Origin of the sequence: Parvimonas oralis, assembly GCF_047608425.1 — a bacterium.
Classification (GTDB): domain Bacteria; phylum Bacillota; class Clostridia; order Tissierellales; family Peptoniphilaceae; genus Parvimonas.
Window position 1 is genome coordinate 1 of record NZ_JBLKRS010000003.1, and the last position, 115,343, is coordinate 115,343.

Below are 115,343 nucleotides of genomic sequence, written 5' to 3' on the forward strand. Positions count from 1 at the left end.
ATGGAGAACTTGTTAATCCGGGACATCCGGTTTCTGTAGTTAATAGTGGTGATGATTTAAAAGCGGATACAACAGGAAAAGGTGAATGGACATTAAATTTTGGAAAACTTAATTTAGAAGCCGGAAAATCTTATGTGGTTTTTGAAACGGTAGTTTCAATGGAAAATGTAATAGATACAGATGGAGACGGAAAACCGGATAAGAAACAAGAATTAACACATGAAGATCCGAATGATAAATCACAGACATTTAGAATTTTACCTAAAGAAGAAGTTGAAAATGAAGTGGTTTTCAGCAAGGTAAATATAGCAGGCAAAGAAATAGCGGGAGCGAAAATTCAAATAAAAGATGAACAAGGACAATTAGTAAAGGAATGGATATCTAAAGAAAATCAAAGTGAAACATTTAAGTTGAAAGCCGGAACATATACATTCCATGAAGAAGCGGCTCCTAACGGATATTTAAAAGTTACGGATATTACCTTTGAAGTAGATGAACAAGGAAAAGTTACGGTTAAGAATGCAAATGGAAACGAAGTAAAAGCAAACGGAAATAAATTAACAGTAACAGATAAAGCAAAAGATCAACCAGTTGGAGAAATAAAGACAACGGTGACAGCAGGTGAAAAGACTTCAAATGAAAATGAAATTGCAACATTAAAAGCAAAGGATATTGAAGGTGGAGTTGAAGTTTCAGACAAGATAACATATAAAGGACTTTATCCAAACGAAAAATATGATGTGATAGGCAAAATTTATGAAGTAAAAGATGGAGAACTTGTTAATCCGGGACATCCGGTTTCTGTAGTTAATAGTGGTGATGATTTAAAAGCGGATACAACAGGAAAAGGTGAATGGACATTAAATTTTGGAAAACTTAATTTAGAAGCCGGAAAATCTTATGTGGTTTTTGAAACGGTAGTTTCAATGGAAAATGTAATAGATACAGATGGAGACGGAAAACCGGATAAGAAACAAGAATTAACACATGAAGATCCGAATGATAAATCACAGACATTTAGAATTTTACCTAAAGAAGAAGTTGAAAATGAAGTGGTTTTCAGCAAGGTAAATATAGCAGGCAAAGAAATAGCGGGAGCGAAAATTCAAATAAAAGATGAACAAGGACAATTAGTAAAGGAATGGATATCTAAAGAAAATCAAAGTGAAACATTTAAGTTGAAAGCCGGAACATATACATTCCATGAAGAAGTAGCTCCTAACGGATATTTAAAAGTTACGGATATTATCTTTGAAGTAGATGAACAAGGAAAAGTTACGATTAAGAATGCAAATGGAAACGAAGTAAAAGCAAACGGAAATAAATTAACAGTAACAGATAAGGAAGAAGCATCAAAACCTGAAAATCCGTGGACACCAATGATACCGCCAACAAGAAATCTAAAAGTAACAAAAGAGTGGTTGGGAACAAATGGAAATGAAATTACAGCACCTGTAGATAAAATCGAAGTTGAATTATACAGAGATGGGGAAGCGACAGGACAAAAGCTTGAATTGAATAAAGAAAACAATTGGATAGGAGAATTCAAAAACTTAAAAGTATATGAATCAATAGAAAATTCAAAATCTTATGAATATACAGTTAAGGAAGTTGGAGAAGATAATAATTCAATTAAGTTGGAAGACAAGTTGTTTAAGGTAAGTTATTTAGGAAATATGAAAGATGGAATAAAAGTAGTTAATACAGAAAGTCCAGCTTTACCACCTTCAACGCCTTCTGAAAAATCTAAAAAAACTAAATTAGCTAAAACGGGAATTGAAACAAATCCGTCAATCTATTCAGGAATTTTAGTTATATCAGGTGGAATAATGTTATTCTTGAAAAAAAGAAATCAAAAGTAAAGATACAAATATATAAAATTTGATTTAAAGATGACATTTCTTATAGGTTAAGAATTAAGACACAAAAGTAATAATTTATCAAAAAGTAACATAAAATAGCAAGTCAGCAAGTCATAGGGCTTGCTATTTTTATTGTGGAACAACAAGGTTCTCGGGTACCCACCCGATGCGAAGGATTGTGGAAGGGTGGAGTTCTTATTGCGAAGCAACAAGGTTCCCGGGCACCCACCCGATGCGAAGCGTCGAGGAAGGGTGGAGTTCTTATTGCGAAGCAACAAGGTTCCCGGGCACCCACCCGATGCGAAGCGTCGAGGAAGGGTGGAGTTCTTATTGCGAAGCAACAAGGTTCCCGGGCACCCACCCGATGCGAAGCGTCGAGGAAGGGTGGGGTTCTTATATAAAAATCAAAAATTAAAGCTCAATAAATGTATTTTTAAACGAATTTTTTTAAAAATAAGATTGTCTTATATTATATTTGTTTTTTGTACGTTTTAATTGATAAAATCTTTACATTGTGATAAAATAATAGTAAGAATAGGAGAGTGATACTTTGGAAAAATTTGAAAAAATGTATTTAGATTCATTAAAATCACTTGATTTTGCTGGTTTAAGTAAATTCTTTTTCGAAAATAGTATTGTTTCTTATATTATTGGAATTGTTTTAATTTATATTCTTTTTAAATTATTAAAATTCCCTTTAAAAATTATAAAAAAGATTATTTTGAACTCCATAATAGGATATGTGATTTTATATATTTTAGCAATTTTTAAAATTGTTATTGTTCCATTTACCTATTTAAGCTATTTTTTAGTAGGTAGCTTCGGAATAGTAGGAATAATTTTATCATATTTATTTTATTCATTTTAAGGAGTTAAAAGATGGGATTATTTATTACTTTTGAAGGGCCTGACGGATGTGGAAAGACTTCAATAATAAATTTAATTAAGGAATACTATAAAGATAACGAAAAGATAATTTTTACAAGAGAGCCGGGTGGAACAAAAATATCAGAAAAAATTAGAGAGATTATTTTATCTAATGACAATGATAATATGTCACCACGAACAGAAGCATTGCTTTATTCTGCAAGTAGAGCTCAACATATCGATGAACTTGTAAAACCGAATTTAGAAAAGGGAAATATTGTTATTTCAGATAGATTTGTTTTAAGTTCGCTTGCTTATCAAGGTGGAGGTAGAGAACTTGGAGTTGAAAATGTAAAAAAGATAAATGATTTTGCTATAGATGGAGTTAATCCGGATATGATTATTTTCTTTTATGTTGATCCATTGACAACTTTAAAGAGGAAGTCTTTAAATGAAAATGCCGATAGACTTGAACTTTCCGGAGATGATTTCCATAGTAGAGTTTATGATACTTATATGGAACTTCTTGAGCAAATGAAAGACGATAAAGTTTTAAGAAAAGTTGATGCCACTAAAAGTATGGATGAAGTTTTCGAAAATGTAAAAAATATAATAGATGAAAAATTGGAGGAATTGCTATGAAGATGATAATTGCAATAGTTCAAGATCAAGACTTGAACCCACTACAAGAAGATTTAACTGAAAAAGGTTTCAGAATGACAAATCTTGCTTCAACAGGTGGATTTTTAAGAGCCGGAAACTCAACTCTTTTAATTGGGGTTGAAGAAGAAAAGTTAGAAGAATGTTTGAAAGTAATTGAAGAAAATTGTAAATCAAGAGAAATTACAACATCTGTTTTAAGTGTTACAATGCCGGGTGATGCTTATATTCCTTTCCCAATGGAAGTTTTAGTAGGCGGAGCTACTATTTTTGTTCTAGATGTTGTAGATTTTGTAAGAATGTAGGTGATATTATGAAACTTATTATAGCAATTATACAAGATCACATAGTTCAAGATGTTTTAACTGAACTTTCAGAAAATAAAGTTAGAGCTACAAAATTATCTTCAACAGGTGGATTTTTCAGAAAAGGAAATACTACTATATTAATAGGTATTGAAGATGAAAAAGTAGATAGAGTAAAAGAAATGATTTTAAATATTTCAAAAAATAAAGAAACAATTGATGATAAAACTGCCAATACTGTAATGTTTGTTCTAAATATGAATCAATTAATAAGGATGTAATCTATGAATTATACTCTTTTCAAGGAAAAGATTGATATTTATGATTTTTCTCAAAACTATATTGTTGAGGGAAGTGAGACTTTTTTAGATAAGGTTTCTAAAGAATTAACTTTAAAGGTTTTAAATCCGGAAGGAGATTTTAAAATTTCCAGAGAAATTGAAGAACAAACACATCCTGATCTGATGATAGTTGAAAGTGAAAGAAATTTCATTTCTATCGATTCAATTAGAAATATGATTAAATACGTTCAAAAAAGGCCTTTAGAGTCAAAATATAAATTGGTCATCATAAAAGGCGGTCAGTTTTTAAGAGCTGAATCATCCAATGCTCTATTGAAAACTCTTGAAGAGTCTTTTGACTATGTTATAATCTGTATTTTAGTTGATTCAAGATATAAATTATTATCAACTATAAGGAGTAGATGTATATTCATTTCGGAGGTGAATTCTTCTGAAAATTTCGATTATTCAGATTATGGTAAATTATTAGAAATTTTATCTCTCGCACTTAAAGGAGAATTTTTAGCTATTTATGATTCTAAAAATAAGGAATATTTACTTAGCTTGAAAGAAGATAGAGATTTCATACCACTATTGTATAATTTCTTTAAAGAATTTTACATTTTTTTAGAGACCGGAAAAGACATTTCAGATAAAAATATTTTGAAAATATTTAAGAATAATGTTAATTTTGATAAAAATAAAGTGGTAAAAATTTTAGAAACTATAGAGATTGTTAGAGAAAATTTGTATAATAATGTGAATTTTCAATTGTCAGTTGAAAAAATATTTATAGCAATTTTAAGATAGATGGAGGTTCTTATGGGAAAATTTAATAATTTTATTCCATTGATGAATGTTGATAGCAGTAAAAATTTATTTTTAATCGTGGGACTTTTAAGTTTAATAGCGATTATGGTTATAATATATCTTAAGAAAAAAAACAAATAAATTTAAATTGATATGTTTGACTGCATATATCTTTTATAAGATATATGCAGTTTTTTGTTTTTTGTCAAAATTTAGTAATTTGACTTTATTTCTTTTTTATGTTAAAATATACAAAAGGCGGTGCTGTTATGAATACAAAAGAAAAATTAGTTATGATTAAAAGAGTTTTGAGCAACAACATTGGAAGAAAAGTATTGATTACTATTAGAAGAAGTAAAGAAGAATATGTTGAGATTAAGGGAGTAATTGGAGATGTATTTACATCATTTTTTACTGTTGAGATTGAAACTGAAGAACATAAAACCAGAACTTGTTCTTATTCCTATTTTGATGTTTTGACATCACAAGTAAGTTTAAAGGCAAGCTAATAAAGAATTTTTAGAACTTTGATTTTTCAAGGTTCTTTTTTGTATATAAAAATGAGTGATTATGAAACCACTCATTTTTTAAAAATTTAAAATTTTAAAATTTTTTGTAAACTTTTATAAATCATAGGAACTAACGCAGAACATACTATTATTTCCGGGATTCCGTTTGAAATAGCTACTCCGACTAAAAATTTTGCAGGATTAATTTTTAAAACTTCATATATTTGATTTGCACAAAATATATAAGCCATAGAAAGAACACCGAATGTATTAATCATTGTTCCTATCATACTTGCAAATACAACATTAAATATATTTTTGATATATTTTTTTATGAAATTAAATGTATAATATGTTCCTACTCCTATTAATGCTCTTGGAAGAACTGACACCATAGGATTTATAAACATAAAGGATAATGTACTTATACCGGATAAATGTTGAATAAAAGAAAATAATCCAAAAATTAGTCCGACAAAAAAAGATACTGTAGGTTTTTCGATTAAGGCTATTAAAATTATCGGTATATGAACAGTAGTTATTCTAACAGGTCCCAACGGAATAAATCCTATAGGAGAAAGTGATAAAATAATTACTATAGCACTTAATATTCCAATTTTTGTTATAGATTTTGTTGAAATATTTTTCATAAATTCCTCCTTGGTTTTTCATAATAAAGTCGTGTATATTATAACAAAAATTTCAGAAAAATTCCATAAGTTTCAATTTATTTTGTTTTTTTTATGCAAATTTGGTATAATTATATCAATGATGGATGAGTTTTTATCATAGTAGATTTTTATATAACTGGAGATATAATGAAAAAAATAACTTTAATTGCTACTTGTGCTTTTGGCTTGGAAGCTATTGTTAAAAGAGAGATAATAAAACTTGGTTTTGATGATATAAAGGTTTCTGATGGGAAAGTAGAGTTTTTAGCAGATGTAAATGATATAGCAAAAGCTAATTTGTGGGTTAGATGTGCAGAGAGAATTTTACTTAAAATGGATGAATTTAAAGTTTTAAGTTTTGAAGATTTATATCAAGGAATTAAGAAGATAAAATGGGAAGAATTAATTTCAGTAAATGACAAATTTCCTGTAAATGCAAATAGTGTAAAGTCCAAACTTTTCAGTTTGTCCGATATCCAAAAGATTACAAAGAAATCAATTGTTGACAGACTTAAAAATGTTTATGGAGTTGAGTGGTTTGATGAAACTTCAGATGCTTTGTATTACATAGAAGTGTCCATTTTAAAGGATATTGCAACAGTTACTGTTGATACTTCAGGAGAGGCTTTACATAAAAGAGGATATAGAAAAAGAGCAGGAGATGCTCCGCTTAAGGAAACTTTGGCGAGTGCTATGATTAGTCTATCTTTTTGGGATCCGAGCAGAGTTTTTTATGATCCTTTTTGTGGGAGCGGAACTCTTTGCATTGAAGCATATATGATAGGCAGAAATATTGCTCCCGGAATTATGAGAAATTTTGCTTTTGAAAATTGGAATTTGTTGGATAAAGATGCTTTAAAAAATGAAAAGAATAGAGCAAGAGCATTAATTGATTATGATAGAGAATTAAAAATTTTAGGGTCAGATATAGATAGACGTTCGATTTTAAGAGCTAGAGATAATGCCGATATTTTAGGTGTAGAGGATGAGATTTCATTCTTTATAAAAGATATGAGAGATGTTGATTTATATAATGAATATGGTGTTGTAGTTACAAATCCGCCTTATGGTGAACGTATGGGAGATATTGAAGAAGTTGAAAGGCTTTATAGAGATTTTGGGAAAAAGTTTAAAGAATTAGATACTTGGTCTGTATATTTGATAACAAGTATGGAAAATTTTGAAAGACTATATGGAAGGAAAGCTGATAGAAAGAGAAAGTTATTTAATGGAAGAATTAAAGTTGATTTCTATCAATTTTACGGTCCTAAACCAAAATAACAGGAGAAAACAGTATGTATATGGATAAATTTACACATTGTAATTTTGAACTGGTAGATTTTATGGAAGATTTAGTCAGAGTTTTTGATAAAACTGGACTTATTGTCTATACTAATTCCAGTATGAAGAAATTTTTAGAAAATGAAGAGGGAAAGTTTTGTGTGTTTTCTGATGAGGATATACATAAAAATGACAAAAATTTTTCTTCTTTAAAATGTGTTGCTCCGATTGGACATAAAGAAGATGTTGAAACTGAATTGTTGTCAGTTGGAGAAAGAGATTTTTTGGTAAAGAGTAGTCCGATTTTTGATGACAAAAATGAATATTGGGGTTGTATTGAAGTCTTTCGAGATATTACAGAGGGAAATAGACTTCAAAAAGATTTAATAAAATATCAACAGATGATAAAAAATGATATGTTGACAGCTTCAGATATACAAAAGACCTTATTGTCTAAATTGAGTCATAGTGAAGGATTAAATTTAGAATATAAATATATATCATCAGATCAATTATCAGGAGATTTTTTTGATGTTATTGAATTACCAAATAATAAAACATGTGTTTATATTGCTGATGTTATGGGACATGGTATTTCTGCAAGTATGGTAACAATGTTTATAAAATTTTCTGTTAGAATGTTAATTCATGGAAGAAAAATTGAACATCCGAGAGAAATAATAAGAGCTTTATCAAAAGAATTTTCAAAACTTAATTTAGAAATGTACTTTACAATTTTTTTAGGTATTTACAATAAAGCAACTTGTGAGTTTGAATATTCAAATGCAGGGCACAATTCTATACCGATTTTATTTAATAAGGATAAAAATGTCAGATTAGAATTAAGCGGTTTGCCTATCTCTTGGTTATTTCAAGATAGTAGATACTCCGTAGGGAAAGCAAAACTCTGTCATGGAGATTGTGTTTTATTTTATACAGATGGACTTACTGAAACAAAAAATAAAAATAGAGAAGAATATGGAGAAGAAAGATTTTTTAATGTAGTAAATAAATATAAAAATTCATTATCTGATGAAGAGCTCTTAGATAAACTGGTTAAAGATGTTTCTGAATTTAGATGTGGAATTCAAGAAGATGATATTGCATTATTAAGTATGAGGGTTTTATAATGACAGATAATTTTGAGCTGGATTTTTCAGAGGATTTAAGCTTTAATAATTATGAAAAAGAGGCTTTTAAGGCATTAGATTATATTTTAAATAAAAATGGATTAGGTAATAAATTTTTAGGTTGGGTAACTCATCCGGAAGTTTATGATAGAGAAGAATACTCAAGAATGAAAAAACTTTCTGAAAAAGTTAAAAAATCAGAAGTTCTTATCGTTATTGGAGTAGGAGGTAGTTTTCTCGGTTCCAAAGCTATTATAAAGACATTAAAGCCTTATTTCAAGCAAGAAGGATTAGATATCATATTTGCCGGAAATAATCTAAGTGGAGATTACTTGAGTGAATTAGTAGAATATATAAAAGATAAAGATTTTTATATAAATGTGATTTCAAAATCAGGAAGTACATTTGAAACTGCTGTTGCTTTTAGGGTTTTAAAAGAATTATGCGAAGAAAAATATGGAAAAGATGCAAAAGATAGAATTATTGTTACAACTGATGCAGAGTGTGGATTGTTAAAAGAATTTAGTGATAAAGTCGGTTATGAAACTTTTTGTGTACCGGATGATATAGGTGGAAGATTTTCGGTTTTAACAGCAGTTGGACTATTTCCGATTATGTGTGCAGGTATTGATACTGATGCAATTCTACTTGGAGCAAATGACGGTTTAGAAGAATATACTAAAAAAAGCTTGGATAATATTTCTTTAAAATATGCAATTATCAGAAATGTAATGTTTAGATATAAAAAAAAGGAAATAGAATATTTAGTCGCTCATGAATTTAAACTTTCCTATCTTCAAGAATGGTGGAAACAATTATTTGCGGAGAGTGAGGGGAAAAATGGAAAAGGACTTTATGTAGAAAGTGCTATTTTCACAAGAGATTTACATTCTTTCGGGCAAATGATTCAAGACGGAAATAAAATAACCTTTGAAACTATAATTGAGGTTGAAAACTTAAAAAATGATATTATTATTCCTTTTTCAGAAGAGGATTTTGACAAATTAAATTATTTGGCAAAAAAATCGCTAAATGATATAAATAAAGTTGCTGTTACGGCGACAAGAAAGGCACATACGGATGGAGATGTTCCAACGATTAGAATTAAAGTTCCAAAACTTGATGCTTATAATATTGGAAAGTTGATTTACTTTTTTGAAATGTCTTGTGCAATTTCTGCTTATATGTTGGAGGTCAATCCTTTTGATCAACCAGGAGTTGATAATTATAAAAAAAATATGTATCAATTATTAGAAAAAATGTAAAGGAGGAATGAAGATGTATATAAACTATATAAAAGCTATGTTAAGAAAAGGCAAAAAAACTTTTAAAGATTATTTACAAGTTCAAGGGATACTGATTTTATTGGCATTACTTACTTCATTAGTTGCTGTTTACCTTATGAATTATCCGGGAAAATTTAAAGCCGGATTAATTATGGGTGTTTTAGAAGCTGTTCCAATAATAGGAAATGGACTTTATCTATCTTATCAGATTTTAATTAATCTGGTTAAACATGAAGAAGTAATTTCATCTAATTTAGCAATATTATATCTTACAATATTGAGTGTAAGATTGGTTTTAGAGCCAATATTATTAGGAAGAAAAGTTAATTTTAGAATTGGAATTATAATATTTTTAGCACTTATTTTCAAAATTATAGGTGGAAATAAGTGGCTTTCTGTAATTACTATTATCATATTTATTCTAAATACTTTAATAAATCTTAACGATATTTATTCTTTTGACCAAAAAAGAAAAATAAGAGAAAGAAAAGAAAAAAGACTTAGAGAAAGAGAACTTAGAAAAAAATATGATTATGAAAATGTAGGAGATGAACATGATAATTAATAATTTTTCACCAATTGAATTAAAAGAAGCTAGAAAACTGGCTGAAGAAATTAATGTAGAAGAAAAATTTGAAAATTTATATTTTAATGATTCTTTAGGAAAAGTTATTGCTGAGGATATAATTTCAAAAGTTAATATACCTAATTTTGCCAAATCACCATTGGATGGATATGCTTTTAGAGAAGAGGATGTTGTAAATGCAAGTAAAGATAATCCTATTACATTGGAAGTTATTGATGTTATAATGGCAGGGGATGTTTCTGAAAAGTCAGTTTCTAAAGGACAGGCTGTTAGATTGATGACAGGAGCAAAAGTTCCAACCGGAGCAAATTGCATAGTAAGGTATGAAGATACTGAATTTAACGAAAAAGAAGTTAAAATTTTTTCTCCAATTGGTAAAAATAAAAATATAATCGGACTTGGTGAAGACGTAAGAAAAGGTGATGTAATAATTAAAAAAGGTACATTTCTAACTCCTGCAGAAATCGGTGTTTTAGCCAGTCTTGGAATTCCCTTTATTAAAGTTTATAAAGCTCCTACAGTAAGTGTGTTTGCTACAGGAAGTGAATTGCTTGATGTTACTGACGAAATGGAAGACGGAAAGATAAGAAATAGTAACAGTTATACGATAGAGCAACTTGCAAAAGTCTATAATGCAGAAGTTATTCAATATGGGAAAGTTAATGACGATTTGGATACTTTGGTTGATATGTATAAAAAAGCTATAAGAAATAGTGATATAGTTATTTCTACAGGTGGAATTTCTGTAGGAGATAGTGATTTTGTTTTAACTGCATTAGATAAAATAGGGGTTAAAACAATCTTTACAAGAGTTATGGCAAAACCGGGTGGACATGTTTTCTTCGGAGAATATGAAGGAAAATTCATATTTGCATTATCCGGAAATCCTGCCGCATCATTTATGAATTTCTATCTTTATGTTAGACCTGTAATTTTGAAATTACAAAATAGAAATATTGATATGCTTAAAGTTAAAAGTGAATTAATTAACGGATTTAATAATAAGGCGAAAGTAAATAGAATTTTAAGAGCAAATACTTTCTACAAAGGCGGAAAATTCTTTACAGAAATTGAAGAAAGACAGGAATCCGGCGTTTTATCTACAATGGTTTCAAAAAATTCCATAGTTATTGTTCCAAGTCAAACTGAAATATCTAAGGGAGAAATTATTGAAACGGAGTTTTTATATGAAAAATAGGGCAATTTCCATAGTTGGAGAATGTTCTAATGTTGGAAAGACAACTTTGATAAAAAACTTGTTGAAAATATTTTCTAAAGAAGGATTAAAAGTAGGAGTTGTAAAACATCATCACAAAGAATTTGATTTTGACAGAGAGGGTAAAGATAGTTATATATTCTCACAGTCTGGAGCTAGTTGTGTAAAAATGGTAAGTCCTAATAGAGTAATAACAGTTGAAAACTTAAATTATGAAAAATCATTAGATGATGTTCTAAAAACAATGACTGAATATGATTTTATTTTAGTTGAAGGATATAAATGGGAAAACTTAGATAGAATTGAAATTTATAGAACGGGATATTCAACAAAAATAATTTCTGAAAAAGAAAAACTTGTAGCAATTGTTTCGGATATAGAACATAATTTTGATATAGAGCAATTTAAACCTAATGATTACGAAAAAATTGCAAAAAGAATAAAAAAATATTTTAATATTTAATTGAGATGTCTGACATCTCAATTTTTTTATGTAAAGTAGATTTTATAAAATTTTTCAAGTTCATTTTAAAAAAGTACAATAAAAGACTTGACAAATTAAAACAAATGCTTTATACTATTTAGGTACTGAATATGCACCTTTAGCTCAGCTGGTAGAGCACCTGACTCTTAATCAGGGTGTCCAGGGTTCGAGCCCCTGAAGGTGCACCAATTAATTTTTAGGTTATATTATATGCCCGGATAGCGAAAGTCGGTATAAGGAAGTGGCAAAAACAACGAAGTTGTTTTTAGGCAATGCCTTAGTTTAGTGCAAAGCACGAGAGAATGAGCTATCTAAAAATTGAAAAAAGTAAGTATATATAATATAAAAAATTCGAAAAAATTTAATATTATGCCCAGATAGTGAAAGTCGGTATAAGAGAGTGGCAAAAACAACGAAGTTGTTTTTAGGCAATATCTTAGTCTAGTGCGAAGCACGAGAGAATGAGCTATCTAAAAGAAAAACAAAAGTAAGTACAGAAATTCAAAAAATTCTAAAAAAATTGAATATTATATGCCCGGATAGTGAAAGTCGGTATAAGGAAGTGGCAAAAACAACGAAGTTGTTTTTAGGCAATGCCTTAGTTTAGTGCGAAGCACGAGAGAATGAGCTATCTAAGAATTGAAATAAAAAAAGTATAAAAACTCTAAAAGTTTTAAAAAAATTGAATATTATATGCCCAGATAGCTCAGTCGGTAGAGCAGAGGACTGAAAATCCTCGTGTCGGTGGTTCGATTCCGCCTCTGGGCACCATTTGCGGGAGTGGCTCAGTGGTAGAGCATCGCCTTGCCAAGGCGAGGGTCGCGAGTTCGAATCTCGTCTTCCGCTCCATTTCAATTTGGCGACATAGCCAAGTGGTAAGGCAGAGGTCTGCAACACCTTCATCTCCAGTTCAAATCTGGATGTCGCCTCCAAGGTCTCTTATGAGACCTTTTTTGTTTATATAAAATTATTAGAAAGTGTGAGTATTTTAAAAATTTTATATGTTTTTTGAATACTATATTTTATAGATAGGAGTTAGATATGTTAGCTAATGAATTGTTATCTTTTATAAAGGTAAAAAAAATTTATGGAAATATTGAAAATATAAATATAGACTATATTTCACAAGATAATAGAAATATAAAAGAAAATACCGCTTTTATTTGCATAGAAGGTAATACTGTAGATGGACATTCGTTTGTTGAAAGTGCTGTAAAAAATGGTGCTAAATTATTAATAGCGTCAAAAGATGTATCTGACAAGTCAGGAGATATTCCCGTTGTTTATGTTAAAGATACATTAAAAGTTATGGGACTTCTAGCCAATGTGTTGTATAAATATCCAAGTGAAAAATTATTTATGGTTGGGATAACAGGAACTAACGGAAAGACAACTACAAGTTATTTAATTAATCACATTTTTGAAACTTGTAATATGAAAACAGGTCTAATAGGAACAATACATCACAAAATAGGAAATAGAATAATTCCTACAAAAAATACAACTCCTATTTCTGTAGATTTGCAAGGATTTTTAAATGAAATGGTAGTTGAAAATTGTAAATGTTGTGTAATGGAAGTTTCATCTCATGCATTAGCTTTGGATAGAGTTTTAGGTTGTGATTTTGACTGTGCAATTTTTACAAATTTGTCTCATGAACATTTGGAATTACATAAGACAATGGAAAATTATGCGAATACAAAGGAGCTTTTATTTACACAATTAGGACATAATTTAAAGAATGGAAAGTTAAAAACAGCTATTTTAAATAGTGATGACGAATATTCAAAAAAATATGCTGAACATATTCCATCAGAAATTATTACTTATGGAATAAATGATAAGAATGCTGATTTTTTTGCTGATAATATTTCATTTGATGATTGGAAAATGAGATTTGATTTACATTTTTTAGACGAAGTATATAAAGTTGAAACTAATTTAGTTGGAGTTTTTAATGTCTATAATGTTTTAGCAGGAATTTGTGCAGGATATGTAAAGGGAATTTCTATTCAAGATATTATTGAAGCACTAAAGAGTTTTTCAGGTGTGAGTGGTAGAATGGAAATCGTTCAATCAAATGAAAATTTTAAAATAATAATTGATTTTGCTCATACACCTGACGGACTTACAAATGTGCTTGAAACTTTGAATAAAGTTCCTCACAATAGAATTATTACTTTGATAGGTCATAGCGGTGGAAATAGAGATTCCAGCATGAGACCTGATTTAGGAAAAATTGCTTTGGAAAATTCTGATGAAGTTATTTTTACATCAGATAATCCAAGACATGAGTCTATTAGCAAGATAGTAAGTGAGTTAGTTTCTAATTGTGATAAAAACAATTATACAGTTGTTGAAGATAGAAAAAAGGCAATAGAATATGCTTTTGAAATTGGAAGAGAAAATGATATTGTATTACTTGCGGGAAAGGGTGCAGAGCCTTATCAAGTTATAGGAGATGAATATTTTCCATATAGCGAGATAGAAACTGTTAAAGAAATTTTAAAGAATAGAAATAAATTTTAGTATATGATATAATTAAATTAGTTTGTATATTAGAAATGATTTGATAATTAAATGATTCAGTTGTTAATTCTTTTAACGAATTTTAAGGAGAAATTATGTGTGGATTTGTAGGATTTTACAGTAAAGATGTAAAAGATGAAAATGTAATAAAAGAGATGAATAATGAAATAATTCATCGCGGTCCGGATAGTGACGGATATTATTTTGACAATGGAATTAATTTTGGTTTTAGAAGATTAAGTATAATTGATTTGAATGAAGGTTCACAACCGATTTTAAATGAAAATAATGATGTGGCTATAATTTTTAATGGAGAAATCTATAATTACCAAGAAATAAAAGATGATTTGTTAGAAAAAGGATATAAATTCAAAACAAATACTGATACGGAAGTTATTTTACATGGATATGAAGAATATGGTGAAGAATGCATTTTGTCTAAATTGAGAGGAATGTTCGCTTTTGCTATTTGGGATAGTAAGAAAGAAAAACTTTTTGGTGCAAGAGATCATTTTGGAATAAAACCATATTACTATACAATGATTGATGGAGACTTTGTTTTCGGTTCAGAAGTTAAGTCATTTTTGAAATATCCAAAGTTTAAAAAAGAAGTAAATGAAAAAGCATTAAAGCATTATTTAGTATTTCAATACAATCCTTTAGAAGAAACATTTTTCAAAGGTGTAAAGAAACTTAGACCCGGACATTATTATATCTTTGAAAATGGAAAACTTGAAATAAAGAGCTATTACAATTTAACTCTTGATTACAAGGAAATGACTTTCGATGAAGCTGTAAGTAAGATAGAAAAAGAAGTTGAAGAATCAGTTAAGTATCACAAGATTAGTGATGTTGAAGTTGGCTCTTTCTTGTCAGGCGGTGTTGACTCAAGTTATGTTGTTGCAACAGCAATGCCAAATAAAACTTTTTCTGTAGGTTTTGATAATAAAGGATTTGATGAAACAGTTTATGCAAAAGAGCTTTCTGATAAACTTGGAATAGAAAATTTTTCTAAAATAATTACTCCTGATGAATTTTTTGACGGAATAAATAAAGTGCAATATTATTCAGATGAGCCACATGCAAATCTTTCTTCTGTTGCTCTATATTTCTTGTCAAAACTTGCTTCAGAACAAGTTAAGGTGGTTTTATCAGGAGAAGGAGCAGATGAATTATTTGCCGGATATAATGAATATGCAGAAGCTCTTCCACAAAGAATTTATAAAAAATTACCATTTAGTTTAAGAAATAAGTTATATAATAAATATAAGGATAAAAAGCATTTTAGCGGAAAGACAATTATAATGAAATATGGTCAAAAGGTTGAAGATAGATATATTGGACCTGCAGAAATAATGTCTGATGAACAAGCCAATTCGATTTTAAAGGAAAGATATCAAAATTCTGAAACTTCAAGAGATTTAACTAAAAAATATTATGATGAAGTTAAAGATATGGATGATGTATCTAAGAGATTATATCTTGATATGAAAATGTGGATAGTTGACGATATTTTGCTTAAAGCAGATAAGATGACTATGGCAAATTCTATTGAGCTTAGAGTTCCACTTTTAGATAAAAAGATGTGGGAACTTGCAAGAACAATTCCTGTAAGACATAAAGTTCATAATGAAATAACAAAATATGCTTTTAGAAAAGCCGCTTTAAATAAATTACCGGAAGATTGGGCGAAGAGAAGAAAGTTAGGTTTTGTTGTTCCTTTTGTTTTATGGATTAAGGAAGAAAAATATTATAATATTGTTAAAGAAACTTTCAATAAGAATTTTGTAGGTGAATTTTTTGATTTGGAAAAAATCAATTCACTTCTTGACGATCACTTTAATAATAAAAACAATAATGGTCGTAAAATTTATACTATTTATACATTTTTAAAATGGTATGAACAATATTTTAATTAAGAGGTAAAAGAATGAACAAAGCTGTTGTTTTAGGTTGTAATTACTATATAGGACTTAGCATAATAAGATGTTTAGGACGTGAAGGAATTCATGTTGTAGCTTGTGATTATGACTTTGATAATTCCTATGGAGCAAAGTCAAAATATATATCTGAATTTTTAAAAATTGATAATTTGAATAAATTTGGAGAAGAGGCTTTTGTAGGATTGATAGAATATGGAAAAAAACAAGAAAAAAAACCTGTTTTACTCCCAACACATGATAAATATGTTGAATTTATAGATGAATATTATGACGAATTGGAAAAATATTATTTAATCAGTCAAGCTAAAGGACTTAATTCAAAATTATTGGATAAATGGACTTTATATGATATTGCAAAAGAAAATGGAGTTAAAATTCCGGCAACAATTAATGCAAATGATGAAAATTTGGTTGAAAAAGTAAAAAATGAAGTTGGATTTCCATGTATCATAAAGCCTGTTGATACTGTAGAATTTACTAAGATTTTTAGAAATAAAGTTTTTATCTGTAATAATGTTGAAGAAATGGAAAATGGAATAAAAAAAGCAAAAGACAATAATATTGAAATATTTATTCAAGAAATTGTTCCGGGTTTTGACGATTGTATGTTGACTTATGATTATTACATTGATAGAAGTGGAAAGACTACTCATTATATGACTGCTCAAAAGCAAAGACAATGGCCAATAAATTTTGGGGCATCTTGTTTTACAATTCAAAAATACAATCAAAAATTAATTGATATGTCAAAGCCTTTCCTAGAAAATATAGGATATCGAGGTTTTGGTGAAATAGAATATAAAAGACATGAAAAAACGGGAGAAATCTATCTGATAGAAATAAATGCAAGGACTACTAATTTTAATAATTTGATTTATAAAGTTGGAATAAATATGCCTTATATTGCATATCTTGATTTAACTGGAAATTTAAAAGAAAGTGATTGTAAGTATGTTGATTACGATACAAATTATGCTTTTATTTATGGTTTTGAAGATATGGTTGCAATTTGGCGTTATAAGAAAACAAAACAAGTTGGAATTTTGAAATCTTTAAAGGTTTCATTTTCAAGCAAATGGGCTCCTGCAATTTTTGCTACTGATGATTTAAAACCTTGGTTTTTCTTTAATAAAATTCTATTGGGAAAAGTTTTTAGAAAAATATTTAGGAGGAAATAGTGTATAAATTAGGAGTTATCGGAGGTATGGGACCTTTAGCAACTGTTAAGTTCTATGATAAAGTTGTTTTAAATACTGAGGCACATAATGATAATGAACATATTGATTTAATAGTTTTAAATCATTCAAGTATGCCTGACAGAACAAAATGTATCATAGAAAAAAAAGATACTGATTTTTTAAATGAAATAAAAAAGGATTTAGAAATTTTGGATAAAATTGGTGTAGATGTAGTTGCTATTCCTTGTAATACAAGTCATTATTTTTATGATGAATTTAAAAACTTTACAAACTTAAAAATTATTAATATGATTGAAGAAACTATATTAGAAATCAAAAGAAAAGGTATAGAAAATATAGCAGTTTTTGGAACTCTTGGAACTCTTAATTCAAAAGTTTACAATAAATATGCAGAAAAAAATGGAATAAAGGTAAAGGAAATTACTTTAGACGATAAAAATTCCGTTATGGATATTATTTACAAGATTAAGGAGACAAATAATTTAGAGAATAAAGACTTTATTGAAATTCTAAATAAATATTGTGATGATGAAACTATTGGAATAATAGCTTGTACAGAACTTAGTCTTTTGGATATTTCTAAAAATATAAATACCATTGACGCTTTGGATGTACTTGTAAATAAGAGTATTGAATACAGCGGAGCGAAAATTAAAAAATTATAAAAATACTAAAAGGGGCTTAATGCCCCTTTTTTAAATGTTTAGTTAATTCAGTTTTTAATAGATTTATATATTCTTTTACACCTTCTTCATTTGGATGAGTAGCATCTTTGTAGAAAAGATCTTTTTTGTTTTTAGCAACAGCATACCAATCTATCATTTCTACATTTTCCATTTCTTCAGCAATTTCTTTTATAGTTGTGTTTACCTGTTCTTCCCAAGGATCCGGAATGACACAATTTATTAGAAATATTTTTTTGCTTTCTAAAGAAAGTAAATTTGCTTTGAATTTCTGTTTATTTATTTTGTAATTGCTTCCCAAGTGAATTATCACAATATCTTTTATATTATTTTTTTCTTTCAAATTCTCCAAAACTTTTGGTAAATCCCATGCTTGACGGCTAACTTTTGCATCTATTATAGCATTTTTAAATTCATCTTTCATTTTGTCCGAAGCGGAAAGCATTATGCTGTCTCCAATAAAGGTAATATCAATTGTAGAAAAATCAATATTTTCAATATGTTCTTTTGATTTTTTTATATCAAAAGTTTCTTTTGAAATTTCAAAATTATTTAACTGTGAATTTTCTTTGTTCTCTTTTTGTATATTTTCAAGTCTATTTTTCAATTCTTCAATGTCATCAGATTTTTGAGTAATTGATAGAATGGATGTTGAAAATATTATAAATATTGCCAAAATACCAATTGCTGAAAATAGATTTCTATTTTTTATATCTTCATTACATTTTTCATTTATATAACCTAAATAATTAATTTTTCTTTCAAAAATTCTATAACTTATTTCTGCAAAAATTATTGAAAATAACAGTTCTATTAAAATTAAATAGACAATTGAGATTTTACTCCATTTTAGATAATCTCCGATAAATATTGTTATTGGATATTGCCATAAATAAAGGCTATAACTTCTCTTTCCAATTTCAGTAAAAGGAGCAAAACACAAAAATTTATTAACTATATTATCTTTTAAAAGTATTGTAATAATTAATAATCCTATTAAAAATGAGTAAAAATACATTCCAAATTTATAAACTATCTCCATTTTTGAATCTAATATTACAGATGTATAGATTATTAGAGCAAAAAGCAAAATTGATAAAATATCAATACATATATTTTCACTTTTTGAAAAGTTTACTTCTTGAACTTTATTTCTTGGATATATACATGCGAAAAATGCACCAATTAAAAAACTAAAAGCTCTAGTATCTATACCATAGTAAATTCTAGACACATCAGTATTAGGATTATATAAGATATACATTGTAGTTGCTGAAAAAAGTGACAAAATAATTATTACTACCGCAATGCTTTTTCTTTTTAACCTAAATGTCCTATATAGTAAAGAGATTAAAATTGGCCATATTAGATAGAATTGAACTTCTAATCCTAAAGACCACAAATGAGTAAAAGGGTTTGGATTTCCGTGTGAATCAAAATATGAGAGTCCATGTATTATTTGATATATATTGTTTATCCCAAAAAGGGAACTAAATAAATTTCCCACATATCCTCTTAACATACCATTAAAAAATAATAATACGAATAGGCTGACAATACTTAGCATTGGAAGAAGTGGAGTATACAATTTTATAAATCTTTTTTTCCAAAACTTTATAATATCCAAATATTTATGTTCATCCATTTCTCTTAAGAAATTATCGGTTACTAAATATCCGCTTAACACTAAAAAGATTACAACTCCCAAGTATCCTCCGGAAACAATATGAGGAATTGTATGATATAGCATTACCAAAATAACCGCTATCGCACGAAGCCCGTCAAAACTTTTAATATGATTTGTATCATTAATTATTTTTTTGTCTTTTTTAAAAAAATTTCTTATTTTTATTTGTTTTAATTTATCTAAATTTATATTGTTAATTATATTTTTTAAGTCTTTCATTTTTTATCCTTCATAATTTTGTTCATTAGAGATTATAACAGAAAATAAAATAAAATCAATTACAAAAACGTTACAATTTAGGGCTTTTTCTAATGTTTGAAATTAAAAAAATCTATCAATTTCCATTTGGGAAATGAATTTGTGAAAAATATTTATTAGTACAACCATATACAAGTTTTTAAATACAATTTTAAATAAACTATCTCCACAAACAAGCAAAAAAATTTTTAAAAAATTTTTATAAAAAAATTTTACTTTTTTGTTAATTGGGTATATAATGTTTGTAAATGATAATATATTAGGAGGATAAAAATGAAAGATTTTAAAAGTTTAAATGTTTATTTATCAAACATTGCAGTTATGACTACTAAATTACATAACTTACACTGGAATGTAGAAGGAAGAAATTTCTATCAAACACATATTTTTACAGAAGGATTATATGACAAATTCTTCGAATGGTATGATGAAGTTGCTGAAGCAATTAAAATGAGAGGTGGATTCCCATTTGCATCATTAAAAGAATATGTTGCTAATGCTACTGTTAAAGAATTAGAATCTAAGAAAGTAACAGTTGATGAAGTTAACGAAATAGTTATGAATGATTTAGCTGCTCTTAAAGAAGAAGCTACAAAAATTAGAGAAGAAGCTGATAATGATGGAGATTTCATAATTGTTTCAATGTTAGAAGATCAAATTGGAGAACTAGAAAAGAATGTTTGGTTCTTAAGAGCTTCAAAACCTTGTTGTCATAAATAAGAATAAAAAATTTAGGTTGAGTTTATACTCAGCCTTTTTTTGTTCCAATTTTTAATTTTAATTTTTTATAGTTGACTTTTTATGCTAAATTTAATATAATTTATTTGTTAGATATTTAGTGATGATAAGAAATAGTAGATTATTTATGTATATGTAGAGAGAAGTTGCTTGGTGAAAAACTTTTATGCAGGTAATTGAACCTATCTTTGAACTTGTATTAAAAATACAGGGTTGTGCCTTATAGCTTTTGAGTATAAATTAGAGTGGTACCACGGCTTTCGTCTCTTGGAGATGATTGCCGTTTTTTTTTATTAATTATAGAAGTCATTTTATAAAAATCATCACAAAAATTAATTTATTATTATGGAGGAAATTTATTATGAAAATGAAAAGATATTATATGCCAACACTTAGGGAAGATCCTCAAGAGGCAGAAATTATAAGTCATAAATTGCTTTTAAGAGCAGGAATGATAAGAAAAACTGCTGCAGGAGTTTATTCTTATCTTCCACTTGGATATAGAGCAATTAGAAAAGTAGAAAATATTGTAAGAGAAGAAATGGATAGAATGGGTGGATATGAAATTTTAATGTCTGCACTTCAGCCAAAAGAAATATGGGAAGAATCAGGAAGATGGCAAACTTTTGGACCTGAGATGTTCAAAGTTAAAGATAGAAATGAAAGAGAATTCTGTCTTGGACCAACTGCTGAAGAATATTTTACAACTTTGATAAGTGGAGAAATTAAAAGTTATAAACAATTACCTTTAAATATTTATCAAATTCAAACTAAATATCGTGATGAAAAAAGACCACGTTTTGGGATAAATAGAGCCAGAGAATTTTCAATGAAAGATGCTTATACATTTGATGTAAGCCCTGAAATGATGATGGAATCATACAAAGAAATGTGGAAAGCATATGAAAAAGTTTTTAATAGATTAGGACTTAATTATAAAATTGTTGCCGGAGATGCCGGAGCAATGGGAGGTAATAGTTCACATGAATTTATCGCTCTTTCTGATGTAGGAGAGGGAGTAATCTGCTATTGTGATGAGAGTGGATATGCAGCAACTGATGAAAAAGCAGAAGTTATTTACAAAGTTGACGAAAGTGGAGATGAAAGGGAACTTGAATTAGTTTATACTCCAAATTGTAAAACAATAGAAGATGTTGGAAACTTTTTAAAACAAGATGCATCAAAATGTATTAAGGCGATAGATTTGATTGTTGCAGGAGAACCTGTTATAGCATTTATTCCGGGAGATAGAGAGCTTAATATGACAAAACTTTGCGCTTATCTTAGAGTTCCTGAACATGAAGTTGAAATGATGGATGAAGAAACTATTATAAAAATAGGTTCATCTGCAGGATATACAGGACCTGTAAACTTAAAAGTAAGAAAGATTTTAGATAAGAGGGTTACTCTTATGAAAAATACAGTTGTTGGCGGAAATAAGGCAGGCCATCACTACATTAATTGTAATTTTGGAAGAGATTTTGACGGAGAAATTGCAGACGATTTAATTATGGTTCAAGAGGGAGATGTTTGCCCTATAAGTGGTAAGCCTTTGAAATTTGCAAGAGGTATAGAAGTTGGAAATATCTTCCAACTTGGAACAAAATATTCTAAATCTTTAAATGCAACTTTCTTGGACGAAAATGGTGTTAGTCAATATTTCTGGATGGGAAGTCATGGTATTGGTATTACAAGAAGTATTACTGCGATTATTGAACAAAATAATGACGAAAAAGGAATTATTTGGCCAATTCAAGTTGCACCATATCACGCAATAGTTACAGTTGTAAATATTAATGATGAAGATCAAATGAAACTTGGTGAAAAAATCCATGATGAATTGGAAACTCAAGGTGTTGAAGTTATGCTTGACGATAGAAAAGAAAGAATTGGAGTTAAATTTAATGACAGAGATTTAATTGGTATTCCTTTAAGAATTACTGTGGGCAAAAAAGCTAATGAAAATATAATTGAATTTTCAACAAGAAGAGAAATGGAAAATGTTGAAATGTCTTCTGAAGATGCAATAAATAGAGTTGTAGAAGAAGTTGGAAAGATAAAATAATTTTAAATACCACATAACGTGGTATTTTTTCAGGGATATATTGAGATTGATTATATTTTTAATTTTCTATTTAATGGGGTATCATATAAATAGTTAATATTAATTTGTATAAGGAGTTTTTTATGGATAGTGATTTCAGTACAAAAATTCAAAAGCAAAAAATAAGTCGTGAAAGGCGAAAAGAATTAAAAAATAGATTAAAAAAAGAATTGGGAGATAGGATGAGATTTGTCTATATAGCATCTTTTTTATCTTGGATTCAGTTTTTGATGAGAATAATTTCTTTTGGATTTATAGCTAAAGGCTTTTCTAATTTATATAATAAAATGGAGTTTAGCCTTTTTACTTATGCAATAATTGTTATAGGATTAAATATTTTAGGTTTTGGGATTTCAATTTTTGCTAAAAGATACCAAGGAGTAGCATCTCAATTTGCGAGAGATAATTTAAAAGTTAAATTTTTTGATGCCTTTTCCAAAAGTGAAGAAGAAGTTTTTAAAGGTTATTCAACAGCTGATGTGCTTACTGTTGCATCTCAAGGAATTGACAGTTTGGATACATTTTACAGCAATTATTTATCTACAACTTTAAGGACATTTTTTAACTGTGCGACAATTTTATTGATTGTAGCCTTTATTTATCCTTTGGGTGGTTTGGTATTTTTAATCAGTATTCCATTTATTCCCGTTTCAATAGTGTTAATACAAAAGCGTTCAGCAAAAATTATGCAACATTATTGGTCGACTTATATGGATGTAGGCAATTTATTTATGGATGATTTAAAGGGATTAAATACTCTTTATTCTTATAGTGCTGATGATATTTATGAGAAAAAATTTAATGAATCAGCCGAAAAATTCAGACTTTCAACTATGGAACTTTTAAAATTTCAACTTCAATCAGTTGGATATATGGACGGAGTTATGTATCTTGGAATTGCAATTTCAGGATTTTTAGCAGTTCTTTCAGTTTCAAAAGGGAATATATCAATTTTTAATTTTATTTTCTTTGTTTTGATTGCAACTGAGTTTTTTACTCCAATCAGAGAACTGGGATACTGTATGCATTTACTTATGATGAATACTAAGATGGCAGATAGAATTTTTACTTTTTTAGATAGTGTTAAGTTAGAAAAGAAAAAAGACATCTCAAATATAGAATTGGAAAGTATAGATAATATTGAATTTAAAAATTTATCTTTTTCGTATGATGATAGAAATGTTTTAAATAATATTAATTTAAGTATCACTAAAGGTAGTTTATTCGCAATAGCAGGAGAGAGTGGACTTGGAAAGAGTACATTTGCAAAAATTTTGTTTAAAAATCTTGAGAATTATTCCGGTGAGATTTTGATAGATGGAAAATCTTTAAGAGATTTTTCAAAGTCTGATATAAATTATCTAGGTTTTTATGTATCTCCTGATTCATATGTCTTTAATGAAAGCATTATGGATAATTTGAAAAAAGCTACAAAATTATCTGAAAAAGAAATTTTAGAATGGATTGAGGAGAAACATATTCTAAAATTTGTAAAGACTTTGCCTGATGGTTTTAATACAATTATCGGAGAAAACGGAAGATTGATTTCTCCTGGTCAAAGACAACAGATAATCTGTGTTAGAAGTTTACTTGCAAATAGAAAAATTTACATTTTTGATGAAATGACTTCAAGTGTTGATACCGAAAATGAAATAGCGATTTTGGATTTAATCAAAATGATTTCTAAAAATTCTATTGTTATGTTTATTTCTCATAAGATGAAACAGGTTAATAAAGCTGACTTTGTTTTATTTATGGGAAAAGAAAAAAGTTGGGATTTTGGAAAACCTGAAGATTTATATAATTCAAATTATGAATACAAGATGTTACTGGATAAACAAAATGAAATGGAGGCAATTTTAAATGAAAGATAGTATAAAATTGATTATCAGACTTATAAATTTTATGAAAAAATTACTCCCAGTAATTTTGTTGGCTGTATTTTTTGCTGTTTTCGGCTTTTTGATTACAGTATATATTCCTGCAAGAATTATTTCATTGGGATTTGATGCACTTAATGGAGAAAAAATAAAAATAATATCTTTGATAGTTTTAGTCATTTTTGCGATTTCAAGAGGACTTTTCAGATATGGAGAGCATTATTTCGGACATTTTGTTGCTTTTAATGTTTTGGCTGATTTTAGAAGAGAAATTTTTTCAAAACTTAGAAGACTTGCTCCGTCAAAACTTGACTCTCAAGACAGCGGGGCTTTACTTAAACTGATAGGAGAAGATGTTGAAGCGTTGGAAGTATTCTTTGCACATACTCTAGCTCCAATTACAACAGGGATTATTGTTTCAATAGTTTTAATTGTATATTTTTTACAATATAATTTTCATTTAAGCTTAATTGCAATAATTGTATATTTTATACTTGCAGTTATTATTCCAAATGTATTTTCAAGCAAATTAAAACCACATCTTGAAATTCAACAAAAATATAGAAAATCATATACTTCATATTTCTTGGAAAGTTTAAGAGGGATGAAAGATTTACTTCAACTTGGAGTTGAAAAGGAAAGATTTGAAAATTTGACAAAAGAAAGTAGAATTGTAAATAAAAAGGAAAGAAATGTTGCAAAATTAAATTTCTTACAATTTTCATTCAGTTTTTTAACAATAGGTTTTGGAGTTTTAACTTTTGCTTTTGCGGAATTTATACTTGTAAATAAAAATATAATAAGTATTAAAGATGCAGTAATTACATTGGTTGTTTTCAGTTCATCATTTGCTCCTTTTTTAGAGTTAAGCAGACTTCCTTTAGGACTTGGACGTGCATTACAAGCTGCAAAACAAACTTTTAGTTTATTAGATGAAAATGAGCCTATTGGAAATGATGGAAATAAAGAAATTGAGAAATTAAATGAAATAAAATTTGAAAATGTTGATTTCTCTTATCCTAATAGAGATAAGAATATTTTTGAAAATTTGAATTTACATTTTGAAGATAAAAAAATTGTCGGACTTGTTGGAGAAAGTGGATCCGGAAAAAGTACATTGATGAAAATGGTAATGAAATGGTATATGGCTAAATCCGGAAAAATATTTTTAAATGATGAGGATATTTTAGATATAGACAGTAGAAAACTACAAGAAAAAATTGCTTATATTCCACAATTTCCACAAATTTTTTCTCAAACAATCAGAGAAAATTTAGTTTTAGGAAATGAAAAGATTAGCGATGAAGAAATTTTAGAAATTGCAGAAAAATGTAGATTAAAAGATAAGATTTTATCAACTGAAAATGGACTCGATACTAAAATTAATTCAGAGAGAATTATTTTCTCAAGTGGAGAAATGCAAAGACTTGAACTTATGAGGGCATTGTTAAAAAGAGCGGATGTTTATATTTTTGATGAACCTACAAGTAATTTAGATACTTTAAATGAATCAATAATTTTGAATTTGATTAAAGAAAATTGTAAGGGAATGGTATTTTTAATTTCTCACAGAATGAGTACAGTATCATTTTCAGATGTTGTGTATAAAGTTGAAAATGGTAAATGCTTTAAAATATAGCCTTGAAGATTAAGATGAAATATGTTATCATTACCATATTAAAGATATGAGGGGTAATATATGAAGATTAAATTTGTAAGATACACTTGGATTATAATAGGACTGATATTTTTTGCAATAGGAACTATTGGAGCTTTTTTACCAATATTGCCTACGTTTCCATTTTATATTATAACATTATTTTGTTTTGCAAGAAGCTCTAAAAAGTTGCATAATTGGTTTGTTGGAACTAAATTGTACAAAAATAATATAGAAAAAATTGCAAACAGAAAAGGTCTTTTAATAAAACAAAAATTAAAGATAATATTCTTTTTTACCTTGACGATGGGAACCGGTTTTTATTTTATGAAAAATACAAAGATTGGAAGAATTATTTTAGTAATAGTTTGGTTTTTCCATATTATATATTTTTTGTTTGGAATAAAAACTATAAAAGACAATAAAAATGAAATAAAAAGTATTCAAACTGATATGAATTTTTAAAAATTTGTATCAGTTTTTTCTTGCATAAAATATTTTTAAGAAAATTAAAAAAATTTTTTTAAATATTTGTTCTACTTGTTGATATAAAATATTTTACAATGGATTTCAAGCTATAAAATGGGTAAATATACTATATATAGTAGTAAGTATTTTTATTGACAATATATATTGTTGATGGTATAATCTTACTACCGAGAATTTTTAAGTGTTTATGGAGGTAGTTATGATTAAGGTAATAAAAAGAAATGGTCAAGAAGTTGATTTTGACGCAAATAAAATTGCTATCGCAATAAAAAAAGCAATGCATAGCAGTACGGGAATTTATGAAGAAGGATTAGCAGAAAAGATTGCATCAGAGATAGAAACTTTTGCAACAACAATTGGGAAAAAGATGAGTATATATGATATAGAAGATCATGTTTACTATAGTTTAATTAAATATGGAAATCCTGCAACTGCAAGAGCTTATGAAAATTATAAGGCTGTTCAAACTTTTAAAAGACTTAAAAATACTACCGACGAAAGTATTTTAGGGCTTCTTGATAAGACAAATTTAGATGTTATAAATGAAAATTCAAATAAAAATGCAATTCTTGCATCAACTCAAAGAGATTTGATTGCCGGGGAAGTTTCAAAGGATATCGCAAGAAGAATGTTAATTCCTGTAGATATTGTTCAAGCACATGATGAAGGAGCTATCCATCTTCACGATATGGACTATTTAATTCAACCTATGTTCAATTGCTGTTTAGTTAATATTGGAGATATGCTTGACAATGGAACAGTAATTAATGGTAAAATGGTTGAAACTCCAAAATCATTCCAAGTTGCTTGTACAGTTATGACTCAAATAATTGCACAGGTTGCATCAGGACAATTTGGTGGGCAAAGTTTAAATGTTGCACATTTAGGAAAATATCTAAGAAAGAGTTATGAAAAACATTTAAAACTTGCAAAAGAAATTTTAACAGATGAAAAAGATATTGAAAATATTGCAAAGGCAATGACTAAGAAAGAATTGGAAGCAGGTATTCAAACTATCCAATATCAAATCAATACTTTGATGACTACAAATGGACAAAGTCCTTTTGTTACTCTATTTATGTATGTTGAAGACGGTTTTGAATATGAAGATGAAGTTGCACAAATTGTTGAAGAAATAATAAAACAAAGATTAGAAGGAATAAAAAATGAAAAAGGTGTTTATATTACACCGGCTTTTCCTAAATTGATTTATGTTTTGGATGAAAACAATGTAAGAGAAGATAGTAAGTACTATTATTTAACAAAACTTGCTGCAAAATGTACTGCAAAGAGAATGTATCCTGATTATATCTCTGCTAAAAAACTTAGAGAACATTATGAAGGAAATGTATTCGGACCTATGGGTTGTAGATCATTCTTAGCACCATATAAAGACGAAAATGGAAATTATAAATTTGAAGGTAGATTTAACCAAGGTGTTGTAAGTTTGAATTTACCTCAAATAGGAATTTTAAATATGGAAAATGAAGAAGGATTCTTTGAAATGTTGGAAAAAAGACTTGAAATTGTAAAAAAAGCACTTTTATTCAGAAACTCACTTCTTCAAAATGTAAAGAGCGATAATTCTCCTATTCATTGGCAATATGGAGCTATTGCAAGACTTAAAAAAGGCGAAAGCATTAAGAAATATTTGGAAAATGGATATTCAACTCTTTCTGTAGGCTATATCGGATTGTATGAAGCAACAATGTGTGTAAAAGGTGTTAGTCATACAACAGAAGAAGGAAAAGAATTTGCTCTTAAAGTTATGAGAAAGATTAAAGAAGCGGCAGATAGTTGGAGTGAAGAAACAGGGATGTCATTCTCATTATACGGAACTCCTGCTGAAAGTTTAACTCATAGATTCTGTACAATTGATAAGAAAAAATATGGAGAAATAAAGGATGTAACAGATAAGGGATATTATACAAATAGTTATCATGTTGATGTTAGAGAAAATATTTCAGTTTTTGATAAATTCAGATTTGAAGAAGATTTCCAAAAATTATCAACTGGTGGTTGTATTTCCTATGCAGAAATTCCAAATATGAACCATAATGTTGAAGCAGTTGAACAAATGATTAGATTTATCTATGATAATATTCAATATGCTGAATTTAATACAAAATCAGATTATTGCCATGTTTGTGGATTTGACGGGGAAATAATCATAAATGATCATAATGAATGGGAATGTCCTCAATGTCATAATAAAGATAAACAAAAAATGAATGTAACTAGAAGAACTTGCGGTTATCTTGGAGAAAATTTCTGGAATGAAGGTAGAACTAAAGAAATAAAGGCAAGGGTGCTTCATATATAGTGAGGGATTAATATGAGATATGGTCAGATAAGAGCTTATGATGTTGCAAATGGTGTTGGTATCAGAACTAGTATTTTCGTAACTGGCTGTACACATAATTGTAAAGATTGTTTTAATAGAAAATATATGGATTTCAATTTTGGGGAGCTTTGGACAAAAGAAACTACTAATTTAGTAATAGACTATTTGCGTGATAAAAATGTTTCTGGTCTTACTTTGCTTGGTGGAGAACCGATGCAAAATGCAAAAGAGCTCCTTGAAATTGTAAGGGATATAAAAAAAAGTGTAAATAAAAATATTTGGATTTATTCGGGATATACCTTTGAGGAAATTCTTGAAGATGATGACAGATTTGAGCTTTTAAAAGAATGTGATGTTTTAGTTGATGGAAGATTTGATTATAGATTAAAAGACTTAACTTTGAAATTTCGAGGTTCTTCAAACCAAAGAATTATAGACATAAAAAAGACAATTGAAACCGGAAATATTGTACTGTTTATGGAGTAAATATGTTAGAGAAAAAAATATTGAATATTTCAAAAATAGAAAATACAGATAAATATGATAGAAAAAAAGTCGGATATCTTTCAGGAATGATAGGAACATTTTTAAATGTTACTTTGGGAGTATCAAAATTTGTAATTGGAATTTTAGCAAATTCAGTTTCAATAACTGCTGATGCAGTAAATAATTTCTCGGATGCAATTTATTCCTTTGCAACAGTTTTAGGTTTTAAATTTTCTTCTGCACCTCCGGATAAGGATCATCCTTATGGACATGGAAGAGTTGAATATATAACTACCTTAATAATCTCAATGATGGTTATGATTGTAGGAGTTCAATTTGCAAAGACATCTGTAGAAAGAATTATAAATCCTGAAAAAATTATTATGGGGAAAATAGGAATTGCTTTTTTAGTGATTTCTATTTTTATAAAACTTTGGATGAGTTTATTCAATAGAAAACTTTCTAAAGCAATAGATTCAAGTATTTTAAAGGCAACCTCAATTGACTGTTTGAGCGATGTTTTTACAACTTCAGTTGTTTTAATTGCAATGATTTTTGCTAACTATACTACTTTTCCGGTTGATGGAGTTGTAGGTCTAATTGTTTCTGCATTTATTCTATTCTCAGGTTTCTCTTTGGCAAAGGAAACAATTAGCCAACTTATTGGAGAAGCACCAAGTGTAGAATTGATAAAGTCAGTTTTGACAGACATTGAAAAGCACAAAGAAATTTTGGGAATACACAATTACACTTTTCATAGATATGGACATCTTAAAACAATAGCAACTGTTGATGTTGAAGTTGATTCGGAAATGAGTTTAATCAAAGCTCATAATCTTATGAGTTTGATTGAAAAAGAAATTTATGAAAAATATGAAATTGTATTGGTAATCCATGTTGAACCGGTCGGGGGAAACTTTACGGAAAGAGAAATTGAATTAAAAGAAATTACTGAAAATTGGAAAAACAAGTTTAGCTATATAAAATCAATGCATGACTTTGCAATTTACAAACAAGGAGATAAATACTTTGTAGGATTGCAATTAGCATTAGACGGAAACAAATTAGATAAAAATTTTGACGAAAATAGTTTAAAATCAGAGCTTGAAGAACTGATAAAAAATTATGATGAAGAACTAAAAACTTCAATAACAATTTTATATGAATATTTTTAAAATAGCACCTCGGTGCTATTTTTTGTATAAGTTGACGTCTATGTAATTTTTTTATATAATCAGGGTAGCAATTTATTTGGAGAAATTTATGAAAAATTTAGTATTACCTTTTATTAGAAAAAATATTTTTAAAATTTTGATTTATAATATTTGTTTTATAGTTGCATATTTTTTAGATGCTTATTATTTTGGATATATTTTTTCTTTAGTCGAAAATAAAATATATAGTTATAATAAATTTATCGTTATTATACTTTTTTTGTTTGCTATAATTATATTTTCTAAAATTATGTCAAGTATTTTATTTTCAAAGCTATCTTATGAAGTAGTTCGTTTTAGATTTAAGTTAGCAAGAAAACTGAATAACTCAATTTTACAAAAGAATATGGAAGATATTGAAAATCCTAAATTTGAATATTCAATGAATAGAGCTTGGAATTTTTTAGCTTATGATAATGCAGGCTTTAGTGCAATTTTAATGGATTTAATAAATTTTATTCCTATTTTTGTGTTGCTTATTTTTTCAGGCTTGATTATTTCTAAAACTTCTTTTTACATTGTAGTTTTTACTTTTTTAATTCAACTTGGAGCATATCCTCTAAGAGAAAAAATTAATGAATTTGACTTGGATACAGATTTAGAGCAAGGAAATGTATTGACAAAACTTGAATATTACAATAATTTTAGTATGAGAAATGAATATGGAAAGGATATTCGTATATTTAATTTAGGAAATCTAATCTTAAAGAGATATGAGAAAATTTTTAATGAAGCGATGGCTATTATAAGAAATAAAACCAATTTAGGTATAAAATTAGGTATAATTTCAATATTTTTGGAAATTATAACTGATATTTTTACAATTGGAATGTTGATATACTTATTTAGTATTAATTCCATTTCTATTTCTACAATTTTCATAGTTTTCAGTATATATCAACTTTTTGTAACTAATGAAAAGGAAACTTTGAGAATTATATCCGATTTAAAGAAAAATATAAAAATGTTTGATAAATACCTTTTACATTTAGAAGAAAATAGTTTAAAAAGTAAAAATGCCAATATGGAAAATAAAGAAGCATCCTTTGAACTTAAAAATATTTACTTTAAATATCCAAATGCTGATAAATACAGTTTAGAAAATATAAATATGGAGTTTTCATCTTTCGATAAAATTGGAATAATTGGAGAAAATGGGGCTGGAAAGAGTACACTTATAAAAGTAATTATGGGTATTTACAATCAAACAAGCGGAAAAATTCTCATTAATGGGAAAGAAGTTTCAGCAAAAGAAAGACTTGTTTATTTTTCAGCTGTTTTTCAAAATTCACATTTTTTTGCAGGTACACTTAAAGAAAATTTATTCGGGTTTAATAATGTAAAAAATAATGAAGAAAAATATGTCGAAGAATATTTAGAAAGTTGTAAACTTGACAATGTAAATGGGAAATTGATAGATTTGAATACCAGATTTGGAAAAGAGTTTTTTGATGATGTTTTTGAACCTTCAGGTGGTCAATTACAAATGCTGACTATTCTAAGAGCATTAGTTAAAAGTGGAACGATGTTAATTTTAGACGAACCTACATCTGCACTTGACGCAAAAAAAGAAATGGATTTTTATAACAGATTATCTCTTGAAGAAAAGACAAAGGGATTTATTATTATTTCTCATAGATTGGCTGTTTCTAATATTGTGGATAAAATTTATATTTTAAGTAATGGAAAAATTTTGGATTCAGGTTCTCATTTTGAATTAATTGAAAGATCTGAATATTATAGATACTTAAAAGAATTGACTAAAAATATGTTTAAATTGAAAGTAGGTGATAAAAATGATTAATTCATTTAAAACTATTTTCAGATTTTTAAAATTGTCTTTTAAAATAGATAAGAAATTTATTTATAGAATTTCAATTGATATTTTAATTAATATTCTGTTGACTTTACTAGCTTTATTTATGGTTAGAGATTTTACAGAATATTTACAAATTGGAAATATTAGAAATATTTCTATAAAATTGATTTTTGAGGCTATTGTTTTTGTTGTATTAAGAATTTTTAAAGAAGTATTAAAGTGGAAAGTACAATACTCTGCAAGAGAGTATTTACTTAAAATGGAGAAAGAACTTCTGAAAAAATCAACGGAAATAGATTATTTTAATTTAGAAAGTCCTGCTTTTCATAATTTACAAGAAAGAGCAAGATTTTCCCTTAGAAATCAATACTGTCTTGAAAATTTATTAGAGGCAATTGTAAAAAGTATAGAACATATTTCCATTATGATAACAACTTTTATTGCAATAGGATATTTTTCTTTCTATCTAAGTATAGTATTACTTATCCTATTTGTTATAAATATATTTGCAAAGAAAAAATACAGTAAGGAAGAGAGTAAATTTTATGAAAATTTATCTCCGATAAATAGAAAATATTGGTATTATAGCTATATGGTTTTGAATAGAGATGATGTATTAGATATAAAATCAAATGAATTTGAAAGTTTCATAGATAATAAATTTTCTAAAACTATAAAAGATATATTAAAATGTTTTAAGCCTTTTTATAGAAATAAGGCTATTGTAAATATAATTGAAGTTATAAATTCAATTATCTGTACTTTATTTGTAATAATTTTTAGTGCAAGTAGGGTTTATAAAAATGAAATCAGCTTTTCTGATTTTAGTTTTACTGTGGTAGGTATACTAAAATTTACTAACAGTATGAATGAATTTTCTGAGAATATAATTGATTTAGACAGATTTTCAAAATATACCATTCCTGTTTTGGATTTCATTGAATTTGACATTGGGAAAAATGTAGAGAGAAGTGTTGAGAGTAAAGATTTGGGATTAATTGCAAAAAACATTTACTTTAAATATATAGATTGTGAAAATTATGTTCTAAATGATATCTCATTTGAAGTAAAAAAACCTAAAATTGTAGTAATTATTGGAGAAAACGGAGCAGGGAAAAGTACTTTAATAAAACTTATTTCAGGACTTTATGAGGCTTCAAAAGGAAGTTTAACTTATGACGGAAAGTCTATTTATGAAACTGAAAATAAGTATATAAGTACAATTTTCCAAGACTTTAAGTTGATTGATGATATAACTTTAAGAGAAAATATTTGCTGTAAATTAATTGAAAATGAAGACGAAAAATACATCGTAGATGAGGAAATTTTTAAAATTGTTGGTAAACTCGGTATAAAGAAAGAAGATTTTAAAATTAATTTAGATGATAAACTCGGAGTTGAGCTTGATGATGGAAATATTGAATTGTCAGGAGGTCAAGCTCAACTAATTGCAATCTTAAGGGCAATTTATAAGAGCAGTCCTATACTGGTTTTAGATGAACCTACAGGAAGTCTTGATATTGAAAAAGAAAATTCTGTTTATAAAATTTTAAAAAATATAAAAGAAGATAAAATAATATTTATGATTTCTCATAGAATGGCATCAGTTCATATTGCTGATGAAATATGGTTTATGAAAGATGGAAAAATTCATTTCGGAAATCATAATGAGCTCATCGAAAATTCTTTAGAATATAAGGAATTATATTTATCACAGGCAGAGAGATATAATTAGAATGAAGTCTAGATTCTATTTAGAATTTAGACTTTTTTGTTAAAATTATTTTAAAAATACTATATTGATATTGAAAATTTGAGATTTCAAATGATAAATTGACTTATATTAAAGTCAAGTGTTATAATACTATTGCGATTAATATTATATAATACTTATAATTTAAAGAAATGGGAGATGCCATGAATAGTATAAAAAATTATTTAAAACTTATGTCTTACATAGGAGAATATAGAGTTAGAAGGTTCAAAATAACTTTACTTTGTGCATTTTCTGTTATTTTGTATGCTGTTGCTCCATATATGATAGGAAGACTGGTTAATATGGTTCAAAATAGAGAAGATTTTTCTAAAGTTTTAAATTTTGGAATTTTGCTCATAGTTTTGGGAATACTGCAAGCATTTTTTGATTCGTATCAGAATTATAAGTGGCACACATATAGGGTTGAATATATGAATTATTTTAGAAGTATTATGTTAAAAGGTGCTTTGGATAAATCCCCAGAATATTATAAACAAAATCCGAGTGATTTAACTTCAAGAATTTTACATGATTGCGAAACTGTAAGTGAAGATATTAGTATAGGACTTCCAATGTTGTTTTTGAATGTTCTTAATATTTCAATAGTTATGGGACTTATGTTTTATATGTCTTTTAAACTTGCAATTATCGTTTTGTTTGTAATTCCAATTTATACAATATTTTTTAAAAAGGTTGATAGTGCCATAAGAAAGAATAGTAAAGATGAAAGAGAACATTTTGCATTAGTAACGGAAAGCGTAAAGGAATATACTGATGGAATTTTCCAAATAAAAATTTTTGGGAAAGAAAAATTCTTTTTAAATAAGTTTAGGGAAAATATAAAAAAATATGAAATTTATTTAAAGAACATTAAGAAATATACCGCAATAGGATATGGACTTACAGGACTTATTGTAGTACTTTTACCAATTGTAATATTACTTTTTGGAGCAATGGAAGTGAATTCAGGAAATATGTCTTTAGGTTCATTGTTTGCGTTTTATTTTTATTTGGGATATCTTTATGAGCCAATGAGAAATTTATCAGATTGGGTTTCAGGAGTTCAGGTAACTCTTGGAATGAGTGATAGAATTTTAGAATTTGTTGATAGTGCAGAAGTTGAAGATAAAAAAGAGGCTATTTCAAGCATAGATACTATAAAAGTTGAGAATCTCACTTTTTCTTATGACGAAAAAAATTATATATTTAAAAATTTTAATACAGAAATGGAAAAGGGAGATATTATAGGAATTATAGGTCCGTCAGGTTCGGGTAAAAGCACCTTAATAGATTTGCTTTTAAAGAGGATTTTAAATTACAATGGTAAAATTACAATAAATGGGATAGATTTAAAAAATATAAACAGAACTTCTTACTACAATTTAATTTCATATCTTGAACAAGATGCCTTTTTATTTAAAGGTTCATTAAAGGAAAATATAACTTTTGATAATTTTGATGAAGATAATTTTGAAATTTCTACTGAATTATCACAGGTTAAAAAGTTTAACGGAAAAAAAGATGGAGATTTTGAAATTGGAATTAAAGGGAAAAATGTTTCAGGTGGGGAAAAGCAGAGAATTGCACTTGCGAGAGCTTTGTATAAAAATTCTAATTTGTTGATTTTAGATGAATTTACTTCTGCTTTAGATTTCGAAACAGAACAGGAAGTTGTAAAAAATATTGAAAAAATCAGTAAAGATAAGATAATATTAATAATAACTCATAGAAAATTACCATTATCTATTTGTAATAAGTTAATAGATCTTGAAAAATAGATTTAAGGAGAGAATATGAAAATAATTTTATCACCTGCAAAGACAATTTCTAAAACTTGTGAGAGATTTTCTTCAGGACTTGATTTTTCTGATAAAACAAATGAAATTTTAAAGAATATTCCGGAAGTTTTGGTTTCAAAAGATTATTGCAAGGCTTTTTATATGTATGATGGAATGTGTTATAAAAATATAAAAAGAGAAGAGTTTGACAATTGCGATTTGGAGTATATAAAGGAGCATTTAATTATAATTTCTGCACTTTATGGAGTGATTAAACCTTTTGATTTAATTAATCCTTATAGACTTGATTTTCTTATGAAAACAAAAATGGGAAATTTATATAATTTTTGGAAAGATGATATTGCAAAAAAAATTTTAAAAGATACGGATTTTATTGTTAATCTTGCAAGTGATGAATTTTCAAAAACAGTAAAAAAGTATATTTCAGAGAATCAAATTTTGGATTTTGAATTTTATGAAAAAGTCGATGAAAAACTAAAAAAACATTCTACAATTTCGAAGAAGGCTAGAGGAATGATGCTTAATTTTATGGCTAAAAATAAAATTGAAAATATTGAAGACATAAAGAAATTTGACAAAGATGGATATGGGTTTGTTGAAGAAATGTCTTTAGAAAATAAATTTGTATTTGTGAAAAATAGCTAATAGTATTTTATGAGTTAGATATTATTTATAGAAAAAATAATTTTTATAAAAATTCTCTAATAAAATAATGAAATATGAAAACAATTTTATTTAAAAACTTGAAAAAAATCTATTTTTGATATATAATTTTAAGTGAGTGAAAACTTAAAAAACTAATTAAGGAGTGTGTTTTATGACTAAAATAGCTGTTATTGGAGCGGGCCCAGGAGGATATGAGGCTGCTATTAGAGCTGCACAAATGGGAGCAGAAGTTGTACTTATTGAAGCTGATAGACCAGGTGGTACTTGTTTAAATAGAGGATGTATCCCTACAAAAACACTTTGGAAAAATGCTGAAATTATGGAAAATATTCATAGAAAAGCAGAATTCGGTTTACTTATGGACGAATGTAAAATTGATCCAATAAGACTTAATGAAAGAAAATGCGAAGTTGTTGAAAAAATCGTAGGTGGGGTAGAATTTTTAATTGGTTCTTATCCTAATATTGAATACTTAAAAGGTTTTGGTTCTTTTGTTGATCCACATACAATTCATGTTAAATTGAATGATGGTTCAGAAAAAGATGTAACAGCTGATTACATAATTATTGCAACAGGTTCTAAACCAAGTATTCCACCAATTGCAGGAGCCGATTTACCTAATGTAATCACAAGTGATGAGTTCTTAGATTTAAAAGAAATTCCTGAAGAACTTATCGTTGTTGGTGGTGGAGTTATCGGAATGGAATTTGCAAGTATTTATGCTCAATTCGGTTCAAAGGTAACTGTTATGACTAATGGTGTTTTACCTGCAACTGACGGAGAAATTCAAAAGAGAATTCCAAGTATTTTCAAAAAAGCAGGAATTAAGATTGTAAATAAAGTTCGTGCCAGTGAAATTAAAGAAGAAAACGGAAAATTAAAAGTTACAGCTAACAGAGTTGATAAAGATAAAGTTGAAGAGGCTGAAGGTACAATGGTTCTTTTAGCAACAGGAAGAAAAGCTAATATTGATGGATTAGAAATCGAAAAAGCCGGAGTTGTTACTGAAAGAGGAGCTGTAGTTACTGATAAAGAATTTAAAACAAATGTTGACCATATTTATGCTATTGGTGACGTTGTTTATGGAAATGTTCAACTTGCTCACGTTGCAAGTGCTCAAGCAATTCATGTTGTTGAAAAATTAATGGGAGAACATCCTGAAATTAATTTAGATATCGTTCCTGCTTGTACATTTACTTTACCGGAAGTTGCTCAAGTTGGTTTAACTGAAGAAGAAGTTATTGCTCAAAATATTCCTTATGTTAAGAGTAAATTTATGTTCAGTGGAAATGGTAAAGCTGTTTCATTAGGAGAGGCTGATGGTTTTGTAAAAGTTCTTGCAACTGAAGACTTAAAGAGAATTTTAGGTATCCATATTATCGGACCTCATGCAAACGACTTAATTCATGAAGGAACTGTTGCTATGGCAAATAATATGGGAGTTGAATCAATAGGAAAGATGATTCACGCTCACCCAACTCTATCAGAAGCATTTATGGAAGCGATTCATCAATTAGAAGGAAAATCAATCCATAGTGCACCTGCAAAATAATTATTTTGTTAGAATTTTAGGGAGCGTAAGCTCCCTTTTTTATGTAGAGAGGTAAGAATGAATATTTTTGAACAAATTGCAAAAGAATTGAATATCAAAGTAGGTCAAGTTGAAAATACTGTAAAACTTATAGATGAGGGAAATACAATTCCTTTTATTGCAAGATACAGAAAAGAAGTCACAGGTAATTTAGATGATGAAATACTTAGAAATTTAGAACAAAAATTACAATATTTAAGAAATCTGGAACAGAGAAAAGAAGATGTTATAAGATTAATTGACGAGCTTGGAGAGTTGACTGATGAATTAAAAAATGAGATTATAAATGCTGAAACTCTTTCAAAAGTTGAGGATATATATCTTCCATTTAGACCTAAAAAGAGAACTAGAGCAACTATTGCAAAGGAAAAAGGTCTAAAACCACTTGCTGATTTAATTTTAGATAGAAAACTTAATGAAAATAATTTTGAACAAAAAGTTTTAGAATTTATAAATGAAGAAAAAGAAGTTTTAAATATTGATGAAGCTATGGCTGGTGCTTTAGATATTATTGCAGAAATGATCTCTGAAGATAAAGATTTTAGAGATATTTTAAGAAAAGATGCCGAGAAAAATGGAATTTTAGTCTCTGAAAAGGGAAAAGAAGAGAATAATGTTTATGATATGTATTATGAATTTTCTGAAAAGATTTCTAAACTTCCAGCACATAGAATACTTGCTATAAATAGAGGAGAAAAGGAAAAAGCTCTAAAGGTTTCTATAAAGTTAAGTGACGAAAAAAATATCGGAGAGATTTTATTTGCACTATGTATGGATGATGAAAACTTCTGTCATAAATTTTTAAAAGAAGCGGTTATTGATGGATATAACAGACTATTATTTCCACAAATAGAAACTGAAATAAGATCAAATTTGAAGGAAAAAGCGGATACTCAATCCATTGAAGTTTTTGGTAAAAATTTAAAACCTTATATTATGCAATCTCCAATTCTTGATAGAGTTATTTTAGGAATTGACCCTGGTTATAGAACAGGATGTAAGGTAGCTGTTATTTCAAAAACCGGATCTGTTTTAGACCATGTAAATATATATCCTACAAAGCCACAGGAAAAGATAAAGGAAAGTAAGGAAATTTTAGCAAAACTTATTAAAAAATATGATGTAAGTTTAATTGCAATAGGAAATGGAACTGCAAGTCGTGAAACTGAAAAAGTTGTTGTTGAATTGATAAATGAATTGAAAAAAGAAGACTTATTCTATTCAATTGTAAATGAAGCAGGAGCTTCAATTTATTCTGCATCAAAACTTGGGCAAGAAGAATTTCCTGATTTAGATGTAACAGTTAGAGGTGCAATATCAATAGCAAGACGTATTCAAGACCCAATGGCTGAGCTTGTAAAGATTGAACCAAAACATATTGGTATAGGACAATATCAGCATGATGTAAATCAAAAACAATTGACAGAAACTCTATCTGATATTATTGAAGATTGTGTAAATAAGGTTGGGGTTGATGTTAATACTGCATCATTCTCTCTTTTATCTTATATTTCAGGTATGACAAAAACTATGGCTAAAAATTTAGTTTCCTATCGTGATGAAAATGGAGCTTTTAAAAATAGAGATGAAATTAAAAAAGTAAAGGGAATAGGTCCTAAAGCATATACTCAATCCGCAGGATTTTTGAGAATTAGAAATGGAGAAAATCCACTTGACAATACTGCTGTTCATCCTGAAAGTTATGAAATTGCAGAAAAACTTTATGGTAAAGATTTAGATAAGATTAATGTTCCAAAACTTTCAAAAGAATTAGAAGTTGGTGAATTGACTTTAAAAGATATTATTGAAGAGCTTAAAAGACCCGGTCGTGATATTAGAGAAGATATGCCAAAACCAATTTTAAGGTCTGATGTTCTTTCCATTGAAGATTTAGAGGTTGGAATGGAATTAAAGGGAACTGTAAGAAATGTTGTAGATTTTGGAGTTTTTATAGATATTGGAATTAAAAATGACGGACTTGTTCATATTTCACAAATTTCGAATAAATTTATAAAGCATCCGTCAGAAGTTTTAAAAGTAGGCGATATAGTTAAGGTTAAGATTTTAGAAATTGATCTTGAAAAACAAAAAGTAAAATTGACAATGAAGTAAAAGGAATGCATTTAATTGCATTTCTTTTTTTGCATAAAAATAATAGGACTATAAATATCGATGTTATGTAAAATATTTATAAAAATGGTAAATTTGTTATCATAAGTTTTTTTATACTTTCAGAAAGTTATTAAATGTTTAAAAGTCAAGCAAATATTTTTATGATAAAAATAAATTATTAATATTGTCTATCTATAAGAAAAAAGTATTAGACTTATTCTTAATCCTATGATAATATAATATTGATTATATTTGTTTGCTAATTCGCAAAGTATTTTATCAAATATAAATATAAAAATTAAATAGGAGGTTTTGAATGGATATTCAAGAAAGTGTAAAACTTATCGATTCGTATTTAGATTTAAATCGTAAAGTTGTAGGTGTGAAGTTTTTTCACGATGAAGAAAGTTATGAAAATTTTGAAGTACCTGAAAGAGAAAGTAAAGTTACATATTGTAATGCTGTTAATTTAGCATCTAAAGGTTCAAACATAAAGGTAAGAAAGGTACATCAAGGGTGCCCAAACGGTGCAGTTGCTTTTGGCTTTAATCAAGCGCCACCAAAGATGGCATCTGGAGAAGCAAGATTTAGTAAAAATATTTATAATGATGTTAAGACATCAAAGAGTGTTTCTGATGATATGATATTTTTAAAAGACAAGGTTTATGGTATAGCAATAATGCCTTTAGAAAATTTTAAAGTTGAACCTGATGTTGTTGTTATGATTGAAAAGGCATATAACATAATGAGAGTTGTTCACGGATATTCTTATTTTAATGGATATTCTCCGGAAATGAAAACTGTTGGGTTACAAGCTGTTTGTCATGATCTTACAACTCTTCCTTATGAACATGGAACAATTAATATTACATTCCTATGTCCTGGAACTAGATTAATGGCAAATTGGCATCCGGATGAATTAGGAATTGGAATGGCTTGGAAACATTGGTACAATGTTGTTCAAGGAATTATGGAAACAACAAATCCATTTGAACGTAATATCAATAAGAGAAAAATAATTAAGAAGATGAAAGCTAATAATATGGATGATTCTGTAATTGAATTAAATAAAAATTATGATACAGGAACATATTTAGGTGGACCAATAGACAAATAGATAAAAAAAGTTAGGAGTTTCTTTTTTGAAATTCCTAACTTAAATATTATGAAATATTAGTAAAGGAGAATTTTATGAGTTTATTAAAAAAATTACCTATTCCTATTGCAGGTTTGATTTTATCTATGTTTGCACTAGGAAATTTGTTACAATCATATAGTAATGTTGTTAGATTATGTATAGGTGGAGTTGCACTTATTTTATATATTATTTTTGTTTTAAAAATTGTAGTTTTGAATGGTAAATTAAAAACTGTTTTAGAAAATCCAGTTCCTGCAAGTGTTCTTTTAACAATTACAATGGCTACTATTTTACTTAGTAGTTATGCAAAGCCATATTCTTCAGGTTTAGCTGTTGGATTTTGGTTTGTTGGTGTTATACTACATACTTCACTTATGATTTGGTTTAGCTTGAAATTTTTACCTAATTTTTCAATAAAAAAAGTATTTCCATCTTGGTATATAGTTTATGTTGGTATTGCAACAGCAAGTGTTACTGCAGGAGCTGCAGGACAATTAAAGTTAGGACAAATTTGTTTTTGGTTTGCTTTAGTAGCATATTTAATTTTAATACCTGTTGTTTGTTATAGAGTATTTAAAGTTAAAGAAATTCCTGAACCTGCCAAGCCAACTTTTGCAATTTTATCAGCACCTGGTTCACTTGCACTTGCAGGATATTTGAATACTTTTCCTGAAAAGAATTTTACTTTCGCTGTTATTTTATTTGGGTTTTCACTATTTTTCTATTTAGTAGTTTTAGTAAATTTACCAAAATTACTGAAATTGAAATTTTCTCCTGGGTTTTCAGGATTTACATTCCCACTTGTAATAAGTGCAATTGCTACAAAATTATTTAATGGATATGTTACAAAATTATACGGAGCTAATTCAGCTTTAAAATTATTAGTTAATTTCCAAGAGATAATTGCAACATTAATTGTGTTATATGTTTTTATAGGATATATGAAATTTTTATTTGAAAAAGAAAACTAAAAAATTATTAAAAATTACTTGACTATTTTATTTATATATGGTAAAATATTCAAGTAATATGATGAATGAAGTAGAGTACTCGCTCTCACCTTGTTACTATTTTGTTTCAGGTTTATGTTAATAATTTAAGTTTTGTAATTATTATGGCGGGTGTTTACTCGCCGTTTTTTTGTGGAGGTGTTATTATAAAAGAGCTTTTAATTAATGAAGAGATTAGAGCAAAAGATGTTAGATTAATTGATGCAGAAGGTAATCAAATTGGAGTTGTTCCAATTTCAAGAGCATTGGAAATGGCAAATGAAAAGAAATTGGATCTTGTAAATATTTCTCCTAATGCTAATCCGCCTGTTTGCAAAATTTTAGATTATGGAAAATATAGATATGATTCTTTAAAGAAAGAAAAAGAATCAAAGAAAAAACAAAAAGTTATAAATGTTAAAGAAATTAGACTTACTCCGAGTATTGACAAGCATGATATAGAAGTTAAGGCAAAACATGCAAATAACTTCTTAAAAGCCGGAGACAAGGTAAAAGTTTCTGTAAGATTTAGAGGTAGAGAATTGGGACATACTGATATTGGTAAGGTCGTTTTAAATCAATTTAAGGAACTTACTGAAGAATTTGGAAATGTAGAAAAAGATTCCGTAATGGAAGGTAGAAATATGACAATGTTTTTATCACCAAAACAAGATTAATAGGAGGTTTTAGGTATGGCTAAAATGAAAACACATAGAGCGTCAGCTAAGAGATTCAAGAGAACTGGTACTGGTAAAATTAAAAGATTTAAGGCATATAAGAGCCATTTAACAAGTAAAAAATCACCAAAGAGAATTAGAAATTTAAGAAAATCATCAGTTATCAGTAGTGGAGATCAAAAAAGAATCAATAATATGATTCCTTAATTATGGAGGTAAAGAGTAATGGCAAGAATAAAACGTAGTTTAAATGCAAGAAAAAAACATAGAAAAGTATTAAAACAAGCTAAAGGATATTATGGTGCGAAGTCAAAATTATTCAAAGTTGCTAACCAAGCAATTATGAAATCAATGACTTATGCATTCATCGGAAGAAAGAGAAAGAAAAGAGATTTCAGAAGCTTATGGATTGCAAGAATTAATGCCGGAACAAGACAATATGGTTTAAGTTATAGCAAATTTATGTATGGGCTTAAGAAAAATAATATAAATATGAATAGAAAAATGCTTTCTGAAATGGCTATAAATGATCCTGAAGGATTCAAAAAATTAGTTGAATTAGTAAGATAGAGAGATGTCCCTTCATAATTGAAGGGATTTTTTATTGCAAAGCAACAAGATTCCCGGGCACCCACCCGATGCAAAGCATCGTGGAAGGGTGGGGTTGTTATTGTGAAGCAACAAGGTTCCCGGGTACCCACCCGATGCAAAGCATCGTGGAAGGGTGGGGTTCTTATTGGAGGTTATATTGAAAGATTTTATAAAACAGCTAAAAGATAAGCTTGAAACAAATCCACCTGCGGTTTTAACTTTAGGTTTTTTTCTAATTATAACCGTTGGATCAATTCTTTTATTTTTACCTTTTTCATCTAAAAACTTAAATTTTACAAATTTTTTAGATTGTGTATTTATATCAACTTCATCTGTTTGTGTAACAGGGTTATCGACCATAAATATCACCAACGAATTTAATTATATTGGGAAATTTATTATAATGCTCTTAATTCAAGCTGGAGGCTTGGGTTTTATGACAATGGCTACCATGGTAGCAATGATTTTAGGTGAAAAGATAACTTTGAAAGATAGGCTTGTAATTCAGGAACAGATGGGGACAACAAGACTTACAGGAATGGTAAGGCTTATAAGATATGTGATTTTTTCAACTTTTATAATAGAAGGATTGGGAGCATTTTTGCTCTGTTTTACATTTGTTCCAAAGCTAGGTTTAAAGGGAATTTTCTATTCTATTTTTCATTCCATATCAGCTTTTTGTAATGCCGGTTTTGATATTTTGGGTGAAAATAGTTTGGAAAGTTTTAATACAAATCCATATTTACTTCTAGTTATTTCTTTTTTGATAATTTTAGGGGGACTTGGATTTAATGTATATATTGATATAAATAATTATAAATTAAACTATAGAAAATATTCTTTGCATACTAAGATTGTTTTGGTAATGACTTTAGGTTTACTTATATTTGGGACAATTGCATTTTTTATTTTAGAATATTCCAATGTAAAGACTTTGAAAAGCTTTAACCTTTTTGATAAAATAATAAATTCGTTTTTTCAGTCTGTAACTACCAGAACGGCGGGATTTGCTTCTATAAATCAAACAGGGTTTACTGAATCTTCAACGATTTTAAGTATATTTTTGATGTTTATAGGGGGTTCACCCGCAAGTACAGCAGGTGGGATAAAGACTACCACAATATTTTTATTAATTGTAACTACTATTTCTTTTATTCAAAATAATAATGAGATAGAGGTTTTTAAAAGGAGAATTTCTTTTTCTTTAGTTAAAAGGGCAATAGGTATTTTTGTTATATCTATATTATTGGTCAATGCTGTAGTTTTTGTTTTAACTTTAATTGAGGATATTAGATTTATAGACTTGCTTTTTGAAACGGTTTCAGCTTTTGCAACCGTTGGTCTTAGTAAGGATTTAACTCCACATTTGAAAGATATTACAAAAATGATTATAATTATATTGATGTTTATTGGAAGGGTAGGACCTCTTACAATTATTTTTTCTTTTTATAAAAAAGTCAATAAGAAGAAATTTAAGTATTCAAATGGAAATGTTATTGTTGGATAGGAGATATTATGAAACAAATTGTTGTTTTAGGTTGTGGAAGATTCGGAATGAGTTTAGCCATCACCTTAGAAAGACTTGGAAATGAAGTAATGGTAGTAGATAAAGATGAGGAGATTATAAATTCCATTGCGAATAAGGTTACTCATGCCATAGTTTGCGATGTTAGTGTTGATGGAAGTTTAAAGGAATTAGGGCTTACAAATTTTGATATTTGTGTTGTTGCAATAGGTTCTGATTACAAAACTTCAATTATTGCAACTGTTGAAGCTAGAGAACTTGGTATTCCAAAAATTATTGCCAAGGCTACTGATAGTGTTCAGGCTATGGTTCTTAAGAAAATAGGAGCTGATAGAGTTATTATTCCTGAAAGAGATATGGGAATAAGAGTAGCAAATACTATTAGTAATTCAAATATTTTAGATTCCATCAATTTGTCTGATGAGTATTCTCTTGTTGAAATTTCGCCAATTGCTGATTGGGTTGGAAGATCAATAAAGGAATCTGAAATTAGAAACAAACATCATGTAAATATTGTCGCAATAAAAAATAAGGATGGTTTGGAGATAAATGTCGGAGCGGACTATGTTATAAAGGATAGTGATATTCTTCTTGTTGCAGGAAGAAATGACCGAATTGGTAAGTTGGTATAGGATGGAATTTAAAATAATAGATAGTAAAGAAAATAAAAAGTACAAATTATTTAAAAGTCTGTATTTGAAAAAGAATAGAGATAAATACAAATTATTTTTATTAGAGGGCAAAAAACTTTTATTAGAAGCAATAAACGAAAATCTAAATATTGAAAATATAATTTGTACTGAAAATTTTGTTAAAAATTTTGATTTTAATGAAAAATATATTGATAAAATTACAATTTTATCTGAAAAATTATTTAAGAATTTAACTGAACTTACAAATTCAGAAGGAGTTATAACCATTGTAAACTATTTTAAAGAGAAAGAAATTTCTTCTAGAAATATAATCTGTCTTGAAAATGTTAGTGATCCCGGAAATTTTGGGACTATAATAAGAACAGCAAATGCCTTTGGAATAAAGGATATATTGACTATAAATTGTGTAGATAAATATAATTCAAAAGTTTTAAGGGCAACTATGGGTGCATTGTTTAGAACAAATATTATAAATTGTGATATTGATAAAGTAAAAGGGCTTCAAAAAGATGGTTATAGAATAATTTCTACTACTTTAAGTGAAAATTCAAAATTTTTAGAAGATTTTAATTTTGATGAAAAAAATATTGTTGTTATGGGAAATGAAGCAAATGGTGTTTCAGATGAAATGCTTAAAATTTCAAATGAACATTTAAAAATAGATATGGATAATTCAATGGAGTCTTTAAATGTTTCAATAGCAGCTGCAATAATAATGTATAAAATATATAAAAATTAAAGGAAGTGTTTATAAGCACTTCCTTTTTTTGTACTATATATATTTTATTGTACAATTTTTAAATTATTTTAATCTTGCCAATGCACCAAATGGATCCCATGGTTCAAGTTCTACAATTTCTTCGTCAAGAGCTTTTAACCATTTTTCATCAACGTATTTTTTGTCAACCATTACTTCATAGTTGTATTCGTCGAACCATTCATCAGACATTGAAAAAATACCTTTATCTCCAACTGTATCTCCCCAAGAGTTTTCAACTTGCCATTCTAATGGTTTTCCATTTTCATCAAGATTTACTCCTGTAAATACCATTGCATGAGTTAATACACTTTCATGATAATCAAGTCTTTCAGCTTTTGTAAAGTTTTCTAAAGTAGGGAATATGTCATCATATATGAACATATCTAAGTCCATAATTCCTTTTTGTTTTTCCAAAAACTTAATTACATCACAGCCAAACCATACAGGTTCTCCGGCTTTAATTGATTTTATAGCACTTTCTTTCAATACTTCTATAGGAACATTTACGTATTTTATTTTGTCTGCTTCTTTAATTGTTCCTAAGAATTTTACAGTGTAAACTTTTCCGTAAGGTTTGTCATCGGTTGGAGCATTGATTAAGCTTACTTTATCTTTTAAATTCCAACCAACATACTTGTCGAAAAATTCTTTAGGAGTAATATTTGATATTCTGTGGAATTTTTCGTCTTTATCTCTGTATTCATAGGTAAAAGTTTCAGGAACTTCTCCTAAACATTTAGTTAAAATATTGTAAACTGCGTAAAGAGTTTCATTTTTTAAATCTTCAATTTCTTTTAAAGATTTGCCTGCTTTATGAAGTCTTCTCATATCACAAGCAGCTTTTCTAAGATATTTAGTTAGTATTGCTTCCATATCTCTTGTGTTTGAAGAGTGGAATGTTTCAGGCATGATTCCTTTAGGAACAACACCATATTTTTCTAAAAGACCTTTAAACATATCCCATTGACCGCCATCTTGCACAGGAGCAGTTAAAAGATGAGAAACAACTCTTGAATCTGTTTTTTCGTCTAACGTTTCAATTATACTTTCTAAAAAGAAGTTTGCTTTTTCAAGTTTATCCCAAAATAGAGTATATGTTTGAGAATATTCCATAGTCTTTAAGTTTAATTTTTCCATAGTAGAAACTCTGGCAACATTTAATGCAGAGAACATCCAACATCTACCACTTGATTTTTGGTTTGTTATTTCACCTTTTTTTGTAATATCGGAAAATTGAAAATCGTGTCTCTTATAGACTTCATGATTTGTAGATGCTTCATTTATACCGACTTTTGAAACACTTGCAGCTACAACCTTATTTGTTTTACAAGAATTAAATCTTTCTTTAAATGACTTAAGAACTTCATTTGTTAATGCCATTTGTATCACTCTCCTTAAAAAATTTTTTTGTGAGAAACCTCACAATTACATTGTAACATAAAATTATAATAAATAAAAGATAATTATTATCAAAAATGATAAAAATTATAAGTTTTTAAATATATTATATATTAAGATAAAATAATAAGTAACCTAAAAAATGATATTATAACAATAGTTTTTTATTATAAATATTATAAATTTTTAATAGTTTTTAAAATATAGAAATAGGAAATATTGGACTAAAAAAATTCTTTAAATATTGATAAAATGGTAATAGGTCATATTAATCGCTATAACATTAGAATAATTGCAGATAATTAAAAAGGAATGTTTCCTGATAATTACAGGTCACATTCCTTAAAGTAATTAATTTATTTGTATTATGAAAATCTAATATTAATCATTTAAGAATTATTTTAAAACTTCTCTTAGTTTTTCAAGAATATATTCATCAATTGGTTTTCCATCAATAAATGCATTTTCTCCATCTGGTAACATAATTCTAAAGAAGTTGATAATTAAATTTCCGTCAACTATATAGTAATCATCCAAATGTAATGGAGCAATATATACTTTTAAAATCTCTTTATCATTATTTGGAAATTCTTTGTTTAATTCATCAATAAGATGATTTACATTAAGAACTTTTATAGGTTTTGCCATAAGTTGTGGAAGCTCAAGGTCTTCCATCATCCACATATTGTTATTCCAAAATCTTTTTTCTTCTTTAGTAGCTGTAGAAAGTAATTCTCTGTTTTGAATAGCAGATAAAACTCTTCTAACTGATTCTTCATTGAAATCGTTAGTTTTAATAGCTTGTAGTGGGTATTGTTTAGCAACATCAACAAAAAAGCTTTCAGCAACTTTTTCTTTTTCAGCTAATGCAGTCCATAAGTATAACATGGATTCGATAGTTTCTAAGTTTAATTCAATTTGTTTAATCATATAAGCCTCCGATAATTATGTACTTTAATTTACAATAAATTTGTAAATTAAAATTTTAAATTTTTTATATTTTACCCAATGTAAAATATACTATAAAATAATTGTAAACTTTTTTTATAAAAAAATCAATAGTTATACAGTTTGGTTGTTGTAAAATTTGAAAAGTTCTGTTATACTTGTACAGTAAGTTAGTAGGAGGGATTAAATATGAATTCAAGTAAGATTAATAAAATTTTAATTACGACATTAGGAGCTATTTTAGTTTCAGCAGGAGTTTACTTTTTTATGGTTCCATATAATTTGACAATTGGGGGAACATCCGGACTTTCAATAGCACTTGCAAAGTTTTTTCCTAGTGTATCTGTTGGTACGTTCCAACTTGCAATAAATGTAATTTTGTTTATTTTAGCTTTTTTATTAGTAGGAACAGAATTTGGGGGACTTAGTATATACGCTACAATTGTATTGTCACTTTCACTTATAGGTTTTGAACAATTGTTTCCTAATATTCAACCTTTAGTTGATACTGCATTTATGAGTATGGTTATAGGGGTTGTTGTTACTGCTGTTGGTATAGCTTTGACATTAAATCAAAACGCATCTACAGGTGGAACTGATATTGTTGGAAAAATTTTGAATGAGTATTTTCATATAGATATAAGTGTAGGACTTTTTATTGCAGATTTTTCAGTTGTAGTAATGGGTTATGCGGCCTATGGACTTAATGCTGCATTGTATGCAATAGTTGGTATATTATTTAATGCAATTGTTATTGATAAAGTTCTTACAGGTTATAAAACTAGAATTAAATTATATATCCATTCTCAAAAATGGGAAGAAATTAATGATTATATACTTCATGTAATTAATAGAGGCAGTACACTTTATGAAGTAAAGGGTGGATACTACAAGAGTGAAAGAGTTATGATTGAAACAATTCTTACAAGACCTGAATATATTAAAGTTATGAATTATATAAAAGACTTCGACAGTAAAGCATTTGTAAATGTTTTAACAGTTAGCGAAGTTTCAGGAGAAGGATTTAGCTATTTTAAAGAAGATAATAAAAAGGTATCAAAAGGTAAGAAATAATACTATAAGAATAAAAATTTAAAACTGTTATGAATATTTGATTCATAACAGTTTTTTTGTGTGAAAGTAACAGGAATAATTGTTAAAATTCAATTGACTTTTTTAGAGATTTTGTATATACTATATTCAGTATTTTAAATAAATGTTTAAAACAAAATCTAGTTAAATTTTAAGTTTTTATATGTTTTAAATTTTTACATAGGAGGGGTTATGAAAAAGAAATTTTTATCAAGAATTTTTTTAGTTTTGTCTTTGCTTATGTTAAATGTATTAGTTTTAAATAAGTATACAGATAAAGCTGTTGTCGTTGCAGAAGGCTTTAATGGATGGAAAGAAGATGGTAATGAAAAGTATTTTTTCCAAAATGGTAAAAAATTTACAGGTGAATATCAAAATAAATATTTTGTAGATGGAAAATATGCTAATGGAGTATATAATGGCGTTTTATATAAAAATGGAGATGTTTCAACAAATGTTTATTTAGATGGAATTTTTTATGGTTCTGATGGAAAACCTGCAAATGGTTGGCATGATGATGGGAAAGCATGGTATTTCTTTAAAGATGGTAAAAAATATACAGGAAAAGCCGTAGATGGAAACGGTGAGATGTATTTTATTAATGGGAAATATGCGAATACTTATGTGGATGGATTTTTTTATAAGGATGGGAAACTTGCTAATTGGTGGTGCGATGACGGAAATGCATGGTATTTCTTCCAAAACGGTAAAAAACATAATGGTTATGGTGTAGACGGAAACGGAAAAAGATATTTTTCAAACGGAAAATATGCCAACGGAATATATAATGGGAAATTATATAAAAATGGTTTGGAGTCAAAAGGAAATACTTATGTAAATGGGATTTTTTACGGATATGATGCAAAGCCTGCAAATGGTTGGCATGATGACGGAAATGAATGGTTTTTCTTCATGGATGGTAAAAAATACACAGGAGAAGCCGTAGATGGAAATGGTGAAATGCTCTTTATAAAAGGAAAATATGCGAATACTTATGTAGATGGAATTTTTTATAAGGATGGGAAGCCCGCTAATTGGTGGTGTGATGACGGAACTGATTGGTATTTTTTCCAAAAAGGTAAAAAACATAAGGGATATGGAATAGATGCTAATGGAAAGAGATATTTTTTAAACGGAAAATATGCCAATGCTTATATAGATGATATATTTTATACTGAAGGAAAAATTGCAAACTGGTGGTGTGATGACGGAACTGATTGGTATTTTTTCCAAAAAGGTATAAAGCATAATGGTTATGGAATAGATGCTAATGGAAAGAGATATTTTGTAGATGGAAAATATGCCAATGGAATATATAATGGTAAATTATATAAAGAAGGTGTAGAATCAAAAGGACAAACTTATGTAAATGGAATATTTTACGATGAAAATATAAAACCTGCAAATGGTTGGTATGATGATGGAACTGCATGGTATTTCTTTAAAGATGGTAAAAAATATACAGGAAAAGCCGTAGATGGGAACGGTGAAATGTATTTTGTGAAAGGAAAATATGCAAATACTTATATAGGCGGACTTTTTTATAAAGATGGAAAACTTGCAAATTGGTGGTGTGATGACGGGAAAGCATGGTATTTCTTTCAAAGTGGTAAAAAACATAATGGATTTGGAACAGATGCAAATGGAAGAAGATATTTTGTAAACGGAAAATATGCCAACGGAATATATGATGGCAAATTATATAAAAACGGTTTGGAGTCAAAAGGAAGAACTTATGTAAATGGAATATTTTACGATGAAAATATAAGTCCTGCAAATGGTTGGTATGACGACGGCTTTGCATGGTATTTCTTCAAAGACGGTAAAAAGTATACGGGAAAAGCTGTAGATGGCAACGGAGAGATGTATTTTATAGAAGGAAAGTATGCTAATACCTATATCCAAGGAATTTTCTATGGAGAAGGTAAGATTGCAAATGGTTGGTATGACGACGGAAATGCATGGTACTTCTTTGTGGATGGTAAAAAACATACGGGATTTGCAGTAGACAGCAACGGAAAGAGATATTTTGTAAAAGGAAAATATGCCAACGGAAGATATAATGAAAAATTATATAAAGATGGTTTAGAATCATCAGGAAATACTTATATAAACGGAATCTATTATGATGGAACTAAATATCCTGCAAATGGTTGGCATGATGACGGATATGATTGGTATTTCTTTAAAAACGGAGAAAAACATACAGGATATGCAACAGATGGGAATGGACAAAGATATTTTGTGAATGGAAAATATGCTAATGGATTTTACGACGGAAAATCTTATTTAGATGGAGAAGAAGTAGGTTTAGCTGATTCTGATTGGTATGTTTCAGATGGTGTTTGGATATCTAGAGATACAGGTAGAAGTTGTTATGTAAATGGTGACTTTATAGTTATAAGTTTAAGTGATCAAAAACTATGGCTTGTTAGAAACGGACGTATAATTTCCAGAATCGGTATAGTAAGCGGTAAGCCTGTAAGTCCTACTGTAAGGGGAAATTTCAGAGTTCTTTCAAAAGAATATTCAAGGATATTAAGAGGTCCGGGATATGCTTCATGGGTTCAATATTGGATGCCATTCCATGGAAGCTATGGAATTCATGATGCAAATTGGCAACCATATTCTGCTTTCTCTAATAGTAATTACTATAGATGGGGAGGATCACATGGTTGCGTAAATGTTCATCCTAGTAAAATGGGATATATTTACAGTAATTCTTATGTTGGAATGAGAGTTATAGTTTATTAGTATTGATTTTAAAATCTAAATATGTTAGAATTAGATTGTTAATATTTACGTTGAACGATAAAAAATAGTACAAAATTTTTAGAGAGTGATTGTTTGGTGAAAAATTACATTTTTGTATTATGGGGAAATCGGGAGTAATTTTTTTAGAGTGATGTTTTTAACATAATTAGGGTGGAACCACGGTCATATCGTCCCTTACGATATGGCCTTTTTGTTTATTTATTTTTAGGAGGAATATTATGAAATCAGAAAAGAGTATGGAAAAAATTGTTTCTTTATGTAAAAGTAGGGGAATAATATATCCAGGGTCAGAAATTTACGGAGGACTTGCTAACACTTGGGATTATGGTCCTTTAGGTGTTGAATTTAAAAATAATGTAAAAAAAGCTTGGTGGCAAAAATTTGTTCAACAATCTAAATATAATGTTGGTCTTGACAGTGCAATTTTGATGAATCCGGAAGTTTGGGTTGCTTCAGGTCATGTTGGAAGTTTTAGTGATCCTTTAATTGACTGTAAAGAATGTAAATCTCGTTTTAGAGCTGATAAACTCATTGAAGATTTTTATTTTGAAAATAATCTTGGGGATATAAATGTTGACGGTTGGGAAAATGAAAAAGTTGAAGAACTAATGAAAGAAAAAAATATTTGTTGTCCAAATTGTAAAAAACAAAATTTTACTGGTATTAGAAGATTCAATCTTATGTTTAAAACTTTTCAAGGTGTAACTGAAGACAGTAAATCTGAAATTTACTTAAGGCCGGAAACTGCACAAGGTATTTTTGTTAATTTTAAAAACATTGCCAGAACTTCAAGAAAAAAAGTTCCTTTTGGAATTGCACAAGTTGGTAAATCTTTTAGAAACGAAATTACTCCCGGTAATTTTACTTTTAGAACTCGCGAATTTGAACAAATGGAATTAGAATTTTTCTGTAAACCGGGAGAAGATTTAGAATGGTATGAATATTGGAAAAACTATTCTTTTAATTGGTTATTATCTTTGGGAATGAATGAAGAAGCTTTAAGACTTAGAGATCATGAAAAAGAAGAATTGAGTTTTTATAGTAAAGCTACTTGTGATATAGAATTTTTATTTCCATTCGGTTGGGGAGAACTTTGGGGAATTGCAGATAGAACGGATTATGACTTATCAAGACATATTGAAGTTTCCGGAGAAGATTTAAGATATATTGACCCTGTTACAAATGAAAAATATATTCCATATTGTATTGAACCTTCACTTGGAGCTGATAGAGTTGCTCTAGCTTTCCTATGTAATGCTTATGATGAGGAAGAAATAGGAGAAGGAGATGTTAGAACTGTTTTAAGACTTCATCCTGCTTTAGCTCCATTTAAGGCTGCAATTTTACCACTTACTAAAAAATTGTCAGAAAAATCTGATGAAATTTATAATGAACTTTCAAAATATTTCATGATAGATACAGATGTTTCAGGAAGTATCGGAAAGAGATATAGAAGACAAGATGAAATTGGAACTCCATTCTGTATAACTGTCGATTTTGATACTTTGGAAGATAATTGTGTAACAGTTAGATTTAGAGATACTATGGAACAAGAGAGAATAAAAATCTCAGAACTAAAAGATTTTATTGAAAAGTCTTTAGAATTTTAGGAGGTATTATGGTTAAGAAAAAAGTTGTTTTTGGTTCAAGTATGTGCCCTGATTGTATAGTTATGAAAGAGGCACTTGATGAAAGAGGAGTTAAGTATTTGTATTTAGACATTACTGAAAATTTAGCAAATCTTAAAAAATTTTTAAAATTTAGAGAAAATTCTGCATTTGATTTTGCAAAAGAAAAAGGCTCAATAGGAATTCCTGCAATGGTAATAAATGATGGGGAAAAAATACTTTTCAGCATAGAAGAATTTGATGAATATAATAAATAGGAGGCAATTATGTTAGAAAATTTAAAACCTGAAAGAGTTTTTTATTATTTTGAAGAGCTTACAAAGATTCCAAGAGAATCAGGAAATGAAAAGGCAGTCAGCGATTATTTATACAGCGTTGGAAAGTCTTTAGGACTAGAAACTATTCAAGACGAAAGCAACAATATTGTCATAAGAAAACCTGCATATAAAGGGTATGAATACCATGAACCTGTTGTTATTCAAGGACATATGGATATGGTTGCTGAAAAAGCTGACGGAGTTGAACATGATTTTCTAGTTGATCCTATCCCTGTAATTGTGGATGGAGATTGGGTTAAGACTAAAGGTACAACTCTAGGAGCTGATGACGGAATTGCAGTTGCAATGGGACTTGCTATTTTGGAAGATAAAGAAGCTAAACATCCTGCACTTGAATTGCTTGTAACTACTGATGAAGAGAGAACAATGGCAGGAGCAAGGGCTGTAAAGAGAGAACTTTTAAACGGAAGAAAACTTTTAAATATTGACGCAGAGGAAGAAGGAGTGCTTTTATCAGGTTGTTCAGGTGGACATAATGTTATGGGAACTTTGAAGGTTAAATTTGAAGAAAATGATAAGAAAAATACTTTTGTTTTATCTGTAAATAATATGCTTGGTGGTCACTCCGGAATGGAAATTCATCAACAAAGAGGAAATTCATTAAAATTTGCCCTTAGAGCTATGGATATGGTTAAAGAAATAGCGGATTACAGATTAGTTAGTATTGAAGGTGGAACTAAACATAATGCTATTCCTAGAGATGCAAAAGTTATTTTTACGAGTGATTCCGACAATTTTAATCTTGATTTTTCTAAATTAATTAGTGAATATCCACTTGATAAAGATATGAGAGTTTCCATAGAAAAAGTTGAAAATGCAAAAGAAGTTTTATGTAAAGGATGTCAAGAAAAAATTGAAAATGTAATAAGAAATATTCCACATGGAGTGTATTCAATGATGGAAGAATATCCATCAATCGTTGAATGTTCAGATAACTTTGCTATGATTAGATTTGATGGAAATTTTGTTAGATTTACACTTTCATTAAGAAGTTCAAATCCTAAGACTTTTGAAGAATATACTAATATTGTAAAGAAAATTTATGAAGAAAATGGTGTTGAATATACTTTAGAAGATTATTATAAACCTTGGGAATTTGCAAAAGTTTCAAAATTAAGAGATACTGCATTAGAAGTTTATAAGAATTTAACAGGAAAAGAAATGAAAGTAGAAGTTGTTCACGCTGCATTAGAACCGGCAGTTTTTGTTGATACATTCCCTGATATGGAAATGATATCAATAGGACCTACAATGAAAGATGTTCACAGTCCTGTTGAAAGATTGAATATTCCTTCAACTCAAAGAACTTTTGAATTTGTAAAAGAATTATTAGAAAAATTATAAAAAATAAGTATATAATATATAAAAAATCGCGATAACTTTACTCGCGATTTTTTTATGTACTACTCACCAAACACTTTTGTGAAAGGTGAGGAAAATTTTATTCTGAAGTGTTTTCATTTAAGACATCAAGAAGTAAATCTAAATTTAATCCATGAACCATTGTTGCTTCTTCAAGAGTTTCCATTTGACTTGCAGGACAACCAACACAAGAAAGTCCGAAATTAAATAGAATTTCAACAGCATCCGGATGAATTTGGATAATGTCTCCTATTAGCATATCTTTTGTTATTTTCATAACTGCACCTCCTAGTTATCTTATACCCATATAATACAGGTAATTTAGAAAAAAATCAAGTTATATTTAACTCTAAAAAATAAAATTGCTTAGTTGTAAAATATCGTGGTACATATAGAACGAAAGATTAGACTATTATTAGATTTTGTGATAAAATGATTAGGTTATATGGAGGATTATTATGAAATGTTGTGATAATAAAAAAGTAATAGATAATTTATATAAAAATATTGCTTTAAAAGATAGATTAAGTGAAAGCGAAGATAGTAAAGAGCTTGAAAAGAAAATAGCTCTAAGTTTAGGATATACTTTAGAAGATTTAGAAAATGGGGCAAATCTAGGCTTGGGTTGTGGAAATCCAATTGAAAATGCAAATTTAAAATCCGGAGAAACAGTCTTAGATTTAGGCTGTGGCAAAGGAATGGACGTTTTTAAAGCCTGTAAAATCGTTGGGAAGGAAGGACTTGTGATTGGGGTTGATAGACTTTCGGAGATGGTTGAAAGGGCAAATTACATAAGAGAGAAAAAAGGATTTTTAAATACAGATTTTAGAGTTTCAGATATAGATAATCTTAAAGTTGAGAGCGATTTTGTTGATTGTGTAATTTCAAATTGTGTTATAAACTTATGTGAAGATAAGGAAAAGGTGTATTCTGAAATATTTAGAGTTTTAAAACCGGGTGGAAGAATTTCAATTTCAGATATTGTTCAGTTTAATGAATTGCCTACTTGGGTTAAAGACGAACCGATTTTTCATGCTACTTGAGTCGCAGGTTCTATAACTTTGGAGAAGTTAAAGAATATATTGAAAAAGGTCGGGTTTGAACTTTATACAATCATTGAAGAGGATCTGACTGATGAATATCTTGCAAAATGGGGACATAAATTAGATTTAAAGAAATATATAAGACGTGGTAAAATTTTGGCAGTTAAGCCAAAGAATTAGGAGTGAAAAATGTATAAACTTTATTCATCAATTTTTATGATAATTTTAACTTTTATAATTATATTTTTTATTTCAAAAAAATATGATTTAGACAGAAATCAAAAACTTATATTCTGGTTATTTGTACTTTTTTGGAGTGGAATAACTGTAGTTAGAGCATATAGAAAGCTTTATGCCATAAGTCCTATGGAAGAGGGAGGGCTAGGCTTTTCAATTGTTTTAGCAGCACAGATAACTTCTGCATATGGACTTATAAGTTGCTTTATAAGATTACCTATTTTTATATTAAGTGATATTTTTAATAGGAAAAAAATATTTATTCAAATTGCACTTTTTGTTTTGACATTGGCATCACTTATGGTGGTTTTAAAACCAAGTTATAGTAGCCTTTATTTTTCATCAATAGCTATGGGAATATGTGCTTCAATGCTTGCGGTTTTCAATGTGTTGTTTTCAGAGACTTTTTCTAAAGAAAAAGCAGCAATTTCTGCATCTATATTATCAATAGCACCACTTTTAGCAGAATTTATAGCAGCACCCATTCAATATTTATCAACTTATGGAACATATAAAAATTTTAAATTGCTTTGGACTCTTTCTGCAACAATTTCAATTGTAGCTTTAATTTTAACTTTTTTTGTTAAAGACGTTTCTTATTCTGCAAAGAGATTTAGCTTTGAGAAAGTAAAGAAAGTTTTTGAATTTAAAGGATATTTCTATATCTGTTTGATAGCGATTTTAGTTTCATTTATAAAATTTTCAACTTCAGGGGCTAATATGATTGCCTATGCAAAAGTTAATTTGAATATGCCCCCAATATTTTTGGCGTATATTGATGTTTTATTCGCATTTCCTCAACTTATTGCAAGTGTACTTGCAGGAACGTATTTTGCAAAGAAAATCGGAATTGAAAAAACTTTGGTTTTAGGACTGGCTTCAAATTTAGTTTTTTATATAATAATTTTATTAACAAATTCTTATCTTCCAGCATTTTTAGGATATGTATTTAACGGTTTTGGATATGGAATTGCATATACTTGTCTGATTTCAATGGCAATGCAATATTTTGAAAAGGAAGATAGAAATGTAAGTATGGGAATATTTCAATTGTTTTTTGCGATGGGAGTATATTTTGGAGACAGAGTTTATCTTTGGATTTCAAAATTAATTCCACAAGGAATTTTAGGCTTTGAGCAAAACAAATCAATTTATCTTATTGTAATTGGAATAACATTGGTAAGTATATTAATGGCACAATTTAAAATAAAAGAAAAGATTTAAAGAAAGATAATGTATCTGTACTGATAATGACTAAAAAACAAATGGTTGTAGTGCATTGATACATTATTTTTTTATTACAAATAATGATTTTTTTAAGATTTTATGATATAATTATTTTGATTATGTATGTAATCGTGAATAAATTTATAACTTAAATAGGAGAAAAAATGGGTAATTATTTTGGAACAGATGGAGTTCGTGGGGTTTATGGCGAAAATTTAACTAACGAACTGGCTTATAAAATTGGAAAATCTGTTGGATATATTTTAAAAGATAAAGAAGAAAAATTATTTATAATAGGTAGAGATACTAGAGAAAGCGGAAAAAATCTTGAAGATAGTTTAGCAAAAGGGTTGTTGGAAATGGGATTTAATGTAGTTAGCATTGGAATTGCACCTACACCAACTGTTGCTTATTTAATTAAATATTTTAAAGCGGTTGGAGGTGCTGTTATTTCTGCATCTCATAATCCTTTTAAATATAATGGAATAAAGATTTTTAATGAAAATGGATTTAAGCTTTCAGACGATATTGAATTTAGAGTAGAAAATATTTTAGATGATGAAAATTTTGATTTTGGAGAAATTCACGAAGGAATTTTTACGGAAGAAAAAGAGGCAGTTTCAATTTATACAGATTATTTAAAATCAAGAGTAGATGCGGATTTTTCAAACTTAAAAATAGCTGTAGATTTTGGAAATGGAGCAAGTTATAAAATTGCCAGAAAATTATTTGAAGAACTTGGAATGGAAGTTATATCTTTAAATACTGCACCTGATGGCAAGAACATTAATCTAAATTGTGGTAGTACAAATATGGAAGTTGTGAGAAAAGCTGTTTTAGAAAACGAAGTTGATATGGGTTTTGCCTTTGACGGAGATGCTGACAGATGTTTAGCTGTTGATGAAAAAGGAAATATTATGGACGGAGATCATATTTTGGCAGCTATGGCTAAATCATACAAAGAAAAAGATGAGCTTACAAATAATGCTGTTGTAGGAACAGTTATGAGTAATATCGGATTAAAGAAATATTTGGACTCAATAGATGTTGATTTTGTTGCAGCAAAAGTTGGGGATAGATTTGTTCTTGAACAAATGCTTGAACACGACTATATTCTTGGAGCTGAACAATCAGGACATATGATTTTCTTAAATGACAGTACGACAGGAGATGGAACTTTTACAGCTCTTAAAATTTGTGAATTAGTTGCAAGTAGTATAAATAAGCTATCGTATTTTAATGAACTTATGATTTCATATCCACAAGTTTTAGTAAATGCAAAAGTTAAATTAGAAAACAGAAATGCTTATTCACAAGATAAAGAAATAGTAGATAAAATAAAGAAAATAGAAGAAAAATTTTCAGGAAATGGAAGAGTTTTAATAAGACCTTCTGGAACAGAACCTTTAGTTAGAGTGATGATTGAAGGAGAAAATCAAAAAGAATTAGAAATTGAAGCTAAAAAACTTGCTAAATTTATTGAAGAGAGGTTAGGATAGTATGAAAGAAAGATTGATAGTTGCTGACAGTTGTTGTGATTTAACTGAGGAGATGAAAAGTAAACTAGATATCGAATTAGTTCCTTTGACATTACAACTGGATGATGTTGATTATTTAGATGATGAGAATTTAGATGTCGATAAATATATTCAAGCAATGAGAAATGCTAGTTCTATAAAAACAGCAGCACCTTCTCCTAAACTTTTTATGGATAAATTTGAAGGTGCAAAAGAAGTTTTTTGTCTTACTTTATCTGGAAAGTTAAGTGCAACATATTCTAATGCTTGTTTGGCAAAAACTATGGTACTTGAAAAAGGCAAAAGATTAATTCATGTTTTTGATACAAAATCTGCTGCAGCTAGTGAAACATTAGTTGCATTGAAATTACAAGAATGTATAGATAAAAAAATGTCATTTCAAGAAATAGTTGATGATGTTACAAAATATATTTCAGAAATGAATATATTTTTTGTTTTAGAAAGTCTTGATAATTTAATAAAAAATGGTAGAATTTCTAAAATAAAAGCTATGATTGCATCTGCATTTTCAATAAAACCTGTTATGCAGGGGGTTGATGGAGAAATAGATATTTATAAGAAAGTTAGAGGTCTAAAAAAGGCATATAGTGAGCTTATTGATGCAATAGGTGCAAATGGTTCTAATTTTGAAGAAAAAATATTGGTTATAACTCATTGTAATTGTTTAGAAAGAGCAAAAGAAATAAAGGATAAAATTGTTGAAAGATATAATTTTAAAGATGTTTTAATTGTTCCTGCAAGAGGTTTATCTTCAACTTATGAAAATGAAGGCGGAATAATTATCAGTTATTAGTGAGGTAATTTTGAATAGAAGAGTTATTTTAGGAATGAGTGGCGGGGTCGACAGTTGTGTTGCCTGCCATTTGTTATTGAAAGATGGATATGAAGTAATTGGAGTTACTATGAATTTAGTACCTAAAGGGCATCTTTATGATGAAGAAAAGGGCTGTTGTTCTTTATCTTCTGTTATGGATGCAAAAATTGTTGCTGAAGCTATGGGAGTAAAGCACTATACAATGAGCTTTAGTGAAGAATTTGATAGAAAAGTAATTGAAAATTTTGTAAGAGAGTACTCTCTTGGTTACACTCCAAATCCTTGTGTTGCTTGTAATAAATATATTAAATTTAATAGTTTTGTAGAGAAAATAAAGCCACTAAAAGCAGATTTTATTTCTACGGGACATTATGCAAAAGTCGAGTTTGACAAAAATTATAATAGATATCTATTAAAAAGAGCAAAGGATTCAAAAAAAGACCAGACATATTTTTTATATAATACAAGTCAAGAAGTTTTATCAAAAACATTATTTCCACTTGCAGATTTAATAAAAGATGAAGTAAGAAATATCGCTAGAGATGAGAATATTTTGACTTATTCAAAAAAAGACAGTGAAGAAATTTGTTTTGTTCAAAATAGAGATCATGGATTATTTATCAAACAGAGAAATCCTGAATTGATAAAGGAAGGATATTTTATTGATGAAACTGGGAATAAACTTGGCAAACATAAAGGTATAGTTTACTATACTGTAGGACAAAGGAAAGGACTTGGAATCGCGTTAGGGAAGAGAGTTTTCGTTTCAAAAATAAATGCAATAGACAATACTATTACATTATCAGATGAAGATTCACTTTACAAAGATAAAATAAAAATTAGGGATGAACATTTTATACCTTTTGATATTTTGGAAAAGCCATTAGAAGTAAGTGTAAAAGTAAGACATGGACAAAGTGAAACAAAAGCATTATTATTTTATAAAAATAATGAGCTATTTGTAGAATTTGAAAAACAGGTAAGAGCTCCGAACAAAGGACAATCAGCTGTATTTTATTTGGAAGATATAGTAGTCGGTGGTGGAATAATAGATGAAGTATACTAAAAAAGAGTTGCAAATTGCAACTCTTTTTTGTGTTAAATACTATTCTTCGTTATTATTATTATTGTTACTGTTATTATTTGAATTATTATCATCATTAGGATTTTGTGAATTGTCTGAATCTATTATTTCAGAAACCTCTGTTGGAGGTGGATTTACAAAGTCTTCCTGAGCATAATCGGTTTTACCTTTTTTGTAAGCTTCAGGTTTTATATAATACTTTTTGTTTTCAATATACTTGTCTTTTGTTGTAGTATTTGCCAATTTTCCATTTCGCTTATCAATTTGATAAATTATATAATACAATTCTTCATATTTTGTAGGTTCAGTACCTTTTACAAAGTATTCGTAAATTCCGCCTCCTGATCCTTCAGGCATTAACAGACCGGATCGTATAGAAACATATTTTTTAATTATATTTTCAGATGGTGGATCGAATTTTTTAGCAGGTTTTCCTTCCAGAACTATTTTATTAACTTTTCCCCAAAGTGTAGCTGCCATAGAATTATTGTTACTAAGTTCAATATTTTGATTATCAAATCCTATCCAAGTTCCAATTGTATAATATGGAGTAAAACCTACGAACCAAGAGTCTCTGATGTCACTTGTTGTACCTGTTTTTCCCGATACTTCTATAGTTGGATGTTTTGCTCCTTGTGCCATTGCATCCGGAACACCTTTTAAAATATCTCTCATAATAAAAGCATTTTCCTTAGAAGTAACTTCTCTTTGCTTTTGCTCCGGTTCTAAAATAACTTTTCCTGTTGAATCAACAACCTTTGTAAATGAAATAGGTTCAAGATACTTTCCATCATTTGCTATTGCAGCGTAAGCTCCGGTCATTTTTAAGTTAGTAATACCTCTTGTCATAGCTCCTAAAGCCATACTTGACAAGTTTTCATCGTTATAATCCACACTTTCTGATCTTGAAACATAAGTATCATCCAATTCATTTTCTTCGTTTATCAAACCGAATCTCTTTAAATATTCTTTTGATTTTTCAATTCCAATATCTTCTAAAGTTTTTACAGCATTTACGTTTATAGATTGTACAAGGCTTTGTCTTAAAGTTTGCAATCCTCTATAGCCATTATACCAGTTTTTTGGCCAAAGTTCTTTTTTATCATTATAATGTGGGGCATCTTCAATTCCGGTAGCTGCAGTATATCCATTATCCAATGCAGGAGTATAAACACCTAATGGTTTCATTGTTGAACCAGGTTGTCTTGGAACTCTGTAAGCTCTATTTAGTGGATGTCCGGTTGTTTCTCTACCACCAATTATAGCGATTAATTCACCTGTTCTATGATTCATTACAACGGAAGATGATTGGGGTTGCAATGTACCTTTTTCATCTATTTGGAAATACTTTGAATTTAAAGATAAACTTCCATTATCATTTATATTATAAAAATCTTTATAAGTTTCAAAGAATTCTGCATTAATTTTAAAACTTTTATCGCTTTCTGAAGTTAAATTTCCTTCCGGAATTTGAAAGTTTCCAATTCCATGTGTAACTAGGTTATTTTGGTCGTTAACTGTATAAAAACTTGCTATTGACAATACATTTTGATAAATTGAAACCCTTGAGCTTTTTATTTCTAATGATTTATCTTCATTTACAGTAAACTCACCTTTTGGTATTATTATATTATTATTTCCGTCAATAAGGTTAGATTTTTTATATAGTATAATTTTCCCTTTTGAATCAGTGATATTACTTGATTTATCTTTGTTAAAAGAAGCGAAAGCAGGATTTCCTCTCTTTGGAGCTTTCATAACATTTGCAAAATCACTGTATAGTTTTTCTAAATTTTTCTGAATAGTTTGATCCATTGTTGAATGAATAGTAAGTCCACCATTGTAAATTTTATTCCAGGCTTCTTCTTTTGTATAGTTGTACTTTTTCATTAACTTTTCAGCTACTTGGTATTTAACATACTCAGTAAAATAAGTTGAAACTTCTCTTTCAAATCCTTTGTTAGGTTTTATAGCGGCAAAAACATCTTCATTAAGTGCATTATCATATTCTTCTTTTGTTATTTTCTTAAGTTCATACATTTTTTTCAAAACATATTTTTGTCTGTCCAAAACTTTAGGATTGTATACTGCTTTATATATTTGACCTCCGATATTTAAGTCTTTTATAACAGCAGATTCATCACTTACATTTTCAGGCTTTATAGTTTTATAAAGAGAATAGTTTGTAGGACTTTGAACGATTGCTGCAAGAAGTGCTGACTCTGCAATAGTTAAGTCTTTTACATCCTTAGAAAAATATCCTTGACTTGCAGATTGAACCCCATAGGAATGTTGTCCCAAGAAAACTCTATTTAAATATGCTTCAAGAACACCTTCTCTTTTTATAGTATCTGTTATTTTTATAGCAAGATATGCTTCTTTTAACTTTCTTTCAATCTTTTTTTCGTTTGAAAGATACATATTTCTTGCTAATTGTTGAGCAATAGTTGAACCACCTCTAAGTCTTCCTCTAGCAGTATCTAAAAGACTTTTTGCTATTCCAATTGGGTCAACACCTTTATGGGAATAAAATCTTTCGTCTTCAATAGAAATAAAGGCATTTATTAAATGTTCAGGAACATCTTTTAGTTTTACTATCGTTCTGTTTTCTAGATTTTCTATTTTTTCAACCAAATTTTCATCTCTGTCAAGTATTTTTGATGATTGAATCATAAGTTCATTCATATTGGTTGCATCTACAACCGGTGTTTCTTTCATAATATCGACAAATGTAGTTGCAAAAATACCTGTTATTCCTGCCCCAATCATTAGAATTGTCAATATAGTGATATTTAAAACTTTGAAAATTGTTTTTACAAAACTTTTTTTCTCATTTTTAGGTTGTTTAGATTGTATATTTTTTATTTTTTTCTCTGACATAAAAAACCTCCTCAAATAACAATCATTTTATTTTTATATTAATTACTTTTTATCTTATTTTAAAAGTAAAATAAAACATCATATTAAAAATTACTATTAAGGTAATTTTGATGCAATAAATACAGTTTAGTGCATTGTGGCTAGACTGTATTTATTATATTATAATTTCATTTTGATAATTAAATCAAGCTAATTATAATGAAATTATTGTAGTCTTGTTATTAGCACAAGACTACAATAATTATATCACAAAATTAAAATAATATAAATATTTAGTTTTTGTTGAAATTTCAATCTTTTAATCTACAAATGTTATATAACTCTTTTTTTGTGAAAAATTTTTAAAAATCTTGATTTTTTATTGATTTTATGTTATACTACTTGTTGTGTTACCGCACGGATTAGGTTTTTGAAGCATAGCACCTAATTCGGCGAGTCTTAAGAATGAGGAGGTGCACTATGTACGCAATAATTGAAACTGGTGGTAAACAATACCAAGTTGAAGAAGGACAAAGCATTTTTGTTGAAAAATTAAATGTTGAAGAAGGTTCTAAAGTATCTTTTGATAAAGTTCTTTTAGTTTCTAAAGATGGAGATATTAAAGTTGGTTCTCCAGTAGTTGAAGGAGCTAAGGTAGAAGGAACTGTTGAAAGACATGGAAGAGGAAAGAAAGTTATAATTTTCAAGTTCAAAGCTAAGAAAAATTATAGAAAGAAAAAAGGACATCGTCAACCATTTACAAAAGTTAAGATTGAAAGTATTGCATTTTAATGACTAATATTTATATTTTTAAGAAAAAAGATTTATATTATGGATTTGAAATGGATGGACATGCTGATTTTAGTGAAGAGAATGATATTCTCTGTGCATCACTATCTATTTTATCTATGAATACACCTAATTCTATTGAAAAGATTTGTTCCATAGATTCTAAAGATTTGAATTTGGAAGTAAGAGACGGATATTTAAAGATGATGATAGATATTGAAAAATTTGATGAAACTAAAATTAGAGATATTCAAACGATAATAAAAACTTTTGAAGTTGGCATTATATCATTGAAAGAAGTATATAATAAATATATTGAGATTTATTATAAGGAGGTGTAGAGTATGTTAAAAATTAATTTACAACTTTTTTCTAGTAAAAAAGGTTTAGGTAGTACTAAGAACGGTCGTGATAGTAGAGCTAAAAGATTAGGTACTAAAAGAGGGGATGGACAATTCGTTCTTGCAGGAAATATTTTAGTTAGACAACGTGGAACAAAAATACACCCAGGAGTAAATGTTGGTAAGGGTGGAGATGATACACTTTTTGCTAAAGTTTCTGGTGTTGTAAGATTTGAAAGAAAAGGTAGAGATAAAAAACAAGTTTCTATTTATCCAGTATAATAATGAGCTCCCTTAGAGGAGCTTATTTTTTTAAATAACAAAATATGTTAAAATATATATTAAGAAGATGGAGGTGAATTTATGGAAAGACCTTTAGTTTGTGTAGTTGGACGACCAAATGTTGGCAAGTCAACACTTTTTAATAAACTTATAAATAAAAGAATAGCTATTACTGAAGATACTCCGGGTGTTACAAGAGATAGATTATATCAAGATGCAGAATGGCAAAATAAACATTTTATACTTTGTGATACAGGAGGTTTAGAGCCTAATAGTGATGATATAATTTTACAAAAGATTAAAGCTCAAGCTGATGTTGCAATGGAAAATGCAGATGTAATTTTATTTGTAGTTGATGGAAGAAATGGTTTAATGGATGAAGATAGAGAAATTTCAAACTATCTAAGGAGAACTAAGAAACCTATTATACTAGCCGTAAATAAAATAGACACTCATAAAACGCCTATGGAAGTTTATGAATTTTATGAGCTTGGTTATGAAAAATTAAATATTATTTCTGCAACTCAAGGTTTCGGACTTGGGGATTTACTTGATGAAATAATTAAAGAGTTTCCTGAAAACAAATATACGGGCGAAGAGGATGAAGTAACAAAAATTGCATTGATTGGTAAACCTAATGTAGGTAAGAGCTCTTTAATGAATAGAATTCTTGGAGAAGAAAGAATGATTGTTTCTGATATTGCTGGAACTACTAGAGATTCTATTGATTCAAGAGTTGAAATAGATGGAAAAACTTATATTTTCACTGATACTGCAGGGCTTAGAAGAAAAAAGAATATAACTGAAAATTTGGAAAGATATAGTGTTGTAAGAACTTTAAATGCAGTTGAAAGATCAGATATTGCAATTCTTTTAATTGATGCAACAGAAGGAGTTATTGAACAGGATACAAAAGTTATAGGATTTGCTAAAGAGCAAAATAAAGCTTTAATTATTGCGGTTAATAAATGGGATTTGATTGTTAAAGATAATAAGACATATAAGGCTTTTGAAGATGATATAAGAACTAAATTAAGTTTTGTTCCTTATGCTCAACTTGTTTTTATTTCAGTTAAAACAGGACAAAGAATTGATAAATTGTTTGAGGCAATCAAAATTGCAGATGAAAATTATAGTACTAGAATTTCAACAGGAATTTTAAATGATATTATAAATGATGCAGTTGTTCATAATTCACCACCTACTGATAAAGGACAAAGACTTAAAATTTTCTATGCAAGTCAAGTTTCAGTAAGACCACCGAAATTTGTAATATTTGTTAATAAAGTGGAGTTGATGCATTTTTCTTATTTGAGATATTTAGAAAATCAAATAAGAAAGAATTTTTCTTTTACTTCTTCTCCTATAGTTTTTGAACTTAGAGCAAGAGGAGAAGAAAATGTTTAAATTTATCATTTGCATAGCTATTGCATATCTTTTAGGTAATATTTCAGGTGGTATGATTTTTGGAAAACTATTGTTTAATAAAGATATAAGAGATTATGGAAGTAAAAATGCAGGGACTACAAATGCATTGAGAGTTTTTGGACTAAAGGCAGGAGTTTTAACATTTATTATTGATGTTTTAAAATCAATTTTAGCTTGTTTTATTGGAATGAAGCTCTTGGGATTAAATGGCGTGTTATTAGCCGGTATATTTGTAGTTTTAGGACATAATTGGCCTGTATTTTTAAATTTTAAAGGTGGAAAGGGGATTGCATCATCTTTCGGCTTTATAATGTTTTTGGACTATAAAATTGCAATTGTAGCGATTTTAATATTTGTAACGATAGTTATACTTAGTAAATACATTTCGTTGGCATCAATGCTTACAACAACTTTAGTTTTACCAATATCATATATATTTTTTGTATATAGAAATTTTTACGTTTTATCAACATTTTTTCTTTTAGCAAGTTTAAGTATATATAGACATAAGAGTAATATTGTAAGACTCATAAATGGCAATGAAAATAAAATTAAAATAAAAAAATAATTTAAAAAAAGCAGAAAGTCGAAAGATTTTCTGCTTTTAAATTGTAAAAACATTCTATAAGCATTGATTTTACTATTATTGTGCAAAATAAATTTTTTTAATTAAAGTGTTGACAAATATTACGTTTTATGATATACTCTAATTACGATATATCATAAAACGTAATATAAAGGAGGAAATAATGGGAAGACAAACAAACAGTGGAGCTTTGACAGAATCTGTTTTTTATATTTTACTTCGTCTTCATAATCCTGCACATGGATACGCTTTAATGAAAGACATTGCAGAGATGACAAACAATCGTGTTAATCTAGGAGCAGGAACTCTATATGGTGCATTAGATACATTACAAAAAAAGAGTTGGATTAGACAGTTGGATAATAATCCACAAGATAGAAAAATAGAATATATTATTACAGATACAGGAAAAAAATATTTCGAGTTGGAATTAATTCGTTTAGAAGAATTATTAAAAAATTCAAAAACATTAAAGGAGAAAATCAATGAAAACAACAGTTAAAAAGACTTTTTTGGATATTTGTAAAGAAGAAGAATGGTTAAATGAACAAGGTGAAAGTGGACTTATGTTAATAGGATATAGCAATGGAAATTATGAGTTTGAAGATGTTTCACCCGCTAAGTATCAATATAAAATTGATATTCCAAACTATCGTGGAAATAAGAAAAAAGAGTATCTTAATTTTTTAGAACAAAGTGGAATTACTATCCTTGCAGAATATGCTGGAAGGGTATATATGAGAAAAAATAAAGCTAATGGACCATTGGAATTATATACAGATAGTAACGAGATTAATAAGCAAGTTAGAAAAAAATTTTCAATGTTTATTTCTATTGGAGTTTCACAATTTGCTTTTGGAATTATGTTACTAATTTCAATGTTAAAATATATTAAAGAAAAAAATGCACCATTTTGGATAACTGCGATTTTTGGATCATGTTTTGTAATTTGTGGAATAGTGTTTTTTATCATGGGAATTCTTAAGCAAAGAAAAAACACTATTAAAAAGGAAAAAGTTGATATTTTCGAAGAATAATAGCTCTTGGTTGTAGAGAATAATAAAAAATTGTATTGACTTATTGAGAGCAAAATAGTAAAATATTTGTGTATGTAAAATATGCTTTTTTAAAAATTAGGAGGAAATTAATGAAAATTTTAGTTATTAACTGTGGAAGTTCATCTTTAAAATATCAATTATTTGATATGACTGATGAAAGTGTATTATGTAAAGGATTAGTTGAAAGAATTGGTATTGAAGGTTCAAAATTAACTCACAAGGTTGGAAATGAAAAGTTAGTTGTTGAAGAAGCGATGAAAGACCATACAGCAGCTATCAAACATGTTTTTGATGCTCTAGTTCACGAAAAATATGGAGTTGTTAAGAGCTTGGATGAAGTTAATGCAATTGGACATAGAGTACTTCACGGCGGAGATAAATTAACAGCATCAACTATTATTGATGAAAATGTAAAAGCAAAAGTTAGAGAATTTATTAAATTTGGACCATTACATAATCCTGCAAACTTAATGGGAATTGAAGCTTGTGAAAGCCTAGTACCGGGAAAACAAAATGTTGCAGTATTCGATACAGCATTCCATCAAACAATGCCTGCAAGAACATTTATGTATGCGATTCCTTATGAATATTATGAAGATTACAGACTTAGAAAGTTCGGTTTCCACGGAACAAGTCACAGATATGTAACTTTAAGAACTGCTGAATTGTTAAATACAGATAAGAAAAATCTAAATATTATAACTGTTCACTTAGGAAACGGTTCATCAATTGCTGCAATTAAAAACGGAGAATGTTATGATACAACAATGGGACTAACACCGTTAGAAGGACTTGTAATGGGAACAAGAAGTGGAGATTTAGATCCTACAGTTATGACATTCTTAATGAATGAAAAGGGATATTCAGCTGACGAAATGAATCAAATTTTAAATAAAAAATCCGGAGTTCTTGGAGTTTCTGGATTAAGTTCAGACTTTAGAGATTTAGAAGAAGCTGCTGAAAAAGGAAATGAAAGAGCACAACTTGCTTTAGATATGTTTATTACAAGAGTAAGAAGATATGTTGGTGGATTTATGGCTGAATTAGGTCACGTAGATGCTATTTCATTTGCCGGTGGTATTGGAGAAAATTCAGCTTCAATGCGTAAATTAATATTAGAAAATATGGAAGAATATGGAATCATTATTGATGATGCTAAAAATGATACAAGAGAAGAAGCTGTTATTTCAGCTGATAACTCAAGAGTAAAAGTTTTAGTTGTTCCTACAAATGAAGAATTAATGATTGCAAGAGATACTATGAATTTAGTAAAATAATGTTGACAAATTAAATTTTTTGTAGTATAATACTTCTGTTATCCGTTTAAGACGGAGGTATATGTTATAAGAATTCAGAGGAGGTGTTATAATGGCAGTACCTAAGAGAAAAACTTCAAAAGCAAAAAGAGATAAAAGAAGAGCATCTTCATATAGACTACCTAAAGTGGCTCTAGTTAGAGATCCTGAAACTAATGAATTGGTTGTACCTCACAGAGTTAATCCTGACACAGGAATGTATAAAGGAAGAAAAGTATTAGATGTTGAATAAAAAGTAGTTTAAAGGGATTTAGTTTTCTAAATCCCTTTAATTATATGATAATATAAATTAGAGGGGATAATTTTGAAAAAAACAAAAAGTAGAAAATTCGTTGTTTTATTATCTATTTTTGTATTAATTTTTGCTTCATTAATCTTTTTTTATTTTAAAAATAAAAACAAAAAATTGGAAACAGAAAAAAATATGCCTTATAATTTTGAAAATATAACTTCATCGGAGATTACCGATTTTTCAGATTTTTTAACTAATTATGCAAAAACTTTAGAAAAAACACCTATTTATGATAATTCTGATCTTCTAAAAGAAAATGGAAATGTCGAAAAGGGAAAATATCTGGAAGTTTATGGATATAAAGATGGTATTAGTAAAATTAAATTTAATGAAAAATTTTATTATATAGAAAGTAAAAAAATAGAAAATGTATCTAAGGATAAAAAATTCAAAGTTATTAAAGGTATTCTTTTAGTAAATACTGAATATGAATTACCAAGTGATTTTAATCCACAAATGGATAAATTTGTTGAGAAGCAATTTGAATTAATGAAGGTTGATGCAAATAGAGAAAAAATAACTTTAGATTTATATAAAGGTTTTATAAGTTATGAAGAACAAAAAGAGTTTCATAAAAATGCTCCAAAGTCTGATAGAGATGTGGTTTATGCAATGTACACTATTGCAGGACATAATGAATCACAGATAGGACAAAGTTTGGATATAATTGGTAAAGATGAGGAAAAAAATCTGACTGAAGAATTTAAGAACACTGAAGAATTTAAGTGGCTTATGAAAAATGCTCATAAGTATGGCTTTATTCTTCGTTATCCTGAAAATCAAGAAGATAAAACCAATTATAGATTTGAACCTTGGCATTTTCGCTATGTTGGAGTTGAAAATGCAAATAAAATTTTAAAAAATAAGCTTACATTAGAAGAATTTTTAAGATTGAATAACTAATATGGAGATATTTCTAAAATGTATTTAATTTTTATGTGAGAAAAAGGCAATGTTACGAAAACATTGCCTTTTTTTATGCTATTTATATATCAATTTTGAAATTATTTTTTTAGATTAATACCTAAAAAATATCATAAAATAAAGTAATCCTACAACAATTACAAAATATACAATTCTACTATATATTACAAATTTTTTAAGTGATATATTTTTTTCTTTTTCTATACTAGGTATTACAAATTTTTTATAAAGGATTTGTATATAAAAAATCATAAGCCAAGATAATACAAAAAGAAACCATTCTCTTGATGTCATAACAGAACCTCCTAATTTTCATATATTTTTTATAAGAGTTTATCGAGCGATAAATAAAATGTACGCCATATAAACTACAATCAAAACAACAACTGTTAACCCGATTCTTAAATACCATTTATATCCTTCATAAGTCCCATTATTTTTTAAAGTCGGTACAACATATTTCTTATGAACATATACACTTTGGATTATTAGAATAGTAAATAATATTCTAAGATATAATTCTTTTGATGTCATAACAGAACCTCCTAGTTTTTGCACAATATATTTCTAAAGTAAGCATATCTTATATATTTATAACTGTCAAGTTTTTCTGTGAAAAAGTTCGTTATAAACTATAATATCTTGCGAATATTAATTGTTTAATTGAATATTGAATTTTTCTATTAATAAACAATAATTTAATTGACTTTTTAACTTTGATAATTTATAATCTATATAACGTTATATTTTTTGGAGAAGATAGATATGATAGATAAAAAAGTAAGGATAAAATTTTTATTCTTAGTTAGTTTTTTAGTTTTAGCTTTTATTTTTTCATTTAGTATTGGAAGATATCCAATTAAGTTTTTTGATGTAATAAAAGTAATAACAAATAGAATTTTTTATGGAATAATTGATAATTCACCTGCAAGTACGGTGATTTGGAATATAAGAGTACCACGTGTACTCTGTGCTATATTGGTAGGAGCGGGAGTTTCTACAAGTGGAGCATTGTATCAGGGACTTTTGAAAAACCCTATGGTAAGTCCTGATATTTTAGGCACAACTCAAGCGGCGGCATTTGGAAGTGCTTTTGGAATACTTATGTATTTTAATTTTTTTGAAATAACACTTTTATCCTTTAGTTTGGGTGTGATCTCAGTTTTTATTACTTATAATTTAAGTAAAATTTTTAGAAGTGATAGAATTTTAGGACTTATTTTAACGGGGATGATGATAGGAAGTTTGTTTTCTTCCTTAATATCTTTTGTGAAACTCGTTGCAGATACGGAAAATCAACTTCCAAGCATAACATATTGGCTTATGGGCTCTTTTGCTTCTGTAAAAATGATTGATTTTAAATTTATATTTTTTCCTATTGTAATTGGTCTTATAGTTTCCAATTTATATAAAATAGAAATAAATATTTTTACAATGGGAGAAGAAGAGGCAAAAACACTCGGACTTAATACTGAAAAAATTAGATTTATTATAATATTTTTTGCAACATTAATGACTGCTTCAAGTGTTGCAGTTACTGGTATAATAGGCTGGATTGGACTTGTAATACCACATTTTTCAAGACTTATTTTCGGAGACGATTATAGATTTGTGATTCCTGCATCCGGACTTTTAGGAGCGAGTTTTTTACTTGTTGTGGATATTTTATGTAGAAATATTACTACATCTGAAATTCCAATAGGAATAATTACTTCTTTTATTGGAGCACCGATATTCTTGTATTTGATTTATAAAAAAGGTAGAGATTATGATAGAGGTTAAGAATTTAAATGTTTTTTATGGGAAAAATGAAATATTAAAGGATATTAAATTTTCTTTGAACAAAGGAGAGATAATCTGCGTTTTAGGGGAGAATGGTGCAGGAAAATCAACTCTTTTAAAAGCACTTTTAAAACTTATTCCTATAAAAAATGGAAATGTATTGATTGATGATAATAATTTAAAATTGTTGAAAAGTAAAAAACTTTCAAGATTTATTTCATATATTCCACAAATTCATTTTCCTGCATTTGACTATAAAGTTATTGATGTTATTTTAATGGGAAATTATTCTAAAAAAGACGGATTTTTCTATAAAACAACTAAGGAAGATTATAAAAAATCAGTTGAAATTTTACAAACTTTAGGGATTTCTTATTTAAAAGATAAAAACTATAGACAAATCAGCGGAGGAGAAAGACAGCTTGTTTTAATTGCAAGAGCATTGTTACAAGCTAATAACTATATTTTTATGGATGAGCCGGTAGCAAATTTGGATTATGGAAATCAGCTTAAGATAATGGAAATTTGTAATTCATTGAAGAAAAAAAATATTGGATTTTTAATAACTACTCATAATCCTAATCATGCTTTAACTTATGCAGATAAGGTGTTGATAGTTAAGAAAAATAAGGAAAGTCAATTTGGAGATATTTCTATTTTAAATAAGGAAACTTTAGAAAAACTATATAATGTTCCGATAAATTTAATTGAAACTGAAAGTGGAAAATTCTGTATTCCTGATTATAAGGAGGTTAGACGCGATTATGTTTTGGAATGAAGATAGAATAAAATGGTATTTAGTTGCTTCAGAATATACTAAATACCATGATAATATGACTTTAGAAATCAAAAAAATCATTCCAAAAGGAGAAAGCCTTATTGACTTCGGTTGTGGATTAGGTATTTTACCTATGAAATTATCTGATTATTTCAGTGATATAATCGGAGTAGATTATGATGAGCAAGTTTTAGAACTTTTGGAAAAAAATATTTCAAAAAATAAAATTAAAAATTTCAATACAATTTGTTCTAATTGTTATGACGGAGAACTTATAGAAAAAATTGGTAAAAAAGACAATATTTTATTTTCTCATTTTGGAAATATTGAAGATTATTTTTACAATTTTTTTAACTTATTTACTAAAAGGATGATAATAATACGAAATGATGTTGAAAAAAGTATTGTTCATAATCCGAATAAAAATACTATTCAAGATATTTGTAAGTTTTTAGATGATAGAAAAATTCCCTATAAAATTTACAGACAAACTTTTGAATTTGGTCAACCGTTAAAAGATGATAAAGAAGTTATTAAGTACTTAAATAAATGGTATGGCGAAAAAGGAATTAATTTGATATCTAATGTAAAAGATATAGATTACAATTACAATGGGGAAATTTTTAAAAAATATTATTGTAAACCAAAAAATACAGCCATTGTAGTGGTGGAGAAGGAGGAAATATGAAAAAATTTAAGAGAATTTTAGCTCTTTGTTTAACTTTCGGACTTCTTTTTACAGCTTGTTCGAAACCTGCTGAAAAGAAAAATGAACAAACAGAGACAAAGAACGAAACTAGAGTTTTTAAAGATGACTTGGGAAGAGAAGTTACTTTAAAACAAAACATTACAAGAGTTGCTCCATCAGGAAATCCTGCACAAGTTATGTTGCATATTTTTGAACCGAATAAATTAGTTGGTGTAGCATCAAAATTTTCAAAGAGTACAGAAAAGTATATATCTGATGAGTTGAAAAATTTGCCTGAATTTGGAGCGTTCTATGGAAAGAAAGCAAATCTTAATATGGAGGCTGTTATTAATGCTAAACCTGATGTAATAATTGATATGGGTGAAAAGAAAAAAGGAATTGAAGAAGACTTAAACAAATTACAAGAGCAATTAAAGATTCCTGTAGTCTTTATAGAATTATCTTTAGATAAATTACCGGAAGCTTTTGATAGACTTGCTGAAGTTTTAGGAAATAAAGAAAGAGGAAAAGAGCTTTCAGAATATATTAAAAAGACATATAAGGAAATTGAAGAAAATAAGGCAAAGATAAAAGATGTTAAAAAAGTTTACTATGGTGGTGGAAAAACAGGATTATTTGCAAATGCAAAAGGATCTATTCACGCTGATATTATTGAATTTATCGGAGCTCAAAATGCAATTACTGTAGAAAAAGTCCAAGGTGGTTCAGGAAACGAAATTCCTTTTGAAAAATTATCAGAAGCAAATCCTGATTTCTTAGTTTTTGAATCAAAAGAATTAGCTGAACAAATTAAAGGAGAAGAAACTTTTAAAACTTTAAAAGCTGTAAAGGAAAATAAAGTTTTCTATGCTCCTAGTGGACCATATAACTTCTTCGGAAGACCACCTGCAGTTAATAGAGTAATTGGAATGAAATGGCTTGGTAATTTAGTATATCCGGATATTTATAAATATGATATGGAAAAAGAAGTAAAAGAATTTTATAAATTATTTTATAACTATGAGTTAAAAGACGAAGAAGTAAAAAGTATTTTAGGAAAATAATATTTATTATTTCACAAAAAAGACTGTGTTTTTAATTGCGCAGTCTTTTTAGTCTTAATTAACTTTTAAACATTAAATCTAAAGTAAACTACATCTCCATCTTGCATAATATATTCTTTTCCTTCAAGTCTTACAAGACCTTTTTCTCTTGCGGCAACCATGCTTCCTAGAGAAATTAGATCATCATAATTTACAATTTCAGCTCTTATAAATCCCCTTTGAATATCTGAATGTATTTTTCCCGCGGCATTTACTGCACTTGTTCCTATTTTAATAGTCCAAGCTCTTGTTTCTTCCGGTCCTGCTGTTAAAAAGCTCATAAGTCCTAAAAGATTGTAGCTTTCTTTAATTAATTTTGAAACTCCGCTTTCAGATATACCTAAATCATTTAAAAATTCAATTTGTTCATCTTCTTCAAGTTCGGAAATTTCTTTTTCTATTTGAGCACTAATAACTACAATACCTGAATTTTCTTTTTTTGCAAAATCATCTAATACTTTTACATATTCATTACTTTTTCCATCGTCAAGCATATCGTCTTCATTTACATTTGCAACATAAATTATAGGCTTTACACTAAGAAGAGAAAAGTTTTTCAAAATTGCTTTTTCGTTATCATCAAAATTTAAAGTTCTTATAGATTTTCCTTCTTCCAAAACAGGTAATATTTTTTCCAAAAGGTCAACTTCTTCTTGGAAACTCTTATTACCCTTTAAGGACTTTCTGGCTTTTTCTAATCTTTTTTCAACTAGTTCAAGATCTGATAATATAAGTTCCAAGTTGATAGTTTCAACATCTCTTAGAGGATTAACTTCTCCGTCTACATGGACAATATTTTCATCTTCAAAACATCTTATAACTTCAACTATCGCATCAACTTCTCTGATATGAGATAAGAATTTATTTCCAAGACCTTCGCCTTTACTTGCTCCTTTTACAAGTCCTGCAATATCATAAAATTCTATAACTGCAGGTATTGTTCTTTTTGAATTGTAAAGTTCTGTCAATTTATTTAATCTTTCATCGGGTACATTTACAAGTCCTACATTAGGATCTATAGTACAGAAAGGATAATTTGCAGATTCAGCTCCCGCTTTTGTAATTGCATTAAATAATGTACTTTTACCAACATTTGGTAGTCCAACTATTCCTAATTTCATTTATAATCTCCTTTTGACAATCTTTTTAATCTAAAATACACAAGACATATTATATCATAATTCTTCTTAGATAATCAAATATAATACAGTTCTATTGCATAATTGTTTATATTTTTCGGGAATAAAATATAATTTAACTTGAATTAATTACTTTGACTATATAAATTGAATGTACATTAAATTCGTGTTATAATATTAGGAAGATAAGTGAAAAGACAATAGGAGGGATTATGCTAGAAGTTAGTGCCGGTGGAGTTGTAATTCATAATGGTGAATTTCTGTTGTTAAAGAAATTTAGCAATGAATGGGTTTTACCGAAAGGAAGACTTGAAAATAATGAAACTAAAGAGATTGCCGCTATTAGAGAAGTTCAAGAAGAATCCGGAATAAAAGCCAGAATTATAAAGTATTTGGGATTTGTAAAATATGATTATCAACATAATGACGGTGAAAAGGTGAAAAAAACAGTTCATTATTTTTATATGGAGCCTGAAGATTTGAATTTAATTCCACAGAGAGAGGAAGGCTTTGTAGAAGCAATATTTTTACCGTATGATAAGGCTATGAAATTAGTAAAGCATGATGCTGAAAGAAATATGTTAAAGAGTGCAAATTATTTTTATGAAAAGAGAAAGAGAAGATAATGGCTTTTTCAACTGATTTAAAAAATGAACTTTCAAGAAGAGAAATAGTAGAAAGGGAGTCTGCTATTTCTGAGCTTTCTGCTTTCATAAGAACTAATGGAACAATAGTTTTCAGTAATTTTGCTTTTATAATTCGTTTTGAAACTACAAATAATTCAATTATAAGAAGAATTTTTAAACTTTTTAAATTTTTATATTCTTATGATGGGAAAATCATAGTTTCCAAGATTTCAAATTTAAGAAAGAATAATGTATATAAAATTGTAATAGAAGATGAAGAAATTTCGAGAAGATTTTTAGGAGATACTTTTTTCTCTGATTTGGATAGTCTTTTTCCAAAAGATGATTTATATGAAGATTCAACAAAAAGTAAAAATTTTATTAAAAACTTTTTATGTGGAATTTTTTTGGGAGCGGGTTCAATAGCCAATCCGGACAAAAGTTACCATTTGGAATTCACTTTGAATTCTGAAGAATTGGCAAAACTTGTTATAAAATATTTGAGGGTATTTGGAATAAAGGCAAAAAGTCTTGAAAAAAAAGGTCAATATATCGTATATATAAAAGACAGCGAGATGATTTCAGATTTTCTTTCACTTGTTGAAACTGTAAATAGTTTGTTTAAGTTTGAAGAAACCAAGATGATAAAGGAAATAAAGAATAATACCAATAGACTTACAAATTGTGAAACTGCAAATCTGGATAAAACTTTAAATACCGCTTTTGCTCAAATTGATGCAATAAACAAACTTTATAAGAGATATGGTAAAAAAAATATAGATAAAAATTTACTTGAACTTTGCGAATTGAGATTAAAAAATCCAACCTATTCATTAAAGGAATTGGCAGAGATTTTAAAAATCAGTAAGTCTGGAGTAAATCATAGATTCAAAAAAATAATGGATATGGCGAATAAAGTATAATTTATTCGCTTTTTTAATTATGGAATAAAAAAATACTTGACATCCTATATATATATATATATATAATGGTTACGTTATTATATTTATTTAGGAGGATTATTAAAATGAAAAATACTTTGAAGAATTTTTCAAAAAAAGCTGTTTCTATGCCAATGGTTTTACTATTGATTATAATAGTTGGAGGAGGAACTTATTTTTGGTTCAGAACAGATAATGGGAAAGCTAAAATAACTAATGAAACTATAGGAGTACAGGTTAAAGAATTGAAAGAATTAGCTACTATTCAGTATAAGTACAAAGAATTAGCTAGTAGAGAAGATTGGAATACATTATTTAATATTAAGTTACCATTTACAAAATCCAGTTTTATAGTAACTTATACAGGTGTTTTGAAAATTGGAATAGATTTGTCTGAAACTAAGGTTGAGGTTGATAATGCTAATAAAACTATAAAAGTTACTTTGCCTGAATCCAAAATATTATCAAATGAGTTGGATATGAAATCCATAAAAGTTTATGATGAAAAAAATTCTATTTTTAATCCGGTTAAAGTTGGTGACTATGCAGAGTTCACTCAAAATGGTAAGGAAAATGCAGAAGCTAATGCAAGAGAAAGCGGAGTTTTTGAACAGTCAAATGAGGTTGCAAAGAAAGTTATTACAGATCTCCTAAATACTACAAAGGAAATAAAAGAAAATTATAAAATAGTATTTGAATAAAATTTTAAATAAATTTAAAATGACTTTACATTTTGTAAAGTCATTTTTTCATTAAATAAATTGAACTGTTGTTTTACTATTTTCCTCTTTGAAGTCGTCAAATGAAAAAGAATTTATATTTTCTAAATTTGTATATTTGAAATAATATTTTAAAGTTTTTGCATTTGATACGGAATAGTAAAGGGTTATATTTTGTGAATCTTCTGGAAGATTTTCCAAGTCTGTTTTATTAATTGTAAATTTTTTTAAAGAACTAAATAGAATATTTTCGTTACTTTTCGAAAAATTTTTATCTTTTAAATTTTCCAACTCTATGTATGCTCTTATAAATCTTTTTGTAGGAGTGAAAATATTTCCCTTTAATTCTCTTTTTTCTAAATATTTTTTTAAATTTCTGATATGCTTTGTAAAACTTGGACTGTTAGTCATTATATTGTATTCATTTTCGTAAACTTTTAAATTTCCATTTTCAATTTCTACAATTAAACTCTTATTATTTTTGTCTGTAAACATATAATGATAATGTCTTGAGTAGTTATTTTCATCAACAAGAGATTTTTCTACAATGTATATATTCGGAGCCAAATTTTTTATATCTTCAAGGGTTTCACAATTTGTTAAAAATACATTTAAAAGTTTTGTAGATGTTAAATTTAATTTTGAATTCATAGGCTCGCTTTTGAAATTTATTGCATTTCTAAAGGAGTTGGTACAGCCTAAAAGACCTTTTTCGTTTATTCCGTCAATTAAATGGTCATAATATCTAAAAGTTGCACCCATAATTTTGTATTTAGTATATAATTTGTTTCCAAAAACATCTTCTTCATAGTTAAAATTTTTAGGAAAGAACTTAAATTCATATTTGTGATACGCTCTTAAATCCATAGTTCTTCCAAGTAGTGTTTCTCCATTTCTAAAAATAGAAAAAGTTGTGCACATAAAATCACCTCTTAAAGTATTATAACAAAAAAACTTTAGAAATCCAAATAAATTTGCCTTTTTGTCTAATTTAGATTAAAATATAAGTAAGTATGTTTTGAGGTGATATGTTGAAAGAAATTAAACTTTTTTGGAAGATTTTGAAAAATAATAGATTGACTTATTTTCTTTCTATGATTTCAACAATTTTTATACAAATTTTTTCCGGAATGACACCTATTGTAATTATGATTACTGTAGATTCAATAATTGGAAATAAGGAGTACAAATACGATATTTTAAGAAAGGCCGTTAATCTTATAGGCGGTAGAGATTTTCTTAGAGGAAATATATACATATTAGCTTTTGTAATAGTTATTTTAACAGGAATCAGTTGTATTTTTATATTTTTGAGGAATTATTATTCTAATGTTGCCTGTGAAAATTTAATTTTTAATTTAAAAGAAAAAATGTATAATAAATTTTTAAATATAGATATAAGATGTTTGAAAGAGTATTCTACAGGAGATTTAATTCAAAGGAGTTCTTCAGATATTGAAACTGTAAGAAAACTTTTTGCAGCTCAACTTGTCAATGCTTTTGGATCTATTGCGACAATTATTCTGGTAATTATCGTTATGTCTTTGATTAATTTTAAACTTGCAATGATAAGTATAAGTCTTTGTCTTGTCATTTCTGTTTTATCTTATGTTTTTTATAAAAAAATCGGTGAAATTTTCAAAAAGACAGATGAAGCAGAAAGTAAACTGATGGTTTTTATAAAAGAAGTTTTATTTAATATAAGGGTTATAAAAGCATTTAATAGAGAAGATTATATTTTAAATCGCTTTAGAGAAAAAAACGAAGAATTTAATATAACTCAAAATAATTTTATGAAGACTTTTGCTAGATTTAGAGCAGTGAATGACTTTTTAACTTTCCTACAACTTGCAGTAATTTTGGTAGTTGGAGGATATGAAACTATTACAGGTAAGATGAATTTCGGAGATTTAATTGCCTTTGTTATCTATATAAATATGATTATTTGGCCAATTAGACAGATGGGACAATTGCTTAGCGATATGGCTAAAGCGAGTGTTTCTATTTCTAGAATTTATGAAGTCTTGGATTTGCCTGAAGAGGATTATGATTATGGCATAAGAGATGTATCTTTTTCTGAAAAGATTGAATTTAAAAATGTTAGCTTAAAAGTTAATGATAATATTATTTTGGATAATATAAGTTTCGTTGTAAATGCAGGAGAAAGTCTTGGAGTTATCGGCTCTACCGGAAGTGGTAAAAGTATGATAGTTTATCTTTTACTTGGATTTTTTGAAGCTACGAGTGGAGAAATTTTAATCGACGGAATAAATATAAAAGAGATAAATAAAAGATATATTAGAGAAAAAATCTCTGCAATTATGCAGGATAGCGAACTTTTTAATATGTCAATTTTGGATAATATAAAAATTGTAAATAATGATATTGATGAAAATTCTATTTATAATGCTACTAAAATTTCATCTATACATAATGAGATTTTGAATTTTTCATCTAAATATGAAACTGTAGTAATTGACAACGGTGTAAATCTTTCAGGTGGACAAAAGCAGAGAATTTCCATTGCCAGAAGTTTGTTAAAGCCTTTTGAAGTATTGATTTTAGATGACAGTTTAAGTGCTGTCGATATGAATACGGATTTAAAGATAAATAATGCACTTAAGTCAATGGATAGAAAATTTACTTCTATTTTTATCTCTCACAGAATTTCAACTATAACTAATTGTGATAATATAATTGTTATGGACGCAGGAAAGATAGTTGAAAGTGGTACACATAGTGAGTTAATAAAGAAAAATGGAATATATAGTAAAATAAATGAAATTCAAAGTAAGGAATATGATGTAAATAATGAATAAAAAGAAAACTGTAAATATAAATGTTTTTAGAGATTTAATAAAATTTTATAAAATTGAATATAAAAAACTTTATATGCTGATGTTTGTAGTTATAATTTCGGGAGTTTTACAAGCAGTAGTTCCTTTATCAATAAAATTGCTAACTGATGATTTTATAACAAAGCAAAATTTAAAGGGATTTATTGTTGCAGGAATTAGCTTTTTTTGCCTTGTAATTTTATCGACTTTTTCAATTTATAGTTTCTATGTTTTTGGAGGAAAACTTGAATATCAAGTTTCAAAGGAGATTAGAAAATCAGTTTTTGAAAAGATTGAAAAATTTTCTATAACAAATATAAAGAAATATGAAACCGGAGAGTTAATTTCCAGATTGACTTCCGACGTTCAAAAACTAAGTGAAGTTTTTAGTTGGGGAGTTATAGATGCAAGTTATAGTATAATTGTATTGTTAATTTCAATTTTTGTTATGCTTTACTTAAGTTATACTTTGACTTTGATGTTATTTTTAATGTTGCCTGTAATATATATTGTAACTTTACTTTTTCAAAAAAATATTTTGAAATTTCAAAGAAAAGTAAGGGATTATAACTCTAAGATTATAAGAAGTTATACAGAATCTTTAAGTTACATAAAGACTATAAAATCACTTGGAATTGAAGATAAAAAGAAAATAGAATTTATGTATTTTAATGAAAAATATAGAAAAAATAATTTAAAATCCATTTTGATATCTGCTATTTACGTTCCTGCAGTAATGTTTGTAGCAAGTATAGGAGTTGGTTTTGCTTTTAATTTTTCATCAATTTCAGTTATGAAAAATGTTATGACTTACGGAGCTTTTTTGAGCTTTTTAACTTATAGTTTTCAAATATTTGAACCTTTTAAAATGCTTGCACAAATTTTTGCCGATTTAAAATCTGCACAGGCATCAGCTGAAAGAGTTTTTCAAATTTTATATGAAGAAGATGAAATTCTTGAAGAAAAAGAAAGTGATTTTAATTTTAATGGAAATATAGAATTTAAAAATGTTTGTTTTCACTATTTTGATGACGATAAATTAATTTTAAAAGATTTTAATTTTGAAATTAAAAAAGGAGAAAGTGTTGCCTTTATTGGCAGTACGGGAAGTGGAAAATCAACAATAGTCAATTTGATTTGTAAATTTTATGATCCAACTTCCGGAGATATTTATCTTGATGGTATAAATTATAAAAATATTGATAAGACTTGTCTTTATAATAATTTGGGATATGTTTTACAACAACCTCAACTTTTCTCAATTTCTATAAAGGAAAATATAAAATTTGGAAATGCAAATGCAACAGATGATGAAATCTTTGATGTTTGTAATTTATTGGGTATAGATGAGTTTATTTCCAAGTTACCGGATGGGATTGATACTGTAATTGGCGAAACGGGCTATAATATTTCAAATGGACAAAAACAATTAATTTCTTTTGCAAGAGCATTGATAAAAAATCCAAAATTATTAATTTTGGATGAGGCAACTTCTTCAATAGATACTGAAACTGAAAAAATTATTCAAAATAAAATGAAAGATATTTTAGAGGGAAAGATATCTGTAATAGTTGCGCATAGATTATCAACGATAAAGCATTGTGATAAAATAGTTTTAATAGAAAAAGGAAATATTTTAGAACAGGGAACACATTTAGAATTATTAGATAAAAAAGGAATTTACTATAAAATGTATATTTCTGAAGAATTGAAAATATAGGAGGTTATTATGAGCGATAGTTGTAGTTCAGGAGGATGCTCCGGTTGTGCTAGTGCATCAAGTTGTGGAGTGTCAGAAGAGTTTGAAAGTTTGTTGGTTGATCAAAATCAATTTAGCGATATAAGAAAAGTAATTGGTGTTATTAGTGGTAAAGGTGGAGTTGGAAAATCTTTAATAACTTCCATGCTTGCTACCGGAATGATGAAAAGAGGTAAGGAAGTTGCAATTTTAGATGCTGATGTTACAGGACCTTCAATACCTAAATCTTTTGGAATTGATAGTAAAGCTAAAATTGATGAAAGAGGAATTATTCCTTGTAGAACTGAAAATGGAATAAAAATAATGAGTATAAATTTATTGCTTGAAAAAGAAACAGATCCTGTCATTTGGAGAGGACCTGTTATAGGTGGAGTAATAAAACAATTTTGGACAGATGTAGTTTGGGAAAATGTGGATTATATGTTTGTTGATATGCCACCTGGAACGGGGGATGTTCCACTAACAGTTTTCCAATCATTACCTGTAGATGGAATTATAATTGTGACATCTCCTCAGGATTTGGTTTCTATGATTGTAGAAAAAGCGGTTAAAATGGCAAGAATGATGAATATTCCAATTATTGGAATAGTTGAAAATATGAGTTATTTTAAATGCCCTTGCTGTAATGAAGAAGTAAATATATTTGGTGAAAGTGATTTACCTTATATTTCAAGAAAATTTGGACTTACTAATGTTGCAAAGATTCCTCTTGATAAAAAAATACCTGAAATGGTTGATGAAGGTGAAGCCGAAAAAATAGACACTGATTGCTTAACAGATATACTAGATGTAATAGAAAAATTATAGAGAGAACGCGTTCAGTACGAACGTGTTTTTTTATGTGGTAAAAATAAGATTTTTTATAGACTTAAAGGGCTTACTATTTCTAAAATTGAAATTAAGTACTTTTTGGTGTATAATTATTGTAAAATATGGATTAAATAAGAGGTTTTTATGGAGCATTTTAAATTAAATTTGGAAAGTGATTTTAAATTTGATGACATTGTTGTAGCTCTAGGAAATTTTGATGGCTTTCATAGAGGACATCAAAAATTGATTTCGGAATTAAATAATGTAAAATTAAATAAAGGTTATAAGAGTGCGGTTTTTCTTTTTGAAAATCATACAAAAGATTTGATTTTTCATCAAAATGCAAGTAGGATAATGTCCTTTGAGGATAAATTAAAAAAACTAGAGAGTTTTAAAATAGATTATGTATTTAGTATTGAATTTTCTGAAAAAATTAAAAATCTTTCTCCAACAGAATTTTTAGATTTTTTAACTATCAATCTAAATATAAAACATATTGTGGTTGGAAAAGATTACAGATTTTCAAAAAATCGTGGAGGAAATACGGATTTTATAAAATCATATATGAAAGAAAAAAGTTTATCTTGTACCATTGTTGATAAATTAAACTATGGTGATATTGAAATCAGCAGTACAAAAATAATTGAATACATAAAATCAGGAAAAATTGAATTGGCAAATGATTTGTTAGGAGATAATTATTCAATTAAGGGAAAAGTAACTCACGGCTTTCAAAGAGGAAGAAATCTTGGTTATCCTACAGCAAATTTGGAGATTTCTTTTAATTATGTTATGGTAAAAGAGGGAGTCTATTTTACCAAAACTATAGTAGATAAAAAGGAATATTTTAGTTTTTCAAGTGTTGGATATAATCCGACTTTTGATAATAAAAAATGCACGATAGAATCTCATATATTTGATTTTGATGGAGATATTTATGGGAAAAATATTGAACTTTGTTTTTTGGAAAGACTTAGGGATAATATAAAATTTAATTCTGTTGAGGAACTCATAGAGCAATTAAAAAAAGATGAAATTAGATGTAGAGAATTAATTAAGAATATAAAATAGGAGATAAATATGAAACAAATTTTAGTTACCGGAGGGGCTGGATATATTGGCTCTCATACTTGTATAGAACTTTTAAATGAAGGATATGAAGTTGTAATAATTGATAATTTTTACAATTCCAGTGAAAAAGTTTTAAAGATAATAGAAGAGCTCAGTGGTAAAAAATTCAAATTTTACAAAGGCGATATTAGAGATAAAGAAATACTTAGAAAGATTTTTTCGGAAAATGATATTTATGGAGTAATTCATTTTGCAGGACTTAAGGCTGTTGGAGAATCTGTTGAAAAACCTATAGAATATTATGATAATAATATTAATGGAAGTATAAAACTTATAGAAGTTATGAGAGAATTTAATGTAAAAAATATAATTTTTAGTTCTTCTGCAACAGTTTATGGGAAGCCAAAATCAGTTCCTATAAAAGAAGATTTTTCACTTTCTGTAACTAATCCTTATGGAAGAACAAAATTATTTTTAGAAGAAATTTTTACAGATTTATATATTTCTGATAATGAATGGAATGTTATTCTTCTTAGATATTTTAATCCGATTGGAGCTCATAAGAGTGGTAGAATAGGGGAAAATCCGAATGGAATTCCAAATAATTTAGTTCCATATATAACTCAAGTAGCAGTTGGTAAATTGGATTATGTTAGAGTCTTTGGAGATGACTATGAAACAAAAGATGGAACAGGTGTAAGGGATTATATTCATGTTTTAGATTTAGCATTAGGTCATATAAAGGCAATTAAAAAGTTTGAAGATAGTAAGGCTGTTAGAATTTATAATCTTGGAACAGGCGAAGGTTATAGTGTTCTTGATATGATTAAAAATTTTGAAGAAGTTACAGGTAAAAAGATAAAATATTTAGTTACTCCAAGAAGAAGCGGAGATATTGCAGAATGTTATGCTGATTCTACTAAGGCAAAAAAAGAGCTTGGCTGGGAAGCTAAATATGGAATAAGAGAAATGTGTGAAGACAGTTGGAGATGGCAAGTAAATAATCCAAATGGATATGAGGATTAAAGAGGTTTATAAAAATGGATACGAAAAGTATTTACTACGAAACTAATATAGTTAAGGCAATATTACATTTTGCAATACCGGGAATTTTGAGTATTCTTATTGCGGAATTATATAATATGGTTGATACATTTTTCGTTGGTAGATATGTCGGAGCTGATTCAATCGGGGCTTTAAGTGTAGTTTTTCCGCTCCAAAGACTTGTTATTGCAATTTCTGTTTGTCTTGGTATAGGAGTTTCAAATTTAATTTCCAGAAGACTTGGAGAAAAAAGAAATAAAGATATAACAAAATATACCACAGCTGTAAATGGACTAACTTTACTTATTATATTTGCAGTTACAATAATATCAATTCTTTTTGTTGAGAATATTTGCGTGTTTTTAGGAGCTAGAAATAATATTCTGATGTATTCCATCAAATATCTAAGAATTGTTATGTGTGGCAGTATTTTTTTAGCATTTACAACGGTTTTCGGTTATATGAACATAGCTTACGGAAATATGAAAGTTATGCTAATTGCTTCAAGTATTGGAGCTTTAATAAATATAGTTGTAGATTATATTTTAATTAAAAATTTGAATATGGCTGTAGAAGGAGCTGCGATTGCCACTATTTCGAGCCAATTTATATCTTTTTTATTTTCATTTGTTTTTGTAAAAAAATTACAGAAAGAAAATAATTTCAGCTTAATTCCAAGACTTGACTCGAAAATTTCATTTAATATTTTAGCAATAGGTTTTTCTTCATTTATAATAGAATTTTCAGATGCTATATTAATAAGTGTCCTTAATCATTTGCTTTTACCGGTTGGCGGTAATGATGCGATTATTCTAGTAGGAGTAATAACAAAAGTTTCTATGTTTATGTTTGTTGCTATGATAGGAGTAAGCAGTTCAATTCAACCACTTATTTCGTTCAACTATGGTGCAAAAAATTTTGTTAAAATCAAGAAAATTTTAAAAACAGGATTTATTTTTGTATTTTCATTATCCACTCTTATATGGATATTTATGAATTATAATGTTAAATTTATTATAGGTCTATTTTTAAAAGACGAAAGACTTTTACAAATGGCTGCAGATAGTTTTAAATATGTAATTTTAGTTTTTCCAATTTTAAGTTTTTATTACATTTGTATATACTTTTTCCAATCAGTCGGTAAGGAAAAATATAATTTTTTCTTATCAATTTATAGAGAAACACTTCTATATATTCCGATAGTTATAATTATGGTAGGAAGATTTGGTGTTTTAGGAGCATGGATTAGTTATCCGATAGTTGATTTTATTTCTGCTATAACAGGATTTATCTTGCTTTTAAAAACTGTTAAAAAGATTAGTACTTTTTAGGAGGTCGTTATGGATTTAGGTAAAATTAGAGAAGATTTAGAAATTTGTATGGATGAACTTATCGAAAAAGCTAAATTTGAAGAGGGAGACATCTTTGTTTTAGGTTGTAGTACAAGTGAGGTAAAAGGAAAACATATAGGAAAAGACACTGATATTGAAGTAGGAAAGCTAATTGTTGAAACTATAAAAGAAAAGTTAGATAAAATTAAAGTTAATTTTGCTGTTCAATGTTGTGAACATTTGAATAGAGCAATAGTTATAGAAAAAGAAGTTGCGATTAAAAATAATTTTGAAATAGTTAATGTAGTACCACAAAAAAATGCGGGTGGTGGAGTAGCTACTTCTGCATACGAATTATTTAAAAATCCTGTGGTTGTAGAAAAAATAGTTGCAAAAGCAGGACTTGATATAGGAGATACATCAATCGGAATGCATGTTAAATTTGTTCAGATACCGGTAAGATTATCAATAAAAGAAATAGGAAATGCACATTTAACAGCATTAACTTCTAGACCGAAATTGATTGGAGGAAGTAGAGCAGTTTATCAATAATTAATTGGAGAATATATGTTTGAATTTTTAAAAGATATAAAAGAACTGGAAGATGTAGAAAGTGTTGAGAAAATAAATAAAGGATATTCTAAAGATGAAAAGTTTAAGATAAAATTAAAAAATAAAGATGAGTATTTGCTTTTAAGATTATCTGACATTTCTCTTTATGAACAAAAAGAGAAAGAATATGAAGTTATTTCAAAATTTTCTAAACTAGGCTTTGAAATGTCAAAGCCTATAAGTTTTGGAATATGTAATGATAAAAAGAATGTCTATATGCTCTTATCTTGGATTAACGGAGTTGATTTAAGTGATGTGCTTCCAAAACTTTCAAGCGAAGAACAATATTTACTTGGAAGAAAAGCAGGGAAAATTCTAAAAGCTATTCACAGTCTAAAAGTTGAGGACAAAAATTTTGATGATAGGCTTAAAATAAAATTGTTGGATAAAATAGAAAAATATGAATCATCTGATGTGAGAGTTGAAAATGACAGTAATTTTATTGAATATGTTAAAAGGAATGTAGATAAAGTTTGTGGAAATTATTCTTATTTACATGGAGACTTTCATCCTTCAAATTTAATTTTAATGGAAAATAATGAGATAGGAGTTATAGATTTTAATCGTTGGGAAATATACAACTCTTATGAGGAATTTTATAAATTGGAAAGTTTCGGGATAGAGTTTAGTATTCCATACTGTGTAGGGCAGATTGACTCCTATTTTGAAGATGATGTTCCGAATGAATTTTGGGAGATTCAAGCAATTTATGTAGCTTGTTATACCTTGTATTCAATTAAATGGGCTGAAAAATTTGGAGAAAAAGAAATTCTTGGAATGAAGAGAAGATTTTATAAGACTTTTGAAAATTATGAGAATTTTAAAACAATTATACCTAAATGGTATTATGATTATAAAAATAATAAAGGCTATTCGCTTTAAAACGAATAGCCTTTTTCTCTATTTAGAATAGTTTGGAGCTTCTTTAATTATTTGAACATCATGTGGGTGAGATTCAATAAGTCCAGCACCTGTCATTTTAACAAATTGTGCAGTATCTCTTAAAGTTTGTAAGTCTTTAGCGCCTGTATATCCCATGCCTGCTCTAATTCCACCTACGATTTGATAGATTGCATCTGCTAAAGTTCCCTTATAAGGAATTCTTCCTTCAATGCCTTCCGGAACAAGTTTTTTACCTTCTTCTTGGAAGTATCTATCTTTTGATCCTTTTTCCATTGCCGCAAGAGATCCCATACCTCTGTATGTTTTAAATCTTCTTCCTTGGAAAATTTCAAATTCTCCCGGAGATTCATCAGTACCTGCAAGCATTGAACCTAACATTACAACATTTCCACCTGCAGCAAGTGCTTTAACAACATCACCTGAATATTTTAATCCACCGTCTGCAATAATTGTTTTTCCCATTTCTCTAGCAACAGTAGCACAATCATAAACAGCTGTAATTTGTGGAACTCCTACACCTGCAACAACTCTTGTTGTACAAATTGATCCCGGACCAACACCAACTTTAACAACATCAGCACCTGCTTCAAAAAGTGTTCTAGTTGCTTCTGCTGTTACAACATTACCTGCAATAATATCAAGGTCAGGATATTTTTCTCTAATTTCTTTAACCTTATTAACAACTCCCATAGAATGACCATGAGCAGTGTCTATAACTAGAGCGTCAACACCTGCATTTACGAGAGCTTCAACTCTTTCAAAAGTGTCTGCACCTGTTCCAACTGAAGCTGCAACAAGAAGTCTTCCTTGAGCATCTTTTGCTGAATTTGGATATTTAACAACTTTTTCTATATCTTTGATAGTAATTAAGCCTGTTAAAATTCCTTTATCATTTACTAGAGGTAATTTTTCTATTTTATGATTTCTTAAAATTTTTGCTGCATCATCCAAAGTAGTATGAGAAGGAGCTGTTACTAAATTTTCTTTTGTCATTACTGTATCTATTTTTACAGAATAATCTTCTAAAAATCTTAAATCTCTATTAGTCAAAATTCCAACTAATTTTTTTTCTTCCATTGAATTAACTATTGGAACACCTGAAATTCTATATTTTCTCATCAAATCTTCAGCTTCTTGAACATTATGATCCGGAGTTAAGAAAAATGGGTCATTAATAACGCCACTTTCTGAACGTTTAACTTTTTTAACTTCTTCGGCTTGAAGTTCAATTGGCATATTTTTATGTATTACACCAAGTCCACCTTCTCTAGCCATAGCAATTGCCATCTTATGTTCTGTTACAGTATCCATTGCAGCAGAAATAACAGGAATATTTAATTTGATTTTCTTAGTAAGTTGTGATGTTAAATTAACATCCTTTGGTAGAACTTCACTCTTTGCCGGTATTAAAAGTACATCATCAAATGTTAAGCCTTCTTTTTGAAATTTTGTTTCCCACATAATATTTTCTCCTCCTAGATTAAATTATTTTATTTAAACATATTTTTAAAAAATTTTAATAATAATTATAATATATAAATATTCAAAATTGAAAATTTTGAAATTTAAAAAATATTGAATTACACAAAATTTATTAAAAAAATATATTAACATATATTATACAACAATTTATAAAAAAATCAATTGTAAAAAGCAAAAAATATGTAAAAATAAAAGTTTTCCTGTAAAAAAATCTAAATTTTAATAATATTCTTGTGAATTAATAAAATATAAAAAATTTTTATTACAATATCTTAGCTTTAAGATTGTAAAAATTTTAAGTGTGAATTTATGTTATAATTTCACAGTCTTAACATCATCAGTATCTTTTATTTAATGTGAAATTAGGTGCAAAAAATATTTTTAAATACCAAAACTTAATAAATTTTCGATTTTATTGAATAAATTGTAAAAAAGTTCTAAAAAAGTAATAAAAGGTATTGAAATTTTTTGCAAACTACACTATAATTTAAGTATACTATAATATTTATAGTAGATGTCCAATAAATTAGTACATAGTTGGATATGTTGTTATAGTAAAAATTTTAGGAGGTATATTAGAATGAGAGTAGAAAAAGGATTACTTTATACTGAAGATCATGATTGGGTAAAAGTTGAAGGAAATATTGCAACAGTTGGATTATCTGATTATGCACAAGATCACTTGGGAGATATAGTTTATGTTGAACTTCCAGAAGTTGATGATGAAGTTGAAGCAGGTGACTCTTTAGCATCTGTAGAATCTGTAAAAGCTGCAAGTGATATTAATGCTCCTGTTTCAGGAAAAATTGTTGAAGTTAATGAATTATTAGACGATGAACCAGGTGAAATTAACAAAGATTGTTATGCTGCATGGGTTTGCAAAATTGAAATGTCTAATCCAGCTGAATTAGAAAAATTAACTAATGACGCTGATTATGAAGCATCATTATAATAATTTCTTAAAATTAATTTTTAATAAATGCCACTTGTGTGGCATTTATTTTTTTGAAAAGGAGGTTTTATGGTAGAAAATTCCAGAAATAAAAATTTAAAATTAGGTATTATTTTTATGATTATTTCTACGCTTGGTTTTAGTTTTATGCAAATTTTTGTAAAGCTGACATCAGGCAAATTTACACTTATGCAACAAGTTTTTATGCGAAATTTTGTTATGTTAATAATTTGTGCTATATACATACTTATAAGAGGTAGTAGCTTTTTGGGTGAAAAAAGAAATAGGAAATTACTTCTCATGAGATCAGCTTTCGGATATATGGGAGTAATTTTTAATTTTTATGCTATAAATAATATGGTTGTTGCAGATGCCGGAATATTGCAGAGAACCAGTCCTATTTTTGTAGTGTTGATTGCATGTTTTTTATTTAAAGAAAAATTTACTCTAGAAAGATTTTTAACTTTAACTTTTTCTTTTATTGGTGCTATTTTTGTTGTAAGACCACAATTTAATTCCAGATTATTTCCTGCGATGGTTGCAATGAGTTCTGCACTTAGTGCATCTATCGCATATATGTGTGTTTCCAGAATTGGAAAAGCTGAAAGGACTGAAACTATAATTTTTGTGTTCTCATTATTTTCAACTATTTTCAGTTTTCCATTTATATTCAAAAATTTGATGATTCCGGATTTAAAAATTTTTATATATTTAATATTGATAGGTGTCGCATCAGCTGTTGGGCAATTTGGACTAACTATTAGTTATCAATATGCTAATGCTTCAGATGTAAGTATATTTAATTACTTAGGAATTGTATTTGTTGTAATTCTTGGAAAAGTAATACTTGGAGAGTCTGTAAGTATATACAGTTTAATTGGAATTAGCCTTATTTTCTCTATGTCATTAATGTCATATATAGTAAATTCAAGGAAAAACAAACAGAAAAAAGCCTAAAAACAGCAAATATTACATTTTTTTAATATTTTCGAGTATTTTTTTCGAAAATCTTGATTTTTTTTGTAACTATTCTGTAACCTTTGAAAAATAGGGAATTAGAATTTTGAAAAAATTACAAAAAAGTTATAAATACTAATCTCCGATTTAAAACATTGTTAATTTTTTTGTTTTTTTATGATTTTTTTTAAAAAACATTTAAATAAATTGACGATTTTATACAAAATCATTATAATTCTATTATCAGGTTAAAGCTAATTGACCTGATTAATTTAATTAAGGAGTGATTATTTGAAAAGAGCAATATTTAGGAGTGTTTTAGCATGTTTGTGTATTTATGCTACATTTTCTGGATTTTCATCTAAATCACTTGCAGACGAAAAGGTTAAAGGTTTTGTAATTTCATCAGAATCCGAAACTAAAACTATTGAAAAAGTAAACAACAGAATTTTAGATAACACTAAAGGTAGTGCATCTAAAATATCTTATGTAGTTAATATAGACGACAAGATTAGCTTCAGTTTGGCAGGTTTACTTTCATTAGATAAGGGCGGAGTTGTTATTCCTGTTAAGGATAATAATATTGATGAGACTTCTAAGGCTATTTTAAAAAACAGTGAGCAAGTGTATGTTGTTGGAGATAAAAGTTCAATTTCAGATGGTATTCTTAATGATTTAGGTATCAAGTTTAACAGAATTGGTTCAGACAATCCTGAAGATACGAATTATCATGTAAATAATTTTTTAGGTAATCGTGATCTTTTGGTTGTTGATTCCGGAAATGATTCTGATATTTTGGGTGCTGTTCATTATGCAAGAATATATAATATGAATTTGTATATTTATGATTCAACAAAACAAATTGATGAAAATATCATTTCAGAAGTTAAAAATGAAAGAAATATATATTTCTATGATGGAGTTAATTCTTTATCAGATGAAGTAAAAGCAAAAATATATAATTTATCTGAAAAGGATAAAAAAGAAATAAAGAGTTATTCTTTAGATGGAAAAGATTTATTGAAAATTTTTAAAGATAGATACTCATTAAGAAAAAATGAAAATGTTGTTTTATCAGAAAATAAAAATTTAACTGATATGTTAAGTTCTTATATTTTAGCTGATAAGAGTGGATATGAGTATTTAGTTATGGATTCAGAATCTATGAATTTAGATGTTGAAAAACTAATTTCTGAATCTGGAAGTAAAAATTTACATTATGTATCAACTGATGAGTTGGGTAAATTTGTAAACTTTAGATCTTTATTATCATCAGTCAATAAAGAAGAAGTTACAGGATTTGAAGTTAATAAGGATAAAGGTGAAATTACTGTATCAGATTCAAATTCAGATAAAAAAGCTGAAAATTCAGTTTCGGAAAAAGTTACAGTAAAATCAAATGAAAAATTAGTTGACGGTAAAATAGTTCCAAAAGAAGAGGAAAAAAAAGCAACTGAAAATTCTAATGATGAATCATCAGGTAGTAAAAGCGGTGACGGAAGTTTTGAATATAGTAAAGTTTTAGTTATGAATGCTACTTCATATACTGACGATCCTGCTGAAAACGGTGGTTACAGTACAACGAGATTAGGAACTCCTCTTAGATATGGAGTTGTAGCAGTAGATCCAAAAGTTATTCCTTTAGGAACAAAATTGTATATTGAAGGTTATGGTTATGCTGTTGCAGAAGATACAGGCGGAGCTATAAAAGGAAATAGAATAGATCTTTGTTTTACTAATAAAGCACAAGCAAATGCTTTTGGAAGAAGAAATGTAAAAGTTTATATTTTAAAATAATTAAGTATAAAGGGAAGAGAAGAAATTTTATGATTTCTTCTCTTTTTTTGTTTTATATATTTGTATTTTAAAAGTTTTGAAATTACTTTATTTAAAAGTTTAGTAATTAGTATGAACAATGGACAATCGTTTTTAAATATGATATAATAGCTTTGCTAAAAAATTAATAATATATGATTTTAATTATGAATATGGTAATAGGTCGGTCATAATGCTACATTTTATGTTTTTGGTAAATTTTGAAGTAAAATATAGCTTAAATTAATTTTTTGTTATTATATTATTTGGAGGAAAAATATGTTCGGTTATTCAAAGAAAGAATTGAGCTGGATTTTATATGATTGTGCAAATTCTGCTTATTCTATGGCGATTACTACTGCCTTGTTCCCGATTTATTTCGGAATGGTCGGTGGAAATGAAATGAATTTAGGATATTACAATTCATTTGCCAGTATTATTATAGCTATTTTAAGTCCGGTACTTGGAACTATAGCTGATTTTAAAGGTATGAAGAAAAAATTATTTACATTATTTTCAATTATTGCAATTTTTTCGACATTGTTCTTATCTTTTGCAGGACAGTTCGGATTGCCTTTATTGATGGCTTTTTTTATTTTAGGAAGTGTAACTTTTGCAGGATCTAATATTTTTTATGATGCATTTTTAGTTGATGTAACTAATGATGAGAGAATGGATAAAATTAGTACAGCAGGATTTGCGTACGGATACATAGCAAGTGTAATACCTTTTATGTTTTGTTTGGGAGCTGTTTTGATTTTCGGGATGAAAAATCCGTTAGGTTATCAAATAGGTTTTGTTATAACATCCGTCTGGTGGTTGACACTTACAATTCCAATGTATAAAAATATTGATCAAATATATGGAGTAGAACCTGTTCCTAATCCTGTTAGAGAAAGTTTTAGTACTGTTTTTCATACTTTAAAAAATATTGAGAAAAATAAGGTTGTAGTTATATTTTTATGTTCTTATTTTCTATACATTGACGGAGTAGATACTATCATAAAGATGGTTATACCTTATGCTACATCTGTTTTAGATGCAGATAAGTTTAATACACTTGTACTTTTAGGAATTTTGATTTATGTTCAAATAGTGGCATTTCCTTTTGCTATTATTTATGGAAGATTGGCCAGTAAGTTTGGAACTAGAACTATGATTAAAGTAGGAATTATAACTTATATGGTTTCAGTAATATTTGCATATTTTATGAGCAACTTAGTTCATGTTTTCGTATTATCAACATTTATAGCCTCAGCTCAAGGTGGAATTCAAGCGTTGAGTAGAAGTTATTATGCAAAAATTATTCCAAAAGAAAATGCAAATGAATTCTTCGGTTTCTATAATATTTTTGGTAAGTTTGCTGCTATAATCGGACCTTTTATTATGAGTTTGATAACTACAATAACACATAATCCAAGATATTCAATTCTTGGCATAATTCCACTATTTGTTGTAGGTTATTTAATAATGTTGCAATTACCAAAGGAAGAAAGATAATGGTTTTTAAATATGATTCAAAAAACACTTGGAAAATGAAAAGTGAATTTAAAAAAAGTAAGTTTGATATAGATTTTGAGGCTTTAAAGAAAAAAGAATTAGAAATTTTAAAAAATTTTGTTTCTTGTTGTGAAAGAATGGATTTAACTTATTATATTGGATTTGGAACTTTACTTGGTGCAATTAGACATAAAGGTTTCATTCCATGGGATGATGATATTGATGTTTGTATGCCAAGGGAAGATTATGACAAATTTGTGAGAGATGGAAGTAAGTATTTACCTGAAAATTATTTTATTCAAACAATGACTTCTGATCCTAATTATGCTTTGAATTTTGCAAAACTTCGTGATAGTGATACTACGCTTTTTGAAAAGCATGTAATTGATGTAGATATAAATCATGGAGTATTTATAGATGTTTTTCCTCTTGATGGATATATTAAAGGACAAAATAAAGTTCTAGATTTAAGGGTAAAGGAAAAGCCTGTATTTGAAGAAGCGGATACTAATGCTTTTTCAAATGCTTTAAGCGGTTTTGGAAAAAAATTGGCATATAAAATTGGTGAGACAATACCGAACAAACTAAAAACAGATCTTTCAAAAATGTCTGTTCCAAAAGATAATCCAAAATTTGAAGACTGTGAATATGTTGCTTGTTTGGTTGATAATTTTTATATATCGCCTTTTAAGAGAGAGTTTTTAGGAAAGGGAGTAAAGGTTGATTTTGAAAATTTAAAAGTCAATGCTCCCGAAAAATATGATGAATATTTAAAAGTTTTATATGGAGATTATATGAAATTACCACCAGTGGATCAAAGAGAAAATCATCATAATTTCCATCTTGCAGATGTAAATAAAAGTTTTAGAGAATATCAGGAAAAAAATTAAGCTATGAATTAAATCATGGCTTTTTTTATTTCTTTTGTAGAAATTTTTCTTAATTTTTGATATAATAATTACAGTTTTGCGCTATTTTTAAAAATTGCATAAAATTAAAAATTAGATTGATATTAATTTTAAATAATAAAGATTATAAGGAGGTGTATTATGAGAGAAGTTGTTGATAAACTTGTTGAATGGCTTAGAAATTCTGTTAAGGAAGCTAACTGTAAAGGAATAGTTTATGGTCTAAGTGGAGGAGTCGATTCAGCTGTTGTTGCTGCACTTTCAAAACTAGCCTTCGGTGATGAATCTTTAGCTATAATGATGCCTATAAATAGTTCTAAAGAAGATGAAAAAGATGCAAAGTTGGTTATAGATAAATTTAAACTTAATGCAATAAAAGTTGATTTATCTAAAACTTATTCTGTTTTTACAGATTCCCTTGAAAAAGGTGATAATTTAATGGCTTATGCAAATGTTAAGCCAAGACTTAGAATGACAACCTTGTATTATTATGGACAATTAAAAAAATATTTGGTTGTTGGAACAAGTAATAAATCAGAATTTACTGTTGGATATTTTACTAAATACGGGGATAGTGGTTCTGATCTTATGCCACTTGTGGATTTTACAAAGAAGGAAATTTATGAACTTGCAAGATTTTTGGGTGTTCCCGATAAAATAATTCAAAAGCCTCCAAGTGCAGGACTTTTTGAAAATCAAACTGATGAAGATGAAATGGGATTTTCCTATGATGATTTAGAGAAATTTATAAATAATGAAAAATTGGATAAAAATATAGAAGAGAAAATAAAAAAGATGGTAAAATTTTCTGAACACAAGAGAAATTTTGCTAAAGGATTTAGGAGGTAATTATGTCAGGACATAATAAATGGAGTACGATTAAACATAAAAAAGGAAAAGAAGATGCAAGAAGGGGTAAAATTTTTACAAAACTTGCTAGATATATAATTGTTGCAGTTAAAGAGGGTGGAGCAGATCCGGAATACAATCCCGCTTTAAAAACTGCCATAGAAAAAGCTAAAGCTGAAAATATGCCTAACGATAATATTGAAAGGGCATTAAAAAAAGGTGCTGGAGATGGAGATGCAAGCAACTATGAAACTATAATCTATGAAGGATATGGTCCGGAAGGTATTGCGGTTGTAGTTGAATGTTTAACAGATAACAGAAATAGAACTGCTGCAGATGTAAGACATGCTTTTGATAAACATGGTGGAAATCTGGGACAAAATGGTTCAGTTTTATTTATGTTTGAGAAAAAAGGGGTTATTGTTATTACAAGAGAACAAGCTGAAGAAGATGATTTAATGGACTTTGCTTTAGAAAATGGAGCTAGTGATTTTGAATCTGATGAAGAAGTTTATACAGTATATTCAGAAGTTGCAGACTTCATTACTTTAAGAGATGCACTACAAGAAAAAGGATATACTTTTAGTGCTTGTGATTTAGAATACGTTCCAAGCAACAATTCACAAATTACAAATCCTGAAAATATAAAGAAAATGGTTAAGATGATAGATCAACTTGAAGATAATGATGATGTTCAAAATGTTTATCATAATTGGGAAATACCGGAAGATTTAGATGTAGAATAAGATGAAAAAAACATTTGCTTTTTTGATTTCTTTAAGTATTATTTTATTTGTTTTATTATATTCAATAGATTTTATGGCTAAAGATATTTCTTATTATAATAATTTTCATAATGAATATAAAATCGATAAAGAGTCAGGTCTTTCTAAAGAATGGATAGAAAATGCAAGTAATTCACTTGTTGAATTTATAAAAAATGGGGACAAAGAAGTTTTAAAACATCATTTTAATAAAAAAGAAATTTCTCATATGGAAGATGTATATAAACTTTTTAAACTTGATAGAGTAGTCTATACATCTTTATTTATAATTACTTTAGTCGTGTTTTTATATAAATTACTTAAAAATGACTTTATATTTTTTAAATATATAAGAAAGTATATTTTAATAACATATATTACTGTAATTTCTTTTTTAGGCATTTGTTCTTTATTCTTTTCTGAAAGTTTTATATATTTTCATAAATTATTTTTTAATAATGATTTATGGCTTTTAGACTATGAAACAGATTTAATGATAAGAATTTTACCGGAAGAATTTTTCTTTATCTTGTTTTTGAATGTATTAGTATTATCTACTATAGGTATTTTTTTAGTTTATATTTTTCTTAAATTTAAAGACTATGAATATAATTAGGAGGAAATATGGAAGTAAAAATTGACAGAGTTGCTTTTTCTCTATTTGGAATAGATATAATGTGGTATGCCATTATAATTTGTTTTGGAATTATGGCAGGTCTTTTTGTTGCGACAAAAAATTCTAAACTTAGAAATATAAAAGAAGATGAAATTTCAAATCTTTTGCTATTTGCATTACCGATAAGTGTAATAGGAGCCAGAATATATTATGTAATATTTGAATGGGAAAATTACAAAGGCAATTTTTTATCAATGATAAATATTAGAGAAGGTGGACTTGCGATATATGGCGCTGTAATTGCCGCTATTATTGTGGTTTATTTTTTCGGTAAATATAGAAAAATTGATTTTAGAGATTTAGCTGATGTTTGTGCACCGGGGCTTATACTCGGTCAAGCAATAGGGAGATGGGGAAATTTTATAAATCAAGAGGCTCACGGAACTGAAACTAATTTACCTTGGGCGGTTATAATAGATGGAAAAAAATATCATCCAACATTTTTATATGAATCAATTGGAAATTTTTTGATTTTTATTTTTTTGATGGTTTACATCAGAAAATATCAAAAGAAAAAGGGAGAGGTTTTACTCCTTTATGCAATTCTATATGGAGTAGTAAGATTTTTTGTTGAAGGTTTGAGAACTGATAGCTTAATGTTTTTAGGATTCAGAGTTTCACAAGTCTTATCTTTAGTTGGAGTAATTATAGGAAGTGTATTATTCTTTTTGAATAGAAAATATGGGAAAGATATTTAATGATTTACAATTTAATATTTTTAAACAAAAAATTTTAACTACATAGATTTATTTTATGTAGTTTTTTTGTATAAAAAATTAGATAAATTTAGAAATTTAAAAAATATTTTTGGAAAATTACTCCACTTTTTTATAATTTTTTTATAAATATTGAAAATTACAGAAGTTTATTAGAATATGAATTTTAATTTGTTAAAAAATTTTTATTAAAAAGGGTTGCAAAATATGAAAAAATAGTATAAAATATAAGTGTAATAATAATTGTGGTATAATATGGAGTAAAATGGAGTTAGTTTTTAGGAGGTGATGGCATTGTTTTTAGGAGATTTTCCACATACTTTAGATGATAAAGGCAGATTAATTATGCCATCAAAATTTAGAAATGAACTGGGAGCTAATTTTATAGTAACTCGCGGACTTGAAGGTTGTCTGTTTGTTTTTACTGAAAAAAAGTGGATTGAATTTACAGAACAATTAAATTCAAAGAGTTTTAGTAAAAAAGATGTTCGTTCAATTACAAGATTCTTTTGTAGTTGTGCGATGAATACCGATTTGGATAAGCAAGGAAGATTTGTAGTAAATAAAAATTTGCGTGAATTTGCAGAAATTGAAAGAGATGTAATGATTATCGGAGTTTCAGACAGAATCGAAATATGGTCTAAAGAAAAATGGGATGAATATAGTAAAGCTGAATACAGTGACGATGCTATTATGTCTGAAAGATTTGACGGTCTTGATTTTTAAGGAATATGTTTATGGAATTTAATCATATACCGATAATGTTAGATGAAGTAATAGATGGTTTAGATATAAAACCTGACGGCATTTATGTAGATTTGACTGTTGGTGGTGCAGGTCATTCAACAGAGATATTAAAAAGAATAAAAAATGGAAAACTTATTTGTGTTGATCAGGATGAAGAGGCTTTGTCGGTTGCCAAGGAAAGACTTTTAAAAATTTCAGATAATGTTTTGTTTTATAAAGGCAATTTTGAAAATTTTAAGGAGATATTGGATTATTTAGGTATCGACAAGGTTGACGGTGTATTATTGGATATCGGAGTTTCTTCATATCAAATAGATAACGGACAGAGAGGTTTTTCATATATGATTGATGCTCCATTGGATATGAGAATGGACAGAGATCTTAAAAAAAGTGCATTTGATGTTGTAAATTATTACAATTCTGAAGATTTAGAATATATTTTTTATAACTATGGTGAAGAAAAATGGACAAAGAGAATTGTAGAATTTATTGTTAATTATAGAAAAGAAAAGTTAATAGAAACTACTTTCGAATTAGTTGATATTATTGAAAGAGCTATTCCGAAATCCGTTAGGGCAAAAGGCGGACATCCTGCAAAGAGAGTATTCCAAGCTATAAGGATTGAGGTTAATAGAGAGCTTGAAGTTATTAAAAAAGTTATTCCCAACATTGTAGATAGACTAAATAAAGATGGTAGATTATGTATTATTACTTTTCATTCTTTGGAAGACAGAATTGTTAAGGATTCCTTTAAAGAATTGGCAAGAGGTTGTATTTGCCCTAAGGAATTATATGTTTGTGTTTGTCACAACAAACCGAAAATAAAAATCTTAACAAAAAAACCACTAATACCTTCCAAAGAAGAGATGAATGAAAATTCAAGATCGAAAAGTTCGAAATTGAGGATTTGTTCAAAAATTTAGGAGGATGATTTATATGAGCACGGCTCAAGTAAAATATATTAATGTTTCAGGCGAGAGAATTTCAGAGCAAAATACAAAAGCCTACGGAATTACCAGAGAATCCAGTTTATATAAAAATATTACACTTTTTATATTCACTTTTATTACATTAGTTTTTAGTGTAGTAATTTTATATGGATATCTAAATATTGCTCAACAAAATAGAATAATAAATACACTAAACTCTGAAATTCGCTCGTTAGAAACTGAAAGAGATGATTATAATATGAAACTTGAGCCTTATAAATCTGTTGATAGAATTGCAAAGCTTGCAAGACTTAATTATAATATGGATTTTCCTAAAAAGGAACAAGTTAAATATTTGGATAAGATTGATTAATTTATTTTATTGTGAAATAACAAGGTTCCCTAGCACCCGGGAGAAGGGTGGGGTTCTTATTAAACTTAGACAAGGGGAGTTTAAATGAAAAATAAGAAATATAGTATTAAAAATAAAACAGTCTCTTCTCGTTCGGCTGTTTTATTTTTTATTTTTATAATACTTTTTAGCACTATAATTTTTAAATTGGCATATTTACAATTATATTCAAATAATAAATATAGTATTGAACAATTTAAAGATTCAGTAAGTTATACTTCACTTGAGGCTAAAAGAGGTTCAATTTTTGATAGAAATGGAAATACATTAGCAAAGAGTATAAGCGTATATAACGGATATTTTTCTACTTTTGATTATAATCGTTATAAAAAATCTAATTCGAAACTTAAAGATGTAGAAACAAAGAAATTAGATAAAATCTTTGATATACTACAGTTGAATAAAGAAGAAATATTTGAAAAAGCAGATCAATATAATAATTTGTTGATAAAGAAAGATATTACTGAAGAACAGAATGCAACTGTTAAGTCTAAAAATTCTCTTATTGTTAGTGTTACTAATAATAAAGAAGTGTATTTTTCAGTATTAGAATATGATAAATTTAAACTTTATACTCAAAAAGCCAGAGAGGCGGAAGAGAAAAAATTAGATGAAATTTTTTCAGTGCTTGAGCTTGATAAGAAAAAAGTATTTGATAGAGCGGATAGAGGTACTAACTTTAGAATAAAAAAAAGTATAAGTCCTGAATTGGCAAAAGAAATTAAAGAAATAAATTCTTCCATAATTAGTGTTGAAATAGAACAGAGTAGAAATTATATAGATGGAACTTTAGCCCCTTTTGTACTTGGTCATACAAGTGAAAATGGAGGTCAAAGTGGAGTTGAAAATTCACTTAACGAGACTCTTTCCGGAACAAATGGCTCTAAAAGAGTTATAAGAGAAAATTTAAATAAGTCTGTAGAAGATGTTATTGAAGCAAAAGATGGAAAAGATTTATATCTAACTATAGATAGTACAATCCAAAAATATGTTTCAGAATATGGTCAACAATATTTTGAAAAAGAAAAACCGCTTAAAATGACTGTTATTGTATCAGATGTAACGAATGGAGATATTGTAGCTATGGATAGTTTTCCAAAATATGATACAAATAATCCGACAGTCCCTCTCGATAATGATACAGTTAAAGAATTTGACAGTTTAGAAGAAAAAGAACGATTAGAAAGAATATTTTCTATGTGGAGAAATCCGGCGGTAAGTGATACTTATGAACCGGGATCTGTATTTAAACTTATAACAGCATCTTCATCATTGGAAGAAAATACAGATACTTTAGATTCTACTTTTTATTGTAACGGATTTATTAAAGATATTCCGGGAATTACACTTAGATGTTTTAACTGGCAAAATCCACATGGGAAAGAGACTTTTACTGAGGCACTAGATAACAGTTGTAACCCTGCTTTTGTACAAATGGTTAGACATTTGGGTAAAGAAAAGTTTTTTAGATATATAAATGGATTTGGTTTTGGTAATAAAACAGGAATTAATTTACCTGGAGAGTCTGTTGGACAAACACCAAAATCATTATCGGATATAGGTGCTGCCGAACTTGCAACAATGAGTTATGGACATGGTATTTCTGTTACTCCTATTCAGATGATTACAGCGGCAAATGCTGTCGTAAATGGAGGATATTTATTAGAACCGCAAATCAGTATTAAGAATGTTGAGAAAGATTCTGAAGGAAAAATTAAAATAAAAGATAATGAAGCTATTGTTAAAAATCAAATTATTTCGAAAGAAACAAGTGATAAAATGAGAGTTTTAATGGAACATGGTGTAACTGATGGTATTGCTAATAAAGTCTATTCTAATAAAGTGAGAATTGGGGGAAAGTCAGGAACTACAATTAAAGCGGTAAATGGTAAGTATGATGATCAAAAGACAGTTGCTTCATTATATATTACATTTCCTATCGATAATCCAAAATATAGTATTTTGATTGTTTTTGACGAGCCTAAGGCTAATACTGGTGGTAGTAGCGTATGTTCTCCACTAGCAAAAAAACTTGCTGAAGAAATAGTTGACTACAAGCAAATTACAAATAGTAATGATGAAAATGGTATAGTAAGAAAGACAAAAGTTCCAGATGTTAGAGGTCTTACTTTGGAATATGCATCAGAACTTTTAAAAGGACAATATTTAAATTATAGTGTAGAAGGTTCCGGTTCTTCAAAATCTGTTGTTACCGGACAAAGTGAAGAACCTGAAAAGAGATTAGTTGAAGGAAGTACGGTTAATTTGACCGTTTCTGATGATGAAAATGAAAAATTATTAGTTGTTGATTTTTCAAATATGTCTTATCAACAAGCTATGAATGTAGTAAATAAGATGGGGTACAAATATAAAACTTCCGGAGGTAAAGGAAAATTTGTATCTTCAAACAAACAAATAGGAAGTTATATTTCAAAAGATGAAGAAATAGTTCTAACATTTGAAGATTAATTTAGGAGATGATAAAATGAGTATATCAAGATTTACAATTTGTAGTATTTTGCTTGGTTTTTTTCTAACAATTATTATAGCAAAATTTTCAATTCCATATCTAAGAAAATTTAAACTTGGTCAAAATATAAGAGATGATGGTCCTCAAAGTCATCTATCTAAAGCCGGAACACCAACTATGGGGGGAGTGTTTTTTGTAATTGCCATAATACTTACAACATTTTTCTTAGGTAATTTTTCTAGAGAAGTATTTGCTGTATTAATTGGAATGTTAGGCTTTACACTTATTGGTTTTTTGGATGACTTTTTCAAACTCGTTATGAAAAGATCTTTAGGACTTACAGAAATTCAAAAATTAATTATTCAATTTATAATAAGTATTATTGTAATAATTTTTATAGAAAAAGTTGTAGGAACAGATTTAAGATACCAATTGATTCCTTTTGTAAAAGATCCGGTAAATTTTGGTTGGTTTATTTATCCAATATTAGTTTTTGTAATGATTGGAACTGCAAATGCGACAAATTTAACTGATGGATTGGATGGGCTTTCTTCTTCAGTATCAATTCCAGTGTTTTTAGGACTTGGACTAATAAGTTCTTCAAGATTTCCAAGCGTTGGAGTGTTTTCTTTAGTATTTATGGCAAGCTTAATGGGTTTTGTTATGTTTAACTCATATCCTGCTAGAGTATTTATGGGAGATACCGGTTCAATGGCTTTAGGTGGTGCAATAGCAACAATATGTATATTAAATGGGATGATTTTCTACTTGCCAATTATTGGCGGAATTTATGTTATAGAAGCATTATCTGTTATTATTCAGGTTGTTAGTTATAAAACTAGGAATAAAAAGAGAGTTTTCTTGATGAGCCCTATCCATCATCATTATGAATTAAAAGGGTATAAGGAACCACAAATTGTAACATCCTTTGCTGTAATTAGTGGGATATTGACAATAATATCAGTATATTTGTTTTTTAATATTTAATAGGAGTATTTTATGGAAATAGTAGATAAAAAAGTTTTGGTTATAGGATTAGGATTGTCCGGGATTTCAACTATAAAAACTCTCAGTTTTCTAAAAGCTGAGGTGTATTGTTATGATGATAAAGAAAAATCAGAATTGCAAAGAGTTTTTGAAGAAATAAAAGATTTTGACTATAATTTTATAAAAAATTATAAAGATTATGATTTTGATTTTGTAGTAAAAAGTCCGGGAATTAAACCATCCAATGAGATAATTGAATATTTTTTAAATAAAAAAGTTCCAATATATACAGACTTGGAATTAGCTTATACTCTATTTCCAAAAAGAAAAATTATTGCAATTACCGGTACTAATGGAAAAACTACTACAACAAGTTTGGTTGGTGAAATTTTTAAAACTGCAAATATAAAATCAAAAGTTGTCGGGAATATTGGAATAGGAATGCTTTGGGAAATTTTCAATTCAGATGACGAAACTGTAAATATTATAGAAGTTAGTAGTTTTCAATTACATAATATTAAGAATTTTAAACCATTAATTGCATCTATTGGAAATATAACTCCGGATCATATTGACTGGCATGGAAGTTTTGAAAATTATATAGAAGATAAATTAAAAATATTTAAAAATATGGATAAAAATGACAATCTTATTTTAAATATTGATGATGAAATTTTAGGTAAATTAGTTGTAACAAATACAAATGTTACAAAAATTTCATTAAAAAATAAAAATGCAGATTTTTATTTTAGTGAAGATGCTTTTTATCATAATGATAAAAAGATTTTTTCAATGAAAGATTTAAAAATTTTAGGAAGACATAATGCACAAAATGTTTTAATTTCTGTTGCAATCTGTTATAATTATGGTATAGATTTAGATACTATTATTTTTGCGTGTAAAAATTTTGCCGGTGTTGAACATAGAATTGAATTTGTTAGAGAATTAAATGGTATAAAATTTTATAACGATTCAAAAGGAACAAATGTAGATTCGACTATAAAGGCAGTTGAAGCATTAGAAAAACCTATTATACTAATACTGGGAGGATATGACAAACACGTTGATTTTAACCCATTGTTTAATTGTTTTAATGGGAAAGTAAAAGCTTTAATATTAGTTGGAGATACAAAGTATAAATTTTATGATACTGCGAAGAAAAATGGATTTGATAATAATATAATAGTTGATGATTATAGAGAAGTTGTTGAAAAATCTTTTGAAATTGCTGAAATTGGAGATAATGTATTACTTTCTCCTGCTTCTGCAAGTTGGGATATGTTCAAAAATTATGAAGAAAGAGGAAATTTATTTAAGAAGTTGGTAAATGAATTATAATGATTAAATTTGATAAATATGCTAAAAAATTAGTCATAATTGTTATGTTTTTACTTCTTTTTGGAAGTATAATGGTATTTAGTACAAGTTGGCCATATAGCTATAGACTAAAGGGAAATGAAGTAGATATAATAAGAAAACATATAATATTTGTAGGTTTATCCATTATATTTATTTTCTTAGTTTCACATATAAATATTTTAAAATTTAGAAAGCAAAGTAAGAATTTTTTTATATTTGCATTTATTTTAGGATTTACAGTATATTCTCCATTAGGAATCAATATTTATAATGCTAGAAGATGGGTTGGAATTGGCGGTTTAACATTTATGCCTTCTGACTTTATGAAAATTGCTTCTATAATGATGATGGCATATGTTATCGATAAATATAAAAAGAATTTTACTTTTAAAAATGTATTTTTTAAATATTTAATGATAGCGGGAATTGCAGCATTTTCAGTTATGATTCAACCTGACCTTTCCAATACATTGATAATAATTGGAACTTTAACCGCTATGTATATAATTGCCGGTATGGATAAAAAGGCAATAATGTTTTCCGGACTGGGAATTTCAATTGCAAGTTTTGCTGCTGTATATATGTTAAAATCCGGATATAGCAGAACTAGTAGAATTCAGGCGTTTATTGATCCGTTAAAATATAGAGATTCAAAATCTTGGCAATTAATAAAATCACTTTTTGCTATAACAAATGGCTCTATTTGGGGCGTTGGTCTTGGAAACGGAAGACAAAAATATACTTTATCTGAAGCGCATAATGATTTTATTTTTGCAACAATATCAGAAGAATTTGGATTTATCGGCTCTGTTTTTTTAATCGGAGTATATATATATTTGGCATATCTGGGAATTATGATTTCAAGAAATGTTAAAAATTTATATGGAAAGATGGTAATACTGGGAATAACATTCTCAATTGGATTGCAAACATTAGTTAATATAGGAACTGCTACGGGGACGATTCCTCCTACAGGAGTAACTTTACCTTTTGTAAGTTATGGGGGATCTTCTTTAGTTATGACTTCAATAATGATTGGAATTATTTTAAGTATTGCCAGATATGATGTAAAAGGGAGATAATATGAAGGTTGTAATAACTGGCGGTGGGACAGGAGGACATATATATCCTGCCGTTGCAATAATTGAAGAATTAAAAAGAAGAGATGAAAATACTGAAATTTTATACATAGGTTCTAAAAACAGTATGGAAAGCGAGTTAATTCCAAGCTTAAATATAGATTATAAATCAATAGAAGTTATGGGACTTCCCAGAAAGATTAATAAGAAATTTTTTAAATCAATTTTTGTTTTGCTGAAAGGATTATCTCAAGCAAAGAGAATATTAAAAGAATTTAAACCTGATGTTGTTATAGGAACCGGCGGTTTTGTAACGGGTCCTGTTTTATATAAAGCACATAAACTTGGTATTTATACAATTTTTCATGAACAAAATAGTTATCCCGGAATTACAAATAGAATCCTATCAAGATATGTTGATTCAATGGCAGTTACTTTCAAAGAATCAATTAAATTTTTTAAAAATAATGAAAAATGTATTGTTACGGGGAATCCTATTAGGAATAGATTTCAAAATTTAGATAGAAAAGAAGCCTTAAAGTTTTTTAAACTGGATGAAAATTCCAAAAATATTTTTTCTTTTGGGGGAAGTAATGGAAGTGAAGAACTTAATAAAGCTATAATTGGAATATTAGATGAATTTTATGAAAATAATGAAATTTCTCTAATTCATGTAACCGGAAAAAGTAATTATGATAAATTTTTAGAAGATATAAAGAATAAAGATATCAAAATTGGTGAGAACGTAAAAATTCTACCTTATATGATTGAGATGGATAAAGCTTATGGAGTTTCCGATTTAGTTATTACCAGCTCCGGAGCGATAACTTTAGCTGAGATATCAAAGATAGGTTTGGCGAGTATTTTAATACCAAAAGCATATACTACCGAAAATCATCAAGAATTTAATGCAAGGGCATATAAAGAAATTGGGGCAGCCGAGCTTATACTGGAGAGAGAGTTAAATTCAGATTTGTTATGGGAAAACATAGAAAAAATAATTTTTGATAATAATAAACTTGAACAAATGAAAGAAAATGCAAAAAAATTTGCAACACCTAATGCGGTAAATGATTTTGTTTCAATATTTTATGATAAATTTAAAGGGAGATAAATATGTCTAATAATAACAAAGGAAAAAAACCTAAAATATTTGTAAAAAAGAGAACGGATGAAATCAGTTCAACACATGATGAATTTTATGAATATGACAGCTTGAAGTCTAGAAATGACACTTTAGACGAATCATTTTTTGAGGAATTTAAAAGTGTAGATTTTGAAAAAATGAATTATGAGAAAGAACATCCTTCTTCTGAAAGTATAAACGATGAGAATATTTCTTCAAATGATATCATAGAAGATGAGGTTGTTCAAGAGCTTAAAGATGAAATAATAGATGAAGAAGAAAAACCAGAAGAAATATCTATAAGTGATATAAAAGATGAAATAATTTCAGAAGAAATTTTGACTGATGATAAATTAGATAAATTAGAAGATGAAACAATTTTGGAAGAATCTTTACCTGAATCTAAAAAAGAAGAAATTGAAAACATTGACTCTGAAGAAGAGGAAGATGATGATTTTGGAAGTTTAGATTCTGAGAAAAATATTGTATCTGTGGAAGAAATAAAATCTATAGAAGAATCAAAAGAACCGCAATTAGTTGAAATTAATCAAGAGGAAGATTCTAATGAGAATATAAATGATGAAGAATCAATTTTTAATCAGTATAGTATATCAAATGAAGAAGAGTTGAGTAAAGAGGGAAATTACGATTCTTTATTTGAAAAAGAAGGAGTTGTAAATTCTTTTGATGATTTGGAAGAAGACGATGATTTCGGAAGTTTAGAAGATCAAACTATAGTAGTTCAATCGGGATATGAAAATATTAGTCAAAAATCAAATTATCATAACAATTTAGTAGATACTACAGATGAATTGGAAGATGAAGATTATGACGATGAAGAATATTATATAGATAAAAAAGGCAGAAAGAAGAAAAAGAGAAGAGGATTTAGAATATTCTTTAAATTTTTATTAGCGTTTTTATTAGCCTGTGCAGCAATAACTGTATATTTCGGATTGACTCATGATTTATTTAAAATTGATTATATAAATGTAGTTGGTAATCTTGCTAATGAAAAAGAATTATTAATTGGTAAAAGCGGAATAAGTGTTGGAGATAATATATTCTTAGCGTCTTCAAGTAAAATCAAGAAAAATTTAAAAGAACTTCCAAATATCGAAGATGTAAAGGTAACAAAAAATTATCCTAATATAATAGAGATAGAAGTTAAAGAAAATTTTGTAAGTGCATATATAAATACTGCAAGTGGACTAACTACTATCGATAACTATGGTAAAGTTAAAGAACTAGCGACTGATAATTCAAAAGCATCAGGAGCTCAATTAAAAGGAATTACCGAAACAGGATTAAAAGTAGGGGAAGATTTTTCTACAGACGAGACGAAGGTTAAATTCTTATTAGATATTTTGACTAAAGAATATTATTTTGATATTGCTAGTATTGATTTTACAAATGATCAAGAAATAATTCTAGAATTTAAAAATTCTTTAAAAGTTACATTTGGAGATTTAAAAGACTATGCAAAGAAAACACAAATTATAGGGATTTTAATTAAGAAAATTCAATTAGAAGGAATAAATGCAACAGAAATTATACTAAATGTTGGAGAAAATCCAATAATTGTAAAAAAATAGTAGAAATTTATTAAAAAATTTAGTATAATAACATTGGTTACCTAAAAAATTAAGTATAAAACTATATAGGAGGAAATAATAATGGCATTTGAGATGGAAGTATATGGAAATGATTTAGCTAAAATCAAAGTTTTCGGTATTGGTGGCGGTGGAAACAACGCTATTTCAAGAATGAAACAATGCGGACTAAGAGGAGTTGATTTTGTAGCTGTAAATACAGATAGACAAATTTTAAATTCTATTGATATAGAAACAAAAATTCAAATAGGAGAAAAATTAACAAGAGGTCTTGGAGCAGGTGCAAATCCATCTGTTGGAGAAAAAGCTGCAGAAGAAAGTAAAGAAGAAATAATGAAAGCTCTTGAAGGAACTGATATGGTATTTGTAACTGCCGGTATGGGTGGCGGAACTGGTACAGGTGCTGCTCCTATTGTTGCAGGTATTGCAAAAGAAATGGGAATTTTAACTGTAGGTGTGGTTACTAAGCCATTCACTTTTGAAGGAAGAAAAAGAGCTATTCAAGCTGAACAAGGTATTGAAGCACTTAAAGAAAAAGTTGATACACTAATTACTATTCCAAATGATAAATTAATTCAAATTTCTGAAAAGAGAACAACTATGTTGGAAGCATTTGCTATGGCTGATGAAGTTTTAATGAACGGTATTCAAGGTATTTCCGATTTAATTGCTGTTCCAAGTATAATTAACTTGGATTTTGCAGATGTTAAATCAGTAATGCAAGATCAAGGAGTTGCTCATATGGGTATTGGTATAGCAAGTGGAGAAAACAGAGCAATTGATGCTGCTAAAATGGCAATTAACAGTCCATTACTTGAAACTTCTATTGATGGTGCAAGAGCGGTTCTTCTTAATGTTACAGCTGCAAATGTTGGTCTTTTTGAAGCACATGAAGCTGCAGAATTAATTAGAGAAGCTATTGATGGAGATGCTAATGTTATTTTCGGTACAGGAGTTGATGAATCACTTGGGGATAATATCAAGATTACTGTTATAGCAACAGGCTTTGATCCACTAGTTGCCGGAGGAATAAGAAAGCTATCAAGCTATGAAAAAAAACCTTCATCAGATAAAAAAGATGACGGATTAGATTTAGATATTCCAAGTTTCTTAAGATAATGAAATGTCCTAATTGTGGAGCAGAAACTACAAGAGTTTTAGATTCCAGAAATTCAAATGATAAAACTTATGTAAAGAGAAGAAGAGTTTGTGAAACATGTAATTACAAATTTACCACTTATGAAAAAATGCCTGAATTTGTAATATTTGTATTAAAAAAGGATGGATCAAAACAAATTTTCTCTAGAAATAAGGTTTTTGCAGGAATAAAAAAATGCTGTGAAAAAAGAAATATTCAAGATAAAGAGATAGAGGATGTTATAGATAATATTGAAAAAGATATTAGACAAAACTACAAAAATGAAATAAAATCTACTCAGATTGGAGAGCTGGTTTTAAAATATCTAAAATCACTTGATGAGGTTTCTTATGTTCGCTTTGCTGCAGTATATAAAGATTTTAGAGATATAAAATCTTTTATGGAATATTTACAAAAAGAATTTTAGGAGATGAATTAAAAATTCATCTCTTTTTTTATGTATAGTAGTGTTATTATTTAATAGAATCAATACTAATTTAAGATATTTTAATTTATTTTTTTTGCAATTTATGATAAAATAATAATGGATTATAATTAGAAATTTGTATTATTAGTGTTTATATATTTTAGGGAGAGTTTTATGAAAAAAAATATTAAGCCTGTATTTATTCTAGTATTATTAATAGAAATTATAGGATTGGGATTGATTTTTTATCAGTCAAGTTTGGAAAGAGCTAAGGTTAAAAAAGAGAGAGAAAAATATTATATAGTAACAGATATGAATAAAAATGATGTTTTAAAAATAGAAAAAAAACATCTTTCTTCTCAAGAGTTAAATAAAATAGTAATTACTAAAGCTGAAAATGATAAAAAATATATTGTAGAAGATAAGAAATTAATGGATGATATTATTTCTAAAATTGAATTTAGTAAATTTGTTTCCAATTCCGAACTTACTATGGAAAAAGAAGATATAACTATAACTTTTGAAAGCAATAATAATGTTTTTAGTATTTCTTTATCTTCTGAAGATAAAACAGCCGTTTTAAAATATAATGAGTATTCATTTTTTGTAACCGTTTCGGATGATTTTTATAATTTTGTTTATGAATTATATTCTAAAATTTCTTAGAATAGGAGTTTTTTATGAACATAAAGCAATTAATTGAAAAACATGGAGATACAAACGAAAATTGGTTAATTTTAGAATTTTTAACAGATAAAAAGCCTATTGAATTAAAAATTAACTTGAATTTTTGTGTTGATAGTATTTATGACGAATTTTTAAAAATAGTTGAAAAGAGAAAACAAAATTATCCTTTACAATACATTTTTGGAAAATGGGAATTTTACGGTTTGGAGTTATTTGTTGACAAATCCGCTTTAATTCCAAGATTTGAAACTGAAATTTTAGTTGATGAAATTTTAAAATTGAACTGTAAAAAGGATAAAATTTTAGATATAGGTTGTGGTAGTGGAGCTATAAGCCTTGCACTTGCAGATAATTTGAGAAAATCACAAATTTATGGTATTGATATAAGCAAAGAAGCAATAAATTTATCAAAAAGAAATAAAGAAAAATTAAATTTAAAAAATGTGAAATTTTATGAAAGTGATATTTTTTCAAATGTAAAGGAGAAAAATTTTGATATTATAGTTTCAAATCCTCCTTATATTGATGATGCTGATATGAAAACTCTGGAAAAAGAATTATCTTTTGAGCCACAAAATGCTCTTTATGGGGGAAAAGACGGATTGTTTTTTTATAGAGAAATAATAGAGAAATCTTTCGAATATTTATCAGAAAAAGGTGTTTTGGCTTTTGAAATAGGATATAATCAAATGGATATTATATCTAGTTTATTGGTTGAAAAAGGTTTTGAAATTTTACTTCAAAAAAAAGATTTTGCAGGATTTGATAGAATTATAATAGCTAAGAGGAGATAAAATGATTTTAATTAGCCTATTTTTAGTATTTTTATTTATAGGAGCATATAATTTTGGTGGTGGATATGCTATGATTCCACTTATTATATCTCTTGTTGTAGATAAATATGCTTGGATTGGAATGAATGACTTTATAAATTTTGTTACAATTTCTCAAATGACACCGGGCCCTATAGCCATTAATCTTGCAACATTTGTAGGATATACAGTCGGGAATGG

General features: G+C 27.9%; 110 protein-coding genes, 4 tRNA genes and 1 other annotated feature (1 of these 115 running past the window's edge). Of the genes, 103 read left to right on the forward strand and 11 right to left on the reverse strand.

The annotated features are described in order from the left end of the window. From ACMX2D_RS04540 to ACMX2D_RS04575, 8 genes are all read left to right on the forward strand, one after another. Positions 1 to 1,862 (forward strand): SpaA isopeptide-forming pilin-related protein (locus tag ACMX2D_RS04540; RefSeq protein WP_414972877.1); only part of this gene is annotated, 1,862 nt, incomplete at its 5' end. A 550-nt stretch (positions 1,863 to 2,412) separates the two neighbouring features. Then, positions 2,413 to 2,730, forward strand: a complete 318-nt coding sequence (locus tag ACMX2D_RS04545; protein ID WP_414972879.1) for a pro-sigmaK processing inhibitor BofA family protein — start codon at positions 2,413 to 2,415, stop codon at positions 2,728 to 2,730. 11 nt (positions 2,731 to 2,741) lie between these two features. Continuing rightward, positions 2,742 to 3,371: a dTMP kinase gene (gene tmk / locus ACMX2D_RS04550; protein WP_009449095.1), complete on the forward strand. Its 630-nt coding sequence runs from the start codon at positions 2,742 to 2,744 to the stop codon at positions 3,369 to 3,371. Continuing rightward, positions 3,368 to 3,694: a cyclic-di-AMP receptor gene (locus ACMX2D_RS04555; RefSeq protein WP_009448942.1), complete on the forward strand. Its 327-nt coding sequence runs from the start codon at positions 3,368 to 3,370 to the stop codon at positions 3,692 to 3,694. Before tmk ends, ACMX2D_RS04555 begins: the two co-directional genes overlap by 4 nt. Positions 3,695 to 3,702: 8 nt before the next feature. Next, complete coding sequence (locus ACMX2D_RS04560; RefSeq protein WP_009448816.1) at positions 3,703 to 3,975, forward strand: cyclic-di-AMP receptor; 273 nt, start codon at positions 3,703 to 3,705, stop codon at positions 3,973 to 3,975. Between the two features lie 3 nt (positions 3,976 to 3,978). Further along, the gene (locus ACMX2D_RS04565; protein WP_414972880.1) at positions 3,979 to 4,785 is read left to right on the forward strand and encodes a hypothetical protein; all 807 of its coding nucleotides are present in this window, start codon (positions 3,979 to 3,981) and stop codon (positions 4,783 to 4,785) included. 12 nt (positions 4,786 to 4,797) lie between these two features. Then, positions 4,798 to 4,926, forward strand: coding sequence for an LPXTG cell wall anchor domain-containing protein (locus ACMX2D_RS04570; RefSeq protein WP_414971231.1), 129 nt, complete (start codon positions 4,798 to 4,800; stop codon positions 4,924 to 4,926). A gap of 128 nt (positions 4,927 to 5,054) precedes the next feature. Next, the gene (locus tag ACMX2D_RS04575; protein WP_083814294.1) at positions 5,055 to 5,294 is read left to right on the forward strand and encodes a Veg family protein; all 240 of its coding nucleotides are present in this window, start codon (positions 5,055 to 5,057) and stop codon (positions 5,292 to 5,294) included. An 86-nt stretch (positions 5,295 to 5,380) separates the two neighbouring features. On the opposite strand, the gene ACMX2D_RS04580 is transcribed toward ACMX2D_RS04575, so the two are convergent. Next, positions 5,381 to 5,944, reverse strand: coding sequence for an ECF transporter S component (locus ACMX2D_RS04580; protein WP_414971233.1), 564 nt, complete (start codon positions 5,942 to 5,944; stop codon positions 5,381 to 5,383). Between the two features lie 168 nt (positions 5,945 to 6,112). On the opposite strand from ACMX2D_RS04580, the gene ACMX2D_RS04585 reads away from it, so the two are divergent. From ACMX2D_RS04585 to ACMX2D_RS04650, 14 genes are all read left to right on the forward strand, one after another. Then, positions 6,113 to 7,246, forward strand: coding sequence for a THUMP domain-containing class I SAM-dependent RNA methyltransferase (locus tag ACMX2D_RS04585; RefSeq protein WP_414972881.1), 1,134 nt, complete (start codon positions 6,113 to 6,115; stop codon positions 7,244 to 7,246). 20 nt (positions 7,247 to 7,266) lie between these two features. Beyond that, complete coding sequence (locus ACMX2D_RS04590) at positions 7,267 to 8,376, forward strand: SpoIIE family protein phosphatase (protein WP_255261733.1); 1,110 nt, start codon at positions 7,267 to 7,269, stop codon at positions 8,374 to 8,376. Then, complete coding sequence (locus ACMX2D_RS04595; RefSeq protein WP_414972883.1) at positions 8,376 to 9,641, forward strand: glucose-6-phosphate isomerase; 1,266 nt, start codon at positions 8,376 to 8,378, stop codon at positions 9,639 to 9,641. The genes ACMX2D_RS04590 and ACMX2D_RS04595 overlap by 1 nt, the downstream gene beginning before the upstream one ends. Positions 9,642 to 9,654: 13 nt before the next feature. Beyond that, positions 9,655 to 10,227: an AI-2E family transporter gene (locus ACMX2D_RS04600; RefSeq protein WP_414972885.1), complete on the forward strand. Its 573-nt coding sequence runs from the start codon at positions 9,655 to 9,657 to the stop codon at positions 10,225 to 10,227. Then, positions 10,217 to 11,446: a molybdopterin molybdotransferase MoeA gene (locus ACMX2D_RS04605; protein ID WP_414972886.1), complete on the forward strand. Its 1,230-nt coding sequence runs from the start codon at positions 10,217 to 10,219 to the stop codon at positions 11,444 to 11,446. The genes ACMX2D_RS04600 and ACMX2D_RS04605 overlap by 11 nt, the downstream gene beginning before the upstream one ends. Then, the gene (gene mobB, locus ACMX2D_RS04610; RefSeq protein WP_414972887.1) at positions 11,436 to 11,927 is read left to right on the forward strand and encodes a molybdopterin-guanine dinucleotide biosynthesis protein B; all 492 of its coding nucleotides are present in this window, start codon (positions 11,436 to 11,438) and stop codon (positions 11,925 to 11,927) included. The genes ACMX2D_RS04605 and mobB overlap by 11 nt, the downstream gene beginning before the upstream one ends. 133 nt (positions 11,928 to 12,060) lie before the next feature. Continuing rightward, positions 12,061 to 12,136 (forward strand) — tRNA-Lys (locus ACMX2D_RS04615). Positions 12,137 to 12,643: 507 nt separating this feature from the next. Further along, a tRNA-Phe gene (locus tag ACMX2D_RS04620) sits at positions 12,644 to 12,719 on the forward strand. Between the two features lie 3 nt (positions 12,720 to 12,722). Further along, positions 12,723 to 12,797: transfer RNA gene (locus ACMX2D_RS04625), tRNA-Gly, on the forward strand. A gap of 9 nt (positions 12,798 to 12,806) precedes the next feature. Continuing rightward, positions 12,807 to 12,880: transfer RNA gene (locus ACMX2D_RS04630), tRNA-Cys, on the forward strand. Positions 12,881 to 12,989: 109 nt separating this feature from the next. Beyond that, the gene (locus ACMX2D_RS04635; RefSeq protein WP_414972888.1) at positions 12,990 to 14,477 is read left to right on the forward strand and encodes a UDP-N-acetylmuramoyl-L-alanyl-D-glutamate--2,6-diaminopimelate ligase; all 1,488 of its coding nucleotides are present in this window, start codon (positions 12,990 to 12,992) and stop codon (positions 14,475 to 14,477) included. A 95-nt stretch (positions 14,478 to 14,572) separates the two neighbouring features. Continuing rightward, positions 14,573 to 16,396: an asparagine synthase (glutamine-hydrolyzing) gene (asnB, locus tag ACMX2D_RS04640; RefSeq protein WP_414972890.1), complete on the forward strand. Its 1,824-nt coding sequence runs from the start codon at positions 14,573 to 14,575 to the stop codon at positions 16,394 to 16,396. 11 nt (positions 16,397 to 16,407) lie between these two features. After that, entirely contained in the window at positions 16,408 to 17,598 is a 1,191-nt protein-coding gene (locus ACMX2D_RS04645; RefSeq protein ID WP_414972892.1) for a carboxylate--amine ligase, read from the forward strand. After that, positions 17,598 to 18,284 carry an aspartate/glutamate racemase family protein gene (locus ACMX2D_RS04650; RefSeq protein WP_414972894.1) on the forward strand — a complete coding sequence of 229 codons (687 nt, stop codon included), beginning with the start codon at positions 17,598 to 17,600 and terminating at the stop codon, positions 18,282 to 18,284. The genes ACMX2D_RS04645 and ACMX2D_RS04650 overlap by 1 nt, the downstream gene beginning before the upstream one ends. Before the next feature lie 16 nt (positions 18,285 to 18,300). Here ACMX2D_RS04650 and ACMX2D_RS04655 read toward each other — a convergent pair whose 3' ends face one another. Then, positions 18,301 to 20,208, reverse strand: a complete 1,908-nt coding sequence (locus ACMX2D_RS04655; protein WP_414972895.1) for an acyltransferase family protein — start codon at positions 20,206 to 20,208, stop codon at positions 18,301 to 18,303. A gap of 312 nt (positions 20,209 to 20,520) precedes the next feature. Between ACMX2D_RS04655 and ACMX2D_RS04660 the strand changes: the two genes are divergently transcribed. The 22 genes from ACMX2D_RS04660 to ACMX2D_RS04765 all read left to right on the forward strand — a co-directional run bounded on the left by ACMX2D_RS04660 (position 20,521) and on the right by ACMX2D_RS04765 (position 47,214). Then, positions 20,521 to 20,967, forward strand: coding sequence for a Dps family protein (locus tag ACMX2D_RS04660; protein ID WP_009448888.1), 447 nt, complete (start codon positions 20,521 to 20,523; stop codon positions 20,965 to 20,967). Positions 20,968 to 21,346: 379 nt separating this feature from the next. Continuing rightward, entirely contained in the window at positions 21,347 to 23,050 is a 1,704-nt protein-coding gene (locus ACMX2D_RS04665) for a proline--tRNA ligase (RefSeq protein WP_414972897.1), read from the forward strand. A gap of 122 nt (positions 23,051 to 23,172) precedes the next feature. Then, positions 23,173 to 24,963, forward strand: coding sequence for an ABC transporter ATP-binding protein/permease (locus tag ACMX2D_RS04670; protein WP_414972899.1), 1,791 nt, complete (start codon positions 23,173 to 23,175; stop codon positions 24,961 to 24,963). Then, the gene (locus ACMX2D_RS04675) at positions 24,953 to 26,608 is read left to right on the forward strand and encodes an ABC transporter ATP-binding protein (RefSeq protein ID WP_414972900.1); all 1,656 of its coding nucleotides are present in this window, start codon (positions 24,953 to 24,955) and stop codon (positions 26,606 to 26,608) included. Before ACMX2D_RS04670 ends, ACMX2D_RS04675 begins: the two co-directional genes overlap by 11 nt. 60 nt (positions 26,609 to 26,668) lie before the next feature. Next, positions 26,669 to 27,091 (forward strand): YbaN family protein, encoded by a 423-nt coding sequence (locus ACMX2D_RS04680; RefSeq protein WP_414972902.1) that lies wholly within the window; start codon positions 26,669 to 26,671, stop codon positions 27,089 to 27,091. Positions 27,092 to 27,314: 223 nt separating this feature from the next. Then, positions 27,315 to 29,438, forward strand: a complete 2,124-nt coding sequence (gene nrdD, locus ACMX2D_RS04685; protein WP_414972903.1) for an anaerobic ribonucleoside-triphosphate reductase — start codon at positions 27,315 to 27,317, stop codon at positions 29,436 to 29,438. 12 nt (positions 29,439 to 29,450) lie between these two features. Next, positions 29,451 to 29,945, forward strand: coding sequence for an anaerobic ribonucleoside-triphosphate reductase activating protein (gene nrdG / locus ACMX2D_RS04690; protein WP_414972904.1), 495 nt, complete (start codon positions 29,451 to 29,453; stop codon positions 29,943 to 29,945). Between the two features lie 2 nt (positions 29,946 to 29,947). Then, positions 29,948 to 31,120, forward strand: a complete 1,173-nt coding sequence (locus ACMX2D_RS04695; protein ID WP_414972905.1) for a cation diffusion facilitator family transporter — start codon at positions 29,948 to 29,950, stop codon at positions 31,118 to 31,120. Positions 31,121 to 31,208: 88 nt separating this feature from the next. After that, a complete protein-coding gene (locus ACMX2D_RS04700; protein WP_414972906.1) occupies positions 31,209 to 32,963 on the forward strand; it encodes an ATP-binding cassette domain-containing protein in 1,755 nt (584 codons plus the stop codon). After that, complete coding sequence (locus tag ACMX2D_RS04705; protein ID WP_414972907.1) at positions 32,956 to 34,713, forward strand: ATP-binding cassette domain-containing protein; 1,758 nt, start codon at positions 32,956 to 32,958, stop codon at positions 34,711 to 34,713. The genes ACMX2D_RS04700 and ACMX2D_RS04705 overlap by 8 nt, the downstream gene beginning before the upstream one ends. Before the next feature lie 182 nt (positions 34,714 to 34,895). Further along, the gene (locus tag ACMX2D_RS04710; RefSeq protein ID WP_314939028.1) at positions 34,896 to 36,512 is read left to right on the forward strand and encodes an ABC transporter ATP-binding protein; all 1,617 of its coding nucleotides are present in this window, start codon (positions 34,896 to 34,898) and stop codon (positions 36,510 to 36,512) included. A gap of 15 nt (positions 36,513 to 36,527) precedes the next feature. Next, positions 36,528 to 37,178 (forward strand): YaaA family protein, encoded by a 651-nt coding sequence (locus ACMX2D_RS04715; protein ID WP_414972909.1) that lies wholly within the window; start codon positions 36,528 to 36,530, stop codon positions 37,176 to 37,178. Positions 37,179 to 37,350: 172 nt separating this feature from the next. Next, complete coding sequence (gene lpdA / locus ACMX2D_RS04720) at positions 37,351 to 38,751, forward strand: dihydrolipoyl dehydrogenase (protein ID WP_414972910.1); 1,401 nt, start codon at positions 37,351 to 37,353, stop codon at positions 38,749 to 38,751. Between the two features lie 57 nt (positions 38,752 to 38,808). Then, positions 38,809 to 40,902 (forward strand): Tex family protein, encoded by a 2,094-nt coding sequence (locus ACMX2D_RS04725; RefSeq protein WP_414972911.1) that lies wholly within the window; start codon positions 38,809 to 38,811, stop codon positions 40,900 to 40,902. 316 nt (positions 40,903 to 41,218) lie between these two features. Beyond that, a complete protein-coding gene (locus tag ACMX2D_RS04730) occupies positions 41,219 to 42,019 on the forward strand; it encodes a DUF169 domain-containing protein (protein ID WP_414971268.1) in 801 nt (266 codons plus the stop codon). A gap of 74 nt (positions 42,020 to 42,093) precedes the next feature. Next, entirely contained in the window at positions 42,094 to 43,011 is a 918-nt protein-coding gene (locus ACMX2D_RS04735; RefSeq protein ID WP_414972912.1) for a TDT family transporter, read from the forward strand. Positions 43,012 to 43,154: 143 nt separating this feature from the next. Further along, positions 43,155 to 43,706 (forward strand): translation initiation factor IF-3, encoded by a 552-nt coding sequence (gene infC / locus ACMX2D_RS04740; protein WP_414971270.1) that lies wholly within the window; start codon positions 43,155 to 43,157, stop codon positions 43,704 to 43,706. Between the two features lie 15 nt (positions 43,707 to 43,721). Next, complete coding sequence (rpmI, locus tag ACMX2D_RS04745; RefSeq protein ID WP_009354463.1) at positions 43,722 to 43,913, forward strand: 50S ribosomal protein L35; 192 nt, start codon at positions 43,722 to 43,724, stop codon at positions 43,911 to 43,913. Between the two features lie 18 nt (positions 43,914 to 43,931). Then, positions 43,932 to 44,276, forward strand: a complete 345-nt coding sequence (gene rplT / locus ACMX2D_RS04750; protein WP_004832268.1) for a 50S ribosomal protein L20 — start codon at positions 43,932 to 43,934, stop codon at positions 44,274 to 44,276. Positions 44,277 to 44,454: 178 nt separating this feature from the next. Beyond that, entirely contained in the window at positions 44,455 to 45,804 is a 1,350-nt protein-coding gene (locus ACMX2D_RS04755; RefSeq protein WP_414972913.1) for a TrkH family potassium uptake protein, read from the forward strand. Positions 45,805 to 45,812: 8 nt separating this feature from the next. Next, the gene (locus ACMX2D_RS04760; RefSeq protein WP_414971272.1) at positions 45,813 to 46,454 is read left to right on the forward strand and encodes a potassium channel family protein; all 642 of its coding nucleotides are present in this window, start codon (positions 45,813 to 45,815) and stop codon (positions 46,452 to 46,454) included. Beyond that, a complete protein-coding gene (locus tag ACMX2D_RS04765) occupies positions 46,429 to 47,214 on the forward strand; it encodes a TrmH family RNA methyltransferase (RefSeq protein WP_414972914.1) in 786 nt (261 codons plus the stop codon). The genes ACMX2D_RS04760 and ACMX2D_RS04765 overlap by 26 nt, the downstream gene beginning before the upstream one ends. Positions 47,215 to 47,277: 63 nt before the next feature. Here the strand turns inward: ACMX2D_RS04765 and ACMX2D_RS04770 are convergent, their stop codons facing one another. Both ACMX2D_RS04770 and ACMX2D_RS04775 read right to left on the reverse strand, forming a co-directional pair. Next, a complete protein-coding gene (locus ACMX2D_RS04770) occupies positions 47,278 to 48,615 on the reverse strand; it encodes a C1 family peptidase (protein ID WP_009448557.1) in 1,338 nt (445 codons plus the stop codon). 414 nt (positions 48,616 to 49,029) lie between these two features. Next, positions 49,030 to 49,563 (reverse strand): TDE2712 family protein, encoded by a 534-nt coding sequence (locus ACMX2D_RS04775; RefSeq protein ID WP_009448602.1) that lies wholly within the window; start codon positions 49,561 to 49,563, stop codon positions 49,030 to 49,032. Between the two features lie 207 nt (positions 49,564 to 49,770). Between ACMX2D_RS04775 and ACMX2D_RS04780 the strand changes: the two genes are divergently transcribed. The 5 genes from ACMX2D_RS04780 (at position 49,771) to ACMX2D_RS04800 (ending at position 56,758) form a co-directional block, all read left to right on the forward strand. Further along, complete coding sequence (locus ACMX2D_RS04780; protein WP_414972915.1) at positions 49,771 to 50,655, forward strand: YitT family protein; 885 nt, start codon at positions 49,771 to 49,773, stop codon at positions 50,653 to 50,655. Positions 50,656 to 50,865: 210 nt separating this feature from the next. Next, on the forward strand, positions 50,866 to 53,427 hold the full coding sequence (locus ACMX2D_RS04785) for a L,D-transpeptidase family protein (protein WP_414972916.1): 2,562 nt from the start codon (positions 50,866 to 50,868) through the stop codon (positions 53,425 to 53,427). A gap of 239 nt (positions 53,428 to 53,666) precedes the next feature. Next, the gene (locus ACMX2D_RS04790; protein WP_414971278.1) at positions 53,667 to 55,058 is read left to right on the forward strand and encodes a glycine--tRNA ligase; all 1,392 of its coding nucleotides are present in this window, start codon (positions 53,667 to 53,669) and stop codon (positions 55,056 to 55,058) included. Between the two features lie 8 nt (positions 55,059 to 55,066). Then, positions 55,067 to 55,333, forward strand: coding sequence for a glutaredoxin domain-containing protein (locus ACMX2D_RS04795; RefSeq protein ID WP_009449129.1), 267 nt, complete (start codon positions 55,067 to 55,069; stop codon positions 55,331 to 55,333). Between the two features lie 9 nt (positions 55,334 to 55,342). After that, positions 55,343 to 56,758, forward strand: a complete 1,416-nt coding sequence (locus ACMX2D_RS04800) for an aminoacyl-histidine dipeptidase (protein ID WP_414972917.1) — start codon at positions 55,343 to 55,345, stop codon at positions 56,756 to 56,758. A gap of 97 nt (positions 56,759 to 56,855) precedes the next feature. Here the strand turns inward: ACMX2D_RS04800 and ACMX2D_RS04805 are convergent, their stop codons facing one another. Beyond that, positions 56,856 to 57,053, reverse strand: coding sequence for a DUF1858 domain-containing protein (locus tag ACMX2D_RS04805; protein WP_414972918.1), 198 nt, complete (start codon positions 57,051 to 57,053; stop codon positions 56,856 to 56,858). A gap of 181 nt (positions 57,054 to 57,234) precedes the next feature. Between ACMX2D_RS04805 and ACMX2D_RS04810 the strand changes: the two genes are divergently transcribed. The 6 genes from ACMX2D_RS04810 to mnmA all read left to right on the forward strand — a co-directional run bounded on the left by ACMX2D_RS04810 (position 57,235) and on the right by mnmA (position 62,701). Next, a complete protein-coding gene (locus ACMX2D_RS04810) occupies positions 57,235 to 57,819 on the forward strand; it encodes a methyltransferase domain-containing protein (RefSeq protein ID WP_414971280.1) in 585 nt (194 codons plus the stop codon). A gap of 18 nt (positions 57,820 to 57,837) precedes the next feature. Then, positions 57,838 to 57,999 (forward strand): hypothetical protein, encoded by a 162-nt coding sequence (locus ACMX2D_RS04815; protein ID WP_414972919.1) that lies wholly within the window; start codon positions 57,838 to 57,840, stop codon positions 57,997 to 57,999. Positions 58,000 to 58,008: 9 nt separating this feature from the next. Further along, entirely contained in the window at positions 58,009 to 59,280 is a 1,272-nt protein-coding gene (locus ACMX2D_RS04820) for an MFS transporter (protein ID WP_009448856.1), read from the forward strand. 167 nt (positions 59,281 to 59,447) lie between these two features. After that, positions 59,448 to 60,782 (forward strand): phosphoglucosamine mutase, encoded by a 1,335-nt coding sequence (gene glmM, locus ACMX2D_RS04825; protein WP_414972921.1) that lies wholly within the window; start codon positions 59,448 to 59,450, stop codon positions 60,780 to 60,782. Position 60,783: 1 nt separating this feature from the next. Beyond that, complete coding sequence (locus ACMX2D_RS04830; protein ID WP_414972922.1) at positions 60,784 to 61,614, forward strand: DegV family protein; 831 nt, start codon at positions 60,784 to 60,786, stop codon at positions 61,612 to 61,614. Between the two features lie 10 nt (positions 61,615 to 61,624). Further along, on the forward strand, positions 61,625 to 62,701 hold the full coding sequence (gene mnmA / locus ACMX2D_RS04835) for a tRNA 2-thiouridine(34) synthase MnmA (RefSeq protein WP_414972923.1): 1,077 nt from the start codon (positions 61,625 to 61,627) through the stop codon (positions 62,699 to 62,701). A 39-nt stretch (positions 62,702 to 62,740) separates the two neighbouring features. Here mnmA and ACMX2D_RS04840 read toward each other — a convergent pair whose 3' ends face one another. Next, positions 62,741 to 65,599, reverse strand: a complete 2,859-nt coding sequence (locus ACMX2D_RS04840) for a transglycosylase domain-containing protein (RefSeq protein WP_414972925.1) — start codon at positions 65,597 to 65,599, stop codon at positions 62,741 to 62,743. Between the two features lie 380 nt (positions 65,600 to 65,979). Then, positions 65,980 to 66,048: a sequence feature (ribosomal protein L21 leader region), on the forward strand. A 10-nt stretch (positions 66,049 to 66,058) separates the two neighbouring features. Between ACMX2D_RS04840 and rplU the strand changes: the two genes are divergently transcribed. From rplU to ACMX2D_RS04890, 10 genes are all read left to right on the forward strand, one after another. Further along, positions 66,059 to 66,370 carry a 50S ribosomal protein L21 gene (gene rplU, locus ACMX2D_RS04845; RefSeq protein ID WP_103647005.1) on the forward strand — a complete coding sequence of 104 codons (312 nt, stop codon included), beginning with the start codon at positions 66,059 to 66,061 and terminating at the stop codon, positions 66,368 to 66,370. Next, positions 66,370 to 66,708 (forward strand): ribosomal-processing cysteine protease Prp, encoded by a 339-nt coding sequence (locus ACMX2D_RS04850; RefSeq protein ID WP_414972926.1) that lies wholly within the window; start codon positions 66,370 to 66,372, stop codon positions 66,706 to 66,708. The genes rplU and ACMX2D_RS04850 overlap by 1 nt, the downstream gene beginning before the upstream one ends. A gap of 3 nt (positions 66,709 to 66,711) precedes the next feature. Continuing rightward, on the forward strand, positions 66,712 to 66,990 hold the full coding sequence (gene rpmA, locus ACMX2D_RS04855; RefSeq protein WP_004832215.1) for a 50S ribosomal protein L27: 279 nt from the start codon (positions 66,712 to 66,714) through the stop codon (positions 66,988 to 66,990). Positions 66,991 to 67,071: 81 nt separating this feature from the next. Further along, a complete protein-coding gene (der, locus tag ACMX2D_RS04860) occupies positions 67,072 to 68,397 on the forward strand; it encodes a ribosome biogenesis GTPase Der (RefSeq protein ID WP_414972928.1) in 1,326 nt (441 codons plus the stop codon). Next, the gene (plsY, locus tag ACMX2D_RS04865; RefSeq protein WP_029949267.1) at positions 68,390 to 68,986 is read left to right on the forward strand and encodes a glycerol-3-phosphate 1-O-acyltransferase PlsY; all 597 of its coding nucleotides are present in this window, start codon (positions 68,390 to 68,392) and stop codon (positions 68,984 to 68,986) included. Before der ends, plsY begins: the two co-directional genes overlap by 8 nt. A gap of 181 nt (positions 68,987 to 69,167) precedes the next feature. Then, the gene (locus tag ACMX2D_RS04870) at positions 69,168 to 69,506 is read left to right on the forward strand and encodes a PadR family transcriptional regulator (RefSeq protein WP_414972930.1); all 339 of its coding nucleotides are present in this window, start codon (positions 69,168 to 69,170) and stop codon (positions 69,504 to 69,506) included. Continuing rightward, positions 69,490 to 70,041: a DUF2812 domain-containing protein gene (locus ACMX2D_RS04875; RefSeq protein ID WP_414972931.1), complete on the forward strand. Its 552-nt coding sequence runs from the start codon at positions 69,490 to 69,492 to the stop codon at positions 70,039 to 70,041. Before ACMX2D_RS04870 ends, ACMX2D_RS04875 begins: the two co-directional genes overlap by 17 nt. Before the next feature lie 110 nt (positions 70,042 to 70,151). Continuing rightward, positions 70,152 to 71,339: an acetate kinase gene (locus ACMX2D_RS04880; RefSeq protein WP_269752359.1), complete on the forward strand. Its 1,188-nt coding sequence runs from the start codon at positions 70,152 to 70,154 to the stop codon at positions 71,337 to 71,339. Between the two features lie 91 nt (positions 71,340 to 71,430). Then, a complete protein-coding gene (gene rpmF / locus ACMX2D_RS04885; RefSeq protein WP_009448574.1) occupies positions 71,431 to 71,610 on the forward strand; it encodes a 50S ribosomal protein L32 in 180 nt (59 codons plus the stop codon). 72 nt (positions 71,611 to 71,682) lie between these two features. Beyond that, positions 71,683 to 72,573, forward strand: coding sequence for a M15 family metallopeptidase (locus tag ACMX2D_RS04890; protein ID WP_414972933.1), 891 nt, complete (start codon positions 71,683 to 71,685; stop codon positions 72,571 to 72,573). Positions 72,574 to 72,687: 114 nt separating this feature from the next. On the opposite strand, the gene ACMX2D_RS04895 is transcribed toward ACMX2D_RS04890, so the two are convergent. Continuing rightward, the gene (locus ACMX2D_RS04895; protein ID WP_118058568.1) at positions 72,688 to 72,888 is read right to left on the reverse strand and encodes a hypothetical protein; all 201 of its coding nucleotides are present in this window, start codon (positions 72,886 to 72,888) and stop codon (positions 72,688 to 72,690) included. Positions 72,889 to 72,927: 39 nt separating this feature from the next. Next, on the reverse strand, positions 72,928 to 73,128 hold the full coding sequence (locus tag ACMX2D_RS04900) for a hypothetical protein (RefSeq protein ID WP_269752357.1): 201 nt from the start codon (positions 73,126 to 73,128) through the stop codon (positions 72,928 to 72,930). A 231-nt stretch (positions 73,129 to 73,359) separates the two neighbouring features. Here ACMX2D_RS04900 and ACMX2D_RS04905 point away from each other — a divergent pair, with 231 nt between their 5' ends. The 4 genes from ACMX2D_RS04905 to ACMX2D_RS04920 are packed head-to-tail and all read left to right on the forward strand — an operon-like array spanning position 73,360 to position 76,906. Continuing rightward, positions 73,360 to 74,376: a FecCD family ABC transporter permease gene (locus tag ACMX2D_RS04905; RefSeq protein WP_414972934.1), complete on the forward strand. Its 1,017-nt coding sequence runs from the start codon at positions 73,360 to 73,362 to the stop codon at positions 74,374 to 74,376. Beyond that, complete coding sequence (locus ACMX2D_RS04910) at positions 74,363 to 75,154, forward strand: ABC transporter ATP-binding protein (protein WP_414972936.1); 792 nt, start codon at positions 74,363 to 74,365, stop codon at positions 75,152 to 75,154. The genes ACMX2D_RS04905 and ACMX2D_RS04910 overlap by 14 nt, the downstream gene beginning before the upstream one ends. Then, a complete protein-coding gene (locus ACMX2D_RS04915; RefSeq protein ID WP_414972937.1) occupies positions 75,141 to 75,842 on the forward strand; it encodes a methyltransferase domain-containing protein in 702 nt (233 codons plus the stop codon). The genes ACMX2D_RS04910 and ACMX2D_RS04915 overlap by 14 nt, the downstream gene beginning before the upstream one ends. Beyond that, entirely contained in the window at positions 75,839 to 76,906 is a 1,068-nt protein-coding gene (locus ACMX2D_RS04920) for an ABC transporter substrate-binding protein (RefSeq protein WP_414972939.1), read from the forward strand. Before ACMX2D_RS04915 ends, ACMX2D_RS04920 begins: the two co-directional genes overlap by 4 nt. A gap of 65 nt (positions 76,907 to 76,971) precedes the next feature. Here the strand turns inward: ACMX2D_RS04920 and ychF are convergent, their stop codons facing one another. Further along, positions 76,972 to 78,066: a redox-regulated ATPase YchF gene (gene ychF, locus ACMX2D_RS04925; RefSeq protein WP_414972941.1), complete on the reverse strand. Its 1,095-nt coding sequence runs from the start codon at positions 78,064 to 78,066 to the stop codon at positions 76,972 to 76,974. A gap of 230 nt (positions 78,067 to 78,296) precedes the next feature. Between ychF and ACMX2D_RS04930 the strand changes: the two genes are divergently transcribed. The 3 genes from ACMX2D_RS04930 (at position 78,297) to ACMX2D_RS04940 (ending at position 80,352) form a co-directional block, all read left to right on the forward strand. Further along, on the forward strand, positions 78,297 to 78,710 hold the full coding sequence (locus ACMX2D_RS04930; RefSeq protein WP_324003525.1) for an NUDIX hydrolase: 414 nt from the start codon (positions 78,297 to 78,299) through the stop codon (positions 78,708 to 78,710). Then, positions 78,710 to 79,633: a DNA-binding protein WhiA gene (whiA, locus tag ACMX2D_RS04935; RefSeq protein ID WP_414972943.1), complete on the forward strand. Its 924-nt coding sequence runs from the start codon at positions 78,710 to 78,712 to the stop codon at positions 79,631 to 79,633. Before ACMX2D_RS04930 ends, whiA begins: the two co-directional genes overlap by 1 nt. Before the next feature lie 104 nt (positions 79,634 to 79,737). Beyond that, positions 79,738 to 80,352 (forward strand): DUF4230 domain-containing protein, encoded by a 615-nt coding sequence (locus ACMX2D_RS04940; protein WP_414972945.1) that lies wholly within the window; start codon positions 79,738 to 79,740, stop codon positions 80,350 to 80,352. A gap of 51 nt (positions 80,353 to 80,403) precedes the next feature. Here ACMX2D_RS04940 and ACMX2D_RS04945 read toward each other — a convergent pair whose 3' ends face one another. After that, positions 80,404 to 81,291, reverse strand: a complete 888-nt coding sequence (locus ACMX2D_RS04945) for a linear amide C-N hydrolase (RefSeq protein ID WP_414972947.1) — start codon at positions 81,289 to 81,291, stop codon at positions 80,404 to 80,406. A 107-nt stretch (positions 81,292 to 81,398) separates the two neighbouring features. On the opposite strand from ACMX2D_RS04945, the gene ACMX2D_RS04950 reads away from it, so the two are divergent. From ACMX2D_RS04950 to ACMX2D_RS04985, 8 genes are all read left to right on the forward strand, one after another. Continuing rightward, a complete protein-coding gene (locus ACMX2D_RS04950) occupies positions 81,399 to 83,189 on the forward strand; it encodes an ABC transporter ATP-binding protein (RefSeq protein ID WP_414971298.1) in 1,791 nt (596 codons plus the stop codon). Continuing rightward, positions 83,182 to 84,927 carry an ABC transporter ATP-binding protein gene (locus ACMX2D_RS04955; protein WP_414972949.1) on the forward strand — a complete coding sequence of 582 codons (1,746 nt, stop codon included), beginning with the start codon at positions 83,182 to 83,184 and terminating at the stop codon, positions 84,925 to 84,927. The genes ACMX2D_RS04950 and ACMX2D_RS04955 overlap by 8 nt, the downstream gene beginning before the upstream one ends. Before the next feature lie 9 nt (positions 84,928 to 84,936). Next, positions 84,937 to 85,773 carry an Mrp/NBP35 family ATP-binding protein gene (locus tag ACMX2D_RS04960; RefSeq protein ID WP_009448619.1) on the forward strand — a complete coding sequence of 279 codons (837 nt, stop codon included), beginning with the start codon at positions 84,937 to 84,939 and terminating at the stop codon, positions 85,771 to 85,773. A gap of 147 nt (positions 85,774 to 85,920) precedes the next feature. Continuing rightward, positions 85,921 to 86,847, forward strand: coding sequence for a bifunctional riboflavin kinase/FAD synthetase (locus tag ACMX2D_RS04965; protein WP_414972952.1), 927 nt, complete (start codon positions 85,921 to 85,923; stop codon positions 86,845 to 86,847). A 9-nt stretch (positions 86,848 to 86,856) separates the two neighbouring features. After that, a complete protein-coding gene (gene galE, locus ACMX2D_RS04970) occupies positions 86,857 to 87,873 on the forward strand; it encodes a UDP-glucose 4-epimerase GalE (protein ID WP_414971302.1) in 1,017 nt (338 codons plus the stop codon). Between the two features lie 14 nt (positions 87,874 to 87,887). Beyond that, entirely contained in the window at positions 87,888 to 89,222 is a 1,335-nt protein-coding gene (locus ACMX2D_RS04975; RefSeq protein WP_414971303.1) for an MATE family efflux transporter, read from the forward strand. Between the two features lie 9 nt (positions 89,223 to 89,231). Beyond that, positions 89,232 to 89,774 carry a TIGR01440 family protein gene (locus ACMX2D_RS04980; RefSeq protein WP_118058591.1) on the forward strand — a complete coding sequence of 181 codons (543 nt, stop codon included), beginning with the start codon at positions 89,232 to 89,234 and terminating at the stop codon, positions 89,772 to 89,774. Positions 89,775 to 89,789: 15 nt separating this feature from the next. After that, on the forward strand, positions 89,790 to 90,716 hold the full coding sequence (locus tag ACMX2D_RS04985; RefSeq protein WP_414972954.1) for an aminoglycoside phosphotransferase family protein: 927 nt from the start codon (positions 89,790 to 89,792) through the stop codon (positions 90,714 to 90,716). Positions 90,717 to 90,734: 18 nt separating this feature from the next. On the opposite strand, the gene guaB is transcribed toward ACMX2D_RS04985, so the two are convergent. Continuing rightward, positions 90,735 to 92,198 (reverse strand): IMP dehydrogenase, encoded by a 1,464-nt coding sequence (guaB, locus tag ACMX2D_RS04990; protein WP_414971306.1) that lies wholly within the window; start codon positions 92,196 to 92,198, stop codon positions 90,735 to 90,737. Between the two features lie 601 nt (positions 92,199 to 92,799). Here guaB and gcvH point away from each other — a divergent pair. The 23 genes from gcvH to ACMX2D_RS05105 form a co-directional block, all read left to right on the forward strand. Beyond that, positions 92,800 to 93,171 (forward strand): glycine cleavage system protein GcvH, encoded by a 372-nt coding sequence (gcvH, locus tag ACMX2D_RS04995; RefSeq protein WP_009449025.1) that lies wholly within the window; start codon positions 92,800 to 92,802, stop codon positions 93,169 to 93,171. Between the two features lie 69 nt (positions 93,172 to 93,240). Continuing rightward, positions 93,241 to 94,128, forward strand: a complete 888-nt coding sequence (locus tag ACMX2D_RS05000; protein ID WP_414972956.1) for a DMT family transporter — start codon at positions 93,241 to 93,243, stop codon at positions 94,126 to 94,128. A 291-nt stretch (positions 94,129 to 94,419) separates the two neighbouring features. After that, entirely contained in the window at positions 94,420 to 95,925 is a 1,506-nt protein-coding gene (locus ACMX2D_RS05005) for a 3D domain-containing protein (protein WP_414972957.1), read from the forward strand. 297 nt (positions 95,926 to 96,222) lie between these two features. Continuing rightward, the gene (locus tag ACMX2D_RS05010) at positions 96,223 to 97,443 is read left to right on the forward strand and encodes an MFS transporter (protein ID WP_414971310.1); all 1,221 of its coding nucleotides are present in this window, start codon (positions 96,223 to 96,225) and stop codon (positions 97,441 to 97,443) included. After that, positions 97,443 to 98,333 (forward strand): LicD family protein, encoded by an 891-nt coding sequence (locus tag ACMX2D_RS05015; RefSeq protein WP_414972959.1) that lies wholly within the window; start codon positions 97,443 to 97,445, stop codon positions 98,331 to 98,333. Before ACMX2D_RS05010 ends, ACMX2D_RS05015 begins: the two co-directional genes overlap by 1 nt. Positions 98,334 to 98,492: 159 nt before the next feature. Continuing rightward, entirely contained in the window at positions 98,493 to 99,200 is a 708-nt protein-coding gene (gene nadE, locus ACMX2D_RS05020; protein WP_414972961.1) for an NAD(+) synthase, read from the forward strand. A 2-nt stretch (positions 99,201 to 99,202) separates the two neighbouring features. Further along, on the forward strand, positions 99,203 to 99,946 hold the full coding sequence (locus tag ACMX2D_RS05025; protein WP_009448967.1) for a YebC/PmpR family DNA-binding transcriptional regulator: 744 nt from the start codon (positions 99,203 to 99,205) through the stop codon (positions 99,944 to 99,946). 1 nt (position 99,947) lies between these two features. After that, entirely contained in the window at positions 99,948 to 100,580 is a 633-nt protein-coding gene (locus ACMX2D_RS05030) for a TIGR01906 family membrane protein (protein ID WP_414972963.1), read from the forward strand. 8 nt (positions 100,581 to 100,588) lie between these two features. Continuing rightward, positions 100,589 to 101,338, forward strand: coding sequence for a prolipoprotein diacylglyceryl transferase (lgt, locus tag ACMX2D_RS05035; RefSeq protein WP_414972964.1), 750 nt, complete (start codon positions 100,589 to 100,591; stop codon positions 101,336 to 101,338). Between the two features lie 312 nt (positions 101,339 to 101,650). Next, positions 101,651 to 102,082, forward strand: coding sequence for a division/cell wall cluster transcriptional repressor MraZ (gene mraZ / locus ACMX2D_RS05040; RefSeq protein ID WP_414971351.1), 432 nt, complete (start codon positions 101,651 to 101,653; stop codon positions 102,080 to 102,082). A gap of 11 nt (positions 102,083 to 102,093) precedes the next feature. Continuing rightward, positions 102,094 to 103,026, forward strand: a complete 933-nt coding sequence (rsmH, locus tag ACMX2D_RS05045) for a 16S rRNA (cytosine(1402)-N(4))-methyltransferase RsmH (RefSeq protein ID WP_414972965.1) — start codon at positions 102,094 to 102,096, stop codon at positions 103,024 to 103,026. A gap of 13 nt (positions 103,027 to 103,039) precedes the next feature. Continuing rightward, positions 103,040 to 103,405, forward strand: a complete 366-nt coding sequence (locus ACMX2D_RS05050) for a septum formation initiator family protein (protein WP_009448488.1) — start codon at positions 103,040 to 103,042, stop codon at positions 103,403 to 103,405. 84 nt (positions 103,406 to 103,489) lie between these two features. Further along, entirely contained in the window at positions 103,490 to 105,913 is a 2,424-nt protein-coding gene (locus ACMX2D_RS05055) for a penicillin-binding transpeptidase domain-containing protein (protein ID WP_414972966.1), read from the forward strand. Positions 105,914 to 105,929: 16 nt separating this feature from the next. Beyond that, positions 105,930 to 106,901: a phospho-N-acetylmuramoyl-pentapeptide-transferase gene (mraY, locus tag ACMX2D_RS05060; RefSeq protein WP_414972968.1), complete on the forward strand. Its 972-nt coding sequence runs from the start codon at positions 105,930 to 105,932 to the stop codon at positions 106,899 to 106,901. Positions 106,902 to 106,913: 12 nt separating this feature from the next. Then, the gene (murD, locus tag ACMX2D_RS05065) at positions 106,914 to 108,239 is read left to right on the forward strand and encodes a UDP-N-acetylmuramoyl-L-alanine--D-glutamate ligase (protein WP_414972970.1); all 1,326 of its coding nucleotides are present in this window, start codon (positions 106,914 to 106,916) and stop codon (positions 108,237 to 108,239) included. Beyond that, on the forward strand, positions 108,239 to 109,342 hold the full coding sequence (locus tag ACMX2D_RS05070; protein WP_414972971.1) for an FtsW/RodA/SpoVE family cell cycle protein: 1,104 nt from the start codon (positions 108,239 to 108,241) through the stop codon (positions 109,340 to 109,342). Before murD ends, ACMX2D_RS05070 begins: the two co-directional genes overlap by 1 nt. Position 109,343: 1 nt before the next feature. Beyond that, entirely contained in the window at positions 109,344 to 110,453 is a 1,110-nt protein-coding gene (murG, locus tag ACMX2D_RS05075) for an undecaprenyldiphospho-muramoylpentapeptide beta-N-acetylglucosaminyltransferase (protein ID WP_414972972.1), read from the forward strand. Positions 110,454 to 110,455: 2 nt separating this feature from the next. After that, positions 110,456 to 112,060, forward strand: a complete 1,605-nt coding sequence (locus ACMX2D_RS05080; protein ID WP_414972973.1) for a cell division protein FtsQ/DivIB — start codon at positions 110,456 to 110,458, stop codon at positions 112,058 to 112,060. A gap of 81 nt (positions 112,061 to 112,141) precedes the next feature. Further along, positions 112,142 to 113,197: a cell division protein FtsZ gene (gene ftsZ, locus ACMX2D_RS05085; protein WP_414972975.1), complete on the forward strand. Its 1,056-nt coding sequence runs from the start codon at positions 112,142 to 112,144 to the stop codon at positions 113,195 to 113,197. After that, positions 113,197 to 113,643 (forward strand): transcriptional regulator NrdR, encoded by a 447-nt coding sequence (gene nrdR, locus ACMX2D_RS05090; RefSeq protein ID WP_041953655.1) that lies wholly within the window; start codon positions 113,197 to 113,199, stop codon positions 113,641 to 113,643. Before ftsZ ends, nrdR begins: the two co-directional genes overlap by 1 nt. A 174-nt stretch (positions 113,644 to 113,817) precedes the next feature. Further along, positions 113,818 to 114,309, forward strand: a complete 492-nt coding sequence (locus tag ACMX2D_RS05095; protein ID WP_414972977.1) for a hypothetical protein — start codon at positions 113,818 to 113,820, stop codon at positions 114,307 to 114,309. A gap of 14 nt (positions 114,310 to 114,323) precedes the next feature. Beyond that, positions 114,324 to 115,124 carry a peptide chain release factor N(5)-glutamine methyltransferase gene (gene prmC, locus ACMX2D_RS05100; RefSeq protein ID WP_414972978.1) on the forward strand — a complete coding sequence of 267 codons (801 nt, stop codon included), beginning with the start codon at positions 114,324 to 114,326 and terminating at the stop codon, positions 115,122 to 115,124. Between the two features lies 1 nt (position 115,125). Further along, positions 115,126 to 115,343: the beginning of a chromate transporter gene (locus ACMX2D_RS05105; RefSeq protein ID WP_414971326.1), read on the forward strand. Its footprint extends 304 nt past the window's final position; only the first 218 of its 522 coding nucleotides appear in the window; it begins with the start codon at positions 115,126 to 115,128; its stop codon lies beyond the right edge, outside the window.

What these genes read in the sequence shown, in the direction of transcription:
- tmk (WP_009449095.1), top strand. Translation starts at nt 2,742, where the DNA reads ATGGGATTATTTATTACTTTTGAAGGGCCTGACGGATGTGGAAAGACT.
- ACMX2D_RS04555 (WP_009448942.1), top strand. Translation starts at nt 3,368, where the DNA reads ATGAAGATGATAATTGCAATAGTTCAAGATCAAGACTTGAACCCACTA.
- ACMX2D_RS04560 (WP_009448816.1), top strand. Translation starts at nt 3,703, where the DNA reads ATGAAACTTATTATAGCAATTATACAAGATCACATAGTTCAAGATGTT.
- ACMX2D_RS04565 (WP_414972880.1), top strand. Translation starts at nt 3,979, where the DNA reads ATGAATTATACTCTTTTCAAGGAAAAGATTGATATTTATGATTTTTCT.
- ACMX2D_RS04570 (WP_414971231.1), top strand. Translation starts at nt 4,798, where the DNA reads ATGGGAAAATTTAATAATTTTATTCCATTGATGAATGTTGATAGCAGT.
- ACMX2D_RS04575 (WP_083814294.1), top strand. Translation starts at nt 5,055, where the DNA reads ATGAATACAAAAGAAAAATTAGTTATGATTAAAAGAGTTTTGAGCAAC.
- ACMX2D_RS04580 (WP_414971233.1), bottom strand. Translation starts at nt 5,944, where the DNA reads ATGAAAAATATTTCAACAAAATCTATAACAAAAATTGGAATATTAAGT.
- ACMX2D_RS04585 (WP_414972881.1), top strand. Translation starts at nt 6,113, where the DNA reads ATGAAAAAAATAACTTTAATTGCTACTTGTGCTTTTGGCTTGGAAGCT.
- ACMX2D_RS04590 (WP_255261733.1), top strand. Translation starts at nt 7,267, where the DNA reads ATGGATAAATTTACACATTGTAATTTTGAACTGGTAGATTTTATGGAA.
- ACMX2D_RS04595 (WP_414972883.1), top strand. Translation starts at nt 8,376, where the DNA reads ATGACAGATAATTTTGAGCTGGATTTTTCAGAGGATTTAAGCTTTAAT.
- ACMX2D_RS04600 (WP_414972885.1), top strand. Translation starts at nt 9,655, where the DNA reads ATGTATATAAACTATATAAAAGCTATGTTAAGAAAAGGCAAAAAAACT.
- ACMX2D_RS04605 (WP_414972886.1), top strand. Translation starts at nt 10,217, where the DNA reads ATGATAATTAATAATTTTTCACCAATTGAATTAAAAGAAGCTAGAAAA.
- mobB (WP_414972887.1), top strand. Translation starts at nt 11,436, where the DNA reads ATGAAAAATAGGGCAATTTCCATAGTTGGAGAATGTTCTAATGTTGGA.
- ACMX2D_RS04635 (WP_414972888.1), top strand. Translation starts at nt 12,990, where the DNA reads ATGTTAGCTAATGAATTGTTATCTTTTATAAAGGTAAAAAAAATTTAT.
- asnB (WP_414972890.1), top strand. Translation starts at nt 14,573, where the DNA reads ATGTGTGGATTTGTAGGATTTTACAGTAAAGATGTAAAAGATGAAAAT.
- ACMX2D_RS04645 (WP_414972892.1), top strand. Translation starts at nt 16,408, where the DNA reads ATGAACAAAGCTGTTGTTTTAGGTTGTAATTACTATATAGGACTTAGC.
- ACMX2D_RS04655 (WP_414972895.1), bottom strand. Translation starts at nt 20,208, where the DNA reads ATGAAAGACTTAAAAAATATAATTAACAATATAAATTTAGATAAATTA.
- ACMX2D_RS04660 (WP_009448888.1), top strand. Translation starts at nt 20,521, where the DNA reads ATGAAAGATTTTAAAAGTTTAAATGTTTATTTATCAAACATTGCAGTT.
- ACMX2D_RS04665 (WP_414972897.1), top strand. Translation starts at nt 21,347, where the DNA reads ATGAAAATGAAAAGATATTATATGCCAACACTTAGGGAAGATCCTCAA.
- ACMX2D_RS04670 (WP_414972899.1), top strand. Translation starts at nt 23,173, where the DNA reads ATGGATAGTGATTTCAGTACAAAAATTCAAAAGCAAAAAATAAGTCGT.
- ACMX2D_RS04675 (WP_414972900.1), top strand. Translation starts at nt 24,953, where the DNA reads ATGAAAGATAGTATAAAATTGATTATCAGACTTATAAATTTTATGAAA.
- ACMX2D_RS04680 (WP_414972902.1), top strand. Translation starts at nt 26,669, where the DNA reads ATGAAGATTAAATTTGTAAGATACACTTGGATTATAATAGGACTGATA.
- nrdD (WP_414972903.1), top strand. Translation starts at nt 27,315, where the DNA reads ATGATTAAGGTAATAAAAAGAAATGGTCAAGAAGTTGATTTTGACGCA.
- nrdG (WP_414972904.1), top strand. Translation starts at nt 29,451, where the DNA reads ATGAGATATGGTCAGATAAGAGCTTATGATGTTGCAAATGGTGTTGGT.
- ACMX2D_RS04695 (WP_414972905.1), top strand. Translation starts at nt 29,948, where the DNA reads ATGTTAGAGAAAAAAATATTGAATATTTCAAAAATAGAAAATACAGAT.
- ACMX2D_RS04700 (WP_414972906.1), top strand. Translation starts at nt 31,209, where the DNA reads ATGAAAAATTTAGTATTACCTTTTATTAGAAAAAATATTTTTAAAATT.
- ACMX2D_RS04705 (WP_414972907.1), top strand. Translation starts at nt 32,956, where the DNA reads ATGATTAATTCATTTAAAACTATTTTCAGATTTTTAAAATTGTCTTTT.
- ACMX2D_RS04710 (WP_314939028.1), top strand. Translation starts at nt 34,896, where the DNA reads ATGAATAGTATAAAAAATTATTTAAAACTTATGTCTTACATAGGAGAA.
- ACMX2D_RS04715 (WP_414972909.1), top strand. Translation starts at nt 36,528, where the DNA reads ATGAAAATAATTTTATCACCTGCAAAGACAATTTCTAAAACTTGTGAG.
- lpdA (WP_414972910.1), top strand. Translation starts at nt 37,351, where the DNA reads ATGACTAAAATAGCTGTTATTGGAGCGGGCCCAGGAGGATATGAGGCT.
- ACMX2D_RS04725 (WP_414972911.1), top strand. Translation starts at nt 38,809, where the DNA reads ATGAATATTTTTGAACAAATTGCAAAAGAATTGAATATCAAAGTAGGT.
- ACMX2D_RS04730 (WP_414971268.1), top strand. Translation starts at nt 41,219, where the DNA reads ATGGATATTCAAGAAAGTGTAAAACTTATCGATTCGTATTTAGATTTA.
- ACMX2D_RS04735 (WP_414972912.1), top strand. Translation starts at nt 42,094, where the DNA reads ATGAGTTTATTAAAAAAATTACCTATTCCTATTGCAGGTTTGATTTTA.
- infC (WP_414971270.1), top strand. Translation starts at nt 43,155, where the DNA reads ATGGCGGGTGTTTACTCGCCGTTTTTTTGTGGAGGTGTTATTATAAAA.
- rpmI (WP_009354463.1), top strand. Translation starts at nt 43,722, where the DNA reads ATGGCTAAAATGAAAACACATAGAGCGTCAGCTAAGAGATTCAAGAGA.
- rplT (WP_004832268.1), top strand. Translation starts at nt 43,932, where the DNA reads ATGGCAAGAATAAAACGTAGTTTAAATGCAAGAAAAAAACATAGAAAA.
- ACMX2D_RS04760 (WP_414971272.1), top strand. Translation starts at nt 45,813, where the DNA reads ATGAAACAAATTGTTGTTTTAGGTTGTGGAAGATTCGGAATGAGTTTA.
- ACMX2D_RS04765 (WP_414972914.1), top strand. Translation starts at nt 46,429, where the DNA reads ATGACCGAATTGGTAAGTTGGTATAGGATGGAATTTAAAATAATAGAT.
- ACMX2D_RS04770 (WP_009448557.1), bottom strand. Translation starts at nt 48,615, where the DNA reads ATGGCATTAACAAATGAAGTTCTTAAGTCATTTAAAGAAAGATTTAAT.
- ACMX2D_RS04775 (WP_009448602.1), bottom strand. Translation starts at nt 49,563, where the DNA reads ATGATTAAACAAATTGAATTAAACTTAGAAACTATCGAATCCATGTTA.
- ACMX2D_RS04780 (WP_414972915.1), top strand. Translation starts at nt 49,771, where the DNA reads ATGAATTCAAGTAAGATTAATAAAATTTTAATTACGACATTAGGAGCT.
- ACMX2D_RS04785 (WP_414972916.1), top strand. Translation starts at nt 50,866, where the DNA reads ATGAAAAAGAAATTTTTATCAAGAATTTTTTTAGTTTTGTCTTTGCTT.
- ACMX2D_RS04790 (WP_414971278.1), top strand. Translation starts at nt 53,667, where the DNA reads ATGAAATCAGAAAAGAGTATGGAAAAAATTGTTTCTTTATGTAAAAGT.
- ACMX2D_RS04795 (WP_009449129.1), top strand. Translation starts at nt 55,067, where the DNA reads ATGGTTAAGAAAAAAGTTGTTTTTGGTTCAAGTATGTGCCCTGATTGT.
- ACMX2D_RS04800 (WP_414972917.1), top strand. Translation starts at nt 55,343, where the DNA reads ATGTTAGAAAATTTAAAACCTGAAAGAGTTTTTTATTATTTTGAAGAG.
- ACMX2D_RS04805 (WP_414972918.1), bottom strand. Translation starts at nt 57,053, where the DNA reads ATGAAAATAACAAAAGATATGCTAATAGGAGACATTATCCAAATTCAT.
- ACMX2D_RS04810 (WP_414971280.1), top strand. Translation starts at nt 57,235, where the DNA reads ATGAAATGTTGTGATAATAAAAAAGTAATAGATAATTTATATAAAAAT.
- ACMX2D_RS04820 (WP_009448856.1), top strand. Translation starts at nt 58,009, where the DNA reads ATGTATAAACTTTATTCATCAATTTTTATGATAATTTTAACTTTTATA.
- glmM (WP_414972921.1), top strand. Translation starts at nt 59,448, where the DNA reads ATGGGTAATTATTTTGGAACAGATGGAGTTCGTGGGGTTTATGGCGAA.
- ACMX2D_RS04830 (WP_414972922.1), top strand. Translation starts at nt 60,784, where the DNA reads ATGAAAGAAAGATTGATAGTTGCTGACAGTTGTTGTGATTTAACTGAG.
- ACMX2D_RS04840 (WP_414972925.1), bottom strand. Translation starts at nt 65,599, where the DNA reads ATGTCAGAGAAAAAAATAAAAAATATACAATCTAAACAACCTAAAAAT.
- rplU (WP_103647005.1), top strand. Translation starts at nt 66,059, where the DNA reads ATGTACGCAATAATTGAAACTGGTGGTAAACAATACCAAGTTGAAGAA.
- ACMX2D_RS04850 (WP_414972926.1), top strand. Translation starts at nt 66,370, where the DNA reads ATGACTAATATTTATATTTTTAAGAAAAAAGATTTATATTATGGATTT.
- rpmA (WP_004832215.1), top strand. Translation starts at nt 66,712, where the DNA reads ATGTTAAAAATTAATTTACAACTTTTTTCTAGTAAAAAAGGTTTAGGT.
- der (WP_414972928.1), top strand. Translation starts at nt 67,072, where the DNA reads ATGGAAAGACCTTTAGTTTGTGTAGTTGGACGACCAAATGTTGGCAAG.
- plsY (WP_029949267.1), top strand. Translation starts at nt 68,390, where the DNA reads ATGTTTAAATTTATCATTTGCATAGCTATTGCATATCTTTTAGGTAAT.
- ACMX2D_RS04870 (WP_414972930.1), top strand. Translation starts at nt 69,168, where the DNA reads ATGGGAAGACAAACAAACAGTGGAGCTTTGACAGAATCTGTTTTTTAT.
- ACMX2D_RS04875 (WP_414972931.1), top strand. Translation starts at nt 69,490, where the DNA reads ATGAAAACAACAGTTAAAAAGACTTTTTTGGATATTTGTAAAGAAGAA.
- ACMX2D_RS04880 (WP_269752359.1), top strand. Translation starts at nt 70,152, where the DNA reads ATGAAAATTTTAGTTATTAACTGTGGAAGTTCATCTTTAAAATATCAA.
- rpmF (WP_009448574.1), top strand. Translation starts at nt 71,431, where the DNA reads ATGGCAGTACCTAAGAGAAAAACTTCAAAAGCAAAAAGAGATAAAAGA.
- ACMX2D_RS04895 (WP_118058568.1), bottom strand. Translation starts at nt 72,888, where the DNA reads ATGACATCAAGAGAATGGTTTCTTTTTGTATTATCTTGGCTTATGATT.
- ACMX2D_RS04900 (WP_269752357.1), bottom strand. Translation starts at nt 73,128, where the DNA reads ATGACATCAAAAGAATTATATCTTAGAATATTATTTACTATTCTAATA.
- ACMX2D_RS04905 (WP_414972934.1), top strand. Translation starts at nt 73,360, where the DNA reads ATGATAGATAAAAAAGTAAGGATAAAATTTTTATTCTTAGTTAGTTTT.
- ACMX2D_RS04910 (WP_414972936.1), top strand. Translation starts at nt 74,363, where the DNA reads ATGATAGAGGTTAAGAATTTAAATGTTTTTTATGGGAAAAATGAAATA.
- ACMX2D_RS04915 (WP_414972937.1), top strand. Translation starts at nt 75,141, where the DNA reads ATGTTTTGGAATGAAGATAGAATAAAATGGTATTTAGTTGCTTCAGAA.
- ACMX2D_RS04920 (WP_414972939.1), top strand. Translation starts at nt 75,839, where the DNA reads ATGAAAAAATTTAAGAGAATTTTAGCTCTTTGTTTAACTTTCGGACTT.
- ychF (WP_414972941.1), bottom strand. Translation starts at nt 78,066, where the DNA reads ATGAAATTAGGAATAGTTGGACTACCAAATGTTGGTAAAAGTACATTA.
- ACMX2D_RS04930 (WP_324003525.1), top strand. Translation starts at nt 78,297, where the DNA reads ATGCTAGAAGTTAGTGCCGGTGGAGTTGTAATTCATAATGGTGAATTT.
- whiA (WP_414972943.1), top strand. Translation starts at nt 78,710, where the DNA reads ATGGCTTTTTCAACTGATTTAAAAAATGAACTTTCAAGAAGAGAAATA.
- ACMX2D_RS04940 (WP_414972945.1), top strand. Translation starts at nt 79,738, where the DNA reads ATGAAAAATACTTTGAAGAATTTTTCAAAAAAAGCTGTTTCTATGCCA.
- ACMX2D_RS04945 (WP_414972947.1), bottom strand. Translation starts at nt 81,291, where the DNA reads ATGTGCACAACTTTTTCTATTTTTAGAAATGGAGAAACACTACTTGGA.
- ACMX2D_RS04950 (WP_414971298.1), top strand. Translation starts at nt 81,399, where the DNA reads ATGTTGAAAGAAATTAAACTTTTTTGGAAGATTTTGAAAAATAATAGA.
- ACMX2D_RS04955 (WP_414972949.1), top strand. Translation starts at nt 83,182, where the DNA reads ATGAATAAAAAGAAAACTGTAAATATAAATGTTTTTAGAGATTTAATA.
- ACMX2D_RS04960 (WP_009448619.1), top strand. Translation starts at nt 84,937, where the DNA reads ATGAGCGATAGTTGTAGTTCAGGAGGATGCTCCGGTTGTGCTAGTGCA.
- ACMX2D_RS04965 (WP_414972952.1), top strand. Translation starts at nt 85,921, where the DNA reads ATGGAGCATTTTAAATTAAATTTGGAAAGTGATTTTAAATTTGATGAC.
- galE (WP_414971302.1), top strand. Translation starts at nt 86,857, where the DNA reads ATGAAACAAATTTTAGTTACCGGAGGGGCTGGATATATTGGCTCTCAT.
- ACMX2D_RS04975 (WP_414971303.1), top strand. Translation starts at nt 87,888, where the DNA reads ATGGATACGAAAAGTATTTACTACGAAACTAATATAGTTAAGGCAATA.
- ACMX2D_RS04980 (WP_118058591.1), top strand. Translation starts at nt 89,232, where the DNA reads ATGGATTTAGGTAAAATTAGAGAAGATTTAGAAATTTGTATGGATGAA.
- ACMX2D_RS04985 (WP_414972954.1), top strand. Translation starts at nt 89,790, where the DNA reads ATGTTTGAATTTTTAAAAGATATAAAAGAACTGGAAGATGTAGAAAGT.
- guaB (WP_414971306.1), bottom strand. Translation starts at nt 92,198, where the DNA reads ATGTGGGAAACAAAATTTCAAAAAGAAGGCTTAACATTTGATGATGTA.
- gcvH (WP_009449025.1), top strand. Translation starts at nt 92,800, where the DNA reads ATGAGAGTAGAAAAAGGATTACTTTATACTGAAGATCATGATTGGGTA.
- ACMX2D_RS05000 (WP_414972956.1), top strand. Translation starts at nt 93,241, where the DNA reads ATGGTAGAAAATTCCAGAAATAAAAATTTAAAATTAGGTATTATTTTT.
- ACMX2D_RS05010 (WP_414971310.1), top strand. Translation starts at nt 96,223, where the DNA reads ATGTTCGGTTATTCAAAGAAAGAATTGAGCTGGATTTTATATGATTGT.
- ACMX2D_RS05015 (WP_414972959.1), top strand. Translation starts at nt 97,443, where the DNA reads ATGGTTTTTAAATATGATTCAAAAAACACTTGGAAAATGAAAAGTGAA.
- nadE (WP_414972961.1), top strand. Translation starts at nt 98,493, where the DNA reads ATGAGAGAAGTTGTTGATAAACTTGTTGAATGGCTTAGAAATTCTGTT.
- ACMX2D_RS05025 (WP_009448967.1), top strand. Translation starts at nt 99,203, where the DNA reads ATGTCAGGACATAATAAATGGAGTACGATTAAACATAAAAAAGGAAAA.
- ACMX2D_RS05030 (WP_414972963.1), top strand. Translation starts at nt 99,948, where the DNA reads ATGAAAAAAACATTTGCTTTTTTGATTTCTTTAAGTATTATTTTATTT.
- lgt (WP_414972964.1), top strand. Translation starts at nt 100,589, where the DNA reads ATGGAAGTAAAAATTGACAGAGTTGCTTTTTCTCTATTTGGAATAGAT.
- rsmH (WP_414972965.1), top strand. Translation starts at nt 102,094, where the DNA reads ATGGAATTTAATCATATACCGATAATGTTAGATGAAGTAATAGATGGT.
- ACMX2D_RS05050 (WP_009448488.1), top strand. Translation starts at nt 103,040, where the DNA reads ATGAGCACGGCTCAAGTAAAATATATTAATGTTTCAGGCGAGAGAATT.
- ACMX2D_RS05055 (WP_414972966.1), top strand. Translation starts at nt 103,490, where the DNA reads ATGAAAAATAAGAAATATAGTATTAAAAATAAAACAGTCTCTTCTCGT.
- mraY (WP_414972968.1), top strand. Translation starts at nt 105,930, where the DNA reads ATGAGTATATCAAGATTTACAATTTGTAGTATTTTGCTTGGTTTTTTT.
- murD (WP_414972970.1), top strand. Translation starts at nt 106,914, where the DNA reads ATGGAAATAGTAGATAAAAAAGTTTTGGTTATAGGATTAGGATTGTCC.
- ACMX2D_RS05070 (WP_414972971.1), top strand. Translation starts at nt 108,239, where the DNA reads ATGATTAAATTTGATAAATATGCTAAAAAATTAGTCATAATTGTTATG.
- murG (WP_414972972.1), top strand. Translation starts at nt 109,344, where the DNA reads ATGAAGGTTGTAATAACTGGCGGTGGGACAGGAGGACATATATATCCT.
- ACMX2D_RS05080 (WP_414972973.1), top strand. Translation starts at nt 110,456, where the DNA reads ATGTCTAATAATAACAAAGGAAAAAAACCTAAAATATTTGTAAAAAAG.
- ftsZ (WP_414972975.1), top strand. Translation starts at nt 112,142, where the DNA reads ATGGCATTTGAGATGGAAGTATATGGAAATGATTTAGCTAAAATCAAA.
- nrdR (WP_041953655.1), top strand. Translation starts at nt 113,197, where the DNA reads ATGAAATGTCCTAATTGTGGAGCAGAAACTACAAGAGTTTTAGATTCC.
- ACMX2D_RS05095 (WP_414972977.1), top strand. Translation starts at nt 113,818, where the DNA reads ATGAAAAAAAATATTAAGCCTGTATTTATTCTAGTATTATTAATAGAA.
- prmC (WP_414972978.1), top strand. Translation starts at nt 114,324, where the DNA reads ATGAACATAAAGCAATTAATTGAAAAACATGGAGATACAAACGAAAAT.